Below are 115,343 nucleotides of genomic sequence, written 5' to 3' on the forward strand. Positions count from 1 at the left end.
TCGTTGGCGACACCTGGCGTTATGTCCGCTGCGATCGGCCTGCTGGCAAAAAATGGTGTCCTGATCAGAAATGGTAAAGCGATACAGGCGATGGCGGAGGCGACACATTTTGTTTTCGATAAAACCGGCACGCTCACTGTCGGTAAGCTGCGTGTATCGGACACGATGGTGCTGAGAGATGATGCTGATGCCCAGACAATTGCGTTTATTTTAGCTTCGGGTTCTGCACACCCCGCCGCCAAGGCGATTGCAGACAGTTTGGCGGCGCAACATACTCAATCCTCAGTAATGAATTCCTCGAATTTACAAGAAATAGCGGGCGGTGGCGTTGAGGCAGTGATTAACGGCAGGCTGTATCGCCTTGGAAGTGCAGATTTTGTGACTGCAATTACGCATCAGGATTTTATTGCTCCTGCTGATACTGCGAACAAAACCCTGTCAATGCTGGCGGACGAGGATGGAGTGATACTGTTATTTGCGATGGCGGACGTATTGCGTGACGACGCTGTTGAAGCGATAGAAAAACTCAAGGCTGCCGGAAAGAAAATAGTGCTGTTGTCAGGCGACAGACTTGACGTGGTGATGGCGGTTGCACAGCAATGCGGGATCACGGAGGCTCGTGCCGGATTGAGTCCGCGGGATAAGTTTGATGTGGTACAGCAGCTTCAGTCAACGGGGGCGAGGGTCGTCATGGTTGGTGACGGGATGAATGATGGCCCGGTACTGGCTATTGCAGACGTGGCTGTTGCGATGGGGCAGGGAGCACCGATTTCGCAAACCAGAAGCGATTTGTTACTCATGTCAAATCGCTTGAATGATCTTTCTTTCGGGTTTGTCGTGGCGAACAAGGCATTTCTTTTAATCCGCGAGAATCTGGCGTGGGCGATTCTTTACAATCTGATTGCTATTCCAGCTGCTATTATTGGCTGGCTGGAGCCTTGGCATGCGGCATTAGGAATGTCACTGAGCTCGCTGTTGGTTGTGTTAAATGCCTTGCGTTTGTATCTTTTACCGCAGCCGGAATTTGTGATGACTGAGACTTTAAACTAATTATGGATATATTGTATTTGCTGATACCTGTGAGCCTTCTGGTTGTGTTTGCTATCGGCGCGTTATTCTGGTGGGCGGTGAATCATCATCAGTTTGATGAACTGGATCAGGAGGGTCAGCGCATCCTCGATGATGTGGAGGGCTGATCGGTTTCCTGTTCGGCGATGATGTGTTTAATCACCTCCTGCATACTCTGCTCATCAATTTCATGCAGTGCGATTTCCTGGGCTGTCAGAAACTGAGAAAAATTTTTGTTGATAGATTTGTGATACGCCGGATCATAGTGTTCCTCCAGTAATTTCCTTACCAGGGTCTGAATATCGTGCTGGGAGGCCAGGGTTTTCCATTGCGTGATTTTCTCTTTGCCGTGCAAAGAAGTTAAAAAATCTAACTGCTTTCCCAGATGGTCAGGATTGTCAACGAAGTGTGCATAGTCTTCGATCAGTAAATTTACCCGCTTCTGGATATCAAGTTTCAAAGAGACGCAAGCCGCGCCTCTGATTCCTTCCATAATAGAATCAGGTACACGCAGATTACCGACTTTCTTGCTCTCCGCTTCAACATAGACGTACTGAGTTTTATCGATTTTGCGTAAATTTTCCCAGATCCGGCTTTCAAAATGTTTTTGCGATGGTTGCCTTTCATCCGGAATATCTCCCAGTACCGATCCTCTGTGACAAGCATATTTCTCAAGATCCAGCACTTGTTGTCCGACATTGGTCAGTGCCGCCAGCAAGCGGCTTTTAGCGCTGCCGGTTGGTCCGCATAACACTCTCCATTTAATTCCTTGCGCGAGCAGTGGGATGTGTTGATTCACATGTTGCCGGTAAGCTTTGTAGCCACCGTGCAGTTGTGCCGCCGGCCAGCCGATTTTGGAAAAAATATGCGCCATTGAACCGCTGCGATTACCACCGCGCCAGCAGTAAATCAGTGGGCGCCACTCTTTTGGCTTATCCTGAAACAGATGATTCAGGTGGTTTCCTATGTTGATGGCTACCAGGGCTGCACCGAGGCGCTTTGCTTCAAATGCACCGATTTGCTTGTACATGGTGCCGACGCGGACTCTTTCCTCATCATTCAGAACCGGACAATTAATGGCACCGGGAATATGGTCTTCAGCAAACTCAGATGGACTGCGTACATCAATAATGCAATCAAACTGATCTAAGTCCGAGACAATGTCGTCAAAAAAACAGACCTCAGGATATTTCATAAATTATTTTCTGAGTAAAGGGGAAAGATGTTGCCAGACATTATTGAGAATAACGGGATGTGCTTTCGCGACAGGATGAATTCTGTCTGCTTGAAAATAGTCGTTGGAGTCGGCAACGCCTTCTAACAGAAAAGGCACCAGTACGATTTTCTGTTCGGCAGCCAATTTGGCGTACAAAGAGAAAAATTTCTGCGCGTATTCTTTTCCGTAATTAGGTGGTATCTGCATGCCGGTAAGGATGATACGTGCCTTATCTTTTTTCGCTGTTGAAATCATTGCGCGAAAGTTATCTTCGGATGCTTTTAATGATAAACCGCGCAAGGCATCATTACCACCAAGCTCGATAATCACAATATCCGGATGATATTTTTCCATCAAAGACGGGAGCCGTGTTTTACCACCGACAGTGGTTTCCCCGCTGATGCTCGCATTGATCACCTGCGCATGTATATTCTTTGCAGTCAGTTGCTTTTCTAATAGACTGACCCAACCTTCTCCTCTTACAAGACCATATTCTGCCGACAGACTATCGCCGAGCACGAGTATGGTTTTTGATGCAGAATGAGCATTTGCAGTTGTCATTCCCAAACTGATAACGAACACTATTTTTAACAGTTCAGATAAAAATTGGTACACAGATCGAAAAGACAGCATGACACATCCTAAAGAATCAGCAAAAGTAGCAATTGAAGTTAAAAATATTGTTAAGCAGGTCAATGATGCGACCGGGAATTTAACGATACTGAACGGCATTGATTTTACCGCGCATGCGGGCGAGACGCTTGCGATAGTTGGTGCTTCCGGTTCCGGTAAGTCCACATTGCTCGGTATTATCGCCGGATTGGATGTGCCGAGTTCAGGTGAGGTGTTGTTGGAAGGCGTTAACCTGTTTTCCTTAAGCGAGGATGAACGCGCCAAGTTCCGTAAGGAAAAGCTGGGTTTTGTTTTTCAGTCTTTTCAGTTGCTGGCGCATCTGACTGCGCTTGAGAACGTGATGCTGCCGTTAGAGTTGCGTGGCGATAAGCAAGCCAGAGAAAAAGCAGAAGCGATGTTGGAAAGAGTAGCTCTTGCTGCACGCTTGCGCCATTATCCCAAATTCTTGTCTGGCGGAGAGCAACAGCGTGTTGCGCTGGCGCGTGCTTTTGTGACTGAGCCCCCGCTTTTATTTGCAGATGAGCCGACCGGTAGTCTTGACGCTCAGACGGGGGAGGCGATTATTCAATTGATGTTCGCGTTAAACCGTGAGCGACATTCAACGCTGGTACTGGTCACACATGATTTGTCGATTGCTGCACGGTGCGGCAGAACACTGAAAATTTCTGCCGGACACCTGGTCACTGAATAATTTAGTACTCAGTAAATGGCGATACTTTATATTTCCTGACCGTTCAGATCGGATAGGAGGATTTTTCCATCGGCAAAGATACTGAGCCAGCCACCTGTGCATTTGTGTTTGTCCGTGTCAGCATCCCAGTCCGGCAGCACATAGCGATATCGGCCTGTTTCTGTGTGTAGCGCGGGGCGGTGCGTATGACCATGAATCATGGTGTTACAAGCTGAAGTATCAAATAACTTGGCGATAGCATCAGGATTGACGTCCATAATGTTGCTGTCTTTTTGCGCTTGCTCACTCTTGCTGTTCATGCGCATACTCTGCACAATCAACTTGCGTTCAGAAAGCGGCTTACTCAGAAATTGTTTCTGCCATTCCGGATTGCGGACTACCGTCCGGAATTTTATGTAATCGGTATCATCTGTGCACTGAGCATCACCATGACAAATGACAATATTGCGTCCCCCGATACTGACTACGCTTGGGTCGGGAAGAAGTCTGATTCCTGTCATTTCCGCAAAAATTTCACCGACTAAAAAATCCCGGTTTCCGGCTATCCAGAATAATTCAACTCCTGATTCCGCCACAGTTTTTAATGCAGAGACAATTTTCTGATTGTAGTCATCCGTAATGTCGTCGTCACCTACCCAGTATTCAAACAAATCACCAAGAATATAGAGTTGTTTGGCTCGCATTGCTGTCTGCCGCAGGAATGCCTGAAATATATTGGTAGTTTCGGGCAGCGCGGGGGAGAGATGGATGTCGGAAACAAACAGCGCAAGCATTTCTGATTGCGCTGTTTTCAGTGATGGTTGAAAGTTCACTATGCTGCGTTTTTTTGCTTAGACGATTTCTGCTTTTTCGATGATCACATCTTCAACCGGCACATCCTGGAACATACCTGAACGTGAAGTTTTAACGCTTTTGATTTTATCAACGACGTCAGTGCCTTCAGTCACCATACCGAAAACGCAATAGCCCCAGCCATCCTGGCCCGGATAATCCAGAAAGCTATTGTTAGCGGTATTAATAAAAAATTGGGCGGATGCAGAATGAGGGGCGCCAGTACGTGCCATCGCGATAGAGTAACGCTGATTTTTGAGGCCGTTATTTGCTTCATTTTCAATTGGAGCCATCGTTTCTTTTTGCTTCATGCCTGGCTCAAAGCCGCCACCTTGAATCATGAATCCATCGATGACGCGATGGAAAATGGTGCCAGCATAGTGACCGGATTCAACATACGCAATGAAGTTAGCGACGGTTTTCGGTGCTTTTTCTGCGTCCAGTTCGATTTTGATGGTACCTAAATTAGTGGTCAGAATGACGGCCATGATATTCCTTAGTAATAAGTAAAAAAATTATTTAATAATGCTTGCGGATTCGATGACGATGTTTTGCTTAGGCACATTTTGCATCATGTTTGCATCGCCTGTTTCCACTGTTTTGATTTTATCGACGACGTCCATACCTTTGATTACTTTGCCGAACGGTGTGTAGCCAGCTGTCGCCAGCAAAGCTTTGTTTCTCGGTGCTTTCACCATATTGCCCCGATAGTTAAATTCCACAGGATCGCCGTCAGGCAATATCTGATGATTCAGGAATTCGTTATTTTTTACATTAATGAAAAATTGTGCCGTTGCCGAATTGGGGTCTTCCGTTCTCGCCATCGCTATAGTGCCGATCTCATTTTTCAGCCCCTTATCCAGGGCGCGACGTGCTTCTAATGGAATCGGTTTGCGTGTCTGCTTTTCCTTCATATTTTTATCGTAACCGCCACCCTGAATCATGAAGTCATTGATGACGCGATGGAAAATCGTTCCTTTGTAGTGACCTGCTTTAACGTATTTAAGAAAATTATCGACTGTGTTGGGAGCCGCATCGGGGTACAGTTCCAGCACAATTTCTCCCATACTGGTTTTTAAGGAAACTTTGGGTAACTCTTCAGCCATTAACAATTGGGAACTGAATAAAGTTGCGCCAGCAAAAATAAAACCTGAAATTTTTTTGTGTACGGATGTCATTTTTTTCGCCTGATTATACATTTGCTTCATAAACAATTCGCCATTTGGCGGCTTCTTTTCTCCAGTATTGCCTTTTCCTGGTATTGACTTTGGCTTTTCCTGAGGAGACTTCTAGCGTAAAGGTAGTGACGATCATTTCATCCTTACCTGGATAAAGAAAATAGGTGACGTCCTTCAGTTTAACTACGGGAGTAATCCAGTTGTCCCAGGATTGTCTTTGTTTGGAAAACCAAGAGTTTAAATCTTCTCCCTGACTTGCTCTGAAATTTCTAGAGTAATTTGCAAAAATACGGTTTGCATTCTGGCTTTCGAGGTCAAAGCGCCAGTCCTCCAGTAATTTTGCCGCAAACTGCTTATCCATCATCCATTTTGCGTGGTTCACGAATTCAATGTGCTCACTGATGATGACCGGCGTTTTGCCAATGTCAACAGATGCTGCAATTTTCAGAAAATCCGGGTTGGTCATTACAACGCAGCCATCCGACGCTAACGGTGGTCTGCTGAAGCTGCTGGATGGCATTCCATGCAGCCAGATACCAGAACCGCTGCGACCGTTAATTTTATCCCATTCGTTTGGATAGTTCAGTGGAAGTGCTCCCGGGCCGTAAAAGTCGGGCAGCTTATTGCCTGATAAGCGACTGGTAATGTAATAAACACCAAGAGGAGTTTTTTGATCTCCTTCTTTAAACTTGTTGGTGCCGAATTTACCCTGACTGATGTAATGGTCGCTGACGAACCTGAGTTGTCCTGCGACGTTTTCGTAAAGATATAAGCGAGACTTTTTCGCATCCACAAGTATCACTTGCTTTTGATCATCGCGAAGCTGAATCACAGGTCTGGGGAGTAAGTCCGGAGCAGGGCGTTCGCGATACGAACGGATTCTTGCTGCCGCTTCATCCCGCAGTTCTTTTAATTTTTCACCCTGAATATTTGCCCCCGAGCCAAAACTGGTTACCGGACGGGTATGCATGAGTAACAAATCTCCCCTGATCAGATGTGCTAACTGAAAATGGGGATAGGCTTCAATTAATTCATCAATTTTCGCCTGAGCATTCTGAAGTTTGTTTTCTGCAAGACTTTTATATACTTCAATTAAGAGCTGGTCAGGGTTGACCGAACTTGGAATCTGATCGTACTGTACTTTTTGCGGTCGTGCCTTTGCATCTGCATCAGGTGAGCTGATGCAGATGAACAAACAGCAGATAAAAAGGGCGCAAAAAACCCGCTTCGCGATTACATGATCGATCGAAGCAATCCTGTTGACGTCGAAAAACATCAGCTACCCGCGCGCTCCTGCTTGATTTGCCATTTGCCGTCTTGTTTCGTCATATTGATGGTTTTACGGCTATTCGCGGTCAGACGGTCAGAGGTATATATCTGGCGGAACTTTACTGTTGCAGTGTTGCCGTCAATGCTAACTTTGGCGTTCTCGATTTTTACGCTGATACGGCCTTTCCCTTCGATTCTTTCGCGTCTTTCTTCAGCCCATGCTTTTCGTGATTCGCCTTTAGGGGTTTGAAAGTCTTTGGCATAGTGTGCCAGATACGCATTCGTATCTTTGTTGCTCCACGCTTTAGCCCAATTCTCAATCGCTTTCAACACATCATCTTCGTCCTTGTCCTGCAGCTGGGATGCTTTTGATTTGCTTGCGGATTCTGTTTTAACAGGTTCTGCTTCTGCTTTTACTGGTGTTGCCTGTTTTGCTGCCGCAGCAGCTACAGGTGCTTTTGCAGATGGTGCCTGCGCAATTTGCGTTGCCGGTGCTGGGTTCGCTTTCGGATTCGTTCCGCCTGTAGTATTGCCAACGAGGTTGCGAACTAATGTCAGTTTTAATTTCGCCGTGGCATTTCCTGCGTCTAGCTGCAGTGCCTTATCATATGCCTGACTGGCTAATTTGGCATAAACATCACCTAAATTTTCATGCGCAGTACCATATGTAGGATTCGTTCTGATAGCCATTTCCAGTGATGCTCTCGCTTTGTCATATTGTCCCGACGCGGCATATAAAACGGCCAGATTATTATAAGGTTCAGGTAATTCAGGATAGTCGTCAGTTAACTTGGTAAAAATAGCAATCGCCTCGGTACTTTTGTTTTGCTCTGTGAGAATCAGTCCTTTTAAAAAGCGCATTTGAGCATCTTTCGGACGTACTGCCAGTGCACTATCTACTTTCTGGAGGGCTTCAGATATTTGGCCAGAGCGAAGCAATTTTCCAACATCAGCTGCATCATCAGCGAAAGAAGCGGGAGAGAATAATGCGAATGATAAGTTCGAGATGACGAAAATACTTTTTAAAATTTGGCGCATAGCGTTCTGGCTTGGATTTATCTGAGTTTGACTGAACATAAGAGCGGCAATGTTATACTAAAGCGATACGTAAGCAACATCTTATCAAATAAGTGTACTTCTTGGGCTTTTGCTCAGGTAAACATCAGATATTCGTGAGTTAATTGTCACTTTAGCTGATGATGGGGTACTGTCATTATGATGAAGCCGTTCCGTTTCAAACTGAAATTTTCTCAATTCGGAAATGTCGACAGATAAAGGACGAAGGCAGTAGTTTTCTGTTGATTTGGTCTGAGCGATAACAGATGCTGGACAGAATAGTTGTTTTTGATATTTAATCTGCCCCGTTGCGAGATTTTTGGCGTTTTTTTCGGGGAAGCCCGGATATATTCGCAAGGTAGTCTCTTTAGCTGATTTTAGATTCTGTGGTTCTGATCAGTTTGAAGTTGTAGCGCACGAGGGCTTCAAAACGGTAAGTAATCTATTTCAGTGCTTTTATTTTGACTTTGTCAATGAGTAAGAATTTTCTCAACTCGTGTGGATTTAAGGAGGCACGATGACTAAAACGACATTCCTGAGTTTTGAGCAGTCAATAGCTGAACTCGAAACTAAAATTGAAGAGTTACGCTTCGTGCAGGATGACTCTGCTGTTGATATCTCTGAAGAGATTGACCGGCTCTCTAAAAAAAGTCAAATGCTGACTAAAGATATCTATGCAAAGCTGACACCCTGGCAGGTATCGCAGATATCCCGTCATCCGCAGCGGCCATATACGATGGATTACATCAACAACGTATTCACGGATTTTCATGAGTTGCATGGTGACCGCAGCTTTGCAGATGATCAGTCAATTGTTGGTGGTTTAGCTCGTTTTAATGGTCAGTCCTGCATGGTGATCGGACACCAAAAAGGACGAGATACGAAAGAGCGGGCAATGCGTAATTTCGGCATGCCGAAACCCGAGGGATATCGCAAGGCTATGCGCCTGATGAAGCTGGCGGAGAAATTTGATATTCCGGTTTTCACTTTTGTTGACACGACAGGCGCCTGGCCGGGTATTGATGCTGAGGAGCGTGGTCAATCGGAAGCTATTGGGCACAATTTATATGTTATGGCTGAGCTGAAGGTGCCGCTGATTACGACCATTATCGGTGAAGGTGGTTCAGGTGGCGCCCTGGCACTCGCGGTAGGAGATGCAGTGTTGATGTTGCAATATGCAACATATTCTGTCATTTCACCTGAAGGATGTGCCTCGATTTTATGGAAAACATCTGATAAGGCATCCGATGCAGCCGAGGCGTTGGGGTTAACGGCCCACCGCCTGAAAGCAATGGGGTTAATTGACAAGATTATTAACGAGCCGCTAGGTGGTGCGCACAGAGATCCTAAGCAGATGTGCTCTCTGGTCAAGCGCGCTCTTGCTGATACCTTGCGTCAGTTCCAAGGTGTTAAGACTAAAGATTTGCTCAGTGCTCGTCATGAAAAACTGATGAGTTACGGTAAATTTAAGGAAACAAAAATTTCCGAATGATTCAACGTAGTGACAGCGGTGCTTTACAGTACCGCTTTAATGAAACACTGGATTCCTACTTTTCCGAATTGGGAGTTGAGTCAGTATGTGGGATTGCGATTGCATACAGTGGTGGACTTGATTCCTCGGCTCTTCTCAAGCTGGCAGTTGAGTATTGTCGCCTCCGCGCCATTCCCTTATTCGCTATTCACATACACCACGGACTCAGCCCGAATGCTGACTCATGGCTCGAATACTGTCGATCAGTATGCCTTAGCCAGGATGTCACTTTTTTTTACGAAAAAGTGACGTTAGATGGCACAAAAAAAGACGGGATAGAGAGCAGTGCGCGAAGAGCTCGGTATCTGGCTCTTGGGCGAATTTGTCATGAACATCAGATTAATTTCTGTTTGACTGCTCATCATCAGGATGATCAGGCGGAAACTCTTCTAATGCAGATGCTGCGAGGATCTGGTGTCGCCGGCTTGTCTGGCATGGACCGCTTTAATACTGCAGAGAATTTGCTCGGTGTCAGCACCTTGACGTTAATGCGGCCGTTATTGCAGGAAGCCAGGGGAAATTTGGAGCGCTTTGTTGAAAGCCATGATGTTCTGCATATACACGACGAGTCAAACGATGATGCACGATTTCTGAGGAATGCGTTAAGACATAAAGTGATGCCCTTGCTAGAAGAGATATCACCGGGATTTTCTTTGCGTGTGGCGAGAACTGCAATACATATGAAATCTACACGGATATTACTGGAGGACATTGCTGAACAAGATTTTCGTGTTTGTGCTGATAATGATGGTTTGAGTCTGCAAAGCATTCGTTTGTTAAGCTCCGAAAGAGTCAACAATTTATTGCGATTATGGTTCACCAAGCTTCGCTCCAGAGTCCCAACCACTTCAAGACTGGCAGAGATTTGCAAGCAATTATTCGAGGCGCGCGATGATGCCCGTGTTACGGTTTTTCACGATAATCTGGCAATACACAGATACCAAGGCAGGATATATGCGACTTCAAGGAGGGATGCGCAGGATCAGTCGGATAAGTCAGTGATTTTCAGATGGACAGGTCAGGGAACGATAGAGTTTCCTGAGATGGGAGGGGCTTTGTACTTCCTAAAGTCGGACTTGGGTGTTGATTCCGAATGGTTAAATAATCAGTCCCTTGAAATTCATTTCCGTCGGGGAGGGGAGCGTATTAAGTTGGCTGAAAACAGACCTACCCGAGATATGAAAAGCCACTATCAATCCCTTAAAATTCCCTTTTGGGTTCGACAGAAGCTGCCTTTTGTATCAATTGGTGATCACCTCCTGTTTGCTGCTGGCGTCGGTATGCAGTCCAGTTTTTGCTCATATGGGAATGGCGACAAAATTTCATTCGAATGGGTCGCTGGTTAATTTAGTACTGGATCTATGTAATGGAAAAGAAATTAAGACAAATCGTTTTAGACACTGAAACGACCGGTTTAAGTGTCCGAGACGGGAACAGAATTATTGAAATCGGTTGCGTTGAGCTTATAAACAGGAAGTTGTCGGGAAATAATTATCATCAATATATTAATCCTGAGCGAGATTCTGAGGAGGGGGCACTCGCGGTACATGGATTGACTACTGAATTTCTCAGTGACAAACCAAAGTTTTCCGAAGTGATCAATGAGTTTTGTGAGTATGTAAAGGGGGCTGAAATTGTCATTCACAATGCGCCCTTTGATATTTCTTTTCTGAACGCAGAATTTACAAGAGCCGGCCTCGGGTTGTTCACTGACCATGTAGAGGTTGTTACCGATACTCTGGTTCAGGCTAAAGAGTTGCATCCAGGAAAGCGAAACTCTCTCGATGCTTTATGTGATCGTTACGAAATATCTAACGCGCACAGAAAGTTACATGGAGCTTTGCTTGATGCGGAGTTACTGGCAGACGTCTTTTTGGCGATGTCCAGGGGGCAGGATAGTTTTGCCATCGATTTGCCTGATGAAGAGCAGCCAGTCGTTGAGGAGGTCGTGTTTATCGATACGCCTATTGATGAAGTGATTCTTAAAATGGCGTCAGCTGAAGAGTTAAGTGAACACGAAGCACTTTTGTCCGGTTTGGATAAGCAGTTAAAGCAGAGCTGCTTGTGGCGTAATCAGTCTGTATAAAATTAAAATAGAGCAAGTAATCGTTGATCTCAGATTTCTTTTTTTGTATTTTTTATATCCTTCCTGAGACGTTTCTCGTCTCAAATCAACACAATCTGTTGCGACATTACACAAAAGCGGAAAATTTTTAAAAAAATTTCAAAGAATAACTAAAGTTTTTCCCGCCACTACCGTTAATAGGTCAGAAGAAGATTTTTAAAAAATATTTTCTGATTGCCCTAAAGTTTTAAAAAACGCTGCCGTTATTAAAAACAAGAAACACAATTTAAAGCACTAAGCATTTGATTTTTATAGGTTTTACTTTTTAAGTATTTTTGTTTGTTGCTTAAAATAAAAGTAAAAATTTCTGCATACATCTTCAAAAAGTAGCTTGTAAGATTTTGTCTTACGGGCTAGTTCTGTTTATTCCTGTTGTAAATACCTATTTTTTCCTATACACCCTAATTTTGTGGTCGAGCACAATGTATCTCAACGGCAAGATATTTCGCCTTTGAATATGTATTGGAGGGTAGGGAAATGACACAGAACGACATGATGGCTGAAATACGTGATGCAAACTTAAGTTATTTGATGCTTGCTCAGCAAATGATTCGTGCTGATAAGGCAACCGCCATTTTCCGCCTGGGGATAGGTAAGGAAATAGCTGACTTAATTGAAGGTTTGAATAATTCTCAAATTCTTAAACTTGCCGGCTCCAATATGATGTTGGCGCGATTCCGTTTTGAGGATAGTTCAATACTTTGCATGCTCACTAATTATAACAAAGAGCGTTCTCTCGCTCATTCTCACGCGGCTATTTTAATGGCGGGGCAGACTGTTGAAGAAATTCACTAAGTCTGTCTGTTAAATATTCACTGAGTAATGATCGGAGGTTGATATGGCTGGCAAAAGCGTTCTTAATGAGGCATCTGAGATTCAATTGGCGATAGATTTGGTTAATCTTGGCGCGCGTCTGCAATTGTTGGAGTCTGAAACTTCGCTATCTCGCGAACGGCTTTTGAAGATTTATAAAGAGCTGAAAGGTGTTTCTCCACCTAAAGGTATGCTTCCATTCTCAACAGACTGGTTTACGACCTGGCAACCAAATATACACTCATCTTTATTTATGAATATTTATAAATATTTGAATGAGCATGCTGAAATTTTTGGTATTGAGGCAGTTGTTAAATCTTATCGGCTTTATCTTGAGCAAGTTGGTTGTGTATCTCCCGATGATGCAGTACTTTCTTTGACTAGAGCATGGACTTTAGTCCGATTTTTTGAAGGGAAAATGCTAACATTTGCAAAATGTTCGGAATGCGGTGGGCATTTTGTTGCACATTCATTGGATTTGAATGATCATTATAAGTGTGGATTGTGTCATGTACCTTCCCGCGCGGGTAAAACTAAAAAAGTGAAAGAGGCTGATACTCCATTGGAGATGGTGGCCTAGTGATTAATTGAAAAGGAGGCGCTTTTGGAGGCATCGCATGTTAGCCACAAAAGTTATAGTCCTTCGAGTGCCTGGGGTAAATATCCAGTCTTAAAGGCACTATTAGTCCAAGTTGTATCTCTTACTTTTTGTTTGATTTCTGCCTTTATTGCCAAAAAATACTTTGGTTATATCTTTAGTTCGCGGGCCTTCCTTTTTCTTCTGTCATTTCACTCATTTCTCTCCCTTTTTATCGCTCTGTTGTTCAAGTCTGAATGGTGGTGGTGTGCGATCGCGTTCATCTTCCCCGTTGGAGTCGCTCTCGGGTTGTATCTGCAGATTTCGTCTGCGTTGAGCTTGGCGGTATTCCTTTTTCTTTTTTTTATTTTTGGCACTACTTTCACTACAAGAGTGCCATATTTTCCATCTCATCCATCTCTGTCGGAAACACTTCTCGATATTCTCCCTGATAAGAAAAAGTTGCACTTGCTTGATGCTGGCAGTGGTTTTGGTGGATTGCTTATCGATTTGTCTGAGCGCAGGCCAGGCTGGGAGTTAACTGGCATAGAAATTTCCTCGGTTCCCTGGTTGTTTAGCTTTTTAAGATCAAAAATCTTGGGCTGTGAGAACGTCAAATTTCAACTTGGGAGTTATGAACATTTAAATTTTGAAAAATTTGATGTTGTTTTTGTTTATTTGTCGCCTGTAGTGATGTCGGAAATTTGGAAAAAGGTGCAATATGAAATGGTGCCTGGAAGTATTTTTATGAGCTATGAGTTTCCTGTCGATGGTAAGCCCCCGAGTTTCGAAATTCAAATGAATGAAAATGGGGAGGTGTTGTATGTGTGGCAAATGTGATGTTTGCATTCGATTCTTTAAAAGAAGTGTCATTCCCGCATAGATTTGCATCAATTTCTGATGATTCCTATCAGTTGGGCTGATATGATTGACGTAAGATATTTGAGCGTAATTTTCCAGTCAGGGAGTAAATTTCCGTGTTAGTTATTGTTGGTTATATTGTAATTTTAGGGTCTGTGTTTGGTGGCTATGCGCTAGCAGGTGGGCATCTTGCTGTTTTGTTTCAGCCATTAGAGCTACTCATGATTGGTGGTGCTGCTCTTGGCGCTTCTTTTGTGGGAAATAACGCTAAGAATTTAAAAGCAACAATTAAGACGCTGCCTAACGTTTTCAAGGGATCCAAATATTCAAAAGCCCTGTATATGGAACTGATGACCATGCTCTTCGATGTGCTGACAAAAGTGCGGAAAGAAGGGTTGATGTCGATTGAGGGGGATATTGAAAAACCAGAAGAAAGTCCTTTGTTTAGTAAATACCCCTCTATTGTCCATGATCATCATATGATGGAATTTATCTGTGATTATCTAAGACTGATGGTATCAGGAAATATGGATGCCTTTCAGATTGAAAATCTTATGGATAATGAATTGGAAACGCATCATCACGAAGGAGCGATGCCTTTTCATTTTATTGCCAGACTAGGAGATGGTTTGCCGGCGTTTGGTATTGTCGCTGCTGTGATGGGGGTAGTGCACACAATGGAATCGGTCGGTATTCCTCCTGCGGAGCTTGGTATTTTGATTGCCCATGCCTTGGTTGGTACTTTTTTGGGTATTTTGATTGCATATGGATTTGTGGCACCTTTGGCTAGTTTGCTCGAGCAGCAATTGGAGGAGTCATCAAAAACATTTCAATGCATAAAAGTAACCTTGCTTGCCAGTTTAAATGGTTATGCTCCCGCATTAGCTGTCGAGTTCGGGCGCAAAGTTTTATATTCAACTGAGCGACCAACTTTTAGCGAGTTGGAAGAGCATATAAAACAATCGAAGTCAAAATAGTGATTCTAAGGTTTTCCAATGGCAAATGAAGAGCTGCGGCCGATAATAGTAAAGCGGATAAAAAAGTCTGGTGGTGGTCATCACGGTGGTGCATGGAAAATTGCCTATGCTGATTTTGTGACAGCGATGATGGCATTTTTTCTCCTCATGTGGCTCCTTGGTTCTACAGCAAAGGGAAATTTGCAAGGTATCGCGGAATATTTTCAGACACCGTTAAAAGTTGCTATGGCTGGCGGTGATGGTAGCGGTGATAGTTCGAGCGTAATTAAAGGTGGTGGGAAGGATCTTAGTTTGCGTGAGGGGCAGAATCGCAAGGGAGATATTGAGTCCCAGAAGCGCTCGTATAACCTTCAGGCTGCTGAGGCTGCATTAGCAAAAGCTGATGCCGATAGGCTTAAAGCTTTGAAAGGAAAAATCGAAGCAGCAATCGAGTCTAACGCCACGTTGAAGATGTATAAAAAGCAGTTGTTACTGGATATAACGACTGAAGGGTTGCGTATTCAGATGGTGGATGAGCAGAATCGCCCGATGTTTGCATTGGCGAAAGCCGAACTGCAACCCTACACAAAAGAGATACTGCATGAAATAGGTAAGGCATTGAACGAGGTCCCCAATAAAATCAGTTTGTCCGGACATACTGATTCTGCTCCTTATGGGCTGGGAGAAAAGGGATACAGTAACTGGGAGTTGTCTGCAGATCGTGCAAATGCATCCCGCCGCGAGCTGATTTATGGCGGAATGGATGAGTCTAAGGTTTTGCGCGTTGTAGGCTTGTCCTCATCTGTTTTATTTGATAAGCAAGATCCGCTCAATCCGATTAATCGCAGAATTAGTATTATCGTGATGAATAAAAAAGCTGAAGAATCCGCTTCGCAAGACGGAGGTGCAGTTGAGGTGGTCAGTCAGCCAGATTCAGGCACGGAAGTTTCTGTTAAGTCTGCAAAGTAACCTTGAATTGCACTTGGCTGTTGAAAAATTATGCAGAGAGGATGCTTAAGATGTCCGAAAAGAAACTGTTAAGTTCTCAGGTAAAGCAGTTGTTAGCCGGAGTGTCAGATCATGGTAACGCCCATCTTTCTGAAGTGGAAACCGATCTTACTCAAACGGCAATTTTACTTGGAGAGGCGATTGAAAAACTGAGTGCCAGCTTTTTCGCGCTTCATGCTGCAATTCTGAAGGAGCAAGAAGAAATTCAGCAGCTCATTGATTCTGGTGTGATTTCTGGCGCTACAAGCGACAGATTGAAGGCAATTCAGCTTGAGATTGCTACACATGTTAATGCCGCAGTGACTGGCCTGCAGTTTCAGGATATGACGAGTCAGTTACTTTCCCGAACGATGCAGCGCTGCGAGGGACTCAGAGAGGTGTTGACAACGCTGGGGCTGTTTGGGGGGGACGTCACGCTGGACATTGAAAGCGAGGATATCGCTTGTCTTTTGAAAGAAACCACCACCCGACTGGAAAAACAAAGTGCTGATTTGCAGAATTTGTTGAGAAAGGCTGTTCATCAGAAACATTTGGAAAGCGGAGATGTTGAGTTGTTTTAAATTGCTCTGCAAGCGCTCAGACACGTTGTATTTAATACGAAAAATGGAGTAATTATGGCCAAAACAATTTTAGCGGTAGATGACTCTGGTTCACTGAGGCAGATGGTTGCTTTTAGTTTAAAGGCTGCCGGGTATCAGGTGATTGAAGCTGTTGATGGGCAAGATGGTCTTGAAAAGGCTAGGAATCAAGTCGTAGATCTTGTTTTGACTGATCAGAATATGCCGAGAATGGATGGTTTGACTTTGATTAAATCTTTAAGGGGGTTGGCTACATATCAAAGAGTGCCAATTCTGATGTTGACCACCGAATCGAGTGATGACATGAAATCCAAAGGACGTGCAGCTGGTGCAAACGGTTGGTTGGTGAAGCCTTTTGACCCTCAAAAGCTCACGGAAGTCGTTAAAAAAGTAATAGGCTGAGCGTCAGTTTATTAATGTATATCCCGGAGTTAAATAATGACGATTGACATGAGTCAGTTTTTTCAGGTCTTTTTTGACGAGGCAGATGAACTTCTTGCCGAAATGGAAAAGCTGCTGCTTGCCGTCGATGTTCAGTCCCCGGAGCCCGAGGACCTAAATGCCATTTTTCGTTCAGCTCACTCTATAAAAGGTGGAGCATCTACTTTTGGACTCAATGACATGAGCGAGGTAACTCATGTTTTAGAGTCTCTGTTGGATAAAATCAGAAAAGGTGAAATGGCTTTAACTGCTGAGCACGTTGATGCATTTCTCATTGCCAAAGATATTCTGAAAATGCAGGTTGATGGTCACCGGCTTGGTACTCCAGTGGATCAGGATGCCGTTGCTGACGTCCGGATGCTTCTGCAGTCTCTTTCGAATGACCCTGTGCCTGTGGCTGCTTCGGTTTCTCCGCCTCCAGTTCAGTTGATTACACCCGATGGCACCAAACACAAATCTGCGTTCAAAATTGAAATGACAGGTTTAAATGCAAATGATGCCAAAGCTTTAGAAGTTGAGTTGGGGTTGCTTGGATCAATTTCTAACATTGAATCTGAAGCAGATAAAACGATTTTTTACCTGAGTACAAATGAAGCCGCAAACGACATTGTGTCGATCTGTTTGTTTATCTTGACCCCTGATTGTTTTACCGTCACAGAAGTACCGCTTCTTACTCAAACCCCCGAGGAAAATCAGGCAAAGACAGAAGATGAATTAGGGTACGGTTTCTTTGAGCCTCTAGATTCTATGTTTCCTCCTCAGGAGCCTGCTCAGGGGGCTGAAAACGGAGGTGCGCCTCCAAGTCAAACGGAGAGTGTTTCCACGCCTGTAAATCATCTTGAAAAGAAAAATATAATTAAGAAAGATGCAGAAAAGCATGTCTCTGCTCAAGAGACCTCAACGATTCGCGTCGGAATAGAAAAAGTTGATCAGCTCATTAATTTGATCGGAGAGCTTGTTATTACTCAGGCAATGCTTGAGCAAAGAACGCAAGAATTAGATCCTATTGTTCACGAACGGATCTTAGGCAGTGTCGCGCATTTAACGAGGAATACCCGGGATCTGCAAGAAGCAGTCATGTCAATTCGCATGATGCCTATGGATTATGTTTTTTCCCGTTTTCCCCGGATGGTAAGAGATCTTGCGACCAAGCTAGGTAAGAAAGTCGAGTTCATTACCCATGGCGCGTCGACTGAGCTGGATAAAGGTTTGATTGAAAGAATCGTTGATCCTTTAACGCATTTAGTGCGCAATAGTATCGATCACGGGATAGAAATACCTGCAATCAGAACGCAAAACGGTAAAACTGAAACCGGAAAACTCTCCCTATCTGCCGTGCATCAAGGGGGAAATATCGTCATAGAAGTCAGTGATGATGGTGGTGGATTGAACCGCGAAAAGATCCTTGCGAAAGCGCGTGAAAATGGTTTGGCGGCACCAGATTCGATGACAGATTCTGACGTGTGGCAGCTTATTTTTGCCCCAGGATTTTCGACCGCAGAAATCGTGACCGATGTCTCAGGGCGTGGCGTGGGCATGGACGTGGTGAAGAGAAACATCTCTGCGATGGGTGGTGTCGTTGACATTCGCTCGGCAACGGGATTGGGTACGACGATTACTATTTCGCTGCCTTTGACGTTGGCGATTCTGGATGGAATGTCTATAAAGCTTGGCGACGAAATTTATATTCTGCCGCTTGGTTTTGTAGTCGAGTCTTTGCAACCTGCCGCAGTGGATGTGAAAGAGATTAGTGGTAAGGGTACCGTTGTTAAGGTTAGAGAAGAATATTTGCCTTTGATTCCACTTTATCAGCGTTTTAATCTGACTCCTAAATTTCTTAATCCCTCAGAAGGTATTCTCGTTATCGTTGAGGTAGATGGAAAAAAAGCCGCTTTATTTGTTGATGATTTGGTAGGGCAGCAACAAGTCGTTGTTAAAAATATTGAGTCAAATTATAAAAAAGTCCCGGGAATTTCTGGGGCAACAATTTTGGGCGATGGTGGTGTTGCTCTTATTCTGGATGTTTCTGCATTACTTCGCTCAAATAGATAGTCATATTTAGAACCGTAAATAAAGGATTGAACATGTCACAACTGACACAAGCAGCCAACGAAACTAAATCGTCCTCTCAGGAAGGAAATGCAGATGTTGCGGGCAATGAATTTCTTGCTTTTACATTGGGAAACGAGGAATACGGTATCGATATTTTAAAAGTACAGGAAATCCGCGGATACGAGGCTGTTACCCGGATTGCAAATGCTCCGGAGTTTTTAAAGGGCGTCATTAATCTGCGTGGAATTATCGTTCCTGTTGTAGATATGAGAATCAAGTTTAATCTGGGAAGCCCGACTTACGATCAGTTTACGGTCGTCATCATTTTAAATATTGAAGGCAGAATTGTCGGGATGGTGGTCGATAGTGTGTCAGACGTCACCACTTTATTACCTAGTCAGATTAGACCAGCTCCGGAAATGGGTACAACTTTCAGCACGGATTTTCTGATCGGCTTAGGAACCTTAGAAGATCGCATGCTGATTTTGGTTGATATCGATAAATTAATGTCCAGTCCGGAAATGGGACTCGTTGACCAATTAGCGTAAGTAGTAAATTTTTATTTTAACACCACAATAAAAACAGAATAACTGTGGCTCAGGGGAGATAGTTGTGAATTTACGTAATTTGAAAATTGGTACTCGTTTAGCTTTGGGTTTTGCTCTTATTCTTGGCGGAATCGTTGTTGTCATGTTGTTGGTCAACTCCTTGAATGCGTCGAATCGAAAAGACATGTTAGAGAATTTGCGATTGGCGAAGGAAAAACAGATACTCGCTAATCTGATGAAAAGTTCTCTGTACGAAAGTGGAATAGCGATGCGTAACATCGGTATTCAGTCGGATGTCGCAGAGATGCAAAAAGAAGAAGGACGTGTTAAGTCGCAACGTAAGTTATACGATGATTCCAAAGAAAAAATTTCAGCGTTGGGGCTGAGCGATGATGAAAAAAAGATAGTTGATGAAATCGCGAAGCTGGATAAAGAGGCTGCAGGTCCTTTTAAAGATGCGGTCGGACAGGCTCTGGCATTTAATGCGGAGGGCGCAATAAAGATAATTGCCACTGTATTAGAGCCAATCAGTAATAAACAAATTATTGAAATTAACAAACTGGTTGAGCTGCAGTCTGCTGCTACTGCCCAGACCTTTGAAAAGTCAGACTCAGCGGCTAAAAAACTGTCTTATATTCTTTATACGATTCTGGTTGTTGCGCTCCTTATTGGTGCTGTGATTGCGTGGATTCTGACGAACAGCATTACAAAGCCTTTATCCGAAGCACTTGGTCTGGCAGAAACTGTTGCCAGCGGAGATTTGCGCAGCGATATTGCCGTCGTCGGAAATGATGAAGTTTCCTCGTTATTGCTGGCCTTGAAAAATATGAACAGTAACCTGGCTACTACCGTTGGCAAAGTGAGAGAAGGCACGGAAACAATTACTTTCGCTGCTCAGGAAATTGCATCCGGAAACGCGGACTTGTCCCGTCGTACTGAATCCCAGGCAAGTTCTTTGGAGGAAACGGCCAGCTCAATTGAAGAACTGACAAGCACGGTCAAACAGAATGCTGACAATGCGCGTCAGGCAAACCAATTAGTTGTGTCTGCTAGCGGTGTTGCGGTCAAAGGTGGCGCAGTCGTCGGACAGGTTGTGAATACAATGGGATCGATCAAAGATAGTTCGAGAAAAATTGTCGATATTATTGGCGTCATTGATGGCATTGCTTTTCAGACGAATATTCTCGCGTTAAATGCTGCGGTTGAAGCAGCCAGGGCAGGTGAACAGGGAAGGGGCTTCGCGGTTGTTGCGGCAGAGGTGAGAAATCTGGCTCAACGTAGTGCTGGTGCTGCAAAAGAAATTAAAGCCTTAATTGATGATTCAGTCGATAAGGTTGAGCAGGGTAGTAAGTTGGTTGACGAGGCTGGAAAAACGATGGATGAAATTGTCACCAGCGTTCAGCATGTCGCCGATATCATGAGTGAAATTGCTGCTGCAAGTCAGGAGCAAAGTGCAGGGATTGAGCAAGTCAATCAGGCAATTACTCAGATGGATGAAATGACTCAGCAAAATGCAGCATTGGTTGAGCAGGCGGCTGCGGCGGCTGAAAGTATGGAAGAACAGTCGGTTGAGTTGGCGAGAGCTGTGAGTGTATTTAAAGTGTCGAACTCACTGCAGCCAGCGGTCCGACCTGTTGCTCAGTACCGTGAGACAGTTGCAAAGCCAAATCAGCCCAAACCCGCTGCTCTGAGTTCTTCGGTGAAAAGTGCGGAGGAATCTAGCCTGAAAAAAGTTGCGACAACAGACGATTCGTGGGAAGAGTTCTGATTTTTCAACTGATACCAGTGTTGTATTCTGATGCTTGTATTCTTTGGTGCTGAATAAGTTCTGAGTTTAGTTATTGAGAGTCATTTTGATGAGAAATATTGGCGCGAAAGAAAGATCGGAAAACTCAAAAGAGTTTGAGTTTAACTCTCGTGATTTTGATCGCGTACGAGAGCTGATATACAAGCGGGCGGGTATATCCCTCGCCGACAGTAAGCAGGAGATGGTCTATAGTCGTCTCGCAAGGCGTTTACGGGCGACCGGAATAAATTCATTCACTGATTATCTGAACAGTCTGGAAAGGGAGCACGATAGTGTTGAGTGGGAGGCTTTTACCAACGCTCTGACTACGAATCTGACATCTTTTTTTCGGGAAGAGCATCATTTTCCGATTCTTGCAGATTTCGTAAAACATCGTAAGCAGCCTATCCAGATTTGGTGTTCTGCCAGTTCTACCGGTGAAGAGCCTTATTCAATCGCCATGACTCTTTGTGAAGCATTCGGTACTTTGCGCCCTCCTGCACAAATTGTGGCGACAGATATTGATACCAATGTTCTGAATACAGCATCGAAGGGTGTATATAACATTGACAGAATAGAAAAATTGTCTCCAGACAGGGTTAAAAAATTTTTTCTTAAAGGAAAAGGCAGTCAGGATGGACTTGTCAGGGTAAGGCAGGAGCTCATCGATATGATTACTTTCAAGCAGCTTAATTTGCTTGCTGATAGTTGGCCGCTGTCGGGAGAGTTTGACGCTATTTTTTGTCGTAATGTGATGATCTATTTTGACAAGCCAACACAGGGGAAGATTCTCAGAAAGTTTGTACCTTTGATGAAGCCGGATGCATTATTGTTTGCGGGACATTCTGAGAATTTTTTATACGTTTCGGATGATTTCAAGTTGAAGGGGAAAACTGTGTACGAGCTTTCTTCTGGTCATGCAGGTCATCAGAGAGTCGCAACAAATCCTTTGCACAAAGGTAGCTTATGAGTCAGTTAAGTGAAGAGCATTTTGCGACCAACGTTTACTTTGACAGAACGTTTGATTGTGATGCTGCAAAAATTTTACCGGGAGAGTTTTATTTCACGAACAAAGATATGCTGATCGTGACAGTTCTTGGTTCCTGTGTGTCTGCCTGCATACGTGACCGTGTGACAGGTGTTGGAGGAATGAATCATTTTATGCTTCCCGACACCGGTGGCGACGCTGATAATCCTGTCTCGGCTTCTATGCGTTACGGTACTTATGCGATGGAAGTACTGATCAATGAGTTGCTTAAAGCAGGGGCTAAACGAGAAAACATGGAAGCGAAAGTCTTTGGTGGTGGCAATGTTTTACGAGGTTTTACTGCTATCAATGTCGGCGAGAGAAATGCGAAGTTTGTCTTGGATTATTTAAAAGCGGAACGCATGCGTGTGGTCGCCGAGGATCTTAACGACATATACCCTCGTAAAGTCTATTTTTTTCCAAAAACTGGTAAGGTTCTCGTTAAAAAATTAAAAGTAGAACACAATGACACGCTGAGAAAACGTGAGCAGGATTATGCAAGTCGCTTAAAAACAACCTCTGTGGGCGGGGAAGTCGATTTGTTTTAATTTTGACCTGAAAATTTATTATATTTCAGGTGGATATGGAATCTTTCCAGATGAAAATAAAAGTATTAATTGTTGATGATTCTGCGCTCATACGTAGTGTAATGAGTGAGATTATTCGCAGCCAGCCGGATATGGAAGTTGTAGGTGTCGCACCCGATCCTTTGGTCGCCAGAGAGTTGATCAAGCAGACTAATCCAGACGTTCTGACACTGGACGTTGAAATGCCAAAGATGGATGGCTTGGATTTTCTTGAGCGCCTCATGCGGTTAAGGCCGATGCCTGTCATTATGGTTTCTTCGCTCACTGAGCGGGGATCGGAAATTACAATGCGGGCATTAGAGTTGGGGGCTGTCGATTTTGTCTCGAAGCCAAAAATCTCCATTCAAAGTGGTATGCTTGATTATGCGGAGCTGATAGCCGATAAGATTCGGATCGCATCTAAAGCAAAAATTCGCCCCCGGGTATTATCGGCGATTGACCACACTAAAGATTCCCCGGCAGCTTTACCAATGGTGAGAAACCCTTTAACCAGTAGTGAAAAACTGATTATCATTGGGGCGTCTACCGGCGGTACTGAGGCGATAAAGAATTTTCTTGTACAAATGCCGTCAGATTGTCCTGGTATTTTGATTACTCAGCACATGCCTGAGGGTTTTACACGCTCTTTCGCGAAGCGACTTGATGGCTTATGCAAAATCTCTGTATCCGAGGCTGTAGGTGGCGAGCGTGTTTTACCGGGGCATGCATACATTGCACCAGGGCATTCACATTTACTCCTTGCCCGCAGTGGTGCTAATTATGTAACTCAACTGGATGCGGGTGAACCAGTCAACAGACATCGTCCATCGGTCGACGTTTTGTTCCGGTCTGCGGCTGCTTATGCCGGTAAAAATGCTGTTGGTGTTATATTGACTGGTATGGGAAAAGACGGTGCTGCTGGCATGTTGGAAATGAAAAACGCGGGTGCTTATAATTTTGCGCAAGATGAGGCAACCTGTGTAGTATTTGGAATGCCTCGGGAAGCAATTGCAATCGGCGCAACCCATGAAGTTGCGCCATTAAATGAGTTGCCGTCAAAGGTCTTGCACTACTTGGCAACACATGGAAGCAGGGCACTCAGGGTTTGATGAGTTAAGATTCGTGCTTAAATGCAATTTAACCCACCTCTAGTTCGTAAATTGACCGATAATATTAGTAATTGTATTCAAAGAAATAATAATGGAGTAATTCATGGCCGATCAAAACCTGAAATTTTTAGTTGTGGACGATTTTTCTACTATGCGTCGCATAGTAAGAAATTTGCTTAAAGAGTTAGGCTACTCCAATGTGGATGAGGCTGAAGACGGAGCGATGGGGTTGGCGAAATTAAAAAATGGCGACTTCGACTTTATTATTTCTGATTGGAATATGCCTAATATGGATGGTCTCACGATGTTGCAACACATTCGTGCCGATCCCGCGCTTTCTAAAATTCCTGTTTTGATGGTTACAGCTGAGGCAAAAAAAGAAAATATCATTGCTGCTGCGCAGGCTGGCGCGAATGGCTACGTCGTGAAACCATTTACTGCTGCAACTTTGGATGAGAAACTTTCAAAAATCTTTGAGAAGCTGGGTAAGGGGGCTTGAGCCATTAGTCCCTTATTCCGGATCTGTATGAGTTTAGATATCTATCGGTCACAAAACTCATCCGAAATATTTTCCGGACGGTGTTGGTCTCATGGTTAGTTTTTTGGTGGTCAGTTGCAGCTTGCTTAATGGGTGTTCTGCAACTGATCCACTGAACTCAGTCTGATGTCTTTGAAAAGAAGCTGTTGACGTTCTTTTTTTAAGTTACCTTTATAAATCCTGAAGACAAAAATGTTGTTGTCAGTCGGCATCATTCAAAGAATGAGCTGTCCTGTGTGATCTGTTTTGATGATTTGTCTTTGTGGTTAAATAAATAATAAAATTCAATATGATTGAAGATCATTTCATCTTAAGAGAACCATTACTTGATCCTAAGCAACGTGTTATCGGTTTTCAGTTTTCATGGCAGCAAGCTGATTCCGCTGCCCTGTTTGACAGCCAAAATCTCGATTATTTACTGGAGTTTGTAGCAGGTCACCTGAATGATGATGATGGCTTCCTGCTGGCTGACAGTTTAGTATTTCTTGAGGCGCATCCTGAGCTGTTACATGCTGACGGACTTAAATCATTTCCCCCAAAAAATACCGTTCTGATTTTGCATAAGAAATATTTTGCCGATGAAGCGACATTGGCTGCGGTAAAAGAGCTCAGGGCTTTAGGCTTTGGTATTTGCCTCCGGGGGGCGGAAGTAACTACTCTGGAGCGCTCATTTTTTGCATTTGTGTCTCATATTGAAGTGCAATTAAATGCAGCTAATTTTGCATCCCAGGCAAAGATGTATGCAGCATTAAAACAATCATCGGTCAAGATGGTGGCACGTAACGTGTCTACCTGGCAGGATTTTGATGCCTGTGCCGCTTTAGGCTTGGATAGTTTTGTCGGAAAATTACATTTGATTCCGAGACCAAGCACTGCGCCAAAGAGCCTTAACCCAGCGCAGACCACAATATTGCAGTTAATGGAAATGGTCAGAAAGAATGCTGACGTACAGCAGTTGGAGCTGGTTGTAAAACGCGACGCTACTCTGGCATACAAGTTGTTACGCTACATTAATTCTGCTGGTTTTGGTCTGCGTACTGAAATTCAGTCCCTGAAGCATGCCGTGCAGATGCTCGGTTATAGTCCACTTTACAGATGGCTGACTGTTTTGCTGGCGACAGCGAGTACCAGCGGATATTCGCCTGTTCTGCTGGAAACCGCAATTGTACGCGGTCGTTTTGCCGAGTTACTTGGTCAAATGAAAATGCCAAAATCTGAAGCGGAAAATCTTTTTGTCGCAGGGATGTTTTCTTTGCTTGACCGTCTGCTTGGCTTGCCGATGGAAGATGTACTCTCAACGATTCAGTTACCTGAAGTGGTTACTGAAGCATTGATTTCCAGAGATGGCGTTTTCGGGCCTTATCTTGCGTTGGCCGAAGCATGTGAGTTGAATACTATGTTGGTTGGTTCTTTGGCTGAATCATTAAAAATTTCTGCTGAGGACGTCAATACAGCGCATCTGGCTGCTTTAGTATGGGCAAAAAATGTAGCGACAGCTGCGTAACGCCACTGACTGGCGAAAACGGCAAGCCCTTATGCTTGCCGTTTTTTTATTTACTGATTCGTTATAAACACTGATGAAGCGCAATATTGACATTCAATTTCCAGAAATACCTCTTTGGCTGGTATGGGGTATTGTTTGTTATTTTGTGAGTTTTAAACTGGGTAGTTATCCTATCTTGGATAACAACGAGGGCTTGTACGCAGAAATTCCCCGTGAAATGTTGCGTTCCGGTGACTGGCGCCAGTGGATTATCCCCCATCTGAATGGGCTGCCGTACATGGAGAAGCCTCCTCTTTTGTACTGGCTGACGGCACTATGTTTTGCGGTATTTGGCGAATCTGAATGGGTTGCCAGGTTGGTCCCTGTATTTTCGAGTGTTGGATGCGTGTGCCTGATTTTATGGTTCACAAAAACGATAGAGAGAAAGAACGCTGGCGGGTTGGCGGCACTTATTTTTATCAGTAGTCTCGGCGTTACCGCGATGTCCCGTACCCTGATGTTCGATATGTTGCTGACTGTTTTGCTGACTGCGGCGGTGATGTCGGGATACTTGTTCTGCGTGAGGAAGCAACGGCGATTCCTTTACATTTGTATGGCAATGCTGGCACTGGCTCTGCTCGCCAAAGGATTCGTTGCACTGATTTTATTCTCTGCTGTTATGGGGGCTTATCTTTCCGTAAGCTCAACGTCACCGGGAAATTTTCTGTCTCGTGTTTTTGAATGTCTTCACTGGCGTGGATTGCTGGTGTTTCTCCTCATCGCAGCCCCCTGGTATATCGCAGCAATGATGGTTGAGCCGATCTTCCCATGGTTTTACTTCATTAATGAACACATCCTCAGGTTTTTAGGTAAGCGGGAGCCGCACGATTACTATGCGGGTGCCTGGTGGTATTACATTCCGCGAGTGTTGCTGTTTTTGTTCCCGTGGTCATTCTTCCTTCCGGTCTTAGCGTTTGCGCGGGCGGATGGTGTACGTCAGCGGGCAATTCATTTGTTCCTGTGTCTTGCCTGGTTGATGCCGTTGGTATTTTTTTCGGTGTCCAGTGCTAAAGCAAATTATTATCTGGTGATCGTGATGCCGTTTGCGGCTATTCAAATGGCATTGATGCTGGAAGAGGTGAAATTCGGCGGTAAATGGGGATTGATAATGCCGGGTGTCCTGTTATCGATCCTATTTTTAGCATTGAATCTGTGGTTGTTGGGAGTAAAAAACGAGGCTCTGAACGGTTTGTTTGTTAAGGGTATTTTTACCCGTTATGTTGCCGAAATTTTGTTAGCGGCATCAGTTCTGGTGACGTTTTTCTCTTATCGTGTACGAAAATGGGGTTTGTTGTTATACATTTTAATTCCGATGCTGTGTTTGCCGGTTATCTTGCAAGTGGCTGATGTTAGAAAGAATTACGTCTCTACAAAAGAAGTTGCGGCATGGCTCAGGAAAGACTTTCCACATTCTGAAGTCGTCTTATATCGGGTCTTCGAGCACCAGTCATCGTTGCCATTTTATTTAAAGACGCCGGTCAGAATAGTTGACAGCCGAAGCAGTGATTTATTCTGGGGCAACAAGCTACATAAAAATAATATTGTTGTCAGTGATGTTCAGTTTCAGGCTCAGCTCGAGAATCAGAAGGTTGCGCTGCTGGTTCTGAAAGAAGATCTGCCAGATTTCAGGCAAAAGAAATATTTTCCCGAATTCAAACTGACCAGAGAATCCGGTAATACTCTGATTTTTACCAATTAATTCAGACATTTACTGGATTTATGAGCGATGTCTTCTGGAGCCTGTAAGGGCATCAAGGTATAATCACGGTTTTCTCATCCAACCAGCGATAGTTAGAGAAAAACTGTCTCCTGCTATTGCCTCAACTACTCCTCTAGCCATGTTGATATTGCCAGGCTCCAATGCCCTGTCTGCTTTCCGTACATCCAATCTTCTGAATCGTTTGCAGGAAGTCGATGCAAATATTATCGGCGTCACTGCAAGGTACCAGCATTTTGTTGATGTCAGCGTTGAATTGCAAAAAAATGATATTGAACGTCTTGAAGCCTTATTAGTTTATGGCGATCGTTTTAATGGATCTCAGGAGGGTGAAACTTTCATCGTTATTCCTCGCATTGGCACGATTTCTCCGTGGGCAAGTAAAGCAACTGATATTGCACACAATTGTGGTATGCATCAGGTGCATCGTATTGAGCGGGGTATCAGTTATTTTGTACAAGTAAAAACTGGCTTTTTTGGGGGAGCCAAAGAGGTGAAACAGTCCTCGCGGGAGGCGATTGCTGCTTTACTACATGACCGTATGACGGAAATGGTGTTGACGAGTCTCAATGACGCTGAAGCACTGTTCTCTGAGTTGGAAGCCAAACCGCTGGAGTTTGTTGATATTCTGGTCGGTGGTAAAAATGCCTTGCTGACTGCTAACACGGAGCTCGGACTCGCTTTATCTGATGACGAAATCGATTATCTCGTTGATGCATTTAATACGCTCAAACGTAATCCTACCGATGTCGAATTAATGATGTTTGCACAGGCAAACAGCGAGCATTGCCGTCACAAAATATTTAATGCTGACTGGACAATTGACGGTGCGGGGCAAGATAAGTCTCTGTTTCAGATGATTAAGAACACCCATGAACTGCATCCGCAGGGAACGGTCGTTGCCTATAGCGATAATTCTTCGATTATCGAAGGCGCTAAGATACAACGTTTTTATCCTCGTGACAGTAAGGCAGGTAGTTACGAATTGTCTGAGGAATTAACCCATATTCTGATGAAGGTCGAAACGCATAACCATCCGACCGCAATATCACCATTTCCTGGCGCCTCTACCGGCGCAGGTGGTGAAATCCGTGATGAAGGGGCAACCGGCAGAGGCGCGAAACCTAAGGCTGGCTTGACTGGGTTTACCGTGTCTAATCTGTCTCTCCCGGGAATGCCTCAGCCTTGGGAAAATGAGACTGATTGTAATGGCGGCGCAAAAACAGACGCTGTTTACGGGAAACCCGACCGCATCGCATCTCCATTGCAGATCATGATAGATGGTCCGTTGGGTGGTGCTGCATTTAACAATGAATTTGGTCGTCCTAATTTAGGAGGCTACTTCCGTACTTATGAGCAGAATCTCGATGGTACAGTGTATGGTTATCACAAGCCCATTATGATCGCTGGTGGTATTGGTAATATTTCTGCGCAACATACCAAGAAAAATGATTTGCCGGCAGGTAGTTTGTTGATTCAGCTCGGTGGTCCGGGCATGCGTATTGGTATGGGTGGTAGCGCGGCTTCCTCAATGGCTACGGGAACCAATACTGCTGATCTCGATTTTGATTCGGTTCAACGTGGTAATCCAGAAATGGAACGGCGTGCGCAGGAAGTGATCAATTCGTGCTGGCAAATGGCGGACGCAAATCCTATTTTATCGATTCATGATGTCGGTGCCGGTGGCTTGTCGAATGCGTTTCCTGAAATCACTAACGATGCAAAGCGTGGAGCAATTTTTAATCTGCGCAAAGTTCATCTTGAAGAGAGCGGTATGGCTCCGAAAGAAATCTGGAGCAACGAGTCCCAGGAACGTTATGTGCTGGCAATTGCTCCCGAAAATCTGGATATTTTCCGGGGCTTTTGTGAGAGAGAACGCTGCCCATTCGCGGTAGTCGGTACGGCAACTGAAGAACGGCAATTGAAGGTCATTGATCCGGAGCACGACAATACACCTGTTGATATGCCGATGAATGTGTTGCTGGGTAAACCTCCCAAAATGCATAGAAATGTTGAACGTCTGCAGACATCCTATAAGCCGCTGGATCTGACGGGGATCAGTCTTGATGACGCGGCAGAGCGCGTTTTAAGTTTACCTACAGTTGCTGATAAATCGTTTCTGATTACGATTGGTGACAGGACTGTAGGTGCAACGACCGTACGTGATCAGATGGTCGGTCCGTGGCAAGTGCCTGTGGCTGATTGCGCGGTGACGACGATGAGTTTCGAGGGCTTCCTGGGTGAAGCAATGGCGATGGGAGAGCGCACGCCGCTCGCAGTCATCAATGCGCCTGCTTCGGGGCGTATGGCCGTTGGTGAAGCGATTACGAATATAGCTGCCGCGCCGATCAAAGATATTTCAGACATTAAGTTGTCCGCAAACTGGATGGCGGCTTGCGGTCAGCCGGGTCAGGATGCTGCCCTGTTTGATACCGTGAAAGCTGTCGGTATGGATTTGTGTCCGGCGCTTGGTATCAGTATTCCTGTCGGAAAAGATTCTCTTTCTATGCGGACCACATGGAAAGATGGTGATAACAATAAGTCAGTCATGTCACCGGTTTCATTAATCATTTCTGGATTCTCTCCCGTCTATGATGTGCGTAAGACACTGACTCCGCAATTGCGCCTTGATAAGGGAGATACGAGTCTGATCCTGATCGACCTTGGCCGTGGTAAAAATCGCCTTGGTGCATCGTCTTTTGCACAGGTGATGCAAGTGATAGGCAACGAGGGGCCTGATGTTGACAGTGCGGCTGATCTCAAAGCTTTCTTCGCTGCTATTCAACAGTTAAATAGCGAAGATAAGCTGCTGGCTTATCATGATCGGTCTGACGGTGGTTTGTTCGCGACCTTATGTGAAATGGCATTCGCTGGCAGAGCAGGGTTGGTCATTAATCTTGACATCCTGGTGATGGAAGCCGAACACGCTGCAGATCAGGGGGATGCGAAAAATTGGGCAGGGCAGGTCGCCGAAAGAAGAAACGATCTGACATTGCGGGCACTGTTTAATGAAGAGTTAGGGGCCGTGATTCAGGTCCGTACTGAACAACGCTCTGAAGTTATGGATGTGTTGCGGTCACACAATCTCGGTGCCTGCAGCCACATTATCGGTAAGCCGACTACCAGTGACTCTATCGAGTTTTACCGTGACGTAAAGCAGATATTCAAAAAACGCAGATCTGAACTTCATCAGACATGGAGTAAAACCAGCTGGCAGATAGCGCGTCTGCGCGATAATCCGGCTTGTGCTGACGCTGAATACGCTCGTATCAGTGACGTGCAAGATCCGGGCATGCAGCCTAAGTTGACATTCGACATCAATGATGACGTTGCTGCGCCGTACATTGCCACCGGTGTTCGTCCCAGAGTGGCGATCCTGCGCGAGCAGGGTGTGAATTCTCATATCGAAACCGCTTATGTCATGCACAAGGCAGGCTTCGAGTCAGTTGATGTGCACATGAGCGATCTGATTGCTGGTCGTACCAGTCTCAATAATTTTAAAGGCTTGATTGCTGTCGGTGGTTTCTCCTACGGCGACGTATTGGGAGCTGGAGAAGGATGGGCAAAAACTATCTTGTTTAACGCGATGTTGTCTCAGCAATTCTCAGAGTTCTTCCACAGACTTGACACATTTGGTCTGGGTATTTGTAATGGTTGCCAGATGATGAGTAATCTGAAATCAATTATCCCCGGAGCGGAAGCCTGGCCGAAATTTACCAAGAACAAATCTGAGCAATTTGAAGCACGTTTTTCTATGGTCGAGGTGACGGATTCTGCTTCAGTCTTTTTCAGTGACATGGCGGGTACGCAAACCCCGATTGCCGTTGCTCACGGTGAAGGCTTTGCTGACTTTTCGACTACCGGTGATATTGCAAAGGCTCAAGTGGCAATGCGATTCATTAACAACAAAGGCGAAGCTACTGAAAGTTATCCGTATAATCCGAATGGTTCACCACAGGGGATTACTGCTGTGACGAATCTGGATGGTCGCTTCACAGTAATGATGCCGCACGCTGAACGCGTGTTCCGTACAACGATTCATTCCTGGCATCCTGATGACTGGAACGATGACTCACCATGGATGCGCATGTTCCGTAACGCAAGAAAATGGGTCGGATGATCTGGCGTTGAGTAAAGGAAAGGGGGGCTTTCGCCCCCTTGTTAGTTTTTGCTGCTTGGCAAGGGAATTTGTTTGCATCACAAATAAAAAGAGGCGCTGAATGCGCCTCTTTTTTGACTTAATCTGACTGCGATTATTGGATTTTTGCTTTTTTTACTAATGCTTGCTGATAAGCTTGTACTTTTTGTTGCTGCAGACCATCAATGATTTGTGGTTTGACTTCTTCCAGTGTCGGGAATTTTGCGGTACGGATATCATCCAATTTGATGATGTGGTAGCCAAACTCAGTTTTCACCGGTGTCTCAGTAAACTGTCCTTTTTGCAGGGCAGTCATTGCCTGGGAGAATGCTGGAACAAATGTCGCCGGTGTCGCCCAATCCAGATCACCACCTTTTGCTGCAGAGCCTGTATCTTTTGATTGCTTAGCTAATTCTTCGAATTTAGCGCCGGCTTTTAACTTCAAGATGATCGCTTTAGCTTCATCTTCTTTTTCTACCAGGATATGGTAGGCGTGGTATTCCTTGTCGCCGGCCTGTGCTTTCGCTTTATCATATTCAGCTTGTACTTCGGCGTCGGAAACTGGATTTTTCTTTACATAATCAATCATCAGTGCACGGATCAGCAAGGATTGACGTGCGATTTCTAATTGATTTTTTACTTCAGCATTCGATGCGAGGCCGGATTTTTCCGCTTCCTGCATCAGTACTTCACGATTGATCAGCTCTTGCTTCACCATTGCGCGCAACTGCGGGCTGTCCTGCTGACCTTGTGACGCCAGTTGTTTGACCATGGCATCTACGCGAGAAGAGGGAATTGCTTTGCCATTAACTACAGCGAGATTTTGAGCCATTGCAGGCACTGCTGCGGCAAGAAGTACTACCAGCAAATGAGCAGGTTTAAAAGTCATTGTCTGTTCCTAAAATAACAAAATAAAAAACGGATTATAAGTAAACTGCTTAGGTTAGGTCGGTATCTCTGACGGAGCAAGTGCACTGATCGCCAGTGCATGAATTTCCGTGTGCATCATATCGCCAATGGCATCATACACCAGACGATGGCGGGAAATGCGATTTAAGCCTTCAAATTGAGGACAAATTATTTTCAAACTGTAATGACTTCCCCCTGAGGCGGCACCCGCATGCCCTGCATGTGCATGGGAGTCATCCTGAAGTTCACACAGTACAGGATGCAAATTTTCTGTCAGACGTATGTGTAATTTTTCAAAACGGGTCATGACTCAGTTTCTTCCATGTATTTTGTTAAAAATAAGCTTTGAATAATAACGAATGCCGGCATGATTCCTATCATGGATATCAGCTTGAAATTTGCCCAGGCTGAGGTCGTGAAATTGTAGGCTACCAGCAGATTCGCGATTCCCATTACTAGAAAAAAGCAGATCCACGCAATACTGAGGCGAGACCAGATATGTTCAGGGAGCTTCACCTGAGATTCCATTGCAGTACGGATCAGATTTTTCTTAAAGCCAAACTGTGCCAGCAGAAATGCTGAGGCATAACACCAGTAGAGAACAGTTGGTTTCCATTTAATGAATGCCTCGCTGTGAAAGTAAATGGTTGCACTACCGAATACCATGATGATGATGAATGAGATCCACAGCATGGCATCCACTTTTTTTCTGCTTAAAAGCAGATAGGCGATCTGGCATGCTGATGCTACCAGCGTCACTGCGGTCGCAAGCAGAATAGGTGCAATTTCCTGATAGTTACCACCACCGGATACAAGTCCAGACAGAAATTCATTCACATATGCCTGGGCAGCTTCAGGGTGGTTTTCCCCCCATTTGAATGTCACAAAAAACAGAATAACGGGAAATACATCAAATAAAAATTTCATTAAAAATTACTCTGGCAAAGGTTCAAATTTCAAGGATGCTGAATTGATGCAATAACGCAATCCTGTCGGCGGCGGGCCGTCTGGGAAGACGTGCCCTAGATGGGCGTCGCAGATATTACACACAATTTCGGTGCGAGTCATGCCATGAGATGTGTCCAGTTTTTCCAGTACATTTGCTGGATTCAGTGCGCGAAAATAGCTTGGCCATCCACAGCCAGAATCAAATTTTGCATCAGATGCAAACAACGGCGTGTTGCAGCATACGCAAGTATAAATACCGATATCGTGATGATCCCAGTATTTTCCGGTAAATGCTCTTTCTGTAGCGGCGTGACGGGTGACCTGATATTCAACAGGATCAAGCTGAGCACGCCATTCGGCATCGGTCTTATGTATTTTATTCATATTTTCTTTCGACTACGATGAACAACTGATTTCGAGATGTTGCGCCCAAGTTGGTGGTTCATCTGCGTATTGATGATGCTCTGGTTGTTCATCAAAAGGGTGTTCGAGAATTGCCAACAGTTTCTGGACTTCACTGAAATCTTTATTCTGTGCTTTTTCAATCGCAATTTGTGCAAGATAGTTTCGCAGAACATATTTGGGATTGCTTGCTTGCATACGACGGTGTCTTTCTTCTGCTTGACTGCCTTCAGAGACCAGCCGTACCCGGTAAAGTTCCAGCCAATCAAGCGCGGCTTTAGTATTGCTGAATAAGCTGACGAAATCGTCGTCTTTTGAGCTGGCGTGATTTTCGAGGTGGCTCAGGTATCTGAAGGTGTGTGTGAAATCAGCATGGTTTTCCTGCATGATATTGAATAGCTGATCAGTCAGTTCCTTATCGTCTTTTTGTATGGTCAATAATCCGAGTTTTTTACGTAGCAATGCTTCCCATTTATTTGAAAAGGAGGACGAGTAACAATCCAGTGCCAGTTGCGTATCTTCTACACTGCCTATCAGTGGAAGTAATGCCTGGCCGAGCGCATGTGTATTCCAGTGTCCGATTGTAGGTTGCATACGGTAGGAGTATCGGCCTTGTTGATCTGTATGATTGCAAATGTGCCTTTCATCATACTTTTCCATAAATCCAAACGGACCATAGTCCAGCGTTAAGCCCAGAATGGACATGTTGTCCGTGTTCATAACCCCGTGCATGAATCCGACTGACTGCCAGCAGGCGATTAATTCAGCTGTTTTTTTTGTTACTGTACTGAGGAATGCCTGATAGGGATTAGGTTGTTTCAGCGCTTCAGGATAGTGATGCCTGATCACAAAATCCGCCAGAATTTTTAATTCGTCAGGGCGGTTGTTATAGTACCAGTGCTCAAATGATCCAAAACGGATAAAGCTGGGAGCGAGTCGGGTAACAACGGCGCTGGTTTCTGCCGTTTCTCGCATCACACCCTGATCGGAGCCAGTGATTGCCAACGCTCTGGATGTTGGTATTCCCAGTGCATACATCGCTTCGGAGCACAGTAGTTCACGAATCGAGGATCGTAGCACGGCACGTCCGTCGCCGGAGCGGGAGTAGGGAGTTGGGCCGGCGCCTTTTAGCTGCACTTCAAACCGTTGCTGGTGTTTGTCTATCGCGTCGCCTAAAAGAATCGCGCGGCCATCACCGAGTTGCCCGGCCCATGCGCCAAACTGATGACCGGAATAAACACTGGCAAGGGGATTGGCACCACGAATATCAGTGTTGCCTGTGAGTGCTTCGACGGATCCTGGCGCACGCAGGGATTCCGGAGCCAGATTGAATTGTTTTGCAGCGGCTCTGCTTACAGCGATGATGTAAGGTTGCGGCAATGGAGTTGGTTGCAGATGGGTAAAGAAATTCGCCGGCAGGCTTGAGAACATGCTGGGCTGCAAAAAATTATCCAGATCAGTTACTTGCTGTACTAATGATGATGGAGGCATTACGCAAAAGAATGAATATGAATGCCGTTATTCTGACAGAGTACGGGAAATTCTGTTTTTTGTCCCGTGGCAATGTAGGGAGAGTTGCTGAACTTACTAAGCGACGTGAAAAATATAAGGGTTTCATTCTGGTCAGAATGAAACCCTAGTTGAGTGATAGTATGACAAGATTAAGCTGTCATCATCTCGCGTACTTTACAGCCGTCAATCAGGAAAGATAGGCTGGTGACCAGAACGAGTTCACCTTCAGCGGAGCGGGCGGTACCGGTAATACCAGGGGTGCTGATGCAGGTCAGGGGTTTGATCACCAGATCTGCGGTTCCATCTACCGAATCTACCGATAAAATATAAGGATTTGGCGCAGCGATAACAATGCCGACCCGTTCAGACGAAGGCGTATAACCGAGCACTTTACCTAAGGATTTCACCGGCAACGGCCGGCCAAGGTCGCGAAGTACAGGCTGACCGCCGACACTTTCAAATGTCTCGGGTAATTCCACTACACGTTGCACAGTAGCCATAGGAAGTGCCAGTGAAGCTCCATCGGTACGTACGAGCATCGTCGGAACGATGGAAAGTTCAATTGGCAAGCGGATTAAAAACGTTGTACCTTTGCCCAACTCAGATGAAATGCGGATCGCACCGCGATGACGTTCTACTGCTGTTTTAACGACATCCATACCCACGCCACGTCCCGATACGCTGGACGCGACTTCTTTGGTAGAAAAGCCAGGCAAAAATACCAGCTGGAAAGCCTCATCATCAGTCCGCGCATCATGTGCGCTGATCAGGCCTTTAGAAATTGCTTTTTCCCGCAATCGTTGCGCATCCATACCTTTGCCGTCATCGGATACTTCAATCATGACGCTGCTGGCTTCTTGCCATGCTTTCAGTGAAATGGTGGACCTGGCTGTTTTGTTGCTTGCCAGACGTTCTTCTGCAGTTTCGATGCCGTGATCGAGCGCGTTGCGCAACATGTGTACCAGCGGATCGTAAAGACTGTCAACAACGACGCGGTCCACTTCTGTTTCCGCTCCCTCGATATTTAAATCCACCTCTTTGCCAAGGTCTCTTGCCAGTTCGCGCACCAAACGAGGGAACTTCTGAAACAGGCGTCCGACTGGTTGCATTCGGGTCGCCAACGTTGCTCGTTGCAACTCCGTTGAGTAGCGGGAGGCGCGGGTGAGCGTCTCAGTCAGCGCTGCCATCAAAGGCGCGGCCTGACCGTCAAATTTAAATTGCGATAATTTTTCCAGTAATACCGCAGCCTGGTTTGCTGCCTGTACTGATTCGCCGGCAACCTCCAGCAGTACGTTCAGCTTTACGGCGTCGATCCGTATGCTTTCCTCTTTCGCCGGAGCATTATGTCTGACATCTGCACTCGACAGAGAAGATTTAACTGCTTCATGTTCTTCTTTTGCTGATGGCGCTTTCTGAGCAGTGGCCGCGACAGCCGGCGCTGACTCTGGTAATGTGCCTTCAGGAGTTACCGCTCTGTAATATGCTTCCCAGTTGATTCCATCGGTATTATTATCTGATGGCGGAACTGCTCCGGTAACCACTGATTCTGGTGTGGCTACTGCATGAGATGCGGGCGCTGCGGCTTTTTTACTGATACCTTTGCTTTCAATCGCATCTGTCAGCATCGCTTCCAGTGCCTTTGGCATGGTCGACAGTTGCTCAGGCGGGACGCCGTTATTCAGTGCTGTAAGCTGATCGGCGACAAAACCGCTGGCCTCTAGCGCTGCCTCGATCGCTTCCGGAGTCACAGCGACTTGTCCGGTTCTTAACGCGTCAAACAGGTTTTCCGTTAAATGACATGCGGAAACCATGGCGGTCAGATTCATAAAGCCTGCGCCACCTTTGATCGTGTGGAATGATCTGAAGACAGCATTCAGCGTGTTCATGTCGTCCGGATTACGCTCCAGAGACAGCAGGTGTTCTTCCACGTTTGTCGCGAGATCAAGAGCCTCTACGACAAATTCTTTGAGCATATCATCCATCAGAAACCCAGGCTATCAAGAAGATTATCTACGTCATCCTGTTCCAGTGCTGCGTTCGGTACGGATGGCCCTTCCATTAATTCGACTGCTTTCTCTTTCAGTTCCGTCGGTGCATTATCAAGAAGTATCTGAGCTAATTCATGCTCTACTGCCTTATTAATCGCAACGACTTTCTTGATCAACTGACCGGTCAGATCCTGAAAATCTTGTGCCATCATGATATCGAGAAGGCGAGCTTTCTCTGCATCCGTCGCAGTCAGAACTGCATTGGCAAACGCTTTAGAGTCCGAGGCCAGTGTTTTAAATTCTTCTACGCTGAGCTTCCCTTCAAACAGATCAGTCCAGCGTACGTCCATGTTTTTCGCTTTTTTTGCAAGCTCGTCCTGCTCCGGCATTCCGAGGTCTGTCGCATTGAGGACTTTATTTGCCGCTTGTTCAGTCAGCGTTGCGACATATTGCAGCCTGTCCTGCGCATCTGCTACCTGAATCGCGACATCGGAGAGTGAGCGATCATAGCCGAGCTGTCGCATAGAATCATGCAACATGCGGACTACATTACCTAAACGATCAAATATTGGCTTAGTAGATTCGATGTCTGTGTTGCGTGGATTCAGTTTCGGCGGCTGCTCGCCAACCTGCATTAACGTATTGCTTGTCGTAACTGAAGCTGTTTCTGTCCCTGATGCGTTGGACGCTTCCGCTTCCTGGCGCTGGCTTGCCATTTCTTCAAACAATGCGTCAAGATCATCTGCTGAATCGGTCATAATTCTTCACTCTCCATAATCGCTGTGACTTTTGTGCAATTTTCCACAAATATCATGGGTTATCGTTAATCTTAGGCAAGAATGAGTGTTTTTCGATTACTCAAAAATGCGTTATGTGTTTATTTGTTTAATTGTGCAATCCTATTTTCAGCAATCTTTATTTCTGCCTGTAAATTGCATTTTTAGTCTCCACAACATAGTAGCAGGACTTTATCTAAGAATGATCTACGGGAATAAAATTTATCATTGTTTTGCTTGATTGTCGTTGGTTTTGCTGTTTTCACCGGCCCATGTGACTAAAAACTGCTCAGGCGTTTCTATTGAAAAAAGTCCGGCTTTGCGTATTTTTCTGGCCAACTTGAGCAGTGCCTTATCTTTAGTGATGAGTGTGGCGGCTGAACTATCCCGTGCGATTTCAAGAAATTTCTGATCATCTTTATCGCTGCACACCGGCAATCGTATATCTGCTTTTAACGGGGGCGCGACACACTCAATGAAGAGATCGAATTGCCGGCAAATATCTGCCAGGTTGTCCTGATTCACGGGTAAATGCGGATACTTCAGTACTGCCAGCCATTCCTCACGACAGTCTGCGCGGGTGACAGCTTTTAAATGTCCATTTTTGAGTCCGCCAAGAATGTTCAACCAGCGCTGATCATTGAAAACGAATAAATCCAGGCATACGTTGGTGTCAATGATGATGTGCTTGGGTATGATTGCGGTCATTGTGTTTATTCTCGTAAATTTTTATGCTTATTGTATTATCACCAGCAAAAAGTCTTGATTTTCAGACCCCGGTTCCCACAAATATTTCCACAATACCTGAGCTTCTGGACGAAGCGGAAGAATTGGTTTCCATCGCGAGAGGTTTATCCGAACTGGATTTGATTAAACTGATGGAAATTTCACCAGCCCTGGCACGTTTAAATGTGGATCGTTTCCGGTCATGGACTAAAACTCCAGGTGCTGACTTGGTCAGGCCAGCAGTTTTTGCATTCAATGGAGATGTATACGAAGGATTGAATGCGGGCAGCCTTAAGAAACATCATTTGTCTTATCTGCAGAGGCATGTGCGGATTTTATCTGGTTTGTATGGGGTACTGCGACCTATGGATCAGTTACAGGCATACCGCTTGGAGATGGGAACGTCTTTAATAACTCCGCATGGTAAAAATCTGTATCAATTCTGGGGGCAAAAAGTTACTGAAATATTGAACACGCAATTAGTGTCTGTAAATACGAACGTATTAGTTAATCTGGCATCGGACGAGTATTTTAAGGTTGTGAAACCTGCCATACTGAATGCGGATATTATCAATCCTGTTTTTCAGGACTGGAAAAACGGTCGCTACAAAATCATTTCTTTTTACGCTAAGCGCGCGCGCGGATTGATGGCACGTTATTGCGCTGAAAATGCAATATCTGATCCGGAGTCATTGAAGAGTTTTAATACAGAAGGTTATGCATACGACGAGGAGTCTTCAGAAAAAGGGCGCTGGGTATTCAGACGCAAAACAGAGGAGCTGACGTAGCAGGGGATAGCAAAAATAAAAAAGCCGATCTCTGACCGGCTTTTTTTATTTTAAGCTTCTCTATTTCAGGACCAGAATTTCCACCATGCCGGTTTGTTTTTTGCTTTGCCTGACAGGTAAGTGCTATTAGGGAAATTTTTCATGAATACTCGGTTTGCATCGTCGCGTAATGCAGTCATTCCCATCGCATCATAAGATTTCACCAGTAAAAACATTGCCTCTTCAATTGCCGGAGCATCAGGATACTCGGTGATGGCTGCCTGAGCACGGTTGGCTGCTGCCAGATAAGCTCCGCGGCGGACATAGTAGCGTGCAACGTGCACATCGTACTGTGCCAAAGCATTCACCAAGTATTTCATGCGTGAGATGGCGTCCGGCGTGTATTGGCTGTCAGGAAATTGTGTGACCAATTGTTTGAATGCGTCAAAAGAATCGCGCGAAGCTTTTGGATCACGTTCAGTAATGTCCTGGTTTGCCAGGAAATTGAGGAAGCCCAGTTGATCATTAAAATTAATCAGACCGCGCAGGTAATACATATAATCGACATGACTGTGATTCGGATGCAACTTAATGAATCTCTCTACCGCAGCCAGAGCCTGAACCTGATCGCCTTGTTTATAGTAAGCATAAGCGGTTTCCATCTGTGCCTGCTGGGCGTAGGTACCGAAGGGGAAGCGCGATTCCAGTTTTTCGAAGTACTGAATTGCTTTTTCATATCCGCCATTCGCCATTTCATCTTTTGCTTCAGCGTATAATTTTGATGCGGACCATGTTCTGGTCTCGTCGCCCTTGTCACCAAAAGCCCCGCAGCCGCTTAAAGTCAACGACGCGGCCATCGCCAGAACCAGCAATTTTAAAGATTTAATGTGCATAGATATGTGCTTGAGCATAAAAACAATTTACGGATTATAGCCGATGACAAAAAATGTGAAACCAACTACAACAGTGATTTTGTCAGATTCTGATGTTGACGCCGATTTTGATATGGCCGTTGACAGCGCAGAAATAGATGAGGACTTCTCGTCAGCAGCAGAAAATATAGAATTAAAGCTAACTTCAGCTGCATGCGGCGAGAGGCTGGATAAGACCATATCAAAACTGGTTCCTGAATATTCTCGTAGCCGGATACAGCAATGGATAGAAGACGGTTTTGTTACCGTTGACGGCAAGCCGGGGCGCGCCAAAATGACGATGCTTGGTGATGAAAAAATTATTATAGAACCGCAGGCAGCTCCCGATGACGGCGCTTTTTCACCCGAAGACATCCCTCTCGATATTGTCTATGAGGATGAGTCCGTCATCGTTGTGAATAAACCTGCCGGACTTGTAGTGCATCCGGCTGCGGGTAATTGGTCGGGAACTTTATTGAACGGCCTGTTGTTCCGCTGGCCTGAATTGGCAGGTGTGCCACGGGCCGGCATTGTTCATCGACTGGATAAAGACACGTCGGGATTAATGGTCGTTGCCAAAACGCTCATCGCTCACACGGATCTGGTGCGTCAACTGCAGGACCGCAGCGTGAAGCGCGAATACTTTGCGTTGGTATGGGGAACGCCTAACGTTTCCGGTACCGTTGATGCACCGATGGCAAGGCATCCACGTGATCGTATCAAGATGGCTGTTTCCCGAAGTATTTCAGCCAAACCTGCGGTCACGCATTTTCAGCGTGTCGCAACCGGAATGTTGGAAAAATTTCCCGTCAGCCTGATCGCATGCCAGCTGGAAACCGGTCGTACCCATCAAATCCGTGTACATATGCACTCCTTGGGATTTCCTCTGGTTGGAGATCCTTTGTATGGCAAACAGCATCTGGCACGGTTTTTCCCTCGACAAGCTCTGCAAGCGAGAAAACTGGGTTTCATTCATCCGCAGTCAGGGGAGCACGTCGAGTGGGAAGTGGCTGTTGCCGATGATTTTCTTCAATTGCTGAACGAGGCTGGAATTTCCTTGCCATGAATCGTAAGCCTCACAATACCTTACCGTTTCCGGTAATTCAGCCTGACTGGTACGGTGTTCCATTGTCGGTAAAAGCATTTTCGACTTTACGCAGCGGTGGCGTGAGTTCCGGGGTATACGGAAACACTCTCGGAGTATGCGGGATGAACCTCGGGCTACATGTTCAGGATCACCCTGCGGCGGTACTTGAAAATCGCGCAAAAATAAATGCACACCTGCCATCCGATGTCATATTGCCATCACAAGTTCACGGTAATATCGTCGTAGATGCTGCGGTCCTGGAGTGCGGAGCGGAGGCAGATGCAGTTATCAGTTCCGTCGCCGGAAAAGTGTGTGCTGTTCTTACTGCAGATTGTTTGCCTGTTCTGTTTTGTGACGAAAACGGGATCGTTGTGGCTGCTGCGCATGCAGGTTGGCGTGGATTGGCGAGTGGGGTGCTACAGAATACCGTTGCCCAAATGCGCCTCCGGGGAGCCCAGCGTATTTTTGCATGGATGGGGGCGGCGATTGGTCCGGACGCCTTTGAGGTTGGTCAAGATGTTGTTGATGTTTTTGCATCTACTGGTGGAAATTTTGTACACTGCTTTCGTAGAAGTACACCTTCTGGTGGGCAGGAAAAATATTTTGCGGATATCTATCAGCTGGCGAGAGAAATTTTGTCGCTTGAAGGCGTCCATGATATTTTCGGTGGCAACTATTGCACCTTCACCGATGAGGAAAACTTTTATTCATATCGGCGCGATGGTGCGACAGGACGAATGATGAGTCTGATTTGGCTTGATCCCACCAATGCATAAACCGTTGGCTTATATATCTGGCTGCTGTTCACCATGGTTTGATTGCTGCGGTGCAGCTTGATTTTCTGAATGCTTATGCTTGCGTTGGGGGGCGCGCATCAGGTATAAAACAATAGATAAAGGAAAAACACAGTACATGATAAAAGTCATGCATCCCGCGATAAATGAGGGTTCTGTCATAGCCATCAGCAACACAACATAGATCCAGGCGATTGCGACAATGTACATACAATTTCTTTCTGCATTCAGGCTGTCCGGCAAGTAAATGAAATACTGGACGGCAGGACATTCAATAATTAACTTGAAACGATACGCGAAAATCAGGAGACTCGCATGAAGACTTTCGATCCTCAAGCTATGTACTCCGAATGGATGTCACAGTTGGGAAGTCAGGCATCATGGCAGGAGTGGGCCCGGCCCGTAAAGGCTATGGCTGAAATGCCGGTGGCAGATGTATTAAAAGATATCGGCGGAAAGATAGACCCTGCCGTTCTGACACGCCTGCAGAGCGAATATATGCAGGAATTCGGGCATTTATGGCAAGATTTTGCTGTTTCAAAATTACCTGAATTAAACGATAAACGTTTCTCCGCGACGGACTGGCAGAACCACGCGATGCATGCATACAGCGCCGCGAGTTATTTACTGAATGCCCGTTTTTTGATGGCAATTGCTGAGGCAGTTGAAGCGCCGCACAAAATCAAACAAAAAATCAGTTTTGCGGTGCAGCAAATGATCGATGCGATGTCGCCTGCGAATTTTCTGGTCACGAACCCCGAGGCACAGTCCAGGCTGATCGAAAGCAAAGGCGAGAGTCTGGCCAGAGGTATCAGTCAGATGCTTGCGGATATGCAAAAAGGGCGCATTTCGCAAACCGATGAGTCTGCATTTGAGGTAGGTAAAAATGTGGCGACAACGGAAGGTAAAGTGGTTTTTGAAAACCGTTTATTTCAGTTGATTCAATATACTCCTCTGACGAAGACAGTTCATCAGCGACCATTGCTGATGATCCCACCTTGTATTAATAAATATTACATTCTGGATTTGCAGCCCGAGAACTCGCTTGTGCGCTATGCCGTCGAACAAGGTAATACGGTATTTCTGGTGTCTTGGGCTAACCCGGATGAATCCATGTCCGAAGTGACATGGGATGATTACATCGAGGACGGCGCAATTAAGGCCTTTGAAGTCGTACGAGCAATTAGTAAACAAGATCAAATAAATGCCTTCGGTTTTTGTGTCGGTGGTACGATTATTTCGACGGCGCTAGCGGTATTGGCAGCACGGGGGATTCATCCTGCAAGCAGCCTGACATTGTTGACGACTTTGCTGGACTTTTCAGACACCGGTGTGCTTGACGTATTTGTAGATGAAATGCAGGTAGCGCTGCGTGAGCAAAGTATCGGACGGAAAGGCATTATGCCGGGCCGTGATCTGGCCAGTACTTTTTCAAGCTTGCGCGCGAACGATCTGGTGTGGAGTTATGTGCAGTCGAACTATCTGAAAGGTGAGGCGCCACCGCCGTTTGATCTTTTGTATTGGAACGCGGACAGCACAAACCTGCCGGGACCAATGTTTTGCTGGTATCTGAGAAATACTTATCTTGAAAATAAATTACGACTGGCCAATGCGCTGACTGTCGCGGGCAATCGGGTCTCTTTAGCATCAATCGATGCTCCAGTGTTTGTTTATGGCTCTCGTGAGGATCATATTGTGCCTTGGAAAGCGGCGTATGCATCGCTCAGTTTATTAAATCCAGACCACCGAGAAAGAAACATGTTTGTGCTTGGTGCCTCTGGCCATATTGCCGGCGTTGTTAATCCTCCTGCGAAGAAAAAGCGCAGCTACTGGCTCAATCCGGAGATCGCGGAGAGCGCTGACACTTGGTTGTCTGGTGCCACTGAATATCAGGGGAGCTGGTGGCCGGTATGGGCAGAATTTCTGGCGAACCATGGCGGAAAAATGGTGAAGGCGCCTGTAAAACCAGGAAACAGAGAATATCCGGAAATCGAAGCGGCGCCCGGACGCTATGTGAAAGTGAGAGCGGATTAGTGTAATTGTGGAAATTTCTGCAGTCTAAATTTAAAACAGGAGAACAAGTATGGCAAAACGTGTTGCGTATGTCACAGGCGGTATGGGCGGAATTGGGACGCCGATTTGCAGGCGTTTGTGTAAAGAGGGCTATACCGTTATCGCAGGTTGTGGTCCGAACTCTTCACGTAAAGAAAAATGGCTGGCAGATATGCGTGCCGAGGGGCTCGATATTCATGCCTCTGAGGGTAATGTTTCTGACTGGGAATCGACTAAAGCTGCTTTCGATAAAGTGAAGGCTGAAATTGGTGAAATTGATGTTCTGGTCAATAACGCCGGTATCACCCGTGACGGTCAGTTCCGGAAAATGAGCAAGACCGACTGGGATGCCGTGATCGATACCAACCTGAACTCTTTGTTTAATGTCACCAAGCAGGTGATTGAAGGTATGGTGGATCGTGGCTGGGGCCGGATCATTAATATCTCTTCAGTCAATGGTCAAAAAGGGCAGTTTGGGCAGACGAATTATTCCACTGCGAAAGCCGGTATTCATGGGTTTACGATGGCGCTGGCGCAGGAAGTCGCGACGAAAGGCGTGACGGTCAATACTGTTTCGCCGGGTTATGTCGGTACCGATATGGTGAAAGCGATCCGTCCTGATGTGCTGGAAAAGATCGTATCCGGTATTCCGGTCAAACGTCTGGCGGAACCTGAAGAAATCGCATCCATCGTCGCCTGGATCGCCTCTGATGAGGGCGGATATGCAACTGGCTCTGATTTCTCAATTAACGGTGGTTTGCACATGGGCTGATGCAGTGCCGGCGGCTATTTTTGTTTGTTGTCCGCTGTTAACTCAAACAAGTTTGCTGCTGTTTTTTTACTGCAATGCGGTAGAATGTGCTCACTAAAGCAATGATTTTAGTGGGCATATTTTTTTTGCCAGCACATAATATCGTCAACAATAGCTAAAAAAAGGGGACAATCAAATTGCTGTATTCAGTCACATCTGAATGCATGCGTTTGTTTGAATGAGTCCTGGTTTTATTTTGTCGAAACCTGATTTCGCGATGAAGCCGGACGTGTAAGTTATCAATTGAGATTTCAATGAATAGCGCAAAAAAATCAACACAGCATCTGATTAAAAAATATCCGAATCGCCGTCTCTACGATACGCAGACAAGTAGTTATATTACTCTGGTGGATGTGAAGCAGTTCGTACTAGAAAACGATGATTTTGCCGTCGTTGACGCTAAAACTGGTGAAGATCTGACGCGTAGCATTTTGCTGCAGATCATCCTCGAGGAAGAGGCCGGTGGCACGCCGATGTTTTCCAGTGTTGTGTTGTCTCAGATTATTCGTTACTACGGTCATGCCATGCAGGGAATGATGGGGACGTATCTTGAGAAAAACGTGCAGGCATTCATTGATATTCAGAATAAGCTTGCTGAAAACTCTAAAGGAATTTACGAAGGCAAGCCTTTCAGCCCAGAAATGTGGACGCAATTCATGAACGTTCAGGGGCCGATGATGCAAGGTATGATGGGCAATTACATTGATCAAAGTAAGAATCTGTTCGTTCAGATGCAGGAACAGATGCAAAATCAGGCGAAAAACATATTCAATGTTTTTCCGTTTAATCCGGAAGATGTCAATAAAAAGTAAGAAATCATTTTCCTTTGAGCGGCTTAACCCCCTGATTTTGCAGGAAATTTCAAGCAAAACTGGGCAAGAAAAGGTGGTAAAGGGTACAATGGCGGATTCGCTTTTGTACCCTTTTTGTTATTTACGCACTCTATGTCCATTACTGAAATACGTCGTTCTGAAGCCACTAACTCTCCAAAAGTTGGATTTGTCTCCCTCGGTTGCCCGAAGGCGCTGGTTGATTCTGAGCAAATCCTGACCCAGCTTCGTGCAGAGGGTTATGACACTGCGAAGTCTTATGACGGTGCAGATCTGGTGATCGTCAATACCTGCGGATTTATTGATGCGGCGGTTCAGGAGTCGCTTGATGCCATTGGAGAAGCACTGGCCGAAAATGGCAAGGTGATCGTCACCGGTTGCCTCGGTGCGAAAAAGGATGCAGACGGTAACGATATGATTCAGTCTATTCATCCTAAAGTGCTGGAAGTGACTGGTCCACACGCACTCGGTGAGGTCATGAACGCAGTACACAAGCATTTACCCAAGCCGCACGAGCCTTTCATTGATCTGGTGCCGGCGCAGGGTGTGAAGCTGACACCTAAGCATTTTGCTTACCTCAAGATTTCTGAAGGTTGTAATCATCGCTGCAGTTTCTGCATTATTCCTTCTATGCGCGGCGATCTGGTGTCGCGTCCAATCGCGGATGTGATGCTGGAAGCGGAAAACCTGTTTAAAGCTGGCGTGAAAGAGTTGCTGGTGATTTCGCAGGATACCAGTGCCTATGGCGTGGACGTCAAGTTCCGCACCGGCTTCTGGAACGGTAAGCCAGTCAAGACACACATGACGCAATTGGTGGAGGCACTTGGCGAGCTGGCGAAGCAATACGATGCCTGGGTGCGTCTGCATTATGTCTATCCTTATCCGCACGTGGATCAGATTATTCCATTCATGAACAATGGTCATGTCTTACCTTATCTGGATGTGCCGCTGCAACACGCACACCCCGATGTGCTGAAACGGATGAAGCGCCCAGCCAGTGGCGAAAAAAATATAGAACGTATCAAAGCCTGGCGCGAGATGTGTCCGGAAATCACGATACGCTCAACCTTTATCGCAGGTTTTCCCGGTGAGACGGAAGAAGAATTTGAATACCTTCTGGATTTCCTGAAAGAAGCCGAAATCGATCGCCTTGGTTGTTTTGCTTATTCGCCGGTAGAAGGTGCGACCGCGAATGAGTTAGAAAATCAATTACCTGATGATGTTCGCGAAGATCGTCGCCGTCGCGTGATGGAGTTGCAGGAAGACATTTCCAAAAAACGTTTGCAGGCGAAAATTGGTAAAACCGTACGCGTATTGATCGATTCTCTTGATCGTAGCGGTGGCGTTGGCCGCTCGTCTGCGGATGCGCCGGAAATTGACGGTGTTGTTTATGTCAAACCCCCATTTGAGCCGCATCGCAAGCTAAAGGTGGGGGAATTCGTCGATGTCAGGATCACAGCCGCAGATGCACATGATTTGTGGGGTGAGGCAGTTTGATGAAGTTGACGTTATCAGTCGGACTATCGCTGATTGCTTGCCTGTATGTAGGAATAGTCCAGGCGCAGGAGCTGCAAACTGCTGGTGCGATGTCAAATCCCGTGTTTGCCAGAGCCATAGAATTGCGTGGGTACTTGGGTGCTAAGCAGGTACGCATGCAATTGCAACCGAAAACCGAAGATCGCGATAGTGTTGAAGGCAGTTATATCGTTGTCGCAGGTGCGCAGCAAAGTCAGAAAATTTTGCTTGCCGGGGAAGTGACCGCGGACCGACTGAGTATGGAAGAGTCGGTGGACGGGACTGACGTTTCCGGGCAATGGGATGGTGATCTGGCTGGACAGACCGTGCGCGGTATCTGGTTATCTGCAGATGGCAATGTCCGGCAGGATTTTACGCTGGAGATTGTGGATACTGAGTCCCTGAAAAAAGTGAAAAAAACTCACACCAAGAAATAAAAAAGGCGCTTTGAGCGCCTTTTTTATTGATCGATATTTCCCTCCCCAGATTTCATAAAATAGATAAGTCCGGCAAATGTTATCTGGTCGGAACGTACCAGAGTTTCATGTCGTTGATAGGCGTATCTTTAGGTAAAAAGGGATTGTTAAGACGTATTACGTTGCGTCCTTTTAAATTCAGCTTATTGATCGCGTCTTGATGGTATTTATTGAAAATGGCGTCGAAGCTGCCATCCTTTTGCATGATACGTAAACCCGCTTCAATTCTGTCACGTAGCGCCGTATCTTGTTTGTTGAAGAAAAAATAGTAAGGAAACGGATAGTAAATCAGCAGATTTTTTTCTATCGTCAATTCCGGGTTGCGGTCTTTATTTTTTTCATATTCGTTGAGGATTTCACCAACGCCGCGGGGGAATCCATCAAACCGGTTAGCTGTCAGCATTTTGAAAAGCTGAGCGTATTTTCCCTGAATAACCCGGATGCCATAGTTCTCATAGATCGCGTTGTCATTCCAGTCGACTCCCTGACCAAGACTCACTTTTTTGAGATCTTCCGGTGTTTTTATCTGATTAAATTTCTCTTGATTTTCTTTGTTGATCAGAAGAACGCGATAGCCGAGTAAGCCTTTGCGCAAAGGAAAGCGTATCGTTGAAAAGCGTTGTTCCAGCTCTGCCGAGGTTGGGTTCCATGTGACATTGATGTTGTGTTCTGATTTTTCCAGTTCTTGTAACACACGCTTTTTTGGCATGATCTGCGTGTCTGCAATGCACTCATAATCGCCATATCGTGAGCGGGTTTTTTCCAGTGCGGTACATAGAATTTCAATGACGTCACTGAATCGTGTTTCGTTCTGAACTTCGCCGGCAGAGTAGATGACTTTGGTAACTGTTGCTTTTGCGATGACTGGAATCAGAATCAGGTAAATCAGTAAGCTGCTGCGGAGTATCAAACGGAGAAGATTCATTTCATCACAAATAGCGGCGTTAATCTTGTGTACATGGCGGTCAATGATCTGGTGTTTCTGGCGCTCAGGCGATCACGAACGGATTCCGTAGTGAAGCTGCTTCAGGCGCAAATGAAGATGAAGCCCGGTACGGCAGGTAACATTTTAATCGACTTTGCTCGATAGTAATTTGTGCTGACGCCCGGATGAGATACTTCATGTCATGTTGCGCAGACGTTGAATGAGTATGTATTTTGTTCGCAGAGTCTCAAAGTAGGTGCTCTGGATGCATACTCCCCCCATTTTTTCAATAAACAGACCGTATCTCCGCGTCAAATATAGGTCTTAAAATATACTGGTGGGTGTATATTTATTGTGCATGGCAATCCGTGCAGCTGTTCTGATGCTGCTGACTTAATCAAGGGTGTTATATGGCAAAAAAAGAATCTCTGATGTCTGGTGTTGCGACGCGCGCAATCCACAGTACCTATGTTGCACCTGAAGGGTTTGCTGCATTCCCGGTAGGTATTCATCATGCTTCAACAGTGTTGTTCGACAGCGTCGTAGCGATGAGATCGCGCAGCTGGCAGGATAAATCCTCGTACACCTATGGTCTGCATGGGACGCCGACCAGTTTCACGCTGGAGGCCCGGCTGGCAGAGATAGAGCAGGGCAATCATTGCCTGTTGGTACCGAGTGGGCTGGCGGCGATCACGCTGATTGATCTGGCATTACTGAAAAGCGGTGACGATGTTCTGATTCCGGATAACGTTTATAACCCGAACCGTGATCTGGCAAACTGGCTGAGCCAGAATTACGGTATCAGTGCACGTTTCTATGACCCGCTGATTGGTGCCGGCATTGCTGACCTGATTCAGGAAAATACCCGCCTGATCTGGGCCGAAGCTCCGGGCTCAGTATCGATGGAGGTGCCGGATATTCCGGCGATCTGTGCGGCTGCACATGCCAGAGGGGTATTCGTTGCGCTCGATAACACCTGGTCTGCAGGCATCGCCTTTCCGGCGTTTTCCCACGGCGTCGATATCATTATGCAGGCGCTGACGAAATATCAGAGCGGTGGTTCGGATGTGTTAATGGGTGCCGTCATTACCAGAGACAAGGAATTACATACACGCATGCAACTGGCGCATATGCGCCTGGGATTCGGTGTGGGCATGGATGACGTGTATCTGGTGTTGCGTAACTTACCCAGCCTGAAGTTGCGCTTTCAAGCACATGATCGCGGCGCGCGCGAAATAGCAGCATGGCTGGCTCAGCGCCCGGAGATCGGCAAGGTGCTGCATCCTGCTTTGCCCGATTGTCCCGGACATGAGATCTGGAAGCGTGATTTCAGTGGGGCAGGTGGCTTGTTCTCAGTGCTGTTTGATGATCGTTATACTGAGCAGCAGACAGATCGTTTTGTCGATAGTCTGAAATTATTCAAGATTGGTTTTAGCTGGGGCGGCGCGCACAGTCTGTGCCTGCCTTACCGGATAGAGCAGATGCGGGATCGCTGGCAGTTCAGAGGCATTCTGGTACGCTTTAATATCGGCCTGGAAGAACCGGAAGATTTGATCGCCGACATTGAGCAGGCGCTGGTGGAAATGAAAAAAGCTGCCTGAAGTAAGACAGCCTTTTTTACTCAGTAATCAATGCTGAAAATTAACGGATTGATGCAGAGAAGAGCGGCTAAATTATTTGCTGCTGGCGGCGGTATCGCTGGCCGGAACAGGCGCGGCAACCGGCGCTGGCGTTGCTGTCTCAGCACTGGCAGAGGCGGAGTGAACTTCAGTTGGATTGTGACCAGCCGCTTCGCCTTGCATGTCAACTTTGTCGCCCGCTTTGAAAATTAAAAACAGAGCTGCAGCAGCAAAAATAATAAAGCCAACGAGAATTTTCCACATAATTGTCTCCTGAGGGAATTTGAAAACTGTTTCGGTATCTGATTGTTTGAATGCCGTCTGCAACACGGCAGATATAATTCAGGCACAGCGTTACATTAAACCGGCTGGCTTACAGCTTCCTTGCAATACTGCTTAATCTGCAGCACTGTCAGATGAAAAATGGGGTGCATTCCAGAAGGAGTGCACCCCATTTTTATTTCGCAATGCCGCTGTTTTAACAGCGGCATTGATGCATTACGCTGCCGACAACAATTGACGCAATACGAATGGCAGAATACCGCCGTGTTTGTAGTAGTCAACTTCGATCGGTGTATCGATGCGCAACAGCACTTTCACTTCCTTGGTTTCGCCGTTTGCACGTTTGATGACCAGAGTCACTTCCTGTTGAGGTTTGATATCGTTTTCGATGCCTTTCAGATCAAAGGATTCATTGCCTGTGATACCTAAGGAGTCAACGCTGTCAGAGCCCAGGAATTGCAGAGGCAATACACCCATACCAACCAGGTTGGAACGGTGAATACGTTCGAAAGAACGTGCGATTACTGCTTTGACGCCCAGCAATTGTGTACCTTTCGCCGCCCAGTCACGGGAGGAACCTGTACCATATTCTTCACCACCGAAGATCATGGTTGGTGTGCCTTCAGCAATGTATTTCATCGCTGCATCGTAGATCGACATCTGTTCGCCTGTTGGCTGGAACAGGGTCTCGCCACCTTCAACGCGGGAACCGTCTTCCTTGGCTGGGATCATCAGGTTTTTAATACGTACGTTAGCAAACGTGCCGCGCATCATGATCTCGTGGTTACCGCGACGTGAACCGTAGGAGTTGAAGTCTGCCTTCAATACACCATTTTCTTTCAGCCATTTACCTGCAGGGCTGGATTCTTTGATTGAGCCAGCAGGAGAAATATGGTCTGTCGTGATGGAATCACCGAATACGCCCAGTGCACGTGCGCCAGTGATGCCAGTCGCAGCTGCTTTTGGCTCCATGGTAAAGTCAGCAAAGAATGGTGGTTCAGCAATATAAGTGGACGTTGGCCAGTTGTAGACTTCGCCTTCTGCCACGCCTTTGATGTTTTCCCACAGCTTACCAGGTGCACCCTTGACGTCCGCGTAGTTGTCTTTGAATGTTTTTGCATTCATCGCGAACTTCATCATTTTTTGAATTTCTGCGCTGGTTGGCCAGATGTCGCCCAGGAAAATGTCTTTGCCTTTTACGCGGCCAACTGGTTCTGTCATCAGATCTTTAGTGACGTTACCAGCAATCGCGTAAGCAACGACCAGCGGAGGAGATGCCAGGAAGTTAGAGCGGATATTCGGGTGAATACGTGCTTCAAAGTTACGGTTACCGGACAATACGGCCGCTGCAACAACGTCATTCGCAACAATAGCTTCGTTCATTGCTGGTGTCAGATCACCTGCATTACCGATACAAGTGGTGCAACCGTAGGCTGTGACGCCAAAACCGAGTTTTTCCAGGTACGGCAGCAGGCCGGCTGCTTCCAGATATTTCGTCACAACGCGGGAACCAGGCGCCAGCGAGGTTTTGATATGCGGAGCAACTTTCAGACCTGCTTCAACTGCTTTTTTCGCCAGCAAGCCGGCAGCCAGCAATACGCTAGGGTTTGAAGTATTAGTGCAGGAAGTGATTGCAGCGATCAGAACATCACCGTTTTTGACTTTAACACCATCTGCATTCGTGTACTCTTTTTCCAGGTCTTCAGCATTCTTGTTGAAGCCATTTTCTGCAACAGGTTTGGAGAACAGATCAGCAAAAGTCGATTTGACGTTACCAATTTCAATACGATCCTGTGGGCGTTTAGGGCCAGCCAGCGATGGAGCTACTGTCGACAGATCGAGTGAGATTTCAGTGGTGTAATCGATGTCGCCTTTTTTCGGAATACCGAACATTTTCTGTGCTTTGAAATAGCCTTCGAATGCGTCGATTTCTGCTTTAGTACGGCCTGTACCTTTGAAGTAATCGATGGTTGCTTCATCAACCGGGAAGAAGCCCATGGTTGCGCCATATTCCGGTGCCATGTTGGCGATCGTCGCACGGTCTGTCAGGGACAATGTGCGTGTGCCTTCGCCGAAGAATTCAACGAACTTACCAACGACTTTTGCTTTACGCAGCAATTCAGTGATCGTCAGTACCAGGTCGGTTGCAGTCACACCTTCACGCAATGCGCCAGTCAGGTTCACACCGACAACATCAGGCGTCAGGAAGTAGACTGGCTGACCCAGCATACCGGCTTCTGCTTCGATACCACCCACGCCCCAGCCGACAACGCCGATACCGTTGATCATAGTCGTGTGAGAGTCTGTACCTACCAGTGTGTCAGGGTAGTAAACTTCGTTTTTCTTCGCGTCTTTGACTTTGTGTACGCCGCGAGCCAGGTATTCAAGGTTGACCTGATGCACGATACCGAAGCCTGGTGGCACAACGCCGAATGTATCAAATGCCTGCATACCCCACTTCATGAACTGATAGCGCTCGTTGTTACGCGAGAATTCCAGTTTCATGTTCAGATCCAGCGCTTTCTTTTCGCGGAAATGGTCGATTTGTACGGAGTGGTCAACAACCAGATCTACTGGTACCAGCGGCTCGATTTTCTTAGGGTTTTTGCCCTGAGCCGCAGCAACGTTACGCATTGCTGCCAAATCAGCCAGCAGTGGAACGCCGGTAAAGTCTTGCAGAACAACGCGGGACACCACGAAAGGAATTTCATCAACGCGCGCTGCGGTTGGTGCCCAGTTCGCGAGTTGTTTTACGTGTTCTTCCGTAACTTTTTTACCGTCGCAGTTACGCAGAACAGATTCCAGAACCACGCGAATGGAGACTGGCAGACGGGAAATTTTCACGTCCAAGGTTTTTTCCAGTGCAGGCAAAGAGAAGAACTTGCCTTTCTTCGTGTCTGAAATTTTAAAATCTTTCAGGGTTTTGAATGCATCTTGATACGCATTTTGGCTCATGGCTGTTCCTTATTTACAAAAATCAAAGATCAAATAACACATTTACTACTATTCCACGTCACCCGATACATACACAGTTGTGTGTCTGCATTGGGTGGCGTGGACTTGAACCAGGGAAGCTTAAAATTATTTATTTAGTCTGTACGGCAGTATCGGCGTTTGCTGACGATTCAGCCAGTACCTGCTGTTGAGTCTTGCATTCGTTTGCAAGTTGCAGACCTTTACGGGAATCCAGTAACAATCCTTTCGCAGGAATGCCGATCCAGACAAAACCCGCTTTCGAATTTTCAAAGCGATTAGCACCGGTCGTTGTTTCTACGCGTGACAGGCGGTACAGACGTTTTTTCCAGCGCATAGCGATATGCTGTGGATCCTCTGCGTTACTGTACATTGTCAGCGAATTACCTAACTCACATTTGTAATCAGTGCTGGCGTGCAATTGCACGTCAGGTTCCGCTTCTTCTTCATCTTTGGCAGCATGTGTCGAGGTCTTGCTTGCTTTTGAAGACACTTTTGCTTTGTTTTTCGCGATCTCAGCGTGTGCTGCCAATGGCGAGAAGATAAAGCCGGCGGCAAAGACCAAGCCTGCAATGCGGAGTGACAAGGTATTCATAGTTAGTCTCCTTTGAGTAATGCTTGCGCCATTGCTGGCAAATTAATTGCGCCTGATTCAGCACGTTTCAGGACAGTCCAGTAGTAACGATAGCTGGCTCTGTCATGCAATTTTCCTTGAAACTGAATCGGCGCCCATTGTTTTTGTTGAGCGGCCATCAGTATATCTGCTGCGTCGGCAACTTCATCATATTGCGGCGTCATTGTTGTGACGATGGTCTGAATCTGGTCCGGATGAATGCTCCACATGCGCGTGTAACCTAAATCATTTTTCGCTCGCTTCGCATCGTTGACGATGATACTGGAGTCCCTGATTTCAGTTGTTACATTGTGTGATGGTACTTTTCCGTAACGATGGCAAGCTGCCGCTATTTCAAGTTTTGCTCGAACCACTAAAGGGTGTTCAAATTGTCCTGGTGAGCGCATTGCAGAAGCGGGGATCGCACCAAAATGGGCTGAAACGAAATCCATGATTCCAAATGACAGGCATTCAACTTGCGGGATCGAGGCAATCGCCATGACGTTGGCTAGTGCTTCGTGCGACTCAATCAGAACGTGAACGGGTAAATGCTTTCTGCCGGCTTTTTCGGCATACAGATTTATTTTTTTTATCGCGTCTGCTACTTGTGATGCTGAATCAACTTTGGGTAATACGACATACGCCAGCCGATGTGCTGCGGCGGGCAATATGATGGATAAATCCTGTTCGAACGCAGCATGGCTAAGGTCGTGTACTCTGACGCCGATGCGGTTGAAATGATTTTCCTGACTGGTCAGCAGATCTGCCACCAGTTGTGAGTGTCCGGCTTCGTTGCCGGTTGCGGCACCATCTTCGCAGTCAAACGTGATGTCAAACACTGCACCAAGCGTTTGCTGGAGTGCCATAGACTTACGCATTAACTTTTCTGAACCTGCATAGTGATCGCAAACCGGTAAGAATACCGGTGTTAGCTGATCCCGAAATAAGGCTTGAGAAGGATGCATCAGACTATGGCAGTATATTGCTGGCAGGCAGAGCGCACATTAAAGTGAACTCTGCCTTAACCACATCAGCCAACCAGATGTTTGACGCCATCACGCTCTTCTTGCAATTCTTTGAGTGTGATGTTGATGCGTTCGCGGGAGAATTCGTCGATTTCCAGGCCTTGAACGATTTTGTATTCGCCGTTTTCTGTTGTCACAGGGAAGCCGAACATGGTGCCTTCAGGGATGCCATAAGAGCCATCGGAAGGAATGCCCATGGTTGTCCATTTGCCGTTGGTGCCCAGAACCCAGTCACGTACGTGATCGATCGCTGCGTTTGCTGCCGATGCTGCTGAAGACAGACCGCGTGCTTCAATGATTGCCGCGCCGCGTTTGCCGACTGTTGGCAGGAATACGTCCTTGTTCCAGACCTGATCGTTGATCAGATCTTTAACGGATGCGCCGTCAGCAGTTGCAAAACGGTAGTCGGCGTACATTGTCGGCGAGTGGTTGCCCCATACGCAGAGTTTTTCAATCGCAGCAACTGGCTTACCGATTTTTGCAGCAACTTGAGACAACGCACGGTTGTGATCCAGACGTAACATTGCTGTGAAGTTTTTCGCTGGCAGATTCGGAGCAGATTTCATTGCGATGTATGCGTTAGTGTTAGCAGGATTGCCAACGACCAGAACTTTAACGTTGCGTGATGCAACAGCATCCAATGCTTTACCCTGAACTGTAAAGATTTGCGCATTCGCTTCGAGCAGATCTTTACGTTCCATGCCTGGGCCACGTGGACGAGCACCAACCAGCAGAGCAACGTCAGCATCTTTGAATGCAGTCATTGGATCGCTGTGAGCAGTCATGCCGGCCAGCAGCGGGAATGCGCAGTCATCGATTTCCATCATGACGCCTTTCAGCGCTTTTTGTGCTTTTTCGTCAGGGATTTCCAGTAATTGCAGAATGACTGGCTGATCTTTGCCAAGCATATCGCCGTTAGCGATACGGAACAGAAGGGAATAACCGATTTGGCCGGCAGCGCCGGTAACAGCTACGCGCATAGGGGATTTCGCCATGATGCATCTCCGAAAGGTGGTATGAAAAACGATGTTCAAACATGTTACGGCTAAACTTGCCCGCAACGGAAAATACTCAATGATACCGCTGAAATTGTCTGCTGGTCAGCCAAAATTACACGTTTTCAAGTGGATTCCGGTTTACATTGCAGACATTCGATCTATATTGCCTGGTAGATGCTTGCTAGATTTCTGCCTTCATTGCTATCAGTTTCAATCGCTCGGACGCGAGTGTAGGCTCTATGTTTTACCATGTCAATCACTATCTTATGTCTTATATAAGACATATAACTTAATAGTTATTTGTGGACGTGATGGGTGTTTTTGTGGTGAAATTGCAGACTATGACTTCTATCACACCAAATGCCAATATCTATCCGGGGAGCTCAATGAGTTCCGGTGCTGGTGTTGCTGGTTCGGTTGCCGGCGCGGCACCAACCTTTAGTCCTCTTTATCAGCAAATCAAGGCATTGATCACTCAGGGTTTGCAATCCGGGGAGTGGAAGCCGGGCGAGCTTATTCCGAGTGAAATGGAGCTGGCGAGTCGTTTTAAGGTCAGCCAGGGAACTGTGCGTAAGGCAATCGATGAATTATCTGCTGAAAACCTGGTTGTGCGTCGCCAGGGGAAGGGCACTTTTGTCGCGACTCATCACGAGGCCAGGGCTCAGTTTCGTTTTCTCAGATTGGCGCCCGACGAGGGTGTGCCACATTATCCGGAAAATCAAATTATCGAAGTCCGTCGTTTGCGTGCGCCGGCGGAGGTTGCGCGCTTGCTGGAAATTAAATCGGGTGATTCCGTGGTCTTTATTCGCCGGGTTCAGTCATTTTCAGGTGTGCCGACAATTCTGGATGATCTGTGGTTGCCGGGTTCTATCTTCAAAGGTCTGACTGCAGAGCGTCTGAACGAATATAAGGGGCCGATGTACGGTTTGTTTGAGACTGAATTCGGAACTCACATGATCCGTGCGTCTGAGCAGATCAGAGCTGTCTGTGCTGATGACGTCGCTGCACATCTGCTGCATGTGGAGAAGGGAACGCCATTGCTGAATGTTGAACGCGTTTCTTTTACTTATGGTGATAAACCGGTGGAGTTGCGACGCGGTTTGTATCTGACCAAGAATCACCATTACCGGAATGAATTGAGTTAGTTTTTTTGTGAGATTTGCGCCGGAGTTGGTCCAGCGCGTAATTGTAATTAGTATTAAGATAGAGAAGTTTTGCAGAATGCGATCATTTTTGTTGGTGCAATGCACCAAAATGAGCGAAAATTGCAGGGTTTTTGTACAGACTAGTTAATGGGGAGATTATTTATGTCTGAAGTAGTGAAAAACAGGCCGCGCTATGGAGTGATGCGCCTGGTAGATGCAACTGGATACCGCTTGCCTCTGGCGGGTGTGGTTTCTATTTTGCACCGCATTAGTGGAATGCTGATGTTCTTGTTGTTGCCCTTCATTCTGTATTTGTTGGACAAGAGCGTTACTTCCGAGGTGTCGTTCGCGGAGTTGCAGCGTTTTACTTCCGGCGTATTTGTTAAGTTGGTTATTCTCGCACTCGTCTGGGCCTACCTGCATCATTTTTGTGCTGGCGTGCGTCATCTGATTATGGATCTTCACTACGGTCTGGATAAGCATACAGCGCGTAAATCTGCTTTAAGCGTGTTGATCGTCAGTGTTTCTTTGGCTGCCTTGATCGGCTTGAAATTGTTTGGAGTATTTTAAATGGCAAATAACAACATTGGCCCTAAGCGCCTCGTTGTAGGTGCACATTACGGTGTGCGGGATTGGCTGGCGCAGCGCGTTACCGCGATTGTCATGGCATCGTACACGGTTCTTTTGCTGGTGATGTTCCTGACTGGCAGTAATTTTACTTATGAAGGTTGGGCCGGAATTTTTGCTCATCAGTGGTTTAAGTTGGCGACGTTCTCCGTAGTTATCTGCTTGTTGTATCACGCCTGGGTCGGTATGCGTGATGTCTGGATGGACTATGTGACTCACAACGTGTTTGTCCGTCTGGTGTTTCAGGTTGCCACTATTCTGTGGCTCGTTGCTAGTGCTGGTTATGCAGCACAGATTTTGTGGAGAGTATAAAAGTGGCTGCAATTAAATCCGCAATTCCTACCCGTCGTTTTGATGCGGTTATCGTCGGTGCTGGTGGTTCAGGCATGCGTGCTTCGTTGCAATTGGCTGAAGCTGGTCTGAATGTCGCGGTGCTCTCTAAGGTGTTTCCAACGCGTTCTCACACGGTTGCAGCGCAAGGTGGTATCGGTGCTTCTCTGGGTAATATGTCTGAGGATAACTGGTTCTGGCACATGTTCGATACCGTCAAGGGCGGGGATTATCTCGGCGATCAGGATGCAATTGAATTCATGTGTCGCGAAGCACCGAAAGTGGTCTATGAGCTTGAGCACTTTGGTATGCCATTTGACCGCAATGCGGACGGCACGATTTATCAGCGTCCGTTCGGTGGGCACACTGCAAATTTCGGTGAAAAGCCAGTTCAGCGCGCCTGTGCTGCGGCAGACCGTACTGGTCACGCATTGTTGCATACGCTGTATCAGCGTAATGTCCGTGCCCGTACGCACTTCTTCGTGGAGTGGATGGCGATTGACCTGATCCGTGATGCAGAGGGTGATGTTCTTGGTGTCGTTGCCCTGGAAATGGAAACAGGTGAAGTGATGATGCTGGAAGCCAAGCAAACGATTTTTGCTACTGGCGGTGCTGGCCGTATCTGGGCTGCTTCAACGAATGCATTTATTAATACCGGTGACGGTATGGGTATGGCAGCGCGTGCAGGTCTGCCTTTGCAGGATATGGAGTTCTGGCAGTTCCATCCTACCGGTGTGTCAGGCGCGGGTGTCTTGATTACTGAGGGGGTGCGAGGTGAGGGCGGTATCCTGGTGAATAGCCAGGGCGAGCGTTTCATGGAACGCTATGCGCCGACACTGAAAGATCTTGCTCCGCGTGACTTCGTTTCCCGTTCTATGGATCAGGAAATTAAAGAGGGTCGTGGCTGTGGTCCGAATAAAGATCACGTTATGCTGGATCTGCGTCATATTGGTGCTGACACCATTCAGAAACGTTTGCCTTCCATTCTCGAAATTGCACATAAATTCGCGAACGTGGATGCAACTAAAGAGCCTATTCCTGTCGTTCCAACAATTCACTACCAGATGGGCGGTATTCCGACCAATATTCACGGTCAGGTCGTTACGACTAAAAACGGCAGCAATGAAATTGTCAACGGCTTGTACGCGATCGGTGAATGTGCCTGCGTTTCAGTGCATGGTGCAAATCGTCTGGGTACAAACTCGCTGCTTGATCTGTTGGTCTTCGGACGTGCTGCAGGTAATCACATCGTTGCGAGCAATCTTAAAGCACGCAGCAATAAAGATCTGCCTGCCGATGCTGCTGATCTGGCATTGGAGCGCTTGTCGCGCATCGAAAATTCCACTGGTTCTGAGCGTGTTCAGGATGTGGCAAATGCGATCCGTAAAACGATGCAGCAGCATTGCGGCGTGTTCCGTACGGATGAGTTGCTGCAAGAAGGTTACAAAGAAATTATGGAGCTTGATGAGCGCCGTAAGCATGTGTCGTTTAAAGATAAATCCAAAGTGTTTAATACAGCCCGTGTAGAGGCGCTGGAATTGGATAATCTGATCGAGACTGCGAAAGCGACCATCACATCAGCGAATGCACGTAAAGAATCGCGTGGCGCGCATGCTCACCGTGATTATGAAAAACGTGATGATGATAACTGGATGAAGCATACCCTCTGGTATTCAGAAGGCAATCGTCTGGATTACAAACCAGTCGTGACTAAGCCTCTGACCGTTGAAACCTTCAAGCCAAAAGCTCGTACATTCTAAAGAGATATCACTATGGCACGTACACTGAAATTTAAAATTTATCGCTATGACCCTGATAAGGACGCAAAGCCTTACATGCAGGATCTGACAGTCGAATTGCAAGATACCGACAAAATGTTGCTGGATGCTCTGCAGCGTATCAAAGCGGATGTGGATGATTCGTTGGCGTTGCGTCGCTCATGCCGCGAGGGTGTTTGCGGTTCCGATGCGATGAACATTAATGGCAAAAACGGTCTGGCTTGCACCACCAACCTGAACGAGTTGTCTGAGCCTATCGTTTTGCGTCCTTTGCCAGGTTTGCCGGTAATCCGTGATCTGATCGTGGATATGACGCAATTTTTCAAACAATACAATTCCATCAAGCCATATCTGATTAACGATTCTATTCCTCCGGAAAAAGAACGTCTGCAGTCGCCTGAAGAACGCGAAGAGCTGGATGGCTTGTACGAGTGTATTCTCTGTGCTTGCTGCTCCACTTCCTGTCCTTCATTTTGGTGGAATCCGGATAAATTCGTCGGACCAGCTGGTTTGTTGCAGGCTTACCGGTTTATTGCAGATTCCCGTGACGAGGCGACAGCGCAGCGTCTGGATAATCTGGAAGATCCATATCGTTTGTTCCGTTGTCACACAATCATGAACTGTGTTGATGTTTGCCCTAAAGGTCTGAATCCGACCCGTGCTATCGGCAAAATCAAAGAATTAATGGTTCGTCGCGCAGTCTGATCAATTTGAAGCGGCGCTTGCAGGCGCCGCTTCTATTTCATGCAGTTTTTACGTAGAGCTGCATGAAATGGAAGCATTAAAAGAGAAAGTAACTATGTCTGAGCTTGCAGAAAATTCTCATCAAAGTGATCCGGTGAAGCGCGCCCGTCTGCGCTGGCGTGCAAGGCGAGGATTGTTGGAAAACGATCTGATACTGACGCGGTTTCTGGATCTCAATGAAGAGTCATTAAGTGACGAAGAGGTGGATGCCTTCAGTCGCCTGATGGAATTGTCAGACAGTGTCCTGATGGACTTGATAATGGCGAAGAAAGAGCCGGAAGCAGAAGTGGATTTGCCACATGTTCACGCTTTGCTCTCTCGTCTGCGGATTGCCTGACTGGAAATGATTTTTTTTGTGTTTTTTTGATTAACGACTCACCTCTTATCTGAAGGAAGAGCCATGACTAATTCTGAAACAAAAGCAACCCTCTCATTCTCTGATGGCTCGCCATCACTGGATATGCCGATTTACAAGGGATCGATTGGTCCTGATGTTATAGACATCCGTAAGTTGTATGGCTCTACCGGTATGTTCACTTATGATCCGGGTTTCATGTCGACTGCGGCATGTAATTCTTCGATCACCTATATTGATGGTGATAAAGGTGAGTTGCTGTACCGCGGCTATCCGATTGAGCAGTTAGCGGTTAATGGCGGTGATTTTCTTGAAACTTGCTATTTGTTGTTGAATGGTGAATTGCCGACGGCAGAAGAAAAAGCAAAATTTGTCGCCACCGTGACTAATCACACGATGGTTCACGAACAGATGCAGTTCTTCTTCCGTGGCTTCCGCCGTGATGCACATCCGATGTCTGTGCTGGTTGGTACGGTTGGTGCATTGTCTTCGTTCTATCACGATTCTCTGGATATTAACGATCCTCATCACCGTGAAGTGTCAGCGATACGTCTGATCGCGAAAATGCCAACGCTCGTAGCGATGGCGTATAAATATTCTATCGGTCAGCCTTTCGTTTATCCACGTAATGACTTGTCTTATAGCGCTAACTTCATGCACATGATGTTCTCGACACCATGCGCCGAATACAAAGTTAACGAAGTTCTGGTTCGTGCTTTGGATCGTATCCTGATTTTGCATGCAGATCACGAACAAAATGCGTCAACATCGACAGTGCGTCTGGCTGGCTCTTCCGGCGCCAATCCATTTGCATGTATCGCAGCTGGTATCGCTTGCTTGTGGGGCCCTGCTCACGGTGGTGCGAATGAAGCTGCGCTGAGTATGCTCGAAGAAATCGGCACCGTAGATAATATTCCTCAGTTCATCGCTCAGGTAAAAGACAAAAACTCCGGCGTTAAGCTGATGGGCTTTGGTCACCGTGTTTATAAAAACTACGATCCACGTGCGAAACTGATGCGTGAAACTTGCTATGAAGTGTTGCAAGAACTGGGTCTGCAGGATGATCCATTGTTCAAGCTGGCAATGGCGTTGGAAAAAATCGCACTGGAAGATGAATACTTCGTCAGCCGTAAACTGTACCCTAACGTTGACTTCTACTCCGGTATCGTACAGCGCGCACTGGGTATCCCGACTGCACTGTTCACAGGCATCTTCGCGCTGGCACGTACCGTTGGCTGGATCGCTCAATGGAAAGAAATGATTTCTGATCCTGAACAAAAAATTGGCCGCCCACGTCAATTGTTTGTTGGCGCAGCAAAACGTGATGTTCCTGCTATCGATAAGCGTTAATTCGCGATAGCTGGGTATCGCACTGCAGCATCGAAAAAAGCGAGTCTTTGTGGCTCGCTTTTTTTTTATTCGCTAAATATGCTATGCTTCGGCTCGAATGTAAATTTTAGATGTTTTTTCGTTTTGGAATCAAAAAACATATTGAGATTGATGTGCGTTTTGACTCCGATACGAAAATAGTTTGAAACAAGCCCTTCCCCACAACTTGATGTGCAATCCGCTAACCGGTCAGGCCGTGTCGCGGAAGGTTAGTTAACCCGCTAATCTCGCGAAACGCGAAGAAAGGTGAGCAAGATGATGCAACAATATAACGCTAATTCGTATTTGTTCGGCGGCAACGCGCCGTATGTAGAAGAGCTTTACGAAGCGTATCTGAATAATCCCGGTTCCGTTCCTGAAAACTGGCGTGCGTATTTCGACGCCATGCAACACGTGCCTGCAGTTGATGGCTCCAGTAAGCCTGACGTTGCTCATGCACCTGTGATTGCTTCTTTTGCCGAACGTGCAAAACACGGACCGATTCGCGCTGTCAGCGCTAACGCTGATGCCGATATGGGACGTAAGCGCGTTTTCGCGCAGCAGCTGATCGCTGCATATCGCTTTCTGGGAAGTCACTGGGCAAACCTTGATCCTTTGCAGCGTCAGGAACGTCCGAATATTCCTGAGCTGGATCCGAGTTTCTACGGCTTCACTGATGCCGACATGGACATCAAGTTCAATATCTCGAATACTTACTTCGGACCTGAATCTGCCTCTTTGCGTGATCTGATTAATTTCCTGCGTGATACATACTGCCGTTCCATCGGTGCAGAATTCATGTATATCAGTGATCCGGCTGAAAAGCGCTGGATACAGCAAAAACTCGAATCTATCCGTTCCACACCTTCTTTTACTCCGGAAAAGAAAAAACATATTCTTGACCGTCTGACCGCAGCCGAAGGCCTGGAACGCTATCTTCATACTAAATATGTTGGTCAGAAACGTTTCTCGCTCGAGGGCGGTGAGAGTTTCATTGCGTCGATTGATGAAACAATTCAGCGCGCCGGTGAGCGCGGTGTTGAAGAAATCGTTATCGGTATGGCGCATCGCGGCCGTCTGAACGTTCTGGTGAATACTTTAGGTAAAATGCCGCAGGATCTGTTTGCTGAATTTGAGGGCAAACACGGTGACGACTTGCCTGCAGGTGACGTGAAATACCACCAGGGTTTCTCATCCGATATCTCTACTCCAGGTGGTCCGGTTCACTTGTCTCTGGCATTTAATCCTTCTCACCTCGAGATCGTTAATCCTGTGGTTGAAGGTTCTGTCAAAGCGCGTATGGATCGCCGCGGCGACAAAGATGGCTCACAAGTGTTACCTATTCTGGTGCATGGTGATGCCGCTTTCGCAGGGCAGGGCGTTGTGATGGAAACCTTGAATCTGGCGCAGACACGTGGCTACGGTACCGGTGGTACGGTGCACATCGTCATTAACAACCAGATCGGTTTCACGACATCTGATCCACGTGATTCCCGTTCCACACTGTATTGCTCTGATGTCGTCAAGATGATTGAAGCTCCGGTGTTACACGTGAATGCGGACGATCCGGAAGCCGTTGTTCTGGCAACGCAGATTGCTCTTGATTACCGTATGGAATTCAAGAAAGACGTCGTTGTTGATATCATCTGCTACCGTAAACTGGGCCACAATGAGCAAGATACGCCAGCATTGACGCAGCCGCTGATGTACAAAAAAATCGGACAGCATCCTGGTACACGTAAATTGTATGCAGATAAACTGGCTGCACAGGGTACGATTTCTGCGGACACCGGCGATCAGATGGTCAAGGAATTCCGTGATGCGATGGATGCAGGTAAGCATACCCATGATCCGGTCATTTCTAACTTCAAAAACAAATACGCAGTTGACTGGATTCCTTTCCTGAATCGCAAGTGGACAGATGCTGCTGACACTGCTGTGCCGGTAACAGAGCTGAAACGTCTGGCAGAGCGTATTACTGTCGTACCGGAAGGCTTTAAGCCACATAGCCTGGTAGAAAAAGTTCTCGGTGACCGTGCTGCGATGGGGCGCGGTGAAATGAATCTGGACTGGGGTATGGGTGAACATCTTGCCTACGCTTCTCTGCTGTCCTCCGGTTACGCAATTCGTCTGACAGGTCAGGATGCTGGTCGTGGTACTTTCGTTCACCGTCATGCCGTTCTGCATGATCAGAAGCGTGAACGCTGGGATGCCGGTACCTACATCCCTCTGCAAAATATCTCTGATAAACAGGCACCATTTACTGTTATCGACTCTGTTTTGTCAGAAGAAGCTGTACTCGGCTTTGAATATGGTTACTCCACAGCAGAACCAAATACGCTGACTATCTGGGAAGCGCAGTTCGGCGATTTCGCTAACGGTGCACAGGTAGTAATCGATCAGTTCATCAGTTCCGGTGAAGTGAAGTGGGGTCGTGCCTGCGGTCTGGTAATGATGCTGCCACATGGTTACGAAGGTCAGGGTCCTGAGCACTCATCCGCTCGTCCTGAACGTTTCCTGCAATTATGCGCAGATAACAATATGCAAGTGGTTCAGCCGACAACTGCGGCGCAGATTTTCCATCTGCTGCGCCGTCAGATGATTCGTCAGTTCCGCAAGCCACTCGTGATCATGACACCGAAATCTTTGTTGCGTAATAAAGATGCAGGTTCGCCATTGTCTGAGCTGGCAAAAGGCAGCTTCCATACCGTGATTGGTGAAGTCGATGAAACGATTGACGCGAAAAAAGTAAAACGCGTTATCGCTTGCTCCGGTAAGGTGTACTACGATCTGGTGAATGCTCGTAAAGAGCGCGCGCAGACAGATACTGCGATCATCCGTGTTGAGCAGTTGTATCCATTCCCACATAAGAGCTTCGCTGCGGAATTGAAAAAATTCCCTAACATGGCTGAGTTGGTCTGGGCGCAGGATGAACCGCAAAATCAAGGTCCATGGTTCCAGATCCAGCACAATATTTTTGAAAGTCTGGAAGAAGGTCAGAAACTTGCTTACGCAGGTCGTCCAGCGAGTGCATCGCCAGCGGTCGGTTACTACGACAAGCACTATGCACAGCAAAAAGCATTGCTGGAAACGGCATTTTCCAAACTCAAGGGCTTTGTCCTGACTAAATAATGACGCGGCACGGCACCAGAAGCTGGTGCCGTGTCTGGCTACCCGAATCGGAGAGTAAAAAATGGCAATTATCGAAGTTAAAGTTCCTCAATTATCAGAGTCCGTCGCTGAAGCGACTTTGCTGACATGGCATAAAAAAGTAGGTGAATCCGTTGCGCGCGATGAAAATCTGATCGACGTTGAGACAGATAAGGTTGTTCTGGAATTGCCAGCACCTGACGCTGGTGTGATCACACAAATCATCAAGGGTGATGGCAGCACAGTTGTTGCTGGTGAAGTGATCGCGATCCTTGATACAGCAGCGAGCGCCGGAACAGTTGCAGCGCCTGCAGCTGCACCAGCGGCGGTCGCCGCAGCACCTGCAGTTGCTGCATCTGCTGATGCAAAATCATCGGCGGGCGTTGCTATGCCGGCAGCTGCAAAAATCCTGGCTGAAAACGGTTTGTCTGCTGGCCAGGTTGATGGCTCAGGTAAAGATGGTCGCGTCACTAAAGGTGATGCACTGGCAGCTGTTGCTGGCAAAGCGGTTCCAGCTGTTGCGCCACTGGCTGCGCCTGCGGCAACGAAACCGGCATTGCAACAAGTGAATGCACCTGCTGCTGTGAACCTAGGTGACCGCCCTGAAGAACGCGTTCCTATGAGCCGTCTGCGTGCACGTATCGCTGAGCGTCTGGTGCAATCGCAATCCACTAATGCAATTCTGACGACATTCAATGAAGTTAACATGGCGCCAGTCATGGAATTGCGCAATAAGTACAAAGATAAATTTGAAAAAGAACACGGTGTGAAACTGGGTTTCATGTCGTTCTTTGTCAAAGCAGCTGTTGCAGCGCTGAAAAAATATCCTATCATCAACGCGTCCGTTGACGGTAACGACATCGTTTATCACGGCTACTTTGATATCGGTATTGCAGTTGGTTCGCCACGTGGTCTGGTCGTGCCTATTCTGCGTAATGCTGATCAGATGTCGATCGCTGAAATTGAAAAGAAAATCGGTGAATTCGGTGCCAAAGCGAAAGATGGTAAGTTGACTCTGGACGACCTGACTGGCGGTACATTCTCCATTTCTAATGGCGGTACTTTCGGTTCTATGTTGTCGACACCGATCATCAACCCACCACAATCTGCGATTCTGGGTGTGCATGCAACCAAAGACCGCGCAGTGGTTGAAAATGGTCAGATCGTGATTCGTCCGATGAACTATCTGGCGATGTCTTACGATCACCGCATCATCGACGGCCGTGAAGCAGTGTTGGCGCTGGTTGCGATGAAAGACGCGCTGGAAGATCCATCACGCCTGTTGCTGGATCTGTAAGAGGCCATCGTCGTGAACATCGCTGACGAAATCAAACGTCTGCATGAACTGCATCAGGCAGGAGCACTGACTGATGCAGAGTTCGCGCAAGCCAAGGCGAAGCTCCTGTCTTCTGTTGGAAGCGGAGCTTCCGCTCAGAATGCAAATAGCAATTCTTTTTCCGGTATCGATGATTCTCTGAACCAGCTGAACCGCTTCCGTCGTTCAAATACTGATCGGTGGCTGGGCGGTATTTGCGGTGGTTTAGGCAAGTTCACCGGCCTGGAATCATGGATATGGCGTTTGTTGTTTGTCTTTTTCACTTGTTATTTCGGTGCAGGTCTGGTCGCTTATGTCTTAGCGTGGATTTTTGTGCCGGAAGAAGAGTGAATCCGCCTGTTCACCGTATGTCTTTTCCTCACGCGTAATCAGAAACAATCAGAAATCAGGATAAATCCATGAGCAAACAATTTGATGTCGTCGTAATCGGCGGCGGCCCTGGCGGCTATATCGCAGCAATCCGTGCTGCACAACTCGGTTTTTCTACTGCGTGTATCGATGCCTGGAGTAACGATAAAGGCGGCCCGGCACCGGGCGGTACCTGCACCAACGTTGGTTGCATTCCATCTAAAGCCCTGCTGCAATCATCCGAACACTTTGAACACGCAGGTCACGCATTTGCTGACCACGGTATTTCGGTATCCGGTCTGGGTATGGATGTCGCAAAAATGCTGGGACGTAAAAACACCATCGTTAAACAAAACAACGACGGTATTCTGTACCTGTTCAAAAAGAATAAAGTCACTTTCTTCCACGGTCATGGCTCTTTCGTGAAAGCCGACGCGGCTGGTTACGAAATCAAGGTGGCCGGTAAAACAGAAGAAAGCATTACTGGTAAGCACATCATCGTGGCAACAGGTTCCAATGCACGCGCATTGCCAGCAGCTCCGTTCGATGAAAAGACAATTTTGTCTAACGAAGGCGCACTGAATATTCCAGAAGTACCGAAAAAACTTGGCGTGATCGGTGCAGGCGTGATCGGTCTGGAAATGGGCAGCGTATGGCGTCGTCTCGGTGCTGAAGTCACCGTACTCGAAGCATTGCCAACTTTCCTCGGCGCAGTGGACGAACAAATCGCTAAAGAAGCGAAAAAACTGTTCGACAAACAAGGCCTGAAAATCAACCTCGGCGTGAAAATCGGCGAGATCGTCAACAGCGGTAAAGACGTGACCGTCAACTACACAGATGACAAAGGCGCAGAACACAAAGCTGTGTTCGACAAGCTGATCATTTCTATCGGCCGCACACCAAACACCAACGGCCTGAACGCCGAAGGCGTTGGTCTGGCCCTCGATGAACGTGGCTTCATCGCGGTGGACGGCGATTGCAAAACCAATCTGCCTAACGTCTGGGCGGTGGGTGACGTGGTACGCGGCCCTATGCTCGCGCACAAAGCGGAAGAAGAAGGCGTTGCCGTTGCAGAACGTATCGCTGGCCAACACGGTCACGTGAACTTCAATACGATTCCTTGGGTGATTTACACATCCCCTGAAATCGCGTGGGTAGGTCGTACCGAACAGCAATTGAAAGCCGATGGCGTTGCGTACAAAGCCGGTACTTTCCCATTCATGGCGAATGGCCGCGCACGCGCACTGGGCGATACTTCCGGTATGGTTAAATTCCTCGCCGATGCAACGACCGATGAAATCCTCGGCGTACACATCGTTGGCCCTATGGCTTCAGAATTGATCTCTGAAGCGGTGGTCGCAATGGAATTCCGTGCGTCTTCTGAAGATATCGCGCGTATTTGCCACGCCCATCCTTCTTTGTCGGAAGCGACAAAAGAAGCCGCGCTGGCAGTAGATAAACGTTCGCTCAACTTCTGATCGATACGTCATCTGCACTACGATAAAAATGGACGAGTCGTATACTCGTCCATTTTTATTATTGCTCTATCCGCTGTGTCTACGCGTGTGGTTGGCGTTACCGGCGGTCAACGACCAGCCAGACGGGTTCCGTATTTTTCTGACCGGCAGACGAAGTGGTTTCGGTTGTCAGTGCGAGTCAATCTGACTCAATGTGAATCAGCATGAATCAACGCACGGATGAATGATGGCATCGATGCGTACCGCACAAAATACGTGAGGAAACAGCTTGAAAAAACAGACTATGGATGTACAACAGTTTTACGACGAAGCGCTGACCCAGCGTGGATTTAAAGCCGATGAAGCGCAGAAACGCGCCGTTGATCGCCTGCAGCAAGCCTATGAAGAATGGGTGCTGTACAAAGGCAAGCGTGCCAATAAACTGACCCGTCTTATCACACGTCCTGAAGTACCGCGCGGCGTTTATATGTGGGGCGGAGTAGGGCGCGGCAAGTCGTTTCTGATGGACAGTTTTTATTCCGTCGTCCCTGTCGTACGTAAAACCCGTCTGCATTTTCACGAATTCATGCGCGCCGTGCATCGTCAGTTAGACGAACTCAAAGGCGTTGCAGATCCGCTGGATGAAGTCGCGAAACGCATCGCGAAAAAATACCGCCTGATCTGTTTTGATGAGTTCCATGTGTCCGACGTTGCGGATGCGATGCTGCTGTACAACCTGCTCAAAGCCTTGTTTGATAACGGCGTGTCGTTTGTCATGACATCCAATTATCAGCCCGATCTGTTGTATCCAGAGGGCCTGCATCGTGACCGCATGCTGCCGACGATTGCCTTACTCAAAGAAAAGCTCGATGTGATGAACGTCGATTCCGGTAATGATTACCGCAAACGTGCGCTGGAACAAGTGCAGGCGTATCTGACGCCACTCTCAGCCGCGACCGATAAAGCGCTGCGCGATACGTTTTCCCGTATTGCTGATACCAAAGACGAAGACCCGCATGTCGATATCGAAGGTCGTACACTAAAAGCACTGCGCCGTGCCGGTGGCGTGATCTGGTTTGATTTTCATACGCTGTGTGGCGGCCCGCGTTCACAGAACGATTACCTCGAAATCGCCAGCCGCTTTCATACCGTAATTTTGTCTTCTATTCCGTGCATGTCCGCTGCCATGTCCTCAGAGGCGCGGCGGTTCACCTGGCTGATCGACGTGTTTTACGATAACAAGGTCAAACTGATTATGTCCGCCGAAGTTGCGCCCGAAGAGCTGTATACTAAGGGCACACTCTCGAACGAGTTTCACCGTACCGTCTCACGCATCATAGAAATGCAGTCCAAAGAATACATGGAAGCTGATCAACGCCAACTTGCCGATAACCTAGCCTGATGAAATTTCTCTCACACTTATTTGCTTCCAGCCTGCTGCTGACGTACATCAGCGTGGCACATGCTGATACTGCGGCTGATCAGGAAAAAGCAGAACTCGCCAGCATCGCCCAGCTTGTGCAGGACATGGACGCGCGCTATCCGGTCAACAGCATACAAACCAACGAAGTCGCTGATGCCGTCATCGCCGAAAGCGAAGCGCTGCAACGCCGCCTGCAAACCTGGTATCAGGCATCAGAGCGCCATTGTTATGACATTTTCTTTGTCAATGACTGCCTGCAAGACATTAAAGTGCAGCGCCGCCGTTACCTGCCAACGCTGCAACGCATGTCTATCGAAGCCAAAGCCGTACAACGCCAGATCCGCGTGATCGAAAAAGACCGCGAACAAGCCCGCAAACAAGTCGATTAATTCTCACTCCACCGCTCGTCGCCACAACCAGTGGCGACACTCCCCAGATCGCTTTGGGACCGTAAAAGTGTTAAAAAAAGGGGAGTATATGGCATTTTCACCTTATTCTCAGCGTGAATGCTGGGCTTCTAAATATACTCCCCCCCAGTATTTTTAGCCTCATTTGTCGGGCTATCATGCTCTAAATCGTGTGTGCATCGCCCCATTTACTTTCTCACCCTCAGAATACGGTATAGTGCCGACCATCTTTCAGCAAAGCTTTATTCATGTCATTTTCCAGCCTGGGCCTCACGGCCTCACTTCTGAGCGCCTTGCGCGACCGTAGTTATACCGAAGCGACTGCCGTGCAGGCCGCCGCGATTCCTGTGATCTTGCAAGGCAAAGATGTGATTGCCGAGGCGCAGACCGGCTCCGGAAAAACCATCGCCTTCTGTGCGCCGCTCTTACAAAATCTGGTGCTGACGGCGGCGCGTCCGCGGGCTGTGCAGGTGTTGATTCTGGTGCCGACCCGCGAGCTGGCCGCGCAAGTGGGCACCACGCTGAGCAGTCTGTGTAAATCGGCTGCACCGGCTGCCAAATTGGCAGTGGTGTTTGGTGGTGTCTCGATTAATCCGCAAATGCTGCATTTACGTGGCGGTGCCGACATCGTGATCGCGACGCCGGGGCGTTTGCTGGATCTGATCGATCACAATGCCTTGTCATTGGCACGCGTGAATACGCTGGTGCTGGACGAGGCCGACCGCTTGCTGGAGCTGGGCTTTGCCGATGAGTTAAACCGCATTGTGGCAATGTTGCCGGCACAGCGTCAGAATTTATTATTCTCTGCGACGTTTGCGCCGGAAGTGGAAAGTCTGGCGGCGCGTATCAGCCCGCAACTGCAACGTATCCGCATAGCAGTCACTGACGCCGGTAAGCCGGATATCACACAACGGGCCATCCGTGTTGATGCGCCTCGCCGTACCCAATTATTGCGGCATCTGCTGACCAGTGAGAAATGGCCGCGGGTGCTGGTGTTTGTCGCGACCAAGTATGCGGCGGAGCTGGTGGCGGTGAAATTGCGTCGTGCGCATATTGCAGCGGAACCATTTCATGGCGAGCTGACGCAGGGCAAGCGCGAACAAGTGCTGGCCGATTTCAAGGCGTCGCGCCTGAAAGTAGTGGTGGCAACCGATGTTGCTGCGCGTGGCATCGACATCGCGCAGTTGCCAGTGGTGGTGAATTATGATTTGCCGCGTTCCAGCGATGATTATATTCATCGCATAGGCCGTACCGGCCGTGCTGGTCTCAGCGGGCTGGCGTATAACTTTGTGACGCCGGAATCTGCCGCTCATTTTGCGCTGATCGCGCGTAAGCATGGTTTGCGTCTGGAGCTGGAATCGATCCCGGGTTTTGAAGTAAGCGCTTTGCCGGTTGCTGTCAGTGAGCGCGTGCCTGATGTGAATGGTGGCGTAAAAGGTAAACGCCCGAGTAAAAAAGACAAATTGCGTGCAATGGCGGCACAGCAAGCGGCATCGGCAAAAGACGATAATTAAGCTGGACTGTAATGTCGCGGCTGATCGGTCATTGTCGTTCGGCGTTACAGTGCCGCCAGCCTTGCAATCGCCGTTTCCAGTGTCGCGTCCTGTTTGGCAAAACAAAAGCGCACCACGCCGGATTCTTTTGCCTGCTGATAAAAAGCCGATACGGGAATTGCCGCAACGCCGATTTCACTGGTCAGCCAGCGCGCAAAATCGAGTTCCGGTAAATCTGAAATCGCGCTGTAATCCACACTTTGAAAATACGTGCCCGCACATGGCAACAGGCGAAAGCGGGAATGCGCGAGGCCATCGCGGAACAGGTCGCGCTTACGTTGGTAAAACGCGGGCAATTCCAGATACGGCGCGGGATTCGCCATGTACTGCGCTAATCCAACCTGCATAGGCGTATTCACGGTGAAGACATTGAACTGGTGCACCTTGCGGAATTCTGCCATCAGCGCCGCCGGGGCGACGACATAGCCGACTTTCCAGCCGGTCACATGATAGGTTTTACCAAAACTGGAGATGATGTAGCTGCGCTGCGCCAGTTCCGGGTGGCGCGCGAGTGATTCGTGGCGTTGCCCGTCATAGACCATGTGTTCATATACCTCATCTGAGGCAATGAGGATGCGGGTGTCACGCACAATATCGGTCAATGCCGCGATATCGCTGGCGCTCAGCACAGAGCCGGTAGGATTGTGCGGCGAATTGAGCATGATCAGCCGGGTTTTGCCGGTGATGCTGGCGCGGACTTTGTCCCACGGTATGCTGTAGCCATGCTCGCCTAATTCCATGCTGACGAAAACAGGCACGCCACCGGCGAGTCTGATGGATGGCACATAGCTGTCATACGCAGGTTCGATCACACTCACTTCATCGCCCGCATGCACGCAGGCCAGCAAGATAGTCAGTATGCCTTGCGTGGCCCCGGCAGTGACGGTGATTTCGCTGGCGGGATCATATTGGTAACCGTAAATCGCCGCGATTTTAGCCGCGATCTGCTCTCTGAATACAGCAACACCCGGCATCGGCGGATATTGATTGTGCCCGTCAGTCATGGCGCGGGCGACTGCTGCTGGCAGCGTGGGGTCGCAATCGAAATCCGGAAACCCTTGTCCCAGATTCACGGCTTTTTTCTCAGCGGCAAGTGCAGACATCACTGAAAAAATCGTGGTGCCGACTTCGGGTAATTTGGAAGCTGGAATGAAACTGGCGGTCGTTGTCATATTCAGTGCAGGGAAAGAGATACATCATTCTGAAAACAGAAACAAAAAAGCCCCGGCGCTGTGAGGCTGCCGGGGCGATTCGCTTGAATTTATTTGGTGCCGAACAGGCGGTCACCAGCATCGCCCAAGCCCGGGACGATATAACCATGATCGTTCAGACATTGATCGATGGATGCGGTAATGATAGGCACATCAGGATGCGCATTTTGCATAACCTTGATGCCTTCCGGTGCGGCCAGCAGGCAGACAAATTTAATCGACTTCGCACCGCCCTGCTTCAGGCGGGTGATTGCGGCAGCGGCAGAGTTACCGGTGGCCAGCATAGGATCAACCACGATCACCAGACGGTCAGCGATATCTTCCGGCACTTTGTAGTAGTACTCAACCGGTTCCAGCGTTTCCGGGTCACGATACAGACCAATATGACCAACGCGCGCATTCGGCAGCAGATCCAGCATGCCATCCAGTATGCCGTTACCGGCCCGCAGCACAGAGATCACGCAAAGTTTTTTGCCGCTGATCATCGGTGCATCAATGACCTGAATCGGAGTTTCGATACGGGTGAATTCGATAGGCAGATCACGTGTGACTTCGTATGCCAGCATCTGGCTGATCTCGCGCAGCAGGCGGCGGAAATTATCCGTTGGCGTATCTTTACTGCGCATCAGCGACAGTTTGTGCTGCACTAACGGATGTTTTATTTCAGTCACTAATTCATTCAAGGTATTTCTCCAGCTTATTTTGGTGTGACCGCTATTTTACGTCCCTGCGTCGTTTTAGGGGAGACGTTCATTCGTGAATAAACGGGAATAGAAGGGTTTTTCTGGCTTTACTCCGGCAATTGTTTGATTTTTCTTGATTGATAATTCAGGTTAAGAAGTTCCGGAGCCGCCAGGCCAGCGACTTTAGGGGACGACTACTATCTCAGGAGTGAAGAATGGACAGCAATCAGTCATTATTAAATAAATTTTCTTTAGGGAATTTCTCCCTTGATCAGCGTATGGATCAGAAAGAAGATTTTTTATCTTCTCCTGATGATCTGGAGTCGAATTCCCGTATCGACGTCAAAGGCATACGCGAGGCGATTGCCCGTGTTGAAGCGGAAGCCCGCGCCACCGTAGCCTCTGAAACCCGTCTGAAAGCCGAGGCGCAGGCGCGTGCGATGGCAGAAGCCCGCGCGCAGGCAGAAGCCGAAGCCGCCGAACTGGCGCAGAAAAAATTACAGCTGGAACAGGAAGCTGCAGAAGCCAGCCGTGCCAGATTGCTCGCTGAAAAGCAATCGCAGGCCGCAGCTGCCGCCAGGATTGCGGCGAATGAACAGGAAGCACGTGAATTACAAGAGCGTTCCCAGATGGAAAGCCGTGCCCGTGCGCAATCTGAGCAACGTCTGAAGATAGAGCAGGAAGCCAGAGCACGTGCCGAAATGCAGTTCAAGGCTGAATCTGAAATTACGGCTAAAGCACAGGCGACAGTCAGTGAATTAAGCAAACAGACAGAAGCGGCCAAAAATTGGGCAGCAGAGCGTTTTGCCGCCTCTGAAAGTGCGCGTCAGCAAGCCGTTGAGCGCGCCCGAGCAGATGCCCGTATTGCGGAACTGGCACGCGAACGTGAAAAGCGTGAACGTGAAGCGCGTGAAACTGCAGAAATGTTGCTCAAGGTGCGCAGCGAAACACTGCAGGCAAGTAAAGAGCGTGATCAGGCTGAAGCGATGGCGCTGGAATGTGCGATCAACCGTGCTCCGGTCGAAGTCCGTGCCCGTGAAGATGCGCTGGCACGCGTGGCGATTGAACAGGAACAGGAAGCGATTGCACAGGCCCGCATGGAGTCCGAACGCCGTGCTGCTGAAGCGATTCAGATGCGTATGCAGGCTGAGCAGGAATTGTATGCTGCAGCCTCAAAACGCGAACAGGCAGAAATGATCGCGACTGCAACTGCGCAAGCACGCCGTGAAGCAGAAGATAAAATCCGCCAGGTGACCGAGTCCCGTATCCGCGCAGAACGCGAATTGCAATCGACGGCGATGCATCGCATTGAGAGTGAACAACAGGCGGATGCACAGACACGCGCTCGTCTGCAAGCGGAAGCAGAAGCCTCCGAAGAGGCGCGTCAGCGCCGTATCGCTGAACAGGAAGCAACTGAAGTCGCCCGTCAGCGTGCAGCGGAAGAACAGCGCGCTGCCAAGCTGGCAAAAGAACGCATGGAAATTGAACGTGTCGCGGTGCAAGCTGCCCGTGAGCAGGCTGATGCTGAACAGCAGGCGCTGAGCGCCAGTGCGTTTCAGGCAGAGTTACTCAAGCGCGCCAGTGCTGCAGCCGAACTGAAGGCGAAAAAGGCAGAAGAATTGCTGGCAGCAGAAAAACGTCGTGCAGAAGCAGAGCAAAAAGCAGCTAACGCGCTTGACGCAAAACTGCAGGCAGAGCGTCAGAAAGCAGAAGAAGCAGAAGCCCGTGCCAAAGCGGACGAAGCCCATGCAGAGTTGCTGCGTATGCAGGAAGCAGCTGAGCGCGCGGCACGCGTCGCGCAGGAAGCAGAATACGTGGCCGAAAAAATCGCACTCGAAAAAGCGATCGAGCAAGCGGAATTGCAGCAAAAAATGGCGGAAGCAACAGTCAAAAAGAGTAAGGATGTCAGCGAACTGTTGCGCGTTCAGCAGCAACTTGCTCAGGATGAGGCGAAAGCGATGGAATTACTCGATGAGAAACTGGAGGCTGAGCGTCGTCGTGCCGAGGCGGTACAGCAAATGCTGAAAACGGCAGAGGAAAAGCTGGCGCTGGAGCAGGCTGCTCAACTGGAATTAGAAGCCAAGCAACGCGCCGAAGAGGAAATGAAAGCCATTGCCGCGGCAAAAGAGCAGGCTGAGCGTGAACAAAGACTGGCGCTGGAAGCAGCGAATCAGGCTGAACTGAGCGCGCTGGAACAAGCAGAAATTCAAAAGGAAGTACAACGTAAAGCCGCTGCACTGGCATTGCTGAAATCGCAGCAAGCGATGGAAATGACGCGCGCTGAGCAGGTTCGTACCGAGGCGGAAAAACAGGCTGTACGCGCAGCGCAGGAGAAACTGGAGGCAGAAAAAGCCGCCGCAGAACAAGTGATTGCCCGTGCTCATGCTGACCGTCAGCATGTCAGCGTACTGCAGGCGCGTCAGCAGCAAGAGTCGGAGGCACGTGCCGCACGTCAGGCATTGATTCTGGCTGAGCAGACCCGTCTGCAAAAAATGCAGGAACACGCTGAATTGCAAAAACAGGCGGCCAGCGCGGCACAGGCGAAAGCTGCAGAAGCTGAAGAATTAGGTAAAACCTTGCGTCTGCGTGCGGAATCCGAGCAGAAAGCACTGAATCTGGTACAGGAAAAACTGCGGGCAGAGAAAAAATTAACCGAGGAATTGCAGGCGAAAGCGAAGCTCGAGCAGGAAGCACGTGACAAGCATCTGGCCCGTCTGGAAGCCGAACAGGCGCTGCGTATGGCAACAGAATTAAAGCTCGCAGAAGAAAAGAAACTGCTTGAGCAAAATGCGGCGCAGGCGCAGGCGGAACAGCAGGCAGCGCAGGCTGCAGCAGCGCGTGTGAAGGCAGCAGCGCAGATCACACGTCTGGAGCAGGAAAAGGCGCAGTCACAGCAACAGGCTGCAGCAGCGCTGGAACAACAGGCAAAGCTGGAGCATGAACGCACCGAGGCTGAAAAAGCGATGGCCAAAGCTGCGGCAGAAAAACTGACAGCAGAAAAGATCGCCCACACAGCAGCGCAGGCAAAGGCTGCAGCCGAACAGGAGCAAGCAATTGCTGCCGCTGAACGCGCCCGTGCCGAACAGGAAGCTAGTCAGATGGCTGAGGCGAAGCTGCAGGCAGAAAAAGCCTTGCAATTGCAGGCACAGGCGTATGCTGCCAGCCAGCAAAAAGCGCATCAGCTGGTGGTTGAAAAGAATCGTCGCATCGCGGAATTGGAACAAGTCGTACAGCAACGCTCTGCTGACGAAGCTGTATTGCTGGCAACAACAACAGCAAAATTGCAGGCGGAACAAAGCGCTCAGCAAGACGTACAAATCCGTCTGGCCAGTGAAAAGCAGGCAAATGAATTTGCTCAGGCTAATGCATACGCACAGCAAGTGGCACGTCTGGCCGGCGAAGCAACGCTCGCTGCAGAGCAGGCTTTACATCAGGAACTGGCTGCACACGCTGATGCGCAGAAGCTGATGGCAGAAATAGCACAACAGCGTGTGCAGCAAGAACAGCAATTACTGAAGGCGCAACAAGAGCGTATCGAGGCAGAACAGGCGCTGGTGGCAATGCTGACGGCGAAGCAAGAGGCTGAAGTTGCTGCAGCAGCGGAAGCGCAGGCGCGCCTGAATGCAGAAGCGGAGCAAGTGGAGTTGCTGGCAGCACGCAAAACTAGCGACGAAGAGGCACGCCTGGCCATAGAAAATCTGAATGCGAAAGAAAAGGAATGGCTGGCGCAGGCGGCTGAAGAGGCATTGATCAAGCGTCAGACTGCTGCCGCACTCGAAGAAAAAACTTCCTTGTTGCTGGAATCCAGCCGTGCAGAACAACAACGCCTGGCGACCGAGCAACAACTGAGTGAAGAGTTGCAAGCGAAATTACTGGCGGAACAACAGCAACAGCAAGCCCTGCAACAACGTTTGCAGGCGGAACAAGAGGCAGCACAGATCGCCGCCGCACGTGTTGAACAGGAGCAGGCGGCGGCTCAGGCGTCTCAATTGCAGCTGGAAACTGAGCAGGCCTTATTTGCGCAATCGGCACAACACGCTGAGGCGCAACGCACAGCGGCAGAGGCGATGGAAGCCAGACTGCGTGAAGCAGAAACACTGGCGCTGATCGAAAACCGGCGCGCGGCGGCTGAACTTGAAGAATTGGCCGCCATCGAACAAAAGATGCTGGCAGAACAAAAAGCACTGGCAGAGGCGGAACAGCGTCAGCAAGCTGAGCAGTCTTATCTGCAATTGTCTGAGATTCGTGCTCAGGCTGAGCAAGATGCGAACGTGGCGATGCAGATGAAACTGAGTGCAGAGAAAGAAGCGACAGAATTAGCGCAAATGCACGCGGCTGCAGAAAAAGAAGCAGCTGAACTCGCGCAGATGCGTGCTGATGAGTTGTTGGCATTACAGCAAATGGAAGCGCAAAAGGCTGAGCTTGCTCAGCGCGAAATTCAGGCAATACAACTGCAGAAGCAACGCGAACAGGATGAGTTGGACCTGAAGCAGCAGGCATTGACTGCGATCAACCAGAAAATGGAAGCAGAAGCACTGATCCTTAAAGCATCCGAGGAGAGATTGCAGATTGAGGCGGAACTGGCGAAACAAAGCCAGTTGCGCGCACAAAAGGCAGCAGAGGCAAATGCGGCAGAACAGGAAAAACTCGCGGCAGAACAGGCGCTGATCGCGGCATCTGAGTCACTCGCAGAACAAGCCAGAATGGCGACAGCCGAGATGAACGCCCGACTCGAACAACAACAGCAACTGGCAGAAACTGAAGCGCAAAGAATTGCAGCTGAGAATAAGCTGGCGCAGGAGGTTGCCGCTCGTTTACAGGCTGAACAGGCATTGCTGGCTGATTTGCAGCAACAGGAAGAGCAAGAGGCTGCGTTGGCTGATCTGATGCTGCAACGCCGTGCTGAACTGACATCGGCGAAAGCAGCGCTGGAACAAGCGAAGAAAAACATCCTGGCCTTGTCACCGGAAGAAGAGGAACTGGCTACGTTGCAGCAACAGCTCGCGCAACAGCAAGAGGCAATTGAACAACAGAAGCAAGCACGTCAGCAACAGCTTGAGTCACTGAAGGCACAGTTAATGGCAACACAGGCCGCATTGAAAGCGGAAACTGAGCAGGAAAATCTGAGTCTGGCGACAGAACATGCGCAGGCCGAACATCTGGCACAGGAATTGATTGCAAAATTGCGTAACAATCAGCAGCAAAGCGCCGAATGGCGTTTGCAGGCGCAGCAAATGTTGTCGAGCGCACCAGTGGAAGTTACTTACGACATCGCTCAGCAAGCAGAGAAAGATGCACAGGAGCGCTTCCGTCTGCGTTTGCGTCCTTCCGTACTGGCTGGCCTGATGTTGTGCGCAGGTGTTGCTGGCGCTGCTGGTTTCGCTAACTTTTCGACACCGATGTCGGTTGCGAATGCGATGGCGGCTAAGGCAGCTCCCGTGGTTGCCACCTCTGCAAACATTTCCACGCCGTCAGCCAGACTGAATAGTGGCATGCAATTAAGCTATGAACTGACTCCTTCTGCAAAGCAACATAAAAAATCTGCTGAAAGCGGCATTGCACAGCAGTCCGAACCTGTCGGAACCGACGACAAGTCTGGTTTACAGTTAGCGATGGCAGTGAAGTAGTAGAAGTAACTCAGAGATGAAACGAATAAAAAATCCCGCCTGGCGGGATTTTTTATTTGGATTTGAATTCAGGGAAAATCATAACGGCAACAAAACCTTTATGTTCATGGTTATAAATCCTCAGCCTGCCACGATGACGGCGGACTATTCGATCGACAATTGCCAGACCAAGCCCCGACCCGTTCGCCTGGCTGCGTGATGCATCGGCACGGGTGAACGGTTTCAGCAGGCGTCCGATGTCATCGTCACTAGGAGCACCTTCGCCGTAATCGCGGAAGCTGATCAGTACACCTTGTTTTTTCCCTTTGGTTTTGTGGCTGCATTGAATTTCAATCACGGTATTGAGCTTGTCGGGATTCTTGCCGTAACGACAGGAATTTTCAATCAGATTGCTGAAAAGTCGCCTGAGCTCGGTCGCATTTCCTGAAATATACATATCAGACGCAATTGCCGAGTGCAGGTGCAGGTAATTCACCCGTGAATATTCACGAATCACCTGTTTCAGCAGTTCGCTGATGTTCACCTGATCAAAGCGCAGACTGTCGATCGGTTTCGCATAATCGAGGAATTGATTGATGATGGCATCCATTTGCGATAAATCTGACTGCATGCCGGATCGTGCCTGTTCGTCCAGATTTGCCATTTCCACTTCGAGTTGCATGCGCGCGAGCGGCGTTCGCAAATCATGTGAAATACCAGCCAGAATGATGGTACGGTCGGCATCTATTCTTGCCAGATCCGCAACCATATTATTAAAACTGGCATTCGTTTCGCGGATTTCTTTCGGACCACGTTCAGGCAAAACTGGCGCCTGCTTGCCTTGTGCCAGTAATCTTGCTGCATTACTCAGACGGGATAGCGGGTCGTTAATGAACTTAGAAATAACCGCTGCACCCAGCAAGGTTATTAATAAGGTAGCAGAGATCCAGCTGATGACCGGTAGTGTGGTTGGCGGTTCCAGACGGTCTTCATCGAGTCGCAGCCAGTAATGATCGCCTTCAATCTCCAGGGTGATCCAGAATCCGTTGTTACCATTGACTGAACGGGCAAAATGAGTTTCCTTGCCTAGCTGCGCTCTCATCATTTCACTGAATTCTGTCAGAAATGCAGTGGGCTCCAGTTTTTCCAGTATATCGCTATCGTTACGCAGATAAAACCGTATTCCCTCGCTGTGAGCGAGATCCTGCAGTAGCTCTTGGCGTTTTTCAGGCGCGGCATGGGTCAGCGCAGTGCGTGTGATTGTGACGATGGAGGTGATCTGCGCGGTCAGTTGCTGTGCGCGGGGACTGCGTTCAAGGGTCTTGAAGCTGATGAACCATATCATCATGCTGGCCATCACAAGGATGGCCAGTAAAAAAAATGTACGCCAGAAAAGACCGCTGCGCAGCCATTCGAGACTATTCAGGTATGAGCGCATAAGTGATCAGCGCAAAAACTAATCCTTGCTGGCGTCCGGAATGAAAACGTAGCCGAGTCCCCAGACAGTCTGAATATACAGAGGGTTGGATGGATCTGGCTCTATCAGTTTTCTGAGACGTGAAATCTGCACATCCAGGCTACGGTCAAATACTTCATATTCGCGGCCTCGCGCCAGCTCCATCAGCTTTTCACGGGACAAAGGCTGGCGCGCATGGCGGGCGAAGACTTTAAGTACGGAAAATTCGCCAGTTGTCAGAGAAATCACTTCGTTGTTTTTTCTGAGCGTACGGGTACCGAGATCCAGCACAAAATCACCGAAAGCAAAAGTCTGCGGGCCTTCGGATGGTGCACCCGGTAATTCATCCGGTACTTTACGACGTAAAACAGCATTGATACGGGCGACCAGTTCCCTGGGATTGAACGGTTTGGGGAGGTAGTCGTCAGCTCCCATTTCAAGCCCGATAATACGGTCCACTTCCTCGCTTTTTGCTGTCAGCATGATAATCGGTGTTTTGTCTCCCGCACCCCGTAAGCGGCGGCAAATGGCGAGACCATCTTCACCCGGCAGCATTAAATCCAGCACCAGCATGTCATAACGTTCACGCATCCAAAGCTTATTCATTGTCTGTGCATTTTCAGCACCGACGACATGGAAACCTTGTTCGGTCAGGTAACGTCTTAGCAGCTCACGCAGTCTCAAGTCGTCATCGACAACCAGGATTTTTGCTTTAGGTGCGTTGCTGGCAGACGTTGGGGTATTCTCTGAAGGTGTTTGAAGGTTTGTCATATCCGTAATGGTACTGCCATCGTTGCCGCCTGGGAACAGACAGGCAGAGAGGATTACAAAGAGTTACATACTTTACTTCTCTGAGAGATGAATGACAATCGAATTAATATAAACGCAGATGGCAAACTGCGGTCAGTCAGACCGTGTTTATTCATTTTTAACGGAATTCAGAACAGGCAGTCACATAAGTCCGGAGGGCTTGAAATAAGGTTTTTTACCTGCGTGAATGAAATCAAATGCACTCTCGATAGTAAAATTATTGCGCCAAGTCTTACTTGACGCCTGACTGCCTGGCAACACTGCCAAATCATCGGTTCTTGGCCCGGGGGATCTGTGTTTTTGAATGATGGTGTTTAACGACGATGTTGTTTCATGATTTTTTGTTGTTCGCGTTGCCAGTCTTTTTCTTTTTCAGATTCGCGCTTGTCGTGTTGCTTTTTACCTTTCGCTAATCCTATCTGGCATTTGATTTTGCCATTGCTGAAGTGCATGTTGAGGGGCACCATCGTATAGCCGGATCGTTCGACTTTACCGATAAGTTTACTGATCTCCGCTTTGTTCAGCAGCAATTTACGTGTGCGTACCGAGTCAGGATGTATGTGTGTTGAGGCAGTCGGGAGAGCGCCGATGTGCGCCCCGAACAGAAAAATCTCGCCATTCCGCACGATCACGTATGCTTCTTTTAATTGAAGGCGTCCGGCACGAATAGCCTTGACTTCCCAGCCCTGCAACACCACACCTGCTTCGAATTGTTCCTCGATAAAGTAATCGTGGAAGGCTTTTTTGTTATCAGCAATACTCATGTAATAAGAAAGTTGGTTATCTTGCCGCTTCAAAATTTCTTATGATAATTTCGATACGGTGGCGACTCGGTTAAAATGCGAACCTGTGATTCTACCAAATGGTTTCTTTAGATGGCAGTCGTACATAAAACAGTTTTTATCGGATACAGCGCCGCACAAATGTTTGCACTGGTTGAACAGGTGGAAAAGTATCCTGAATTTTTACCATGGTGCGGTGAAGTCAAGGTAGGGGAGAGGACGGAAACGAATCTGACGGCCACTCTGGCGATCAACTTTCATGGCATCAGGCAGAGCTTCACGACGAAAAATATCAATCAGCCGCCGCATTCTATGCAGATGAGTCTTGTTGATGGTCCGTTTAAGCAGTTATCCGGGGGGTGGAAATTTACTGAACTCCGTTCCGACGCCTGCAAGATTGAATTTGACCTGAATTATGATTTTTCCAGTAAGTTGCTGGAACATGTGATTGGCCCTGTGTTCAGCAAGATTGCTAATAGTTTTGTAGATTCATTCTGCTCCAGAGCGGAGGCGATCTATGCCTGAGAACGACACTATCCGTGTGCAGGTCTGTTATTCTTCAGGCAGTGCTGTAAGTTTGCTCGATGTCGTGGTCCCGCTTGGGGCGAGCGTTGGTCAGGCGATTGATGTAAGCGGCATCCGGGATACGCATCCTGAACTGAGTCATGCCACATATAAAACTGGAGTCTACGGCAAACTTAAAGACGAGAGTGCAATATTGCATGAGGGCGACAGAGTGGAAATCTATCGCCCTTTACTCGCTGATCCTATGGAGGCCCGGCGGCGGCGTGCTAAGAAGCAGCAAAAGGCGGCTGCATAACAGCGATTGATGATGTTTATAGCACTACTGGCAGCCAGCTAACGCTTTTTTCACATCGGCAGCTTCTTTTTCTCTTTGAGCATCTGTTAAATAGTTGCGTTCTCCGTTTTTATCCGTGGTCGCGACGCGTTGCCCTGATTCAAGAACTTTTTGGTAGGATCTTGCTCGTTCGCAATTTTTTTGTTTATCAGCAGCGGCTTGTTGTTCTTCCGTTGCTTTCTTGTCTTTTTCGGCCTGTTCAGCGCGACGCTTGTTAAATTCCTCGTTTCTTGAGGATGTTGTCATCGGCTTTTGCGCTGCATTTACAGCGTCTTTTGATGCGCTTGCAGCGTCATTCGCTTCGGCGGGTCTTGTGGTCGATAATCCCTGCGATTTGATGATCCGGTTTTTTGGGGTCGATGCCGGAGGCGGGGTGTCTGAAAATTGTTTATTACCCTTTTCATCCACCCATACATATTGAGCCAAAGCGCTTGCACATGTGAGCGTCGCAATCATAAATCCGCTGATAAGCTTAAGGTTGAGCATGAAATCGTTCTTTCAAAGAGGACAAAAAGATGAGAGAGTTTTACACGTAGCGAGACTACTTCGCAAGTTTTCTGTATAATTCGCTTTTGCGCCTATAGGAAATAGTATGCGTTTACTTCAAAAAGCACTCACATTCGATGACGTGCTCCTCGTTCCGGCATATTCGGACATTCTCCCGAAAGATACCTCTCTTGCGACTAAATTGACGCGTAATATTCATTTGAATATACCGCTGGTTTCTGCCGCGATGGATACCGTTACTGAAGCCAGACTGGCGATTGCCATGGCGCAGGAAGGTGGTATCGGTATTATTCATAAAAACCTGACCGCCAAAGAGCAAGCGCGTGAAGTGGCGAAGGTGAAACGTTTTGAGTCAGGGGTGTTACGTGATCCGATCACGATTCCGCCCGGCATGAAAATCCGTGAAGTGATTGCCCTGTCTCAGCAACATGGTATCAGCGGTTTTCCGGTTGTTGAAGGTAATGTCGTTGTCGGCATTATCACTAATCGTGATCTGCGTTTTGAGCAGGAGCTGGATGCAGAAGCCCGTACCAAAATGACACCGCGCGAAAAGCTGGTTTATGTGAATGAAACCGCTGACCTTGCTGAAGCAAAACGTCTGATGAATAAACACCGCCTTGAGCGAGTTTTAGTTGTCAATGACGCGTTCGAGTTACGCGGTCTGATCACGGTGAAAGATATTCAGAAATCGACTGAGCATCCGTTTGCATCGAAAGATGAACATGGAAAATTGCGTGTCGGTGCGGCGGTCGGGGTTGGTGTCGAGAATGAAGAGCGTATCGATTTGCTGGCGAAAGCAGGCGTGGATGTAATTGTTGTCGATACTGCGCATGGTCACTCCAAAGGCGTCCTGGATCGTGTTCGCTGGGTAAAAGATCATTATCCCCACATAGAAGTTATCGGCGGCAATATTGCGACCGCGGCAGCTGCGCTGGCGCTGGTTGAACATGGTGCTGATGCGGTTAAAGTGGGTATTGGCCCTGGCTCTATTTGTACAACAAGGATTGTCGCCGGTGTCGGTGTGCCGCAAATTACGGCGATCGCAAATGTCGCGAACGCACTCAAGGGAACCGGTGTGCCATGTATCGCCGATGGCGGTGTCCGCTTCTCTGGGGATGTCTCGAAGGCGTTGGCTGCGGGTGCGTCAACGGTCATGATGGGCAGCATGTTCGCGGGTACCGAAGAAGCGCCGGGAGAAGTGATTCTGTTCCAGGGACGTAGCTACAAATCTTATCGCGGGATGGGTAGTCTGGGTGCGATGGCGGATGGTTCCGCTGACCGTTATTTCCAGGACTCTGCAAACAATGCAGATAAATTGGTGCCTGAAGGTATCGAGGGACGTGTGGCCTACAAAGGCAGCGTACTGGCAATTCTGTATCAATTAGTTGGTGGTGTCCGTTCGTCGATGGGATATTGTGGTTGTGCGACGATTGAAGACCTCCGGACGAAAGCAGAGTTTGTTGAAATTACTTCTGCCGGCATGCGTGAGTCGCATGTGCACGACGTGCAGATTACGAAAGAAGCTCCGAATTATCGCGCCGATTAATATCTGAACGATACGCCTGGGGTGTTGTATGTCTTTAAATTCGACAGATTTTGGTTTGACAACGCTTCAGGTGAATTCTGGCTTCAGCAAAATATTAGCTGAAAAATTTGAAGCGAAAATTGCCCGCTTTGAACGCGTCGGCATGGGGCTGTTTTCTGTCGCTAATTGTTTTGTAAGTTTTGGTCGCGTTACTGGCCGCTCAGGGCTTACAGAACACTCGATTACAGAAATGGAAGCCGCGTTTTCTGATGAGTTTCCTCTCAGCGAAGAGATAGTAGTGATCTCTGATCTGAGCGCCCATCATGAATTCGCGCAGCACCGCTTTGTTTCTGGGGTGCCATCAATACGGTTTTTCGTTTCGTTTCCGGTTTATGGTCAGGACGGAAAACTTGTCGCGTGTTTGCGCCTGCTCGACTATAAGCCGCATATATTCGATGATGAACAGCGCTTGTTGTTAGCTGATCTTGCGGTGTTGGTGGAGCGTGAGCTGGCATTAAGCGCGGTTTGCCAGAATCAGGTTGAGCTGATGAAGCAGAACCGGCGCCTGAAGCGGGATACCTTAGTGGATCCCTTGCTTGGCACCTGGAATAAACCTGCCATTGTGCGCTCGTTACGTCTGGAAATGGAGCGATGTGCGAAAGCTGGCAAACCTATGTCCCTGCTGTTTTTGCTGGCAGATCAGATTACGGAGTTGCGGGCAAAGCATGGAACAGTGCTCGCTGATCAGATACTCGTAAGGATGGTGAGCCGTATTCGCTCATGCATTCGTCCGTTTGATGCTTTAGGGCGGTTTGACAATGATCAGTTTCTGATTGTACTGCCCGGAGCATCTCATCTGGTGGCGATGGCAGTTGCAGAGCGCATAAGATTGACAATCAAGATGCATTCGGAATGGATAGAGAATGCGGGGATTTCATTGACGGTTTGTATAGGATTAGCATCGACCGATGTGCACCGCGATGAGGATCCGGAAATATTAATCAGCTTAGCTGAAAAAGCCCTGCTTTCTGCAAAGCGAGCAGGAAACAATACTGTTGTACAGGCTATGCCCGGGCAACCTGACATGATGATTTGATTTATGCACTCAAAAATTCTTATTCTCGACTTTGGATCCCAAGTCACTCAACTGATCGCTCGCCGCGTCCGCGATTCCGGTGTCTTTTCTGAGGTTCATCCTTACGACGTCAGTGACGAATTTATCCGCAATTACGGCGCTGCAGGCATCATTTTGTCCGGCGGTCCGAATAGTGTGACTGAAGGCGATACCCCACGTGCGCCGATGGCGGTATTTGATGCCGGCGTACCTGTGCTGGGGATTTGTTATGGTATGCAAACCATGGCTGAACAGCTTGGTGGCAAAGTAGAAAATGGTCTGGTGCGCGAATTTGGCTACGCGGAAGTCCGCGCCCGCAGTCATACAGCCTTGTTAAACGGTATTAACGATTTCGTGACACCAGAAGGTCACGGCATGCTGAAGGTTTGGATGAGCCACGGCGATAAGGTCAATGAAATGCCACCGGGTTTCAAGCTGATGGCATCCACCGATAATTGTCCGATTGCTGCGATGGCAGATGAAGAGCGTCGTTTCTACGCCGTTCAGTTCCATCCTGAAGTCACCCACACCGTACAAGGCGAGGCAATCATTGGCCGTTTTGTGCATGAAATCTGCGGCTGTAAATCTGACTGGAATATGCCGGATTACATCGCCGAAGCTGTGGCTGCAATCCGCGCACAGGTTGGCAGCGACGAAGTTATTCTCGGCTTATCCGGTGGTGTTGACAGCAGCGTTGCTGCTGCGCTGATTCATCGCGCGATCGGCGATCAGCTGACTTGCGTATTTGTCGATCATGGCTTGCTGCGTCTTGATGAAGGCAAAATGGTGATGGATATGTTTGCCAAAAACCTCGGCGTCAAAGTGATTCATGTGGATGCGACAGCACAGTTCATGGGGCATCTGGCCGGTGTTACTGATCCTGAAGCGAAACGCAAAATTATTGGTCGTGAATTCGTCGAGGTGTTTCAGGCAGAGTCGGCCAAGCTGAGTAATGCCAAATGGCTGGCGCAAGGCACGATTTATCCGGATGTGATCGAAAGCGCTGGTAAGGGTAAAAAAGGTTCGCACACGATCAAAAGCCATCACAACGTCGGTGGCTTGCCGGATACATTGAATCTGAAATTGCTGGAACCACTGCGCGAATTATTCAAAGATGAAGTCCGCAAGCTCGGTGTTGCGCTGGGTCTGCCGCATGGCATGGTGTATCGTCATCCGTTCCCTGGACCCGGTCTTGGTGTGCGTATTCTCGGTGAAGTTAAAAAAGAATTTGCTGATCTGCTGCGTAAAGCGGATGCTATTTTCATTGAGGAGCTGCGTGCTAATTTCGTCGATCCACAAGCTGAAAATCCAGTCAGCTGGTATGACGCGACGAGTCAGGCATTTGCGGTGTTCCTGCCGGTGAAATCAGTCGGCGTGATGGGCGATGGCCGCACCTATGATTACGTGGTGGCATTGCGCGCGGTACAGACGCAGGATTTTATGACGGCACACTGGGCACATCTGCCGCACGAGTTGCTTGGCAAGGTCTCGAACCGAATTATTAACGAAGTACGTGGCATCAATCGTGTTGTCTACGATATTTCTGGCAAACCGCCTGCAACAATTGAGTGGGAATAAGACGTGACATACAGCGTCAAAGAAATTTTTTACACTTTGCAGGGCGAAGGCAATCATGCCGGTCGCCCGGCAGTGTTTTGCCGTTTTTCCGGCTGCAATTTGTGGACAGGCAGAGAAGAAGACCGTGCATCAGCGATCTGTCAGTTTTGTGATACAGATTTCGTAGGCACTGACGGTATTGGTGGTGGTAAATTCAAATCGGCTCAGAACCTGGCAGCGGTGATTAATGCCTTGTGGCCAGCCTCATACACTGCCTGCAAATATGTCGTGTTCACCGGCGGGGAGCCGTTGCTGCAACTTGATGCCGCGTTAATTGATGCAATGCATGCTGCCGGTTTTGAAATTGCGATTGAAACCAATGGCACCTTGCCGGTGCCTGAGGGTATTGACTGGGTCTGCGTCAGTCCGAAAATGGGTTCTGAACTTGTGGTTCGCAAGGGAAATGAAATCAAGGTCGTGATTCCGCAAATCGGTCAGGATATGGCGACATACGGCAATCTTGATTTTGAACATTACTTCGTGCAAGCGATGGATGGCCCGTTAAGAGACGATAATCTGCGCCGCGCGATAGATTTTTGCAAACAGCATCCGCAGTGGAAGCTGAGTTTGCAGACACATAAACTTCTACAAATTCCTTAAGCTTTACATGTTAACGATTACCCGAAAAATGGAATTCGATGCAGGTCATCGTATTCCCGATCACAGCAGTCAGTGCCGTAATTTGCACGGTCACCGCTATACTTTACAAATCACGCTGACTGGCGATGTGGTGCAACAGGACGGCGAATCCGATAACGGCATGATTATGGATTTTGGCGATATCAAGGCGCTGGCGAACCAGCATCTGGTTGGTCTTTGGGATCATTCCTTTATCGTTTATGAAAACGATCATGTGATCAAGAATTTTCTTGCGCAGCTTCCTGATCATAAAACAGTCGTGATTGATCGCGTTCCTACCGTTGAAAACCTTGCAAAGATTGCTTTCGATATTCTTAAAGATGTCTATCATGATCGCTTTGGTCGTAGTCTGAAACTAACCAAAGTGACTTTGTACGAAACGCCTAATTGCTGGGCAGAGATAGACGGTTGATCGTGACTGACGCGTTGACGACCATGCAAGCTGAGTCGGATATTCCATTTATGCGTCTGGCTTACGAGCAGGCCAAGCTCGCGTGGGAGGCGGGGGAAGTGCCGGTCGGTGCTGTAGTGGTAAAAGACGGTGTAGTGATCGCAACGGGCTATAACCGGCCGATTGTGGATCATGACCCTACCGCACATGCCGAGATCATGGCCTTGCGTGCTGCTGCAGAGGTGCTCGGCAATTACCGCTTACCCGGGTGTGAGTTATACGTCACATTAGAACCTTGTGTGATGTGCGCCGGCGCGATGATGCATGCGAGATTATCGCGCGTCATTTTTGCCGCTCGGGATCCTAAAACCGGTGTCGCCGGATCACTAATGAATATCTTTGATCAGACGCAGTTGAACCACCATACTCAGGTGACACAAGGCGTGCTCGCTGACGACTGTGCGACATTGCTAAAAGACTTTTTTGCCAACCGTCGTCAGGCAGCGGCGGCACAGAAATTACAAGCCAGGGCGAGCGCATCGTCCTTTACTTCTGAGTAGCGGAACCCCATGCAATTCATACTTCCAAAATTAAAGACGCCGCTTGGTATTGCAATTGTTGCGCCAAGTGGTGCACCTCTTGATGAGGCGGCGGTTGTCCGTGGAATCGATATTTTGCGACAACAAGGTTTTACGGTACACAACTATTACCAGCCAGAGCAACGATTTCAGCGTTTCGGTGGCAGTGATGAGCAACGCTTAGCGCAGTTGCATGCCGCAGCGAGTAACCCGGATGTCAGTATTGTGATGGCATTGCGCGGTAGTTATGGTTTTTCGCGTTTATTGCCTCATCTTGACCTCGACTTTCTGGCGAATAGTGGCAAGGTGTTTGTTGGTTACAGTGACTTTACGGTGATGCATCAGGCCATGCTGGCGCGAGGCAGACTGAGCGTTGCCGGGCCTATGCTGTATGGCGACTTCGGTTGTGAGCACTTATCCGACTACACCTTATCTCAGTTCATACAGTGCATTTCTCAACAGCGGCATCAGCTCATGTTTGCTTGCTCCGAAACCGGAGCAATCGATGTGCAGGGCCGCTTGTGGGGAGGTAATCTGGCAATGCTGACGCATCTGGTAGGAACACCATACTGGACCGAGATTGAGGACGGAATATTGTTCCTCGAAGATATAGGCGAACATCCTTATCGTGTAGAGCGCATGCTGTTGCAAATGCATTTTGCAGGAATTCTTGAAAAGCAAAAAGCGATCGTGTTGGGCGATTTTTCCGGCTATCAACTGGCGGTGCATGACCACGGCTATGATTTTTCTGAAATGCTCAGTTACATACGCAGCGTTGTTAAGGTTCCGGTAATTACCGGTTTGCCGTTCGGCCATATTTCTGATCGTGCCAGTCTGGTTGTCGGTAGTGCAGCCACGTTAAAAGTTGCGAATCAGCAGGCTCAACTCAGTATGGAATATCAGTTTTAAGTCTGTTGCACAGGTGCAGCGGAATTTATCGTGACAGAAAAAAAACCGCCCGGATTATCGGGCGGCTTTCTTATTTTACCGGTAGGTTATAGCGCAATTACTTGCCCGTTTTCAGACTTAGTCGTCTGCGTAAATATCGTTATCCTTAGTTTCTTTGATGAACAATGCACCAATCACAAATGTCACCAAAGCGATCACGATCGGATACCAGAGACCGTAGTAAATATCACCTTTGAATGCGACCAGTGCAAACGCCGTGGTTGGTAACAGACCACCGAACCAGCCGTTACCGATATGGTATGGCAGGGACATGGAAGTGTAACGGATACGGGTCGGGAACATTTCTACCAGCATCGCTGCGATAGGGCCGTACACCATCGTGACGTAGATCACGAGGATAACCAGTAATACCAGTACCATAGGTTTGTCGATCTGCTTTGGATCTGCTTTTGCAGGATAGCCAGCAGCTTTGATCGCATCAGCCAGTTCTTTAGAGAATGCTTTGTCTTTTGCTGCCGCTTCTTCTTTTGGCAAACTTGTTGCGTTGAAAGAAGTGATGACTTTGTCACCGACTTTAACGGAAGCAGTCGTGCCGGCTGGTGCAACTTCATTGGAATAGTTCACTGATGCTGCCGCCAGTTTCGCTTTCACGATATCGCAGGAAGAAGTGAATTTCTTCGTACCTGTTGGATTGAACTGGAACTGGCAATCAGCAGGATCAGCCGTCACAACCACTGGTGCATTTTTCAATGCAGATTCCAACGCTGGGTTGGCATAGTGTGTCAGCGCATTAAAAATCGGGAAGTAAGTTACTGCAGCAATCAGGCAGCCAGCCAGAATGATAGGCTTACGACCAATTTTATCGGACAGCGCGCCGAACACGATGAAGAAAGGCGTACCGATGACCAGAGAAGCGGCGATCAGCAAATTCGCTGTTGCGCCATCGACTTTCAGTGTCTGTTGCAGGAAGAACAGTGCATAGAACTGACCTGTGTACCAGACCACTGCCTGACCAGCTGTCAGACCAATCAGAGCCAGGATAACGATTTTCAGGTTTTTCCACTGACCGAAAGATTCAGTCAGAGGCGCTTTAGACGTTTTACCTTCGGCTTTCATTTTCGCGAATGCTGGTGATTCGTTCATCGACAAGCGAATCCAGACGGAAATCGCGAGCAGGAACACAGACACCAGGAAAGGAACGCGCCAGCCCCAGGATGAGAACTCTTCTTCGCCGATAGCCTGACGAGTGCCGAGAATCACCATCAATGACAGGAACAAGCCCAGTGTTGCTGTGGTTTGTATCCAGGCAGTGTAAGCACCGCGCTTGTCATGCGGGGCATGTTCTGCAACGTACGTTGCCGCACCGCCGTATTCGCCACCGAGTGCCAGACCTTGCAGAATACGCAAAGAGACCAGAATAATCGGTGAAACAATGCCCCAGCTGGCGTAGCCAGGCAGCAGGCCGACGCAGAAGGTGGAGCCACCCATGATCAGAATCGTGACCAGGAAAGTGTACTTACGACCGATCATATCGCCAAGGCGGCCGAATACCAACGCGCCGAAAGGGCGGACGATGAAGCCGGCGGCGAATGCCAGTAAGGCAAAAATGAATGCCGTGTTCGGATCGGTGCCCGCAAAGAATTGCTTAGCAATGATGGCCGCCAGTGAGCCATACAGATAAAAGTCATACCATTCAAAAACGGTCCCCAGGGAAGATGCAAAAATTACTTTGCGCTCTTCCGCTGTCATTCCGCTTGACGTTGCAATAGGTGCTGTCGCCATGCTTGTCTCCTGATTTATGTTTTATATATATAAAGTATGTCGGCAAAGCCTGTCATGGGTCGAAATAGAACTTCTGACATTTTTTGCACAACTTGAGTGTGCAAGCTGAAACTTACGGCATGCTTTCTTCAAACTTACAGAAACTTACAAGAGTGAAAATATTTCCCCCTTTTTTTAAAGCAAAAAGCAGGATGAAAATAAGCTGAAAATTTTGCGAACGGTCGTACTAAATTATGCTATTCTGCTTCGCAAGCAATCTGTTTCGCTTCTGTTTTGACTTGCAAAGTCAGGTTCTGATGCTGGCCGTGTGCAAGAAAGGAATGTCGGAAAGAGCGGTATTCGCAAGTGTATTACCTGCTCAGGTTGTGCAGATCGGTTTTTCAGTAGTCAGTTTTTAGCAATACTTGAGAATTACTTAAAATTCAACTCACAGGAGACACCACATGAATGATGCAGTTATTGTTTCTACCGCCCGCACTGGTTTAGCCAAATCCTGGAAAGGGGCTTTTAATATGACGCATGGCGCCACAATGGGTGGGCATGTGTTGGCCGCAGCGATTTCACGCGCCGGTATTGATTCAGCGGAAGTGGAAGACGTCATCATGGGGTGCGCGACACCTGAAGGTGCGACTGGTAGCAATATCGCTCGTCAGATCGCATTGCGTGCTGGTTGTCCGGTCACTACCGGTGGCATGACCGTAAATCGTTTTTGCTCCTCCGGTTTGCAGACGATCGCGATGGCAGCGCAGCGCATTATTGCCGGCGAGGGTGATATTTATGCTGCTGGTGGCGTTGAGTCGATTTCCTGCGTACAAAATGAAGCGAACACGCACATGCTGGTGGAACCCTGGTTGAAACAGCACAAGCCAGAAGTTTACTGGCCGATGTTGCAGACCGCAGAAACAGTCGCCAAACGTTACAACATTTCCCGCGAACGTCAGGATGAATACGGTGTGCAAAGCCAGTTGCGCGCAGCCGCTGCGCAGGCGGCTGGTTTGTTCAATGCTGAAATCGTACCGATGACAACCACCATGGGTGTGGCAGATAAAGCAACTGGCATGCTGGTGACACGTGAAGTCACGATTGCAGCGGATGAAGGAATACGCCCGGACACAACACTGGAAGGCGTATCCAAAATCCGTTCCGCGGTTCCTGGTGGTGTGATTTCTGCTGGTAATGCAAGTCAGTTTTCCGATGGTGCCTCTGTCGCGATCGTCATGAATAGTAAAGTCGCTGAAGCCAAAGGCTTGCAACCGCTGGGTATTTTCCGTGGTTTTGCGGTTGCTGGCTGCGAACCGGACGAGATGGGGATCGGGCCAGTGTTTGCGATTCCAAAACTGCTGAAAAAAGCCGGACTGAAAGTCGAAGATATCGGTCTATGGGAATTGAATGAAGCATTCGCGGTACAAGTTTTGTATTGCGCCGACAAGCTCGGTATTCCTATGGACAGACTGAATGTCAATGGCGGCGCGATTGCGGTCGGCCATCCTTACGGTGTGTCCGGTGCGCGTCTGACCGGTCATGCCTTGATTGAAGGTAAGCGCCGCGGTGTGAAGTATGTGGTCGTGACGATGTGTATTGGCGGCGGACAAGGCGCAGCCGGTTTATTTGAAGTCGTCTGATAAAGTCTGGTCTTGGAGGTTCATGTGAGCCGGTGTCGCTGATACTGTCTCACATGGACTGTTTTACGGTCTGATCTGATGAACGAGCAAATTGACGACACTGTTCAATGTCTGATCACCAATTTCCCGAAACTTCACCAAAACTGCCATGTCATCCAAAATTCTATCCCGTCGCGATCTCGATTTTCTGTTGTACGAATGGCTGAATGTCGAATCCCTCAATCAACGCCCGCGTTTTGCCGAGCACAGTCGCGAAACCTTCAACGCAGCGCTCGATACCTGCGAACAAATCGCCACCGACTTATTTGCCACCCACAACAAGAAAAGCGACCAGAATGAGCCGCATTTCGACGGCGAAAAAGTGCACATGATTCCTGAAGTCAAAACTGCGCTGAACGCGTTTCGCGATGCAGGTCTTCTGGCAGCCGGTCAGGACTTTGATTTCGGCGGTATGCAATTACCTTGCGTGGTTGAAAAAGCTGGCTTTGCCTACTTCAAGGGTGCCAACGTCGGCACGGCATCCTATCCGTTTTTAACGATAGGCAATGCTAATACCTTGTTGAAATGCGGCACACCGGAACAAATCGAGTTGTACGTCAAACCGATGCTGGAAGGACGGTTTTTCGGCACCATGTGTCTGTCTGAACCGCAGGCCGGTTCCAGCTTATCCGATATCGTCACCCGTGCTGAACCACAAGCCGATGGCAGTTTCCGACTGACCGGTAACAAGATGTGGATTTCTGCCGGTGAGCATGAGCTGTCAGAAAATATTATCCATCTGGTGCTGGCGAAAGTGCCGGATGAAAACGGCAAACTGATACCCGGCGTCAAAGGTATTTCCTTGTTTATCGTTCCCAAATTCGTGCTGGACGAGCAGGGTAATCCGGGCGAGCGTAATGATGTCGTGCTGGCTGGTCTGAATCACAAAATGGGCTATCGTGGCACGACGAATTGCCTGCTGAATTTCGGTGAAGGCAAGTTTAAGCCGCAAGGTAAAGCTGGTGCGATCGGCTTCCTGGTTGGTACTTTGCATCACGGGCTTGCGAATATGTTCCACATGATGAACGAAGCCCGTATCGGTGTCGGTCTTGGTGCGGTGATGCTGGGTTATACCGGCTATCTGCACGCGCTGGATTATGCCCGTAGCCGTCCGCAGGGGCGCGCACCGCTGAACAAAGATCCAGCAGCACCGCAACTGCCTATCATTCAGCATACCGATGTGAAACGCATGTTGCTGGCGCAAAAATCGTATGTTGAGGGTGGTCTGGCGCTGACCTTGTACTGTGCACGTCTGGTCGATGAAGAGCGCACCGGCACCACGCCGGAAGCGCGGAAAAACGCCAGTCTGTTGCTGGAAATCCTGACACCGATCGCTAAATCCTGGCCTTCGCAATGGTGTCTGGAAGCGAATAATCTGGCGATACAAGTACATGGCGGTTATGGCTATACCCGTGAATACAACGTCGAACAATTTTACCGCGACAACCGTCTGAATCCGATTCATGAAGGAACACACGGCATTCAGGGACTGGATTTACTGGGGCGCAAAGTTGTGATGCTGAATGGCGCAGCGTTGGAAGCGCTGGGTGCTGTGATACACAAAACCCTGATGCAGGCCGCGACCCATCCCGAGCTCGCAGATTACGACAAATATCTGGCGCGTGTGTTGCAGCGCGTAGCCCAGGTCACGAAGCAGTTGCATGCCTGTGGTGACATCAACAAAACACTGGCAAATGCCTCGATATATCTGGAAGTATTCGGCCATACCGTAATGGCCTGGATATGGCTGGAGCAGGCGTTGCAGAGTCTGCATAAGGAAGATGCACATGATGCTGACTTTTATGCCGGTAAGCTGCAGGCGTGTAAGTATTTCTTCCAGTGGGAATTGCCGAAGGTCCATCCGCAACTGGATTTACTCGCCAGCATCGATACAACGACCTATGACATGCAAGATAGCTGGTTTTAATACTCCCGAGAGTATATTTTAAAGCCCAATGAATATAAGGAGATAAAGGGGATTTTTAAGGATACTCCCCCCTTTATCCTCTTTTTATCGCATTTTCAGAACAAATGCCGGCATTAGTTCCGGCAATAACGGAGACGATCGATGAGCACAGCACGTACAGTTCAGCAATTATTTAATCTGAGTGGTAAAACCGCTCTGATCACAGGTGGTTCCCGAGGTCTGGGGTTGCAAATGGCCGAAGCGCTGGGTGAGCAGGGCGCCAGCATCGTTTTATCGTCGCGCAAGCAATCTGATCTGGATGAAGCCGTTGCACACTTACACAGCCGTGGCATTCAGGCCAGCGCGATTGCTGCCGATTTATCCAAAGAAGAAGCGGTGACGTCACTGGTGGATGAGGCATTAAAACGTCTTGGGCATATCGATATTCTGATCAATAACGCTGGCGCCACCTGGGGCGCACCGGCGGAAGATTATCCGGTCGATGCCTGGGATAAGGTGATGAATCTGAATATCCGCAGCATCTTTTTGCTGTCACAGGCAGTTGGTAAACGTTCCATGATTCCGCGTAAATCCGGGCGTATTATCAACGTCGCTTCGATTGCCGGTCTGGCAGGGAACGCGCCGGGAACGATGCAGACGATTGCGTACAACACCTCGAAAGCGGCGGTGATCAACTTCACCCGCACACTGGCCGGTGAATGGGGTGTCCACGGCATTACCGTGAATGCGATTGCTCCGGGATTTTTTCCATCCAAAATGACCAAGGGCGTACTCGAACATCTGGGCGAAGAAAAAATCGCCAAAGAAGCACCTTTACAGCGCATCGGTGATGACGAGGATCTGAAAGGAGTCGCCCTGTTGTTTGCGTCGGATGCCGGCAAACATATCACCGGACAGACGCTGGCGGTCGATGGCGGTGTGTCGGCGGTGTAAGCATGAGCAGCGAAACTTCAACAGCGCAGCCGTTGCAGCAGCCGAGCCAGACCTTGAATCCTTTTCTGCATGATCTGGGTGTCGAATTTCTGGAAATGGAAGACGGTCACGCCAGGCTCTCGCTTGATCTGACGGAACGCCACATGAACAGCTGGCAGATCACGCATGGCGGCGTCATCATGACCATGCTGGATGTGGTGATGGCGATGGCTGGTCGCTCACTGCATGAAGATCTGAAAGGGGTTGTCACAGTAGAAATGAAAACCAGTTTTCTGCAGCCGGGCGGTGTCGCCGGCGGCCGCATCGAGGCGCGTGGTAAGGCTTTTCATCAATCGACGACGATGTGTTTTTGCGAAGGCGAAGTCTGGAATGGCGACAGGCTCGTTGCCAAGGCGATGGGAACGTTTAAATATCTGCGACGTCTTAAGTCAGGTGAGAACATGAAGAAGTTATACGGCAGTGATTAGGCGTTTTCGATTGCGTGAATGAGCCATTGAGATACGGGGCGAAGAAACCTGATCTCATGTGCTGGCTGAATTTCAGTAAAAAATAGAAAGTAAAAACAGAAAAGTAAAAGCAGTGCTTGCAAGTCCAATTAAAAAAACAGGAGACAACATGCAGCAGACTTTCACCACCACGGCGCTGGCAACGATACTGGGCGTGCTTTGTATCAGCAGCGCCATCGCCCAGAGCAGCTTGCCTGACCCAGCTGCCACCGACCCTCAAAAACTGGGCTGGATGCAGGGATTCCCACCCGCGCCGGACAAACTCGTTCAGTTTGCCAATGGCAGCAGCTACCAGTTTCCGCGTACCCGCTGGTCATTCTCACATTCCCGCGAACTGGGACCGACTGCTAACGTCTGGCACGGGGCCGGACCTGTTTCAGTATTGCCGCAGGCATTGCAATCACTTGATGATCTGCGTTTTAAGGACGATAAAAATACTGAAATGCGCTGGGCCGATATGCTCGTCAATACCTATACCGACAGCGTACTGGTCATGCATAAAGGCAAGGTGATCTACGAAAAATATTTCGGTATCAGCAAACCTTATCTGCCGCATATTGCGATGTCGGTCACCAAATCTTTTGTCGGTACCTTAGCGGCCATGCTGGCAGCGGAAGGCAAAATCAACCCGGCTGATCCGGTGACGAAATATATCCCTGAGCTGAAGGACAGCGCGTACGCAGATGCGACGGTGCGTCAGGTCATGGATATGACGATCGGTGTGCAGTATTCGGAAAATTACGCTGATCCGAAAGCCGAGGTTTGGGATTACGCACGCGCTGGTGGTTTGCTGCCGGCTGCGCCGGGTTACAGCGGGCCTAAGAATTTTTACGATTTTCTGACCAAGCTGAAAAAAGAAGGCGAACACGATCAGGCCTTTGCTTACAAGACGGTGAACGCAGAAGTGCTGGCGTGGATAGTTCGCCGCGCGTCCGGTCAGTCTTTAGCTGAACTGATGTCGGAACGTCTGTGGCAAAAACTCGGCGCAGAAAACGACGCCTATTTTGCGGTCGATAGTCTGGGCACAGAGCAGGGCGGCGGCGGTCTGAATCTGACCCTGCGCGATATGGCGCGTTTCGGCGAAATGATGCGTAACGGCGGTCAGTTTAACGGACAGCAGATTATTCCTAAGGAAGTGGTAGCCGATATCCGCAAAGGCGGTGATCCGGCAAAGTTTGCGCAGGCCGGCTACAAGATGCTGCCCGGTTACTCATACCGGAATATGTGGTGGGTAGGACACAGTAGTCATCAGACCTTTGAAGCGCGCGGCATTCATGGCCAGCGCATTTATATTGATCCGGTGGCTGAAATGGTCATCGTTAAATTTTCATCCCACCCCATCGCTGCGAATGGCGCGAGTGACCCTGTCACTTATCGTGCGTTTCAGGCGCTGGCTAATCATTTAATGAAGTGAGATTTATTTATGTCTTCTACTTATCAACGTATTGTTTTAGCTTCCCGTCCACAAGGTAACGTCAGGGCAGACAATTTCCGTCTTGAGACTTTGCCGCTACCAGAAATCAAGGATGACGAGGTATTAGTCCGCAATCATTTCTTATCGCTCGATCCGTATATGCGTGGTCGTATGGAGGAAACGAAAAGCTACGCTGCGCCACAGCCTTTAAATGAAACCATGATAGGTGGCACGGTAGGCGAGATCATCGCCAGCAACAATCCGCGCTTCGCTGTCGGCGACAAAGTGTTGGGCATGCTGGGCTGGACTGAGATGGCGGTATCCGACGGCGCATTGTTGCGCAAACTCGATGCGTCGTCGCCTATTCCTTTATCGGCTTATCTCGGTGCGGTGGGTATGCCGGGCCTGACCGCATGGTATGGGCTGACACAAATTATGCAGCCGAAAGCCGGTGAAACTGTCGTCGTATCAGCTGCCAGCGGTGCAGTTGGTAGTGTGGTCGGACAATTGGCAAAGCAAATGGGTTGCCGCGTGGTTGGCATTGCCGGTGGCGCTGAAAAATGTGCTTATGTGGTCAATGAGCTGGGCTTTGATGCCTGCGTTGATTATAAAGCAGGCAATCTGGAGGCGGATCTGGCGGCAGCGACACCGGATGGGATTGACGCTGTTTTTGAGAACGTTGGTGGCGAAGTGTTTGATGCGAGTCTGGCGCGTATGAATCCGTTTGGCCGTATCGCCATGTGCGGCATGATTTCCGGCTACAACGGTGAGCCGATTGCTATTAAAAATGCGCGTGTATTTCTGACCATGCGTTTGACAATGCGCGGTTTCATTGTATCGGAGCACATGGATTTGTGGCCGCAGGGTCTGAAAGAACTGGGGACGCTGGTGGCGACCGGAAAACTGAAATTCCGCGAATCCATCGCTGAAGGTATCGCGCAAGCACCGGAGGCATTTATCGGTCTTCTGAAAGGCCAGAACTTTGGTAAGCAGCTCGTTAAGCTGAGCTGAAAAATAAACTCAGAATAAATTCAACAACTGTGTGATCAGGGAGTGATATCCCATTTTCATTCGTAAAAATCAGGAGACAAAATGAAAGTATTTAAAGACAGAGTGGCCGTCATTACCGGTGCAGCCAGCGGTTTTGGTCGTGAATTTGCATTGATCGGTGCCCGTCTCGGTATGAAGCTGGTGCTGGCGGATGTGCAGCAGGATGCATTGGATAAGACTAAGGCCGAGCTGGAGCAGCTTGGTGCGCAAGTGATAGCGTTGCGTTGCGACGTCCGTCACGCAGAACAGGTGCAGGCGCTGGCGGATGCAGCGATGGAAAAATTCGGTGCAGTTCATCTGGTCTTTAATAATGCAGGTGTCGGCTCTGGTGGTCTGGTCTGGGAAAATACTCAGGCTGACTGGGAATGGGTATTGGGCGTGAATTTGTGGGGCGTGATTCATGGTGTCCGCATCTTTACCAATCTGATGCTGGAGTGTGCAAAAAAAGACCCGGAATACGAAGGGCATATTGTGAACACCGCATCGATGGCAGGCTTGCTGAATGCGCCGACCATGGGTGTTTATAACGTCTCCAAACATGCCGTCGTGTCACTGAGTGAATCGCTGTATCAGGATCTGAAGCTGGTTGCCGCGCCGATTGGCGCTTCTGTTTTGTGTCCTTATTTTGTCCCGACCGGTATTTCACAATCGCACAGAAATCGTCCTGACGATGTGCCAGGCGCAGCACCGACGGCGAGTCAGCGTGCCGCGCAGGCCATGTCGGATAAAGCAGTCAGCTCGGGTAAAGTGACGGCACAGGAAGTCGCAGAAAATACGTTTAAAGCCATCAGTGAAGAACAGTTCTACATCTTCTCGCATCCGGGCGCTCTGAGCAATGTGCAGGAACGCATGGAAGATATCGTCTTGCAACGCAATCCGGGCGATCCGTACAAGGCCACACCACATATCCGCGATATGCTCAGAGAAAAGCTGAAAGTATAAAAAATCAGAGCAAAAAAGCGTTCAGGAAAAAACTTAGAAAAATAAATCAAAGCAGGTCGCTGTGAGCAGGATGAGTTCGGACTCAGTCGCTGACAGCGACGCTTTTATTTGCAGATAATCCGGAGACACGATGACAGCAACGATACAGACAAATCAGTTTGCCACTATAGATAATGGTACCCGCCTGCATTACGCCAGTGCTGGCAAGCAGGGACAGCCGCTGATCTTATTTGTGCATGGCTTTCCTGAATTCTGGTACGAATGGGCAGCGCAGTTAGCGGAATTCGGGCAGGATTATTTTGCAGTCGCGCCCGATTTGCGCGGTTTTAATTTATCGGATATGCCTGACGATCTGAGTGCCTACAAAGCAAAGCACATCGTCGATGATTTGCGTTTGCTGATACAACATCTGGGTTATCAGAAAGCGATCGTGGTCGCGCATGACTGGGGTGGTGCCGTGTGCTGGAATATGGCCATCGCGTTACCTGCGATCATAGAAAAACTGATCATTATTAATTCGCCGCATCCCTATTTGTTCATGCAGGCGCTGGCACAGGATCCAGCACAACAAGTAGCAAGTGAATACATGAACTGGCTGCGCAAGCCTGACTCTGAAGTCGCTCTGGCAAAAGATGATTTTGCACTGATGGATGGTTTTTTTAACGGCATGGGGCAGGCACCTGCAACCTGGTTTGACGACGCAACTCGTGCGCTGTATCACGAATGCTGGCGTAAGGGCTTGTCGGGCGGTGTGAATTATTACCGTGCCTCACCGCTGCACCCGCCCACAGCTGAAAATCAGGGGCCTTTGCAATTACATCTGAATCCGGATGATTTTAAAGTCAGTGTACCTACCCGCATTATCTGGGGCGAGAACGATCAAGCCTTGCCGAAAACCCTGTTGAATGGCATAGAAAACTTCGTTGCAGATGTTCGTATTGAACGCATCCCCGAAGGTTCTCACTGGTTGATTCATGAACAGCCTGAACGAGTCAATCAACTGATACGGCGGTTTCTTACTGAATAAGTATGCGCATCCGCTGCATCAGCGGATGCGGTGACAATGATGCATCGTAGTGATTTTTAGCAGGAATTCATGATGGTAAGATCCGATTTCGCTTTTTTTCATACATTACGGGTACGCTGGTCGGAAGTCGATATGCAGGCGATCGTTTTTAACGGTCATTACCTGACTTATTTTGATGTCGCCTTTACCGAATACTGGCGTACCACAGGTTTACCCAGCGCAATCACCCAGGCCAAAGAAGGCAAAGAATTGTTTGCCCGCAAGGCCAGCATAGAATATCTGGCGTCTGCCAGGTTTGATGATGTGCTGGACATAGGTGTGCGCTGTCAGGCGATAGGTCGCTCGTCCGTCCAGTTTGTGATTGAAATTTTCAGGGGTGAAGAACATTTGATTTCCGGTGAGCTCACTTATGTGTATGCCGATACCACACTGCGTAAGGGAGTTGCATTGCCTGCGGATTGGCGTGCGATAATCATCAGCTTTGAAAAATTGAAACCAGTAGAGTGACTTGTGATGATGACTCCCGCACGCATTGTTTTAGGTGATTGGACTACCCTGCAAAAAGACGCACAGGCAGTACGTTATTCCGTTTTTGTGATTGAGCAGCATATTCCTGTTGAGCTGGAATGGGATGTAATGGATGCCCAGTGCCTGCACGCGGTTGCTTACGATGAGCAGAATCAGGCGATAGGCACAGGCCGTTTGCTGCCTGACGGTCATATTGGTCGTATGGCGGTACTGGAGTCTGCCCGTAATTCTGGCGTCGGCGCACAAATACTCCGTGTACTGATGGAGCAGGCCAGATTGCGCGGCCATACCGGCGTGCGGCTCAACGCACAGCAGACAGCTGAAAATTTCTACGCAAAAGAGGGGTTTTCACGCGATGGCGAGGTTTTTATGGAAGCTGGTATCCCGCACGTGTCGATGTCTCACACTTTGTGATCTGACGGAATATTAATTGGCAGCTTGAGAGCATTTTTCGATTGGTCCGGTAAAAAGCGCACGGTATACACCGTGCGCTTTTTTTATTTGTATTGTCTGCACCTCAAAAATCTGAGTCACGACAGATACATCATCCTGTTAAAAATATTTTTGCGCAGGGTACTTTCATATATAAATTGAAAAATATTAATATACTGTTAAATATGATGTTAGATTTATAAGTGTTGGTAATTGAAATTGGTATAGAGCAGCAGGTGATTAAAAAACGAGTCAGATAGAGGGTTACGCCGTATCAGTCATTAAATATTTCAGTATTCATTTCATTGCCGGGAGACACAAATCATGAGAATTGAAGACACTAAGGTATCAAGTCGCTTAATCGCCGGATTTGGTCTGGTATTGAGTTTTTTGTTAATTGTGCTTGTGTTGGGGATCAGTTATCTGCATCAGATGAATAAGCGTATGGAGCAAATCGTTCACTTTAATGATGAAGAAATACGGTTGGCGCAGAGTATGTACCTGACGGTTACTGAGAGAGCGTTGGCACTGCGGAATTTGCTACTGCTGAGTGAACAAAAAGAGATACAGATAGAGGTTGATCGTATCGCTGCTCAGAATAAAAAATACCATGAGGCAGAGGATAAATTAGAGCAACTCATGAAGCGGGATAGCGAGACGAATGACGCTCAGGTTGGTTTATTAAATAAAATCCGCGAACAGGCAAAATTATCTGAGCCTTTCATCGCTAAAAGCCTGCAATTAATTCAGCAAGGTAATAAAGATGATTCTTATAAGCTTCTACGCTATGAATATCGTCCGGTACAAAAGAAATGGTGGGAACTGATCAATGATTTTGTCGTAGATCAGGAAAAAGAAAATAAAGAAGCCGTTACTAAAGCAGAAACAGATTATCGTGACGCACGAAAAATGCTGATCATATTGGGACTGTTGGCGATCCTGGTTGGTGTGGTCGCTTCGTGGCTGATTATACGTAGCCTGCTGAGACAATTAGGTGGTGAGCCACGTTATGCGGTAAAAATTGCAGAAAAAATTGCCGCAGGAGATCTGAGTGTCGATATTCGACTGGCCGCTGGCGATGAGTATAGTCTTATGCACGCAATGCGTGTCATGCGTGATGGTCTTGCTGATATTGTCGGTATGGTGCGTGCCGGTACTGAAACCATAGCGTCCGCTTCAAAACAGATAGCGTCAGGAAATCTGGATTTATCTTCCCGTTCTGAACAACAAGCCAGCTCGCTGGAAGAAACTGCCTCTTCGATGGAGGAGCTGACCTCAACCGTGAAGCAGAATACCGATAGTGCACGTCAGGCCAATCAGCTTGCCGTGTCTGCTTCAGATGTTGCCGTTAAAGGCGGTAACGTTGTCGCCGAGGTTGTCCGGACGATGGGTTCGATCAATGAATCGTCTCGTAAGATTGTGGACATCATCGGGGTGATTGACGGTATCGCTTTTCAGACTAATATCCTTGCACTGAATGCCGCCGTTGAGGCTGCCCGCGCAGGTGAGCAGGGACGTGGATTTGCCGTCGTTGCGACGGAGGTGAGAAGTCTTGCGCAACGTTCGGCTGAAGCTGCCAGAGAGATTAAAAAGTTGATTGACGATTCTGTCAGTAAGGTAGAAATTGGTGCGAAACTGGTTGATCAGGCGGGATCGACCATGGTCGAAATCGTCAATAGTATTCAGCGTGTGACCAGCATCATGAGTGAAATCATGATGGCAACGCAAGAGCAAACTTCAGGTATAGAACAAATCAATGAGGCAATCGTTCAGATGGATGATGTGACGCAGCAAAATGCTGCACTGGTGGAGCGAGCTGCAGCTTCAGCGTCGGCGTTGCAGAATGAGGCGGATCATCTCAGCCAGCTTGTCAGTACATTTCAGCTCGCTAATATGACAGCGATCCCGCTTGCGGGCACTGAACCCGTCACAAAGCGTGTAACAACGACTTTGCCTGGTAAAAAAGCTGCTGTGGTGAGGGCGCAGACCTCAAGTATTAAAAGACTCAGGCAGGTGAATGATACTGCTCCTGAGAAAAAAGCGGCATCAGATGCCTGGGAAGAGTTTTGATGGTCGGGAGTCAGTTGAGAATCAGTTGATTATGAATTGAAATAGATGTCTGAAAAAAGGGAGAGGGTATTCTCCCTTTTTTCAGACGGCGGCAACCAGCGTGGCAGCACACAATATCAGTACACCTGCGATACGCTCTGTCATTACTGCATATTTTTCTTGTGTCGCCCAATGGCTGGCTTTGCTTGCCAACACACCGTATCCCAGCAAAATAAAAAATTCAGGAATCATGGAGCAGATGGCCAGAATCAGCATTTGCAAACCGACGGCTTCATGCTGATCGATAAACTGCGGCAGGATGGCTACAAAGGTAAGCAAGATCTTGGGATTGGTCAATTGCAGGCTAAGAGCGCTGAAAAAGATGCGGCTTCCTTTTTGTGGCGGCCCATCCAGTCTGGATATGCTGATGGGTGAGGGTTTCCCCAGTATTGCTGATAAGCCCAGATAGACCAGATAGGCTGCACCAAGATACTTGATTCCCATGAACAGCATCGGCGATGTCAGCAGCAGGCTGCCGATACCGGTTGCCGAGAGCGCAAAGTAAATCGCATTGGCAGTCAAAATCCCCAACGTGACAAACAAGGATGTTTTCCAGCCTCGCGCAATGCCATACGCAACCACCATCATGACTGCCGGGCCGGGAGAGAGTGACATTGCCGCTTCTGTTGCAGTGAACAAGGCCCAGCTTTCAAGATTCATCGCCACACTCAGCTACCCCGCACGAAATCGAATAAAGTGTCGAGCACTGCATCGGCCTGTTCTGCCATCAGGTCGTGTCCGCAATTGTCAATCACTGACGTCTTGCTTTGGGAAATTAAACTACGCAAGCCGGCGATCGCTTTCGGCGGGGTCATCTGATCTTTTTTCCCGAGCAGGAATAAGGTCGGGCAAGTAACAGCTTGCGCAGCAATTTCGCCGTTGCTGTAGGTGTTACAGGCGAAAAAATCCGTATAAAAAACCAGTTCTGGGTTGATGGCAGAAATGCGTTGCATCAGCCTCTTGCTGCCGCCAAGGACGGAAAATCCAGGTCCAGGGCAGGAAGGTTTATGCGCAATGCTGCTGTGTGACCAGATGTTCACCATATCTATCGCAGCCTGCTCGTCGTCGCGTGCCGCATTCAAAAGCAGGTCTGATACCTTCATCGGGTAGGCTGTACCTATCATTGCGAGATGACTGACTCTCTCAGGCGCCCGATAACTGGCTTCCAGAGCAATCAGCGAGCCCATACTGTGTCCTGCCAGAGCGGCGCGCTCAATACCTGCAGCATCAAGCAAAGCAATCAGCCAGGTCGCCATTTGCTCTACGCTATTGAGCGCCTGGCCTTTGCTGCGGCCATGTCCCGGTAAATCCACAGCCAGGACGTTATAACCATGATGGGCGAAATAGCGGGACTGTAAGGCCCAGACGGAATGATCATTCTGTGCGCCGTGTATGAACACGATGCTTGGCAGCGCAGGATTGAAGGTTTTACCTCCGGTGTAGCAATAAGCGTCCTTTTCTTGAATCTGAAACAGCATCTCAGGCTCCTTTCTGAGCAGCTTTCAGGCCGCGTGTCAGGTCTTCAATCAGGTCTTCAACATTTTCCAGACCGACTGATAAGCGCAGTGTTCCTTCTGTGATGCCGGAGGCCTGCAATTGCTCTGCCGGGACGCGGAAATGCGTGGTGGATGCAGGGTGTATCACCAGCGATTTCGCATCGCCGACGTTCGCCAGATGTGAGAATACATTCAATGATTCAACAAAGCGCTGACCAGCGGCGCGATCACCTTTCAGATTGAATGAAAAAACCGCTCCGCAACCTTTGGGAAGCAGGGTTTTTGCCAGTTCGTAGTCAGGATGTGTTTCTAATTCCGGATAAGAAACCGCAGCAACAGCAGGATGTTTTACCAGGAAATCAACGATTTTACGGGTATTGGTGACATGTCTGTCCATGCGCAAGCCCAGTGTTTCTACGCCTTGCAGGATAGCGAATGCATTATGTGGGCTCATGCAGGCGCCGAAGTCGCGCAATCCTTCGCGTCGTGCCCGTAAGGAAAATGCGCCGACAGTCGACTCTTCGGCAAACACCATGCCGTGAAAGCCGTCATAGGGTTCGCAAAGCTCGGCAAAACGTCCGGTTCGGTCATACGCTTTCTGCCAGTCGAATGTACCGCCATCGACCAGCAAGCCACCAATCGCAGTACCATGCCCGCATAAAAATTTAGTTGCAGAGTGAAAAACCAGATCAGCACCGTGATCAAACGGACGCAATAAATACGGCGTGGTAAAGGTTGAATCCAGCATCAGCGGTATATCGTGTGCGTGGGCAATTTCTGCGATCAAAGGTATGTTCAGAACATCCAGTCCGGGATTGCCGAGAGTTTCAGCAAACAAGGCTTTAGTATTTGGACGTATCGCCGCGCGCCAGGCGTCCGGGTCACGCGGATCAACGAAGGTTGTTTCTATGCCAAAGCGTTTTAAGGTATAGGCGAGAAGGTTTTGTGAGCCACCATACAAAGCACGGGAAGCAACGATATGTGATCCGGCACCGGCGATGGTCGTTAAACCCAGATGCAATGCGGCTTGTCCGCTGGCGACGGCAATGCCGGCAACTCCGCCTTCAAGAGCGGCGATCCTTTCTTCCAGGACTGCATTGGTCGGATTCGAGATGCGCGAATAGACATGTCCGGCGCGTTCCATATTGAACAGTGAAGCGGCATGATCTGAATCTTTAAACGCAAATGAGGATGTCAGATAGATAGGCGTCGCACGTGCACCTGTTGCCGGGTCGGGTGTTGCGCCAGCATGCAAAGAAAGTGTGTCGAATCCGGGATAGTGGGGGGCACTCATAAACTCTGGTCTCCGTATTGTGATCAGCCAATGCTACCATTAAGATCGCAAAATGAAATGCCGTTTTTACGATGAACTTGCTGGATTTTTTGCATGGCTTGCGATACATTGAAAACAGTTTTAAAAAAAACAGAATACACAGGAGGGGAGCCCCATGAAAGTCTCGGAAATTCTTCAGGTCAAAGGCAACATCCTTTTCACTATCACACCTGATACGCCGATTGCAGATGCGATCAGTGTCATGGAAGAAAAAGACATCGGTTCTCTGGTTGTAATGGAATATGGTGATCTGGTTGGCATACTGACCTTCCGCGAAGTCATTCGCGCGATTCATACGAATAAGGGTTCGTTGGGAAGCGGTACCGTACGTAAATATATGGACGACCATCCTATGACGGTCACGCCGGAAACCGAAGTTAACGAAGTACGTCGCATGATGTTGGAAAAACATTCACGCTATCTGCCTGTCATGGATGCAAAAACGCTGATGGGCGTGATTTCGTTTTACGACGTGGCGCGTGCAGTGCTCGAAGCGCAGAGTTTTGAAAATAAAATGCTGAAAGCGTATATCCGCGATTGGCCTGTTGCCGAAAATGAAGAATAGGTAATCGCCTGATGCCGGTTTGATTCGAAATAACGCCCGCAAATAATCAGATGCGGGCGTTTTTTATTGTCTGGAAAAGGGGAAATTATGCATATCGCCATCGTAGGTGCCGGATTATCCGGACTCACCGCAGCTCGTCAATTGCAATCGCAGGGACATCATGTCACCGTGTACGAAAAAAGCCTGGGTGTCAGCGGACGCATGAGTACGCGGCAAACGGAAGTCGGCGGTTTCGATCACGGAGCGCAGTATTTTACGGCGACATCTGACCGCTTTAAAAAAGAAGTCGCTGACTGGAAAAAGCTGGGTTGGATTACCGCCTGGAATGCACGTCTGGTGACGCTGGACGCGGGTATTGCCAAACCTGCAGGACGTAGTTCGACGCGCTATGTCGCAGTACCTGGTATGAATGCGCTCGGCAAGCAACTCGCACATGGCCTGGATGTCAGGAAAGAACAGCAAGTGCTGGCGCTGGAGCGTCACGATAAACAATGGTTACTCAAAATTCAGTCAAATACGGTTGCGATTCCAGCGACTGCCGGTCCGTTTGATGCGGTTGTACTGGCGATTCCGGCCGATCAGGCTGCGCCTTTACTTGATGTTGCTCCTGAATTCTCAAAACAAGCTCACCAGGCAAAGCTGGCACCATGCTGGACGATGATGCTGGGCTTCCAGAATTCTCTGGAATTGCCATACGACGGCGCGTGGGTCAATCAGTCGCGCCTGGGCTGGATTGCCAGAGATACTTCCAAACCGGAGCACCGCGTAGGTGAACGCTGGGTGGCACACGCTACGCCGGCATGGAGTGTGGAACATCTGGAGGAAGATCCTGAGCGTGCGAAAGAGAAATTATTAAAAGCCTTCCATGAAGCCACAGGCTCGTGGGTACAGCCTATTTATGCGGTCGTTCATCGCTGGCGTTTTGCGCAGGCAGAGCATCCGTTGGCGCGGGATTGCTTATGGAATGCCAAACTGGGAATCGGTGCCTGTGGCGATTGGTTTGCGACCGGACTGGAAGGCAATGGCAGAGTAGAGCATGCTTTCCTCAGTGCACTTGCGCTGGCAAAAACAATTTCCTGATGTGTTGAGAATGCTGACAACCCCTATTGCAAGGGTTGTCAGTATCGATATCTAATCTGCTTCAAAGTGACTTCATCATCATTATTGTTGCAGATAAAAAGTCGGCTGCACTCAAATGTTGGGTGCATGCATCATGCCGAAAAAATTAAATTTAAGCAGACAGCATTACGTGGCTGATTGTGTTTGACCTTGTGCGCGTTCGCCTGTTTGCAGACGCCACAGTGCTGCATAGCCAGCATTTAATTTCAGTAAATCGTCATGGGTGCCACTTTCGATAATCTGACCGGCCTCCAGTAAATAGATGCAATCGGCCTGTCTCACCGTTGACAACCTGTGCGCGATGACGATGGTGGTGCGGTCACGACTGACGACATCAAGGCTGCGTTGTATCGCTGCTTCTGTTTCATTGTCCACTGCGCTGGTTGCTTCATCGAGTATCAGAATTGGCGGATTTTTTAAGATGGCCCTCGCCAGTGCCAGTCGCTGGCGCTGACCACCGGATAATTTTTGTCCGCGTTCGCCGATACGGGTGGCAAAACCCAGAGGCAGCTTATTGATAAATTCAGTCGCTTCCGCCGCCTGTGCCGCCGCGGCAATCGCTTCTTCCGGCACGTTGTCCAAGCCATAGGCAATATTCTCAGCAATAGTGCCATCGGTTAAAAAACTATCTTGTGCAACGTAACCGATCAGACGACGTAAATCTTGCAGATTGACACTATCAGTTGCAACGTTATCGAGAAAAATTTTGCCGCTTTGTGGAGTGTAAAATCGCAGCAGAAGTTTGACCAGCGTTGATTTGCCCGATCCCGTCGAACCTACAAAGGCAATGGTTTTGCCAGCAGGTATGTCGAGGCTGATATTGTGCAAAGTCTGTTGCTCCCCGTAAGAAAAATTGACCGCATCGAAACGGATATGTCCCTTTACTCTGTTAGCCGGCAAGTGTTGTCCTTCGTAGCTAATGTTGATTTTCGTATCGAGCAAATTCATGGCGCGGTCAATCGCTGACATCGAGCGCTGATACATATCCGCAACCTCTGCCAGGCTGGTCATCGGCCATAACAGACGTTGTGTCAGATAGACCAGTACAGAATATGCACCGACCGCCAGTTCGTCATGCAAGGTTAGCCAGCCACCGTACACCAGTGTTGCGGTAAAGCCTGCCAGGATCGCCATGCGGATAACCGGGGTAATGGCAGCGCTGACCGCAATTGCCCGCGCATTGGCTTGGCGATAAATATTGCTGGCTTCGGCAATGTGATTTTTTTCAAAATCTTCGGTGGCAAACGCTTTGATCGTGGCCAGCCCGAGCAGGTTGTTGTTCAGGCGGGCGCTGACATCGCCAGCGGCCTCGCGGACTTCGGCATAACGCGGTGCCAGCCGTTTCTGGAACCAGAAGGCACCGAACAAAATTGCCGGTACCGGCAGCAGGGAAATGATTGCTAACGAAGGTTGTAGCACAAAGAAGACCGCGCTGACCATGATGGAAGAGCAGATCACCTGAATGATCTGGTTCGCGCCACCGTTCAGAAAACGTTCCATCTGATTGATGTCTTCATTCAGCACCGACATCAGATTGCCAGTACGCTGATTTTCAAAATACGCCATCTCCAGTTTTTGTACGTGATCGTAAGTGTCCAGCCGTAAATCATGTTGCAGATTCTGCGCCAGCTTGCGCCATTTCAGCGACAGCAAATACTCAAACCAGGATTCACCCATCCATATAAACGCATTGACCACGCCCAGAAACACCAACTGGTGCCAGGTTTCCGTAATGCCGAAGCCGCCCAGCACGCGTTTGGCGAGAAAGCTTTTTTCGCCATTGACGACGATATCGACCGCGACACCGATCAGCACTTCCGGCAGCACATCAAAGAATTTATTCAGTATCGAATACAGTGTCGCCAGCCGTAAATCAGTTTTGTAAGCACTGGCATAGTGCAGTAATTTTTTTAGCGGATGTGTTGCTGACATAGTGTTTTGGCTCAATTTGAATAAATCAGGTAAATGCAAGAAACAAAAAAAGGGACTGCAGATGACAGTCCCTTTTCACTATTTCGGGTTTCGCTTCGCTGCCCTGAGATCAATCTTCGCGGCGAAGATGCGGGAACAGAATCACGTCACGGATATTCGGCGAGTCGGTAATCAGCATCATCAGACGATCGATACCGATACCGCAACCGCCGGTTGGTGGCAGACCGTATTCGAGTGCACGGATATAATCAGCGTCGTAATACATCGCTTCTTCATCGCCCGCATCTTTGGCGGCAACCTGGGCCTGGAAGCGTGCTGCCTGATCTTCGGCATCGTTCAATTCCGAGAAACCGTTCGCGATTTCTCGCCCCGTCATGAACAACTCGAAACGTTCGGTGATGCCGGGAACTGTATCCGAGGCACGCGCGAGTGGCGACACTTCAACCGGATAGTCGATGATGTAAGTCGGATTCCATAGCTGTGCTTCGGCAGTTTCTTCAAACAGTGCCAGCTGCAAGGCGCCAAGGCCAGCGGTCGCAAACGGTTTGACGCCGAATTTCAGCAATTCAGTTTTGATGAATTCAGCATCGTGCAATTGTTCTTGCGTGTATTGCGGTGCGTATTTATTGATCGCGCCGACAATAGTCAGACGTTCGAAAGGTTTCGACAGATCAAGTTTTTTACCCTGATATGTCAATACTGCTGTGCCGTGCGCATCTTCGGCAGCTTTGCGGATGACTTGTTCAGTGAAATCCATCAGCCATTTGTAATCGACATAGGCTGCGTAGAATTCCATCATTGTGAATTCAGGGTTGTGACGTGGCGATACGCCTTCGTTACGGAAATTGCGGTTCACTTCGAATACGCGGTTAAAGCCGCCGACGACCAGGCGCTTCAGATACAGTTCAGGTGCGATACGCAGATACATTTCCATGTCCAGCGCATTGTGATGCGTGATGAAAGGCTTGGCTGCTGCACCGCCGGGAATCACGTGCAGCATTGGCGTCTCGACTTCCATGAATTCATGGCTGGCCATGAAGTTACGGATCGATGTCATTGCTGCAGTACGCGCTTTGAAAGTGCGGCGCGTATCTTCGCTCATGATCAGATCAACATAACGTTGACGGTATTTGGTTTCCTGATTCGCCAGACCGTGGAACTTGTCTGGCAGAGGGCGCAGTGACTTGGTCAGCAAACGCAATGTTGTGACTTTAACTGTCAGCTCATCCGTCTTGGTTTTGAACAACACGCCCTCAACGCCGAGGATGTCGCCCAGATCGTAATGGCGGAAGGCTTCCATCGCTTCCTCGCCGGTTTTATCCAGTGTCACATACAACTGTATGCGGCCATCAGCCTTCAGGCCGGATGCATCTTGCAAGGTTGCGAAAGCAGCTTTTTTACCCGCTTCGCGTTTGAGCATCATGCGGCCAGCAACGCTGACTTCCACATTCATGGCTTCCAGTTCTTCGCGACCGATGGAGCCATACTGTTCATGCAGACTGGCGGCTTTATGTTGCGGGCGGAAGTCATTCGGAAAGGCGACGCCTTTGGCGCGGATGGCATCGAGCTTGGCACGGCGTTCCGCGATGATGGAATTTTCATCAACCGGCAATTCGCTGGCAGCAGTTTGATTATTCAGTTCTGACATAAGATTTCTCTCAGATTTCTCTCAGTTGTCCGGGCAGCGTGCCCGCCTGTTTGGTATGTCGGCGCAATGTCCTGCAGACGACATCGCGTCGTTGTGATTGCTCGTCTTAATTAAACGCCTTGCTTTAGTGAGGCAGCGATAAATTCATCCAGATCGCCGTCCAGCACTGCTTTGGTATTTCCTGTTTCAAAACCGGTGCGCAGATCTTTGATGCGAGACTGATCGAGCACGTAAGAGCGGATCTGATGACCCCAGCCAACATCGGTTTTGGAATCTTCCAGATTTTGTTTTTCGCTCATGCGTTTGCGCAATTCGAGTTCAAACAATTTCGCTTTCAGCATTTCCCAGGCTTCCGCGCGGTTGCGATGCTGACTGCGATCGTTCTGACATTGAACAACAATGCCTGATGGGCCGTGTGTCAGACGAACAGCGGAATCCGTTTTATTGATGTGCTGACCACCGGCGCCAGAGGCACGATAGGTATCGGTACGCACGTCCGCCGGATTGATGTCGATCTCAAATGAATCGTCAACTTCCGGGTAAACAAACAAGCTTGAAAACGAGGTGTGACGGCCATTATTTGAGTCAAATGGTGACTTGCGCACCAAGCGATGTACGCCTGTTTCGGTGCGCAGGAAGCCGTATGCATAGTCGCCTTCGACTTTCAGGGTCGCTGTCTTGATACCGGCAACATCACCATCGGATTGTTCAAGAATTTCAACCTTGAAGCCTTTGCGTTCGCAATAGCGCAGATACTGACGCAACAGCATCGATGCCCAATCCTGCGCTTCGGTACCGCCGGCGCCGGCCTGGATGTCAATGAAGCAGTTGTTCGGATCCATCGGATTATTGAACATACGGCGGAATTCCATGCCTTCGATCAGGCCGCGCAAATGCTGTGCGTCGGCCTCGATGGATTCCAGTGTATCGTCGTCGTTTTCTTCTTTCGCCATGGCGAGAAGATCGTTTGCATCACGCAGGCCAGATTCGGCTTCGGTCAGCGTGTTGACGACGGCTTCCAGTGATTTTTTTTCTTTGCCCAGATCCTGCGCGCGCTTAGGATCGTTCCAGACGGCGGGATCTTCTAATTCAGCATTAACTTGTTCGAGTTTCTCTGACTTGATATCGAAGTCAAAGATACCTCCGTAGTTCAGCTTCACGGACCGTCAGATCGGCGAGCAGGGAGGACAGACTGTTGAGGCGTTCGGCTTCCATAATTTTAGCTTTTCTTATGCAATCAAACCTTGCATTATACCTTGTAGTGCGCCAAGAATACTGAATTTGCCTGCTTGCCGGTCATTATCTGATGCGCTTGCGCTGTGGTTACCAGACCGAGGTGGTGATCGTTGGTTTTGCCTGACGATGACTTTCAAACCATTTTGTCAGATGCTCTTTAAAACAAGAAGGACAAATATGGTATTGCGTGAGCTTTGATT

General features: G+C 48.3%; 106 protein-coding genes (2 of these 106 running past the window's edge). 69 read left to right on the forward strand and 37 right to left on the reverse strand.

What is annotated here, in order from left to right; genetic code table 11:
* Together ACOTSW_RS05980 and ccoS are read left to right on the forward strand one after the other, a co-directional pair.
* On the forward strand, positions 1-1,050 hold the end of the coding sequence (locus tag ACOTSW_RS05980) for a heavy metal translocating P-type ATPase (protein ID WP_423681607.1). The gene continues 1,209 nt to the left of window position 1, outside the view; 1,050 of the gene's 2,259 nt are visible here — the last part of the coding sequence; the start codon falls outside the window, past its left edge; it ends in the stop codon at positions 1,048-1,050.
* Between the two features lie 2 nt (positions 1,051-1,052).
* Positions 1,053-1,196: a cbb3-type cytochrome oxidase assembly protein CcoS gene (ccoS, locus tag ACOTSW_RS05985; protein ID WP_423681609.1), complete on the forward strand. Its 144-nt coding sequence runs from the start codon at positions 1,053-1,055 to the stop codon at positions 1,194-1,196.
* Here the strand turns inward: ccoS and mnmH are convergent.
* Both mnmH and ACOTSW_RS05995 read right to left on the reverse strand, forming a co-directional pair.
* Complete coding sequence (mnmH, locus tag ACOTSW_RS05990) at positions 1,166-2,263, reverse strand: tRNA 2-selenouridine(34) synthase MnmH (protein ID WP_423681611.1); 1,098 nt, start codon at positions 2,261-2,263, stop codon at positions 1,166-1,168. The genes ccoS and mnmH overlap by 31 nt on opposite strands.
* Positions 2,264-2,266: 3 nt before the next feature.
* The gene (locus tag ACOTSW_RS05995; protein ID WP_423681613.1) at positions 2,267-2,845 is read right to left on the reverse strand and encodes an arylesterase; all 579 of its coding nucleotides are present in this window, start codon (positions 2,843-2,845) and stop codon (positions 2,267-2,269) included.
* A gap of 70 nt (positions 2,846-2,915) precedes the next feature.
* On the opposite strand from ACOTSW_RS05995, the gene ACOTSW_RS06000 reads away from it, so the two are divergent.
* Complete coding sequence (locus ACOTSW_RS06000; RefSeq protein WP_423681614.1) at positions 2,916-3,608, forward strand: ABC transporter ATP-binding protein; 693 nt, start codon at positions 2,916-2,918, stop codon at positions 3,606-3,608.
* 26 nt (positions 3,609-3,634) lie between these two features.
* On the opposite strand, the gene ACOTSW_RS06005 is transcribed toward ACOTSW_RS06000, so the two are convergent.
* Genes ACOTSW_RS06005 through ACOTSW_RS06025 form a run of 5 tightly spaced genes read right to left on the reverse strand, consistent with a single transcriptional unit; the run spans position 3,635 to position 7,963 of the window.
* The gene (locus ACOTSW_RS06005) at positions 3,635-4,420 is read right to left on the reverse strand and encodes a UDP-2,3-diacylglucosamine diphosphatase (RefSeq protein ID WP_423681616.1); all 786 of its coding nucleotides are present in this window, start codon (positions 4,418-4,420) and stop codon (positions 3,635-3,637) included.
* Between the two features lie 18 nt (positions 4,421-4,438).
* Positions 4,439-4,927, reverse strand: coding sequence for a peptidylprolyl isomerase (locus ACOTSW_RS06010; RefSeq protein ID WP_423681618.1), 489 nt, complete (start codon positions 4,925-4,927; stop codon positions 4,439-4,441).
* A gap of 27 nt (positions 4,928-4,954) precedes the next feature.
* Positions 4,955-5,617, reverse strand: a complete 663-nt coding sequence (locus ACOTSW_RS06015; protein ID WP_423681619.1) for a peptidylprolyl isomerase — start codon at positions 5,615-5,617, stop codon at positions 4,955-4,957.
* 13 nt (positions 5,618-5,630) lie between these two features.
* Positions 5,631-6,893 carry a L,D-transpeptidase family protein gene (locus tag ACOTSW_RS06020; protein ID WP_423681620.1) on the reverse strand — a complete coding sequence of 421 codons (1,263 nt, stop codon included), beginning with the start codon at positions 6,891-6,893 and terminating at the stop codon, positions 5,631-5,633.
* Positions 6,893-7,963 carry a L,D-transpeptidase Cds6 family protein gene (locus tag ACOTSW_RS06025; protein ID WP_423681621.1) on the reverse strand — a complete coding sequence of 357 codons (1,071 nt, stop codon included), beginning with the start codon at positions 7,961-7,963 and terminating at the stop codon, positions 6,893-6,895. The genes ACOTSW_RS06020 and ACOTSW_RS06025 overlap by 1 nt, the downstream gene beginning before the upstream one ends.
* A 496-nt stretch (positions 7,964-8,459) precedes the next feature.
* Between ACOTSW_RS06025 and ACOTSW_RS06030 the strand changes: the two genes are divergently transcribed.
* The 20 genes from ACOTSW_RS06030 (at position 8,460) to purL (ending at position 31,838) form a co-directional block, all read left to right on the forward strand.
* Positions 8,460-9,434, forward strand: a complete 975-nt coding sequence (locus ACOTSW_RS06030) for an acetyl-CoA carboxylase carboxyltransferase subunit alpha (RefSeq protein ID WP_423681622.1) — start codon at positions 8,460-8,462, stop codon at positions 9,432-9,434.
* Positions 9,431-10,819: a tRNA lysidine(34) synthetase TilS gene (tilS, locus tag ACOTSW_RS06035; protein WP_423681623.1), complete on the forward strand. Its 1,389-nt coding sequence runs from the start codon at positions 9,431-9,433 to the stop codon at positions 10,817-10,819. The genes ACOTSW_RS06030 and tilS overlap by 4 nt, the downstream gene beginning before the upstream one ends.
* Before the next feature lie 20 nt (positions 10,820-10,839).
* Complete coding sequence (gene dnaQ / locus ACOTSW_RS06040; protein ID WP_423681624.1) at positions 10,840-11,559, forward strand: DNA polymerase III subunit epsilon; 720 nt, start codon at positions 10,840-10,842, stop codon at positions 11,557-11,559.
* Between the two features lie 516 nt (positions 11,560-12,075).
* Complete coding sequence (gene flhD / locus ACOTSW_RS06045) at positions 12,076-12,393, forward strand: flagellar transcriptional regulator FlhD (protein WP_423681625.1); 318 nt, start codon at positions 12,076-12,078, stop codon at positions 12,391-12,393.
* A 43-nt stretch (positions 12,394-12,436) separates the two neighbouring features.
* Entirely contained in the window at positions 12,437-12,991 is a 555-nt protein-coding gene (flhC, locus tag ACOTSW_RS06050; protein WP_423681626.1) for a flagellar transcriptional regulator FlhC, read from the forward strand.
* 24 nt (positions 12,992-13,015) lie between these two features.
* Entirely contained in the window at positions 13,016-13,828 is an 813-nt protein-coding gene (locus tag ACOTSW_RS06055; RefSeq protein WP_423681627.1) for a class I SAM-dependent methyltransferase, read from the forward strand.
* Positions 13,829-13,965: 137 nt separating this feature from the next.
* Positions 13,966-14,826, forward strand: a complete 861-nt coding sequence (motA, locus tag ACOTSW_RS06060; RefSeq protein ID WP_186885550.1) for a flagellar motor stator protein MotA — start codon at positions 13,966-13,968, stop codon at positions 14,824-14,826.
* A gap of 18 nt (positions 14,827-14,844) precedes the next feature.
* Positions 14,845-15,774 carry a flagellar motor protein MotB gene (gene motB / locus ACOTSW_RS06065; protein ID WP_423681628.1) on the forward strand — a complete coding sequence of 310 codons (930 nt, stop codon included), beginning with the start codon at positions 14,845-14,847 and terminating at the stop codon, positions 15,772-15,774.
* Positions 15,775-15,824: 50 nt separating this feature from the next.
* Positions 15,825-16,373 (forward strand): chemotaxis protein, encoded by a 549-nt coding sequence (locus tag ACOTSW_RS06070; protein ID WP_423681629.1) that lies wholly within the window; start codon positions 15,825-15,827, stop codon positions 16,371-16,373.
* 54 nt (positions 16,374-16,427) lie between these two features.
* Complete coding sequence (locus tag ACOTSW_RS06075) at positions 16,428-16,793, forward strand: response regulator (RefSeq protein WP_186885547.1); 366 nt, start codon at positions 16,428-16,430, stop codon at positions 16,791-16,793.
* 36 nt (positions 16,794-16,829) lie between these two features.
* Positions 16,830-18,884 (forward strand): chemotaxis protein CheA, encoded by a 2,055-nt coding sequence (cheA, locus tag ACOTSW_RS06080; protein ID WP_423681630.1) that lies wholly within the window; start codon positions 16,830-16,832, stop codon positions 18,882-18,884.
* 32 nt (positions 18,885-18,916) lie between these two features.
* Positions 18,917-19,432, forward strand: coding sequence for a chemotaxis protein CheW (locus tag ACOTSW_RS06085; protein WP_423681631.1), 516 nt, complete (start codon positions 18,917-18,919; stop codon positions 19,430-19,432).
* 64 nt (positions 19,433-19,496) lie between these two features.
* Complete coding sequence (locus ACOTSW_RS06090; protein ID WP_423681632.1) at positions 19,497-21,200, forward strand: methyl-accepting chemotaxis protein; 1,704 nt, start codon at positions 19,497-19,499, stop codon at positions 21,198-21,200.
* An 88-nt stretch (positions 21,201-21,288) separates the two neighbouring features.
* Positions 21,289-22,188 carry a CheR family methyltransferase gene (locus ACOTSW_RS06095; RefSeq protein ID WP_423681633.1) on the forward strand — a complete coding sequence of 300 codons (900 nt, stop codon included), beginning with the start codon at positions 21,289-21,291 and terminating at the stop codon, positions 22,186-22,188.
* Positions 22,185-22,793, forward strand: coding sequence for a chemoreceptor glutamine deamidase CheD (cheD, locus tag ACOTSW_RS06100; RefSeq protein WP_423681634.1), 609 nt, complete (start codon positions 22,185-22,187; stop codon positions 22,791-22,793). The genes ACOTSW_RS06095 and cheD overlap by 4 nt, the downstream gene beginning before the upstream one ends.
* 50 nt (positions 22,794-22,843) lie before the next feature.
* Entirely contained in the window at positions 22,844-23,920 is a 1,077-nt protein-coding gene (locus ACOTSW_RS06105; RefSeq protein WP_423682265.1) for a protein-glutamate methylesterase/protein-glutamine glutaminase, read from the forward strand.
* Positions 23,921-24,023: 103 nt separating this feature from the next.
* The gene (gene cheY / locus ACOTSW_RS06110; protein WP_423681635.1) at positions 24,024-24,419 is read left to right on the forward strand and encodes a chemotaxis response regulator CheY; all 396 of its coding nucleotides are present in this window, start codon (positions 24,024-24,026) and stop codon (positions 24,417-24,419) included.
* Positions 24,420-24,747: 328 nt separating this feature from the next.
* Complete coding sequence (locus ACOTSW_RS06115; protein WP_423681637.1) at positions 24,748-25,962, forward strand: EAL and HDOD domain-containing protein; 1,215 nt, start codon at positions 24,748-24,750, stop codon at positions 25,960-25,962.
* 73 nt (positions 25,963-26,035) lie between these two features.
* Positions 26,036-27,700: an ArnT family glycosyltransferase gene (locus ACOTSW_RS06120; RefSeq protein WP_423681639.1), complete on the forward strand. Its 1,665-nt coding sequence runs from the start codon at positions 26,036-26,038 to the stop codon at positions 27,698-27,700.
* A gap of 139 nt (positions 27,701-27,839) precedes the next feature.
* Positions 27,840-31,838: a phosphoribosylformylglycinamidine synthase gene (purL, locus tag ACOTSW_RS06125; protein ID WP_423681641.1), complete on the forward strand. Its 3,999-nt coding sequence runs from the start codon at positions 27,840-27,842 to the stop codon at positions 31,836-31,838.
* Positions 31,839-31,971: 133 nt separating this feature from the next.
* Here the strand turns inward: purL and ACOTSW_RS06130 are convergent, their stop codons facing one another.
* The 8 genes from ACOTSW_RS06130 to ACOTSW_RS06165 all read right to left on the reverse strand — a co-directional run bounded on the left by ACOTSW_RS06130 (position 31,972) and on the right by ACOTSW_RS06165 (position 39,099).
* Positions 31,972-32,745 (reverse strand): peptidyl-prolyl cis-trans isomerase, encoded by a 774-nt coding sequence (locus tag ACOTSW_RS06130; protein WP_423681642.1) that lies wholly within the window; start codon positions 32,743-32,745, stop codon positions 31,972-31,974.
* Positions 32,746-32,799: 54 nt separating this feature from the next.
* Positions 32,800-33,072, reverse strand: coding sequence for a BolA family protein (locus ACOTSW_RS06135; RefSeq protein ID WP_186885535.1), 273 nt, complete (start codon positions 33,070-33,072; stop codon positions 32,800-32,802).
* Entirely contained in the window at positions 33,069-33,692 is a 624-nt protein-coding gene (locus ACOTSW_RS06140) for a septation protein A (protein WP_423681643.1), read from the reverse strand. Before ACOTSW_RS06140 ends, ACOTSW_RS06135 begins: the two co-directional genes overlap by 4 nt.
* A 6-nt stretch (positions 33,693-33,698) precedes the next feature.
* On the reverse strand, positions 33,699-34,097 hold the full coding sequence (gene msrB / locus ACOTSW_RS06145) for a peptide-methionine (R)-S-oxide reductase MsrB (protein ID WP_423681644.1): 399 nt from the start codon (positions 34,095-34,097) through the stop codon (positions 33,699-33,701).
* 12 nt (positions 34,098-34,109) lie between these two features.
* Positions 34,110-35,546 carry a protein adenylyltransferase SelO gene (locus tag ACOTSW_RS06150; protein ID WP_423681645.1) on the reverse strand — a complete coding sequence of 479 codons (1,437 nt, stop codon included), beginning with the start codon at positions 35,544-35,546 and terminating at the stop codon, positions 34,110-34,112.
* Between the two features lie 230 nt (positions 35,547-35,776).
* Positions 35,777-37,609, reverse strand: coding sequence for a chemotaxis protein CheA (locus tag ACOTSW_RS06155; RefSeq protein ID WP_423681646.1), 1,833 nt, complete (start codon positions 37,607-37,609; stop codon positions 35,777-35,779).
* Positions 37,609-38,373: a protein phosphatase CheZ gene (locus ACOTSW_RS06160; RefSeq protein WP_423681647.1), complete on the reverse strand. Its 765-nt coding sequence runs from the start codon at positions 38,371-38,373 to the stop codon at positions 37,609-37,611. Before ACOTSW_RS06160 ends, ACOTSW_RS06155 begins: the two co-directional genes overlap by 1 nt.
* Before the next feature lie 243 nt (positions 38,374-38,616).
* A complete protein-coding gene (locus tag ACOTSW_RS06165) occupies positions 38,617-39,099 on the reverse strand; it encodes a putative toxin-antitoxin system toxin component, PIN family (protein ID WP_423681648.1) in 483 nt (160 codons plus the stop codon).
* 23 nt (positions 39,100-39,122) lie between these two features.
* Here ACOTSW_RS06165 and yaaA point away from each other — a divergent pair, with 23 nt between their 5' ends.
* The gene (gene yaaA / locus ACOTSW_RS06170; protein ID WP_423681649.1) at positions 39,123-39,905 is read left to right on the forward strand and encodes a peroxide stress protein YaaA; all 783 of its coding nucleotides are present in this window, start codon (positions 39,123-39,125) and stop codon (positions 39,903-39,905) included.
* Positions 39,906-39,970: 65 nt separating this feature from the next.
* Here the strand turns inward: yaaA and ACOTSW_RS06175 are convergent, their stop codons facing one another.
* On the reverse strand, positions 39,971-40,777 hold the full coding sequence (locus ACOTSW_RS06175) for an outer membrane protein assembly factor BamD (RefSeq protein WP_423681650.1): 807 nt from the start codon (positions 40,775-40,777) through the stop codon (positions 39,971-39,973).
* Positions 40,778-40,820: 43 nt separating this feature from the next.
* On the opposite strand from ACOTSW_RS06175, the gene ACOTSW_RS06180 reads away from it, so the two are divergent.
* Positions 40,821-41,861 carry an RluA family pseudouridine synthase gene (locus ACOTSW_RS06180; RefSeq protein ID WP_423681651.1) on the forward strand — a complete coding sequence of 347 codons (1,041 nt, stop codon included), beginning with the start codon at positions 40,821-40,823 and terminating at the stop codon, positions 41,859-41,861.
* A complete protein-coding gene (pgeF, locus tag ACOTSW_RS06185; protein ID WP_423681652.1) occupies positions 41,858-42,658 on the forward strand; it encodes a peptidoglycan editing factor PgeF in 801 nt (266 codons plus the stop codon). The genes ACOTSW_RS06180 and pgeF overlap by 4 nt, the downstream gene beginning before the upstream one ends.
* 9 nt (positions 42,659-42,667) lie before the next feature.
* On the opposite strand, the gene ACOTSW_RS06190 is transcribed toward pgeF, so the two are convergent.
* On the reverse strand, positions 42,668-42,886 hold the full coding sequence (locus tag ACOTSW_RS06190; RefSeq protein WP_423681653.1) for a hypothetical protein: 219 nt from the start codon (positions 42,884-42,886) through the stop codon (positions 42,668-42,670).
* Positions 42,887-42,991: 105 nt separating this feature from the next.
* Here ACOTSW_RS06190 and phaC point away from each other — a divergent pair, with 105 nt between their 5' ends.
* The 5 genes from phaC (at position 42,992) to ACOTSW_RS06215 (ending at position 48,321) form a co-directional block, all read left to right on the forward strand.
* Entirely contained in the window at positions 42,992-44,710 is a 1,719-nt protein-coding gene (gene phaC / locus ACOTSW_RS06195; protein ID WP_423681654.1) for a class I poly(R)-hydroxyalkanoic acid synthase, read from the forward strand.
* 49 nt (positions 44,711-44,759) lie between these two features.
* A complete protein-coding gene (locus tag ACOTSW_RS06200) occupies positions 44,760-45,500 on the forward strand; it encodes a 3-ketoacyl-ACP reductase (RefSeq protein ID WP_423681655.1) in 741 nt (246 codons plus the stop codon).
* Between the two features lie 293 nt (positions 45,501-45,793).
* Positions 45,794-46,351, forward strand: coding sequence for a polyhydroxyalkanoate synthesis repressor PhaR (gene phaR, locus ACOTSW_RS06205; RefSeq protein ID WP_423681656.1), 558 nt, complete (start codon positions 45,794-45,796; stop codon positions 46,349-46,351).
* Between the two features lie 132 nt (positions 46,352-46,483).
* Positions 46,484-47,866: a 30S ribosomal protein S12 methylthiotransferase RimO gene (gene rimO / locus ACOTSW_RS06210; RefSeq protein WP_423681657.1), complete on the forward strand. Its 1,383-nt coding sequence runs from the start codon at positions 46,484-46,486 to the stop codon at positions 47,864-47,866.
* Positions 47,866-48,321: a hypothetical protein gene (locus ACOTSW_RS06215; RefSeq protein WP_423681658.1), complete on the forward strand. Its 456-nt coding sequence runs from the start codon at positions 47,866-47,868 to the stop codon at positions 48,319-48,321. Before rimO ends, ACOTSW_RS06215 begins: the two co-directional genes overlap by 1 nt.
* Positions 48,322-48,400: 79 nt before the next feature.
* Here ACOTSW_RS06215 and ACOTSW_RS06220 read toward each other — a convergent pair whose 3' ends face one another.
* Complete coding sequence (locus ACOTSW_RS06220; RefSeq protein ID WP_423681660.1) at positions 48,401-49,285, reverse strand: amino acid ABC transporter substrate-binding protein; 885 nt, start codon at positions 49,283-49,285, stop codon at positions 48,401-48,403.
* Positions 49,286-49,695: 410 nt separating this feature from the next.
* Here ACOTSW_RS06220 and ACOTSW_RS06225 point away from each other — a divergent pair, with 410 nt between their 5' ends.
* A complete protein-coding gene (locus tag ACOTSW_RS06225; protein ID WP_423681661.1) occupies positions 49,696-50,886 on the forward strand; it encodes a cystathionine beta-lyase in 1,191 nt (396 codons plus the stop codon).
* Between the two features lie 72 nt (positions 50,887-50,958).
* Here the strand turns inward: ACOTSW_RS06225 and ACOTSW_RS06230 are convergent, their stop codons facing one another.
* The 5 genes from ACOTSW_RS06230 to ACOTSW_RS06250 all read right to left on the reverse strand — a co-directional run bounded on the left by ACOTSW_RS06230 (position 50,959) and on the right by ACOTSW_RS06250 (position 56,792).
* Positions 50,959-51,168 carry a hypothetical protein gene (locus ACOTSW_RS06230; RefSeq protein ID WP_423681662.1) on the reverse strand — a complete coding sequence of 70 codons (210 nt, stop codon included), beginning with the start codon at positions 51,166-51,168 and terminating at the stop codon, positions 50,959-50,961.
* A 234-nt stretch (positions 51,169-51,402) separates the two neighbouring features.
* Positions 51,403-54,141, reverse strand: a complete 2,739-nt coding sequence (gene acnA, locus ACOTSW_RS06235) for an aconitate hydratase AcnA (protein ID WP_423681663.1) — start codon at positions 54,139-54,141, stop codon at positions 51,403-51,405.
* A 130-nt stretch (positions 54,142-54,271) separates the two neighbouring features.
* Positions 54,272-54,754 (reverse strand): hypothetical protein, encoded by a 483-nt coding sequence (locus tag ACOTSW_RS06240; protein WP_423681665.1) that lies wholly within the window; start codon positions 54,752-54,754, stop codon positions 54,272-54,274.
* 2 nt (positions 54,755-54,756) lie between these two features.
* Positions 54,757-55,737, reverse strand: coding sequence for an HpcH/HpaI aldolase/citrate lyase family protein (locus tag ACOTSW_RS06245; protein ID WP_423681666.1), 981 nt, complete (start codon positions 55,735-55,737; stop codon positions 54,757-54,759).
* 65 nt (positions 55,738-55,802) lie between these two features.
* Entirely contained in the window at positions 55,803-56,792 is a 990-nt protein-coding gene (locus tag ACOTSW_RS06250; RefSeq protein WP_423681667.1) for a malate dehydrogenase, read from the reverse strand.
* 389 nt (positions 56,793-57,181) lie between these two features.
* On the opposite strand from ACOTSW_RS06250, the gene ACOTSW_RS06255 reads away from it, so the two are divergent.
* The 14 genes from ACOTSW_RS06255 to ACOTSW_RS06320 all read left to right on the forward strand — a co-directional run bounded on the left by ACOTSW_RS06255 (position 57,182) and on the right by ACOTSW_RS06320 (position 72,777).
* The gene (locus tag ACOTSW_RS06255; protein WP_423682267.1) at positions 57,182-57,940 is read left to right on the forward strand and encodes a GntR family transcriptional regulator; all 759 of its coding nucleotides are present in this window, start codon (positions 57,182-57,184) and stop codon (positions 57,938-57,940) included.
* A 162-nt stretch (positions 57,941-58,102) separates the two neighbouring features.
* Positions 58,103-58,510: a succinate dehydrogenase, cytochrome b556 subunit gene (sdhC, locus tag ACOTSW_RS06260; protein WP_186885511.1), complete on the forward strand. Its 408-nt coding sequence runs from the start codon at positions 58,103-58,105 to the stop codon at positions 58,508-58,510.
* On the forward strand, positions 58,511-58,879 hold the full coding sequence (gene sdhD, locus ACOTSW_RS06265; RefSeq protein WP_423681668.1) for a succinate dehydrogenase, hydrophobic membrane anchor protein: 369 nt from the start codon (positions 58,511-58,513) through the stop codon (positions 58,877-58,879).
* A gap of 2 nt (positions 58,880-58,881) precedes the next feature.
* Positions 58,882-60,657: a succinate dehydrogenase flavoprotein subunit gene (gene sdhA, locus ACOTSW_RS06270; RefSeq protein ID WP_423681669.1), complete on the forward strand. Its 1,776-nt coding sequence runs from the start codon at positions 58,882-58,884 to the stop codon at positions 60,655-60,657.
* A gap of 12 nt (positions 60,658-60,669) precedes the next feature.
* Entirely contained in the window at positions 60,670-61,380 is a 711-nt protein-coding gene (locus ACOTSW_RS06275; protein ID WP_423681670.1) for a succinate dehydrogenase iron-sulfur subunit, read from the forward strand.
* Positions 61,381-61,474: 94 nt separating this feature from the next.
* The gene (locus ACOTSW_RS06280) at positions 61,475-61,756 is read left to right on the forward strand and encodes a succinate dehydrogenase assembly factor 2 (protein ID WP_423681671.1); all 282 of its coding nucleotides are present in this window, start codon (positions 61,475-61,477) and stop codon (positions 61,754-61,756) included.
* A gap of 63 nt (positions 61,757-61,819) precedes the next feature.
* Complete coding sequence (gene gltA, locus ACOTSW_RS06285) at positions 61,820-63,124, forward strand: citrate synthase (protein WP_423681672.1); 1,305 nt, start codon at positions 61,820-61,822, stop codon at positions 63,122-63,124.
* A 294-nt stretch (positions 63,125-63,418) separates the two neighbouring features.
* Complete coding sequence (locus ACOTSW_RS06290) at positions 63,419-66,274, forward strand: 2-oxoglutarate dehydrogenase E1 component (protein ID WP_423681673.1); 2,856 nt, start codon at positions 63,419-63,421, stop codon at positions 66,272-66,274.
* A 61-nt stretch (positions 66,275-66,335) separates the two neighbouring features.
* On the forward strand, positions 66,336-67,589 hold the full coding sequence (odhB, locus tag ACOTSW_RS06295; protein WP_423681675.1) for a 2-oxoglutarate dehydrogenase complex dihydrolipoyllysine-residue succinyltransferase: 1,254 nt from the start codon (positions 66,336-66,338) through the stop codon (positions 67,587-67,589).
* A 12-nt stretch (positions 67,590-67,601) separates the two neighbouring features.
* Positions 67,602-67,958, forward strand: a complete 357-nt coding sequence (locus ACOTSW_RS06300; protein ID WP_423681676.1) for a PspC domain-containing protein — start codon at positions 67,602-67,604, stop codon at positions 67,956-67,958.
* Positions 67,959-68,026: 68 nt separating this feature from the next.
* Entirely contained in the window at positions 68,027-69,454 is a 1,428-nt protein-coding gene (lpdA, locus tag ACOTSW_RS06305) for a dihydrolipoyl dehydrogenase (RefSeq protein ID WP_423681678.1), read from the forward strand.
* Between the two features lie 283 nt (positions 69,455-69,737).
* The gene (gene zapE, locus ACOTSW_RS06310; RefSeq protein WP_423682268.1) at positions 69,738-70,835 is read left to right on the forward strand and encodes a cell division protein ZapE; all 1,098 of its coding nucleotides are present in this window, start codon (positions 69,738-69,740) and stop codon (positions 70,833-70,835) included.
* Positions 70,835-71,245, forward strand: a complete 411-nt coding sequence (locus ACOTSW_RS06315) for a hypothetical protein (RefSeq protein ID WP_423681680.1) — start codon at positions 70,835-70,837, stop codon at positions 71,243-71,245. The genes zapE and ACOTSW_RS06315 overlap by 1 nt, the downstream gene beginning before the upstream one ends.
* 266 nt (positions 71,246-71,511) lie before the next feature.
* Positions 71,512-72,777 (forward strand): DEAD/DEAH box helicase, encoded by a 1,266-nt coding sequence (locus tag ACOTSW_RS06320; protein ID WP_423681681.1) that lies wholly within the window; start codon positions 71,512-71,514, stop codon positions 72,775-72,777.
* 44 nt (positions 72,778-72,821) lie between these two features.
* Here ACOTSW_RS06320 and ACOTSW_RS06325 read toward each other — a convergent pair whose 3' ends face one another.
* On the reverse strand, positions 72,822-73,988 hold the full coding sequence (locus ACOTSW_RS06325; protein WP_423681682.1) for a pyridoxal phosphate-dependent aminotransferase: 1,167 nt from the start codon (positions 73,986-73,988) through the stop codon (positions 72,822-72,824).
* Positions 73,989-74,077: 89 nt separating this feature from the next.
* Entirely contained in the window at positions 74,078-74,710 is a 633-nt protein-coding gene (upp, locus tag ACOTSW_RS06330; protein ID WP_423681683.1) for a uracil phosphoribosyltransferase, read from the reverse strand.
* Positions 74,711-74,925: 215 nt separating this feature from the next.
* Here upp and ACOTSW_RS06335 point away from each other — a divergent pair, with 215 nt between their 5' ends.
* Complete coding sequence (locus ACOTSW_RS06335) at positions 74,926-80,337, forward strand: hypothetical protein (RefSeq protein WP_423681684.1); 5,412 nt, start codon at positions 74,926-74,928, stop codon at positions 80,335-80,337.
* 52 nt (positions 80,338-80,389) lie between these two features.
* Here the strand turns inward: ACOTSW_RS06335 and ACOTSW_RS06340 are convergent, their stop codons facing one another.
* The 3 genes from ACOTSW_RS06340 to smpB all read right to left on the reverse strand — a co-directional run bounded on the left by ACOTSW_RS06340 (position 80,390) and on the right by smpB (position 83,346).
* Positions 80,390-81,754, reverse strand: coding sequence for an ATP-binding protein (locus ACOTSW_RS06340; protein ID WP_423681685.1), 1,365 nt, complete (start codon positions 81,752-81,754; stop codon positions 80,390-80,392).
* 18 nt (positions 81,755-81,772) lie between these two features.
* The gene (gene ompR / locus ACOTSW_RS06345; RefSeq protein ID WP_423681686.1) at positions 81,773-82,543 is read right to left on the reverse strand and encodes a two-component system response regulator OmpR; all 771 of its coding nucleotides are present in this window, start codon (positions 82,541-82,543) and stop codon (positions 81,773-81,775) included.
* A 353-nt stretch (positions 82,544-82,896) separates the two neighbouring features.
* Positions 82,897-83,346, reverse strand: coding sequence for an SsrA-binding protein SmpB (smpB, locus tag ACOTSW_RS06350; RefSeq protein WP_423681687.1), 450 nt, complete (start codon positions 83,344-83,346; stop codon positions 82,897-82,899).
* 111 nt (positions 83,347-83,457) lie between these two features.
* Between smpB and ACOTSW_RS06355 the strand changes: the two genes are divergently transcribed.
* A complete protein-coding gene (locus tag ACOTSW_RS06355; protein WP_423681688.1) occupies positions 83,458-83,889 on the forward strand; it encodes a type II toxin-antitoxin system RatA family toxin in 432 nt (143 codons plus the stop codon).
* A complete protein-coding gene (locus ACOTSW_RS06360) occupies positions 83,882-84,184 on the forward strand; it encodes an RnfH family protein (protein ID WP_423681689.1) in 303 nt (100 codons plus the stop codon). The genes ACOTSW_RS06355 and ACOTSW_RS06360 overlap by 8 nt, the downstream gene beginning before the upstream one ends.
* Before the next feature lie 24 nt (positions 84,185-84,208).
* On the opposite strand, the gene ACOTSW_RS06365 is transcribed toward ACOTSW_RS06360, so the two are convergent.
* Positions 84,209-84,709: a DUF4124 domain-containing protein gene (locus ACOTSW_RS06365; RefSeq protein ID WP_423681690.1), complete on the reverse strand. Its 501-nt coding sequence runs from the start codon at positions 84,707-84,709 to the stop codon at positions 84,209-84,211.
* Positions 84,710-84,815: 106 nt separating this feature from the next.
* On the opposite strand from ACOTSW_RS06365, the gene guaB reads away from it, so the two are divergent.
* Genes guaB through ACOTSW_RS06400 form a run of 7 tightly spaced genes read left to right on the forward strand, consistent with a single transcriptional unit; the run spans position 84,816 to position 91,503 of the window.
* Complete coding sequence (gene guaB / locus ACOTSW_RS06370) at positions 84,816-86,276, forward strand: IMP dehydrogenase (protein ID WP_423681691.1); 1,461 nt, start codon at positions 84,816-84,818, stop codon at positions 86,274-86,276.
* Between the two features lie 28 nt (positions 86,277-86,304).
* Entirely contained in the window at positions 86,305-87,351 is a 1,047-nt protein-coding gene (locus ACOTSW_RS06375) for a GGDEF domain-containing protein (RefSeq protein ID WP_423681692.1), read from the forward strand.
* Positions 87,352-87,354: 3 nt separating this feature from the next.
* A complete protein-coding gene (gene guaA, locus ACOTSW_RS06380) occupies positions 87,355-88,947 on the forward strand; it encodes a glutamine-hydrolyzing GMP synthase (protein WP_423681693.1) in 1,593 nt (530 codons plus the stop codon).
* A gap of 3 nt (positions 88,948-88,950) precedes the next feature.
* On the forward strand, positions 88,951-89,586 hold the full coding sequence (queE, locus tag ACOTSW_RS06385; protein ID WP_423681694.1) for a 7-carboxy-7-deazaguanine synthase: 636 nt from the start codon (positions 88,951-88,953) through the stop codon (positions 89,584-89,586).
* Between the two features lie 7 nt (positions 89,587-89,593).
* Entirely contained in the window at positions 89,594-90,037 is a 444-nt protein-coding gene (gene queD / locus ACOTSW_RS06390; protein WP_186885486.1) for a 6-carboxytetrahydropterin synthase QueD, read from the forward strand.
* Between the two features lie 23 nt (positions 90,038-90,060).
* Positions 90,061-90,576 carry a tRNA adenosine(34) deaminase TadA gene (gene tadA, locus ACOTSW_RS06395; RefSeq protein WP_423682270.1) on the forward strand — a complete coding sequence of 172 codons (516 nt, stop codon included), beginning with the start codon at positions 90,061-90,063 and terminating at the stop codon, positions 90,574-90,576.
* A gap of 9 nt (positions 90,577-90,585) precedes the next feature.
* Positions 90,586-91,503 carry an LD-carboxypeptidase gene (locus ACOTSW_RS06400; RefSeq protein ID WP_423681695.1) on the forward strand — a complete coding sequence of 306 codons (918 nt, stop codon included), beginning with the start codon at positions 90,586-90,588 and terminating at the stop codon, positions 91,501-91,503.
* 117 nt (positions 91,504-91,620) lie between these two features.
* Here ACOTSW_RS06400 and ACOTSW_RS06405 read toward each other — a convergent pair whose 3' ends face one another.
* A complete protein-coding gene (locus ACOTSW_RS06405; protein ID WP_423681696.1) occupies positions 91,621-93,285 on the reverse strand; it encodes an MFS transporter in 1,665 nt (554 codons plus the stop codon).
* Between the two features lie 443 nt (positions 93,286-93,728).
* Here ACOTSW_RS06405 and ACOTSW_RS06410 point away from each other — a divergent pair, with 443 nt between their 5' ends.
* From ACOTSW_RS06410 to ACOTSW_RS06460, 11 genes are all read left to right on the forward strand, one after another.
* A complete protein-coding gene (locus ACOTSW_RS06410; protein WP_423681697.1) occupies positions 93,729-94,907 on the forward strand; it encodes an acetyl-CoA C-acyltransferase in 1,179 nt (392 codons plus the stop codon).
* Positions 94,908-95,055: 148 nt separating this feature from the next.
* Positions 95,056-96,873: an acyl-CoA dehydrogenase gene (locus tag ACOTSW_RS06415; RefSeq protein WP_423681698.1), complete on the forward strand. Its 1,818-nt coding sequence runs from the start codon at positions 95,056-95,058 to the stop codon at positions 96,871-96,873.
* Positions 96,874-97,014: 141 nt separating this feature from the next.
* A complete protein-coding gene (locus ACOTSW_RS06420) occupies positions 97,015-97,806 on the forward strand; it encodes an SDR family oxidoreductase (RefSeq protein ID WP_423681699.1) in 792 nt (263 codons plus the stop codon).
* Positions 97,807-97,808: 2 nt separating this feature from the next.
* A complete protein-coding gene (locus tag ACOTSW_RS06425; protein WP_423681700.1) occupies positions 97,809-98,273 on the forward strand; it encodes a PaaI family thioesterase in 465 nt (154 codons plus the stop codon).
* Positions 98,274-98,421: 148 nt separating this feature from the next.
* A complete protein-coding gene (locus ACOTSW_RS06430) occupies positions 98,422-99,726 on the forward strand; it encodes a serine hydrolase domain-containing protein (RefSeq protein WP_423681701.1) in 1,305 nt (434 codons plus the stop codon).
* A gap of 9 nt (positions 99,727-99,735) precedes the next feature.
* Positions 99,736-100,737, forward strand: coding sequence for an NADP-dependent oxidoreductase (locus tag ACOTSW_RS06435; RefSeq protein ID WP_423681702.1), 1,002 nt, complete (start codon positions 99,736-99,738; stop codon positions 100,735-100,737).
* An 81-nt stretch (positions 100,738-100,818) separates the two neighbouring features.
* Positions 100,819-101,718: an SDR family oxidoreductase gene (locus ACOTSW_RS06440; protein ID WP_423681703.1), complete on the forward strand. Its 900-nt coding sequence runs from the start codon at positions 100,819-100,821 to the stop codon at positions 101,716-101,718.
* A gap of 130 nt (positions 101,719-101,848) precedes the next feature.
* A complete protein-coding gene (locus tag ACOTSW_RS06445; protein ID WP_423681704.1) occupies positions 101,849-102,745 on the forward strand; it encodes an alpha/beta fold hydrolase in 897 nt (298 codons plus the stop codon).
* A 72-nt stretch (positions 102,746-102,817) separates the two neighbouring features.
* On the forward strand, positions 102,818-103,252 hold the full coding sequence (locus tag ACOTSW_RS06450) for an acyl-CoA thioesterase (protein WP_423681705.1): 435 nt from the start codon (positions 102,818-102,820) through the stop codon (positions 103,250-103,252).
* Between the two features lie 6 nt (positions 103,253-103,258).
* Entirely contained in the window at positions 103,259-103,687 is a 429-nt protein-coding gene (locus ACOTSW_RS06455; protein ID WP_423682271.1) for a GNAT family N-acetyltransferase, read from the forward strand.
* 342 nt (positions 103,688-104,029) lie between these two features.
* Positions 104,030-105,775: a methyl-accepting chemotaxis protein gene (locus ACOTSW_RS06460; protein WP_423681706.1), complete on the forward strand. Its 1,746-nt coding sequence runs from the start codon at positions 104,030-104,032 to the stop codon at positions 105,773-105,775.
* A gap of 81 nt (positions 105,776-105,856) precedes the next feature.
* Here ACOTSW_RS06460 and ACOTSW_RS06465 read toward each other — a convergent pair whose 3' ends face one another.
* From ACOTSW_RS06465 to ACOTSW_RS06475, 3 genes are read right to left on the reverse strand one after another with little or no spacing between them, the layout of a single operon-like run.
* Positions 105,857-106,474 (reverse strand): LysE family translocator, encoded by a 618-nt coding sequence (locus ACOTSW_RS06465; protein WP_423681707.1) that lies wholly within the window; start codon positions 106,472-106,474, stop codon positions 105,857-105,859.
* An 8-nt stretch (positions 106,475-106,482) separates the two neighbouring features.
* Positions 106,483-107,292, reverse strand: coding sequence for an alpha/beta fold hydrolase (locus ACOTSW_RS06470; protein WP_423681708.1), 810 nt, complete (start codon positions 107,290-107,292; stop codon positions 106,483-106,485).
* A gap of 1 nt (position 107,293) precedes the next feature.
* Positions 107,294-108,604 (reverse strand): O-acetylhomoserine aminocarboxypropyltransferase, encoded by a 1,311-nt coding sequence (locus tag ACOTSW_RS06475; RefSeq protein ID WP_423681709.1) that lies wholly within the window; start codon positions 108,602-108,604, stop codon positions 107,294-107,296.
* Positions 108,605-108,758: 154 nt separating this feature from the next.
* Here ACOTSW_RS06475 and ACOTSW_RS06480 point away from each other — a divergent pair, with 154 nt between their 5' ends.
* Both ACOTSW_RS06480 and ACOTSW_RS06485 read left to right on the forward strand, forming a co-directional pair.
* Entirely contained in the window at positions 108,759-109,208 is a 450-nt protein-coding gene (locus ACOTSW_RS06480; protein ID WP_186885470.1) for a CBS domain-containing protein, read from the forward strand.
* A gap of 87 nt (positions 109,209-109,295) precedes the next feature.
* Positions 109,296-110,288, forward strand: a complete 993-nt coding sequence (locus ACOTSW_RS06485; RefSeq protein ID WP_423681710.1) for an NAD(P)/FAD-dependent oxidoreductase — start codon at positions 109,296-109,298, stop codon at positions 110,286-110,288.
* Positions 110,289-110,453: 165 nt separating this feature from the next.
* Here ACOTSW_RS06485 and ACOTSW_RS06490 read toward each other — a convergent pair whose 3' ends face one another.
* From ACOTSW_RS06490 to ACOTSW_RS06505, 4 genes are all read right to left on the reverse strand, one after another.
* On the reverse strand, positions 110,454-112,259 hold the full coding sequence (locus ACOTSW_RS06490; RefSeq protein WP_423681711.1) for an ABC transporter ATP-binding protein: 1,806 nt from the start codon (positions 112,257-112,259) through the stop codon (positions 110,454-110,456).
* 109 nt (positions 112,260-112,368) lie between these two features.
* Positions 112,369-113,907, reverse strand: coding sequence for a lysine--tRNA ligase (gene lysS / locus ACOTSW_RS06495; RefSeq protein WP_423681712.1), 1,539 nt, complete (start codon positions 113,905-113,907; stop codon positions 112,369-112,371).
* Positions 113,908-114,017: 110 nt separating this feature from the next.
* Positions 114,018-115,122, reverse strand: a protein-coding gene (gene prfB / locus ACOTSW_RS06500) for a peptide chain release factor 2 (RefSeq protein WP_423681714.1) whose coding sequence is annotated in 2 segments (ribosomal slippage) — positions 114,018-115,040 and positions 115,042-115,122 — 1,104 coding nt in all. Because the reading frame shifts where the segments join, the coding sequence is not laid out codon by codon here.
* A gap of 108 nt (positions 115,123-115,230) precedes the next feature.
* Positions 115,231-115,343, reverse strand: partial view of a hypothetical protein gene (locus tag ACOTSW_RS06505; protein WP_423681716.1) — the 3' portion only. The gene runs 178 nt beyond the window's last position; 113 of the gene's 291 nt are visible here — the last part of the coding sequence; the start codon falls outside the window, past its right edge; it ends in the stop codon at positions 115,231-115,233.

It is taken from the genome of Undibacterium sp. WLHG33, from assembly GCF_049544815.1.
GTDB lineage: Bacteria > Pseudomonadota > Gammaproteobacteria > Burkholderiales > Burkholderiaceae_D > Undibacterium.

What these genes read in the sequence shown, in the direction of transcription:
- ACOTSW_RS06150 (WP_423681645.1), bottom strand. Translation starts at nt 35,546, where the DNA reads ATGTTCTCAAGCCTGCCGGCGAATTTCTTTACCCATCTGCAACCAACT.
- ACOTSW_RS06115 (WP_423681637.1), top strand. Translation starts at nt 24,748, where the DNA reads ATGATTGAAGATCATTTCATCTTAAGAGAACCATTACTTGATCCTAAG.
- ACOTSW_RS06225 (WP_423681661.1), top strand. Translation starts at nt 49,696, where the DNA reads ATGGCAAAAAAAGAATCTCTGATGTCTGGTGTTGCGACGCGCGCAATC.
- sdhD (WP_423681668.1), top strand. Translation starts at nt 58,511, where the DNA reads ATGGCAAATAACAACATTGGCCCTAAGCGCCTCGTTGTAGGTGCACAT.
- mnmH (WP_423681611.1), bottom strand. Translation starts at nt 2,263, where the DNA reads ATGAAATATCCTGAGGTCTGTTTTTTTGACGACATTGTCTCGGACTTA.
- ACOTSW_RS06340 (WP_423681685.1), bottom strand. Translation starts at nt 81,754, where the DNA reads ATGCGCTCATACCTGAATAGTCTCGAATGGCTGCGCAGCGGTCTTTTC.
- guaA (WP_423681693.1), top strand. Translation starts at nt 87,355, where the DNA reads ATGCACTCAAAAATTCTTATTCTCGACTTTGGATCCCAAGTCACTCAA.
- lysS (WP_423681712.1), bottom strand. Translation starts at nt 113,907, where the DNA reads ATGTCAGAACTGAATAATCAAACTGCTGCCAGCGAATTGCCGGTTGAT.
- ACOTSW_RS06430 (WP_423681701.1), top strand. Translation starts at nt 98,422, where the DNA reads ATGCAGCAGACTTTCACCACCACGGCGCTGGCAACGATACTGGGCGTG.
- cheY (WP_423681635.1), top strand. Translation starts at nt 24,024, where the DNA reads ATGGCCGATCAAAACCTGAAATTTTTAGTTGTGGACGATTTTTCTACT.
- ACOTSW_RS05995 (WP_423681613.1), bottom strand. Translation starts at nt 2,845, where the DNA reads ATGACAACTGCAAATGCTCATTCTGCATCAAAAACCATACTCGTGCTC.
- ACOTSW_RS06480 (WP_186885470.1), top strand. Translation starts at nt 108,759, where the DNA reads ATGAAAGTCTCGGAAATTCTTCAGGTCAAAGGCAACATCCTTTTCACT.
- dnaQ (WP_423681624.1), top strand. Translation starts at nt 10,840, where the DNA reads ATGGAAAAGAAATTAAGACAAATCGTTTTAGACACTGAAACGACCGGT.
- yaaA (WP_423681649.1), top strand. Translation starts at nt 39,123, where the DNA reads ATGCTTATTGTATTATCACCAGCAAAAAGTCTTGATTTTCAGACCCCG.
- ACOTSW_RS06015 (WP_423681619.1), bottom strand. Translation starts at nt 5,617, where the DNA reads ATGACATCCGTACACAAAAAAATTTCAGGTTTTATTTTTGCTGGCGCA.
- odhB (WP_423681675.1), top strand. Translation starts at nt 66,336, where the DNA reads ATGGCAATTATCGAAGTTAAAGTTCCTCAATTATCAGAGTCCGTCGCT.
- tadA (WP_423682270.1), top strand. Translation starts at nt 90,061, where the DNA reads ATGCAAGCTGAGTCGGATATTCCATTTATGCGTCTGGCTTACGAGCAG.
- ACOTSW_RS06135 (WP_186885535.1), bottom strand. Translation starts at nt 33,072, where the DNA reads ATGACCCGTTTTGAAAAATTACACATACGTCTGACAGAAAATTTGCAT.
- lpdA (WP_423681678.1), top strand. Translation starts at nt 68,027, where the DNA reads ATGAGCAAACAATTTGATGTCGTCGTAATCGGCGGCGGCCCTGGCGGC.
- ACOTSW_RS06155 (WP_423681646.1), bottom strand. Translation starts at nt 37,609, where the DNA reads ATGGATGATATGCTCAAAGAATTTGTCGTAGAGGCTCTTGATCTCGCG.
- ACOTSW_RS06095 (WP_423681633.1), top strand. Translation starts at nt 21,289, where the DNA reads ATGAGAAATATTGGCGCGAAAGAAAGATCGGAAAACTCAAAAGAGTTT.
- ACOTSW_RS06175 (WP_423681650.1), bottom strand. Translation starts at nt 40,777, where the DNA reads ATGCACATTAAATCTTTAAAATTGCTGGTTCTGGCGATGGCCGCGTCG.
- ACOTSW_RS06120 (WP_423681639.1), top strand. Translation starts at nt 26,036, where the DNA reads ATGAAGCGCAATATTGACATTCAATTTCCAGAAATACCTCTTTGGCTG.
- ACOTSW_RS06085 (WP_423681631.1), top strand. Translation starts at nt 18,917, where the DNA reads ATGTCACAACTGACACAAGCAGCCAACGAAACTAAATCGTCCTCTCAG.
- ACOTSW_RS06290 (WP_423681673.1), top strand. Translation starts at nt 63,419, where the DNA reads ATGATGCAACAATATAACGCTAATTCGTATTTGTTCGGCGGCAACGCG.
- ACOTSW_RS06025 (WP_423681621.1), bottom strand. Translation starts at nt 7,963, where the DNA reads ATGTTCAGTCAAACTCAGATAAATCCAAGCCAGAACGCTATGCGCCAA.
- motB (WP_423681628.1), top strand. Translation starts at nt 14,845, where the DNA reads ATGGCAAATGAAGAGCTGCGGCCGATAATAGTAAAGCGGATAAAAAAG.
- ACOTSW_RS06000 (WP_423681614.1), top strand. Translation starts at nt 2,916, where the DNA reads ATGACACATCCTAAAGAATCAGCAAAAGTAGCAATTGAAGTTAAAAAT.
- ACOTSW_RS06405 (WP_423681696.1), bottom strand. Translation starts at nt 93,285, where the DNA reads ATGGCGACAGCACCTATTGCAACGTCAAGCGGAATGACAGCGGAAGAG.
- ACOTSW_RS06320 (WP_423681681.1), top strand. Translation starts at nt 71,512, where the DNA reads ATGTCATTTTCCAGCCTGGGCCTCACGGCCTCACTTCTGAGCGCCTTG.
- ACOTSW_RS06250 (WP_423681667.1), bottom strand. Translation starts at nt 56,792, where the DNA reads ATGGCGAAATCCCCTATGCGCGTAGCTGTTACCGGCGCTGCCGGCCAA.
- ACOTSW_RS06415 (WP_423681698.1), top strand. Translation starts at nt 95,056, where the DNA reads ATGTCATCCAAAATTCTATCCCGTCGCGATCTCGATTTTCTGTTGTAC.
- zapE (WP_423682268.1), top strand. Translation starts at nt 69,738, where the DNA reads ATGGATGTACAACAGTTTTACGACGAAGCGCTGACCCAGCGTGGATTT.
- ACOTSW_RS06360 (WP_423681689.1), top strand. Translation starts at nt 83,882, where the DNA reads ATGCCTGAGAACGACACTATCCGTGTGCAGGTCTGTTATTCTTCAGGC.
- ACOTSW_RS06425 (WP_423681700.1), top strand. Translation starts at nt 97,809, where the DNA reads ATGAGCAGCGAAACTTCAACAGCGCAGCCGTTGCAGCAGCCGAGCCAG.
- sdhC (WP_186885511.1), top strand. Translation starts at nt 58,103, where the DNA reads ATGTCTGAAGTAGTGAAAAACAGGCCGCGCTATGGAGTGATGCGCCTG.
- ACOTSW_RS06460 (WP_423681706.1), top strand. Translation starts at nt 104,030, where the DNA reads ATGAGAATTGAAGACACTAAGGTATCAAGTCGCTTAATCGCCGGATTT.
- ACOTSW_RS06165 (WP_423681648.1), bottom strand. Translation starts at nt 39,099, where the DNA reads ATGACCGCAATCATACCCAAGCACATCATCATTGACACCAACGTATGC.
- ACOTSW_RS06325 (WP_423681682.1), bottom strand. Translation starts at nt 73,988, where the DNA reads ATGACAACGACCGCCAGTTTCATTCCAGCTTCCAAATTACCCGAAGTC.
- ACOTSW_RS06365 (WP_423681690.1), bottom strand. Translation starts at nt 84,709, where the DNA reads ATGCTCAACCTTAAGCTTATCAGCGGATTTATGATTGCGACGCTCACA.
- purL (WP_423681641.1), top strand. Translation starts at nt 27,840, where the DNA reads ATGTTGATATTGCCAGGCTCCAATGCCCTGTCTGCTTTCCGTACATCC.
- ACOTSW_RS06490 (WP_423681711.1), bottom strand. Translation starts at nt 112,259, where the DNA reads ATGTCAGCAACACATCCGCTAAAAAAATTACTGCACTATGCCAGTGCT.
- ACOTSW_RS06315 (WP_423681680.1), top strand. Translation starts at nt 70,835, where the DNA reads ATGAAATTTCTCTCACACTTATTTGCTTCCAGCCTGCTGCTGACGTAC.
- ACOTSW_RS06105 (WP_423682265.1), top strand. Translation starts at nt 22,844, where the DNA reads ATGAAAATAAAAGTATTAATTGTTGATGATTCTGCGCTCATACGTAGT.
- ACOTSW_RS06140 (WP_423681643.1), bottom strand. Translation starts at nt 33,692, where the DNA reads ATGAAATTTTTATTTGATGTATTTCCCGTTATTCTGTTTTTTGTGACA.
- ACOTSW_RS06335 (WP_423681684.1), top strand. Translation starts at nt 74,926, where the DNA reads ATGGACAGCAATCAGTCATTATTAAATAAATTTTCTTTAGGGAATTTC.
- ACOTSW_RS06230 (WP_423681662.1), bottom strand. Translation starts at nt 51,168, where the DNA reads ATGTGGAAAATTCTCGTTGGCTTTATTATTTTTGCTGCTGCAGCTCTG.
- ACOTSW_RS06280 (WP_423681671.1), top strand. Translation starts at nt 61,475, where the DNA reads ATGTCTGAGCTTGCAGAAAATTCTCATCAAAGTGATCCGGTGAAGCGC.
- flhC (WP_423681626.1), top strand. Translation starts at nt 12,437, where the DNA reads ATGGCTGGCAAAAGCGTTCTTAATGAGGCATCTGAGATTCAATTGGCG.
- ompR (WP_423681686.1), bottom strand. Translation starts at nt 82,543, where the DNA reads ATGACAAACCTTCAAACACCTTCAGAGAATACCCCAACGTCTGCCAGC.
- ACOTSW_RS06255 (WP_423682267.1), top strand. Translation starts at nt 57,182, where the DNA reads ATGAGTTCCGGTGCTGGTGTTGCTGGTTCGGTTGCCGGCGCGGCACCA.
- ACOTSW_RS06245 (WP_423681666.1), bottom strand. Translation starts at nt 55,737, where the DNA reads ATGCATCCTTCTCAAGCCTTATTTCGGGATCAGCTAACACCGGTATTC.
- queD (WP_186885486.1), top strand. Translation starts at nt 89,594, where the DNA reads ATGTTAACGATTACCCGAAAAATGGAATTCGATGCAGGTCATCGTATT.
- ACOTSW_RS06435 (WP_423681702.1), top strand. Translation starts at nt 99,736, where the DNA reads ATGTCTTCTACTTATCAACGTATTGTTTTAGCTTCCCGTCCACAAGGT.
- rimO (WP_423681657.1), top strand. Translation starts at nt 46,484, where the DNA reads ATGTCCATTACTGAAATACGTCGTTCTGAAGCCACTAACTCTCCAAAA.
- ACOTSW_RS06220 (WP_423681660.1), bottom strand. Translation starts at nt 49,285, where the DNA reads ATGAATCTTCTCCGTTTGATACTCCGCAGCAGCTTACTGATTTACCTG.
- tilS (WP_423681623.1), top strand. Translation starts at nt 9,431, where the DNA reads ATGATTCAACGTAGTGACAGCGGTGCTTTACAGTACCGCTTTAATGAA.
- flhD (WP_423681625.1), top strand. Translation starts at nt 12,076, where the DNA reads ATGACACAGAACGACATGATGGCTGAAATACGTGATGCAAACTTAAGT.
- ACOTSW_RS06010 (WP_423681618.1), bottom strand. Translation starts at nt 4,927, where the DNA reads ATGGCCGTCATTCTGACCACTAATTTAGGTACCATCAAAATCGAACTG.
- ACOTSW_RS06485 (WP_423681710.1), top strand. Translation starts at nt 109,296, where the DNA reads ATGCATATCGCCATCGTAGGTGCCGGATTATCCGGACTCACCGCAGCT.
- ACOTSW_RS06465 (WP_423681707.1), bottom strand. Translation starts at nt 106,474, where the DNA reads ATGAATCTTGAAAGCTGGGCCTTGTTCACTGCAACAGAAGCGGCAATG.
- ACOTSW_RS06275 (WP_423681670.1), top strand. Translation starts at nt 60,670, where the DNA reads ATGGCACGTACACTGAAATTTAAAATTTATCGCTATGACCCTGATAAG.
- ACOTSW_RS06180 (WP_423681651.1), top strand. Translation starts at nt 40,821, where the DNA reads ATGACAAAAAATGTGAAACCAACTACAACAGTGATTTTGTCAGATTCT.
- ACOTSW_RS06450 (WP_423681705.1), top strand. Translation starts at nt 102,818, where the DNA reads ATGGTAAGATCCGATTTCGCTTTTTTTCATACATTACGGGTACGCTGG.
- ACOTSW_RS06160 (WP_423681647.1), bottom strand. Translation starts at nt 38,373, where the DNA reads ATGACCGATTCAGCAGATGATCTTGACGCATTGTTTGAAGAAATGGCA.
- gltA (WP_423681672.1), top strand. Translation starts at nt 61,820, where the DNA reads ATGACTAATTCTGAAACAAAAGCAACCCTCTCATTCTCTGATGGCTCG.
- smpB (WP_423681687.1), bottom strand. Translation starts at nt 83,346, where the DNA reads ATGAGTATTGCTGATAACAAAAAAGCCTTCCACGATTACTTTATCGAG.
- ACOTSW_RS06200 (WP_423681655.1), top strand. Translation starts at nt 44,760, where the DNA reads ATGGCAAAACGTGTTGCGTATGTCACAGGCGGTATGGGCGGAATTGGG.
- ACOTSW_RS06455 (WP_423682271.1), top strand. Translation starts at nt 103,259, where the DNA reads ATGATGACTCCCGCACGCATTGTTTTAGGTGATTGGACTACCCTGCAA.
- cheD (WP_423681634.1), top strand. Translation starts at nt 22,185, where the DNA reads ATGAGTCAGTTAAGTGAAGAGCATTTTGCGACCAACGTTTACTTTGAC.
- ACOTSW_RS06240 (WP_423681665.1), bottom strand. Translation starts at nt 54,754, where the DNA reads ATGAATACCTTGTCACTCCGCATTGCAGGCTTGGTCTTTGCCGCCGGC.
- ACOTSW_RS06375 (WP_423681692.1), top strand. Translation starts at nt 86,305, where the DNA reads ATGTCTTTAAATTCGACAGATTTTGGTTTGACAACGCTTCAGGTGAAT.
- ACOTSW_RS06475 (WP_423681709.1), bottom strand. Translation starts at nt 108,604, where the DNA reads ATGAGTGCCCCCCACTATCCCGGATTCGACACACTTTCTTTGCATGCT.
- phaR (WP_423681656.1), top strand. Translation starts at nt 45,794, where the DNA reads ATGAATAGCGCAAAAAAATCAACACAGCATCTGATTAAAAAATATCCG.
- acnA (WP_423681663.1), bottom strand. Translation starts at nt 54,141, where the DNA reads ATGAGCCAAAATGCGTATCAAGATGCATTCAAAACCCTGAAAGATTTT.
- ccoS (WP_423681609.1), top strand. Translation starts at nt 1,053, where the DNA reads ATGGATATATTGTATTTGCTGATACCTGTGAGCCTTCTGGTTGTGTTT.
- ACOTSW_RS06030 (WP_423681622.1), top strand. Translation starts at nt 8,460, where the DNA reads ATGACTAAAACGACATTCCTGAGTTTTGAGCAGTCAATAGCTGAACTC.
- guaB (WP_423681691.1), top strand. Translation starts at nt 84,816, where the DNA reads ATGCGTTTACTTCAAAAAGCACTCACATTCGATGACGTGCTCCTCGTT.
- ACOTSW_RS06470 (WP_423681708.1), bottom strand. Translation starts at nt 107,292, where the DNA reads ATGCTGTTTCAGATTCAAGAAAAGGACGCTTATTGCTACACCGGAGGT.
- ACOTSW_RS06190 (WP_423681653.1), bottom strand. Translation starts at nt 42,886, where the DNA reads ATGTACATTGTCGCAATCGCCTGGATCTATGTTGTGTTGCTGATGGCT.
- phaC (WP_423681654.1), top strand. Translation starts at nt 42,992, where the DNA reads ATGAAGACTTTCGATCCTCAAGCTATGTACTCCGAATGGATGTCACAG.
- ACOTSW_RS06130 (WP_423681642.1), bottom strand. Translation starts at nt 32,745, where the DNA reads ATGACTTTTAAACCTGCTCATTTGCTGGTAGTACTTCTTGCCGCAGCA.
- msrB (WP_423681644.1), bottom strand. Translation starts at nt 34,097, where the DNA reads ATGAATAAAATACATAAGACCGATGCCGAATGGCGTGCTCAGCTTGAT.
- ACOTSW_RS06355 (WP_423681688.1), top strand. Translation starts at nt 83,458, where the DNA reads ATGGCAGTCGTACATAAAACAGTTTTTATCGGATACAGCGCCGCACAA.
- cheA (WP_423681630.1), top strand. Translation starts at nt 16,830, where the DNA reads ATGACGATTGACATGAGTCAGTTTTTTCAGGTCTTTTTTGACGAGGCA.
- ACOTSW_RS06075 (WP_186885547.1), top strand. Translation starts at nt 16,428, where the DNA reads ATGGCCAAAACAATTTTAGCGGTAGATGACTCTGGTTCACTGAGGCAG.
- ACOTSW_RS06420 (WP_423681699.1), top strand. Translation starts at nt 97,015, where the DNA reads ATGAGCACAGCACGTACAGTTCAGCAATTATTTAATCTGAGTGGTAAA.
- ACOTSW_RS06445 (WP_423681704.1), top strand. Translation starts at nt 101,849, where the DNA reads ATGACAGCAACGATACAGACAAATCAGTTTGCCACTATAGATAATGGT.
- ACOTSW_RS06440 (WP_423681703.1), top strand. Translation starts at nt 100,819, where the DNA reads ATGAAAGTATTTAAAGACAGAGTGGCCGTCATTACCGGTGCAGCCAGC.
- ACOTSW_RS06400 (WP_423681695.1), top strand. Translation starts at nt 90,586, where the DNA reads ATGCAATTCATACTTCCAAAATTAAAGACGCCGCTTGGTATTGCAATT.
- ACOTSW_RS06020 (WP_423681620.1), bottom strand. Translation starts at nt 6,893, where the DNA reads ATGTTTTTCGACGTCAACAGGATTGCTTCGATCGATCATGTAATCGCG.
- ACOTSW_RS06215 (WP_423681658.1), top strand. Translation starts at nt 47,866, where the DNA reads ATGAAGTTGACGTTATCAGTCGGACTATCGCTGATTGCTTGCCTGTAT.
- ACOTSW_RS06070 (WP_423681629.1), top strand. Translation starts at nt 15,825, where the DNA reads ATGTCCGAAAAGAAACTGTTAAGTTCTCAGGTAAAGCAGTTGTTAGCC.
- pgeF (WP_423681652.1), top strand. Translation starts at nt 41,858, where the DNA reads ATGAATCGTAAGCCTCACAATACCTTACCGTTTCCGGTAATTCAGCCT.
- ACOTSW_RS06410 (WP_423681697.1), top strand. Translation starts at nt 93,729, where the DNA reads ATGAATGATGCAGTTATTGTTTCTACCGCCCGCACTGGTTTAGCCAAA.